The following is an 81,697-nucleotide window of genomic DNA, read 5'->3' on the forward strand; positions in this document are numbered from 1 at the left end:
CGTGATCGCGATGGCGCCGCGCGGCTCGCTGCTGCATGCGCCCGACGTGTATATGGAAAAGCTGGCCATCGGGCCGGGCTATGAACAAGACGTTGTCAGCCTCGAGATGAGCCCGACCGAGCGGATCGAAGCTTTGGCGCGCGCGCAAGGCGTAGAACCCAAGAACATCGCCGTCTGCATCTTGGATCGTCCGCGCCATGAGGACATGATCGCCGAAGTGCGCAGCACCGGTGCCAAAATCCGCCTGATTACCGATGGCGATGTGGCCGGTGTGATCCATTGCGCCGAGCCCGATTTCACCGGGATCGACATGTATATGGGGTCTGGCGGCGCGCCCGAGGGTGTTCTGGCGGCCTCGGCGCTGAAATGCATGGGCGGTCAGATGTGGGGCAAGCTGTTGTTTCGCAACGATGACGAACGGGGCCGCGCGCGCAAGGCCGGGATCACCGATTTCGACAAGATCTACACGCGCGACGACATGGTGCGCTCGGATGTGATCTTTGCGGCGACGGGCGTGACGGACGGCTCGATTGTGAAAGGCGTCAAGCGCGAGCCGACCTATATCGAAACCGAAACGATGCTGATGCGCTCGAAAACCGGATCGCTGCGCCGAATGATCTATCGCAACCCGGTGCGCTAAGGCGCGCCGCTTGCACCGACAAGGGGGGCCACGCGGCCCCCTTTTTTCATGCCCAAATCAGGCGCTTGCGGCCTCGGCGGCCAGCAGGCGAATCCGCTCGATCATCGCGCGCAGCCCGTTGGAGCGCTGCGCCGACAGGTGATCGTTCAGCCCCAGCCGCGCCAGTTCGGCCGCTGCATCCACCTCGCCCACCTGCGTCACGCTGAGACCGGAATACAGCGCATGCAAAATCGCGATCAGCCCCTGCACGATCATCGCATCGCTTTCGCCCTGAAAATCAAACTGCGCCTGCGGGCCTGTGCCCTCAATACGCGGCAGCAGCCAGACCTGACTGGCACAGCCATGCACCTTGGTCGCTGGCACTTTCACCGCCTCGTCCAGCCCTGGCAATTCGCGCCCCAGCTCGATCACATGGCGGTAACGGTCCTCCCAGTCGTCGAGAAATTCAAAGGTCTCGGCAATCTCTTCAAACGCTTCGCGGGCCATCACGGGGTTCCTTGCATCATCTTGAGGCTCTTGGGTAACGCGCGCAGCCGCCTGCGTCCAGACGCGGCTTTTCAAAAGCTGCGTGATCGGCTACCAGAGGTCTTGGACAGCTTCGGAGCGACCATGAACAAAGCCCTGATTGCGGCACTTGCCTTGACACTTGCCACCGCTGGCTGCGGCACCATTCGCGGCAGCAAACTCAACCCGTTCAACTGGTTTGGCAAAAGCCAGCCAGAGACGCAGGCGACGCTCGCGCCCAAGGGCGGCTATCCCGAACAGATCGGCAAGCCCTGGCAACAGCCGGTCGCGCAGGTGCTTAGCCTGAGCGTGGACAAAGCCCCTACGGGCGCGATTGTCACCGCGATGGGCCTGCCCCCGACTCAAGGCTATTGGCAAACCGATCTGGTCGCGCTGAATGATGGCAAACCCGATGCGAATGGCACGATGACCTATCGCTTTATGCTGACCCCGCCCGCAGCAGACAGCCCCGATGCGCGCCGTGTCTCGACGCAGCAATCGCGCGAAGTGTCGGCAGCGGCGTTTATCAGCAATTTCAAGCTGGCAGGCGTGCGCAAGATCGTGGTTGAGGGTGCGGGTAACGCGCGCTCGGTGCGTCGCTAAGCGCACCGTCTAACCATCGCGTTTAAGTAGCGCCGATTTTCCGGCGCTACAGGTCCACCAATTCGACCGATCCGCTGCGTGCGGTCAGCCCGACTTCGCCTTTGGCCAGTCGCAGCGCGTCATGGCCAAACACCTCGGCGCGCCAGCCGTGCAAGGCCGCGACGTCGCGTTTGCCCGCAGCGATCCGGTCCAGATCCGCAGAGCTTGCGATCAATTTGGCCGCGACGCCCGCCTCTTGCGATTTCGCCTTCAGCAGCACGCGCAAAAGATCGGCCAAGGCGGTATCGACCTGCAATTGCTGGCCCTGATCGGACGGGCGCGGCAGCGAGTCATGCGGCGCCTCTAGCCCCTCTTTCACCGCCGTCATGATCCCTTCGGCGATCTCGCCGCGCCGCGCCTCTCGCAGCAGAAGACGCGAGCGGTTGAGATCTTCATGCGAGGCGGGCTTGGTCGAGGCCAGTTCCAATAGCGCATCATCCTTAAAAATGCGCGAGCGTGGGATGTTGCGGTTTTGCGCATAGCCTTCGCGGAACTGCGCCAACGCGCGCACGATCCCGAGGAACCGGGCCGAACTGGTGCGGGTTTTAACGCGTTTCCACGCCTCTTCAGGCCGGTTGATATAGGTCTCGGGGTTCAGAAGCACCGCTTCTTCCTCGCGGACCCACGCCTCGCGTCCGGTCTCTTTCAGCTGCGCTGCGAGGAACTCGTAAATCTGGCGCAAATGCGTAACATCGGCGATGGCATATTTCTTTTGCGCATCCGTCAGCGGGCGGCGCGACCAATCGGTAAAGCGCGAGGATTTATCCAGCGATTCCTTGGCGATCTTGCGCACCAGCGTCTCATAGCCGACCTGTTCGCCAAAGCCGCAGACCATCGCGGCGATCTGGGTGTCAAACAGCGGATCGGGAAAGACATTGCCCTCGGTGAAGAAGATCTCAAGATCCTGACGCGCGGCGTGAAACACTTTGACCGTCGCCGTGTGGCGGAACAGATCGTAAAGCGGCTCAAGTGAGAGATCGTCGGAAAGCGGATCAACCAGAACCGCCTCGCCCTCTTGGCCGTCGTGGTTTGGCAGGGCCATCTGCACGAGGCACAGCTTGGACCAATAGGTCCGCTCGCGCAAAAATTCGGTGTCGATGGTAACGTAAGGCTCGGACTTCGCCTTGTCGCAGAATGCCGCGAGGGCGTCGGTCGTGGTAATGGTCTGCATGTCGCGCTTTCGCAAGGGGACGCGGGGTCATCCCGCAGGGTTATCGACCTTTAGCCCCGCGCGCGCGAAATGAAAAGCACCGCGGTAAATCGCGTGTCCGGCGTGGCGTGAAAGCCGCGATTGGGTGGCATGTTACAGGATCAGCGGCGCGCGATCGCCTTGCGCAAAGCGGCGCAGCACAGCGGGATAGAGGCGATGTTCCTGCACCAGCACACGCGCGGCCAGCGTGTCGGGCGTGTCATCCGGCGCAATCGCCACCCGCGCCTGGCCCAAAATCGGGCCGTCATCCAGAACCGGCGTCACTTCATGCACGGTGCAGCCCGCCGCCGTATCGCCCGCCTCAAGTGCGCGGGCATGGGTGTGCAGGCCGGGATATTTCGGCAAGAGCGAGGGGTGGATATTCAGCATCCGCCCCGCAAACTGGCCCACGAAATCAGGCGTCAGCACGCGCATAAATCCGGCGAGACATAGAATATCAGGCTGGGCTGCCAAGATCGGTTTCAGCAGCTCTGCCTCAAACGCGGCGCGGTCCTTGCCGTAAGGACGATGATCAATCGCCGCCGTCGCCACGCCCATCTGCGCCGCCTTTTGCAGCCCCGCCGCATTTGCATCATTTGACGCCACCAGAACGGCGCGCGCAGGGTGATCGCCGGTCATGCTTTCCACCAGCTTGATCATGTTCGACCCGCCGCCCGAAATCAGGATGGCGACGCGTTTCACAGCAGGTGCCCCGTGTAGGCCACCCCGTCTCCGGCGGTAAGCGTCCCGATCCGGCTGACGGTTTCACCCGCCTCCGTCAGCAGTTCAGTGATAGCATCGGCACGCGCGGGATCGACCACGACGATCATCCCGATGCCGCAGTTGAAGGTCTTGAGCAGTTCGCCCTCGGCCATATCCGCCGTTTTCGCCAGCCAGCCAAAGACCGGCGGCAAATCCCAAGACGACAGATCGATCTGCGCGCCCATGCCCTCGGGCAGCACGCGCGGCAGGTTTTCCGTCAGCCCGCCGCCGGTGATATGGGCCAGCGCATGCACGCCACCGCTGCGCACCGCGGCAAGCGTTTGCGTCACATACAACCGAGTCGGGGCAAGCAGCGCCGCACCCAGCGTGCCATCGCCAAACGGGCAATCCGCGTCCCAGCCAAGGCCCGACATCTCGACCACTTTGCGCACGAAAGAATAGCCGTTGGAATGCACCCCGTTGGAGGCCAGCCCCAACAGCACATCGCCCTCGGCCACGCCTGCGGGCAGATCCGCGCCGCGCTCCATCGCGCCCACGGCAAAGCCGGCAAGGTCGAAATCGCCCTTTGAATACATCCCCGGCATTTCCGCCGTCTCGCCGCCGATCAGCGCGCAACCCGATTGCGCGCAGCCCTCAGCGATGCCGTTGATGATCGCCGTGGCCTGATCCAGTTCCAGCTTGCCCGTTGCGAAATAATCGAGGAAAAACAGAGGCTCAGCGCCCTGACACACCAGATCATTGACGCACATCGCCACCAGATCAATGCCGATCGTGTCGACATTTCCGGTATCAATCGCGATGCGCAGCTTGGTGCCCACGCCATCGGTTGCGCCCACAAGAATCGGGTCGTTATAGCCCGCCGCCTTAAGATCGAACAACGCACCAAAGCCACCCAGCCCCGACATCGTGCCCGCGCGCTGCGTGCGCTTGGCCGCTGGCTTGATCCGCTCGACCAAAGCATTGCCCGCATCAATATCGACGCCCGCATCGGCATAGGTCAGGCCCGGTTTCTTATCGGTCATGGCGGCGCTCTCCAACAACGATCAACTGGGGCGCAGCCCTAGCGCAAGACCCCGGGTCAAGCAACGTCTGTTGGCCAAAAGCACGCCAAATTCTTGACGTCGCCTGCGCGCGTGATAGAGGGAGAGGCAATGGTGGGCCTGTAGCTCAATTGGTTAGAGCAGGGCGCTCATAACGCCTTGGTTGGGGGTTCGAGTCCCTCCGGGCCTACCAGCATTGACAGTTGTCATTCACACCATGTTTTTTCCGCGATTCACACCATCCGTTTTCCGGCGACGCCCGTCCGAAAACCCAATGACCCTATAAGCTATTGTTTTCAATTGAGTTTCTGAAATCGCCGCCAGTGTGAGTTGCGGCAGCCGCTACACCTTGCAGCGCAAGCTACGTTCCACCTCTTCGCGCAGATAGATATGGCCATAGCTCTCGCCCTCAGGCGCAAAGGGGCGCAGGTCAGCGGCCCTGAGGCGCGCAAGAATAGTATTTCGGTGTTCGCCAAAGCGTTCGATCAACATCGGCAAGGTCACAAAGCGCGCTCGAAATGCTTGGATATCAGACTCACGCAGGTAAAACACGCATGCCCCATCTTTCGGCGCAGTCATGCGGACCGACGGAGAGTGTCCTGCCGCAAGCAGCGCAATGAACCCGTCCCTGCCACGCCGGCTGATCGTGCGGCTGAACTCGGTAGCAGGGATCAGATCCTGCGCTGCATCGGCGCTCCCTTGGAGTGCGAGCAGATTGATTTCCGCCTTTTGGACCGCGAACCCGTGATAGCCCTCAATCCCCGGCAGGCCCCCGAGTCGCAGCGCGCCCTTACGGATCGCGTCGATAATCGCGCCGACCCGCAGCCCGGATCGCTTACTGGCCATTTGTATGCTCTTTCAATCGTCGCTTGAGACCGTGTCCTCTTGGACCAGTGCCTTAAGCTCGGCGACGAGCGCCGCCCGTCTTCCAAGCGCCACGGATACTTAACGCTCGGCACCGCTGTAGCTGGCAACAAGACCCCATCCGCCGCAAGTGCGGCCAATTCGTTCCGAGTAGCGCCCATTGCTTTGCGAAGCTTTGTCGCCCCGATCCAGTGCGGCATCTCGGCAAGGAGAGGCGAAAAGCGTTCGGCATCGAAGGTTTTTCTATTTGCTGGGCGCTTGTCGGTCGGAGATACCGCTCCAGCCTCGATGAGAACTGCCTCAAGTCTTGGCGCCCATAGGCCTGTTTCATGCTCTGCAGTGGAGATGGAATGCAAACAACGACGAGAGAGTTCTTTGCCAAGCACGACCTCGCCAGCGGCAAAGGGCCACGTCTTTAGAATGCGTTCGCGAAGAAGGTCTCGAAATGGTGCGAAACCTGCCTCGTGAAGATAGTCTACCGAGAGCTTCGAGTAGAGATCTCCAAAGGCTCCGCGCGGCTCCACTTTGGCACCGGTCGCGCGCTCGGCGAGATCCTTCAACGCGGCACGGACCGCGTCTTCGCCTCGGTGGGCCACCGCAAAACCTGCCGCTTGCGCTGCCCGCAGGTCTCCGACGTTTGAAAGATCAGCGTGGCGCACCAGTTCCGCCCCCAGCAGACGGCAAAAAGTTGTTCCAGCGTAGAGCGAATGGCCAGCCAGCCATGTCGCATCGCGCCCCTCTGCCAACCGGGCATCAAGCCATAAATCATAAGGGGACGGCCTCACGCGGGGCTGGTCAAAATCGCCGCCGCGGATCATCGCACGAATATCGGCCATCCGGGGGCTAATGTCATAGCGTTTTGTTGGCAATTGCTCCCTCCAAAGGTTGACCAGAGGGTGCCGGTGGCGCACGCACAAGCTCACCTCGCGCAATTGCCAGTCGCCACGCAGCGCTTGAGCTGCCGCAGGCGCATCCGGGTGAACCTCAGCGTCCTCGCGCAGGCAGATCGGACAGCCGCGCACCTGCGGGTTCCGCAATGCGCGTGAAACAAACACCTCACCGCGAAATTCCATTCGGACATCGCCGATTGCTGTCAGGCGTTGTTAGGTCCTGCACTCATTGCAGGGACAGCATGCTCACAGCTGGGGCACCATGCAAACCCAGGGGGGACGATGACGCGCGATGCCCCCCCCCCGCCGCTCTGTCACGGGCCTGTCATGTTTACGCCCTAAGGCTGCGAACAACAGGTGGGCACCGAATGAACCTTGGGGTGACGAGATTTGAGAAGGTCGCGGTTGCGACAGCCGAGCCGGCGATTGCCGTGCGCGGCCTGCATCTGTCTTACGGCACGGTGAAAATCCTGTGCGGGATCGATTTGGAACTGCCGCGCGGTCGCGCCTTAGCGTTGCTGGGGCCATCGGGCAGCGGCAAGACCACGCTGTTGCGCACCATCGCCGGGCTTGAAGCGCCCGATCACGGTGAAATCGCGCTCAACGGTCAGATCGTTGCCAACCCGCAGCGCGCGATCAAGCTGGCTCCGGAAAAGCGCGGGCTGGGCATGGTGTTTCAGGATTACGCGCTCTGGCCGCATATGAGCGTTGCACGCAATGTCGGTTTTCCGCTCGAGATGGCAGGGATGGGACGCGGAGCTCGCGAGCAGACGGTGATGAGGGCGCTTGATCGCGTCGGGCTGGGCGATGTGGCGCATCGCCGTCCCTCGGCGCTTTCGGGCGGGCAGCAACAGCGCGTGGGCATCGCGCGTGCGGTCGCTTCGGGCGCGCAGACGATCCTGTTTGACGAGCCGCTGTCCAATCTTGATCGCGAGCTGCGCGAAAGCATGGTCGATGAGATCGCACAGCTGGTGGCCGAGTTGGGCCTGTCGGCTTTATATGTCACGCATGACCATTCCGAGGCGTTCTCGCTTGCCCATGAGGTCGCGGTGCTGCGCGCGGGTCAAATCGCGCAGATTGCAACGCCTGAAGATCTGGTTGCAGCCCCTTCCGCGCCCTGGATTGCCGAGTTCCTGCGCCTTGGTGCGATCTTGCCGGTGACATCGGGACAGGCGCCCCTGCCCGGGGTAATCGCCCCGGCGGGCGCGACCCATGTGCTGCTGGCACGCCGCGCCCTGTCGGTTTGCCCGCCCGCACAAAGCCTGCTGCGCGCGCGTGTGCTGCGATGCCTTTTTCGCGGCGAGGATTTTCAACTCACCCTCGCGTTGCACGGCGGGGCCGAGATCCAGATCACCAGCCCGCAGCGTGCTAGCCCAGGTAGTGAATTGGGCCTGCATGTCGCGCAAGACGCGCTGCGATGGTTCCACGAGCCCACGACGTAAACCCTTATCCCCCTTACCCCCGAAATGTTCGATAAACATGGAGATCGACTGATGAAACCCACCCTTCGCACCGGCTTGCTTGCCCTTGCCCTTGGTATCAGCGGCGCTGCAGCCCATGCCGATATCACTGTTTACACCGCAGGGCCCGCGGGGCTGGCCAAGGCGCTTGCAGCCGATTTCACCAAGGAGAGCGGGATCAAGGTGAACCTGTTTCAGGCGACGACCGGAAAGGTCATGGCGCGTCTGAAAGCCGAGCAGGCTAACCCGCAGGCCGATATCGTGATCTCTGCCTCTTGGGCGACAGCGACGAGCTTTGCCGATCAGGGCTTGCTGCTCCCCTACACTTCGCCCAATGCCGCCACCGTGCCCGACTTCCTGAAATCGGATTCCTATGTGGCCGAGGGCGTCGCGGCGCTGGCCATTGCGTGGAACCCGAAATCAGGCACGAACAAACCGACGGATTGGGCGGATTTGGCCAAACCCGAGTATAAATCGCTCGTGACCATGCCCGATCCTGCGCAATCGGGCTCGGCGTTTGAACTGGTCGCGGGGCTGGACGCTGCGGGGCATGACGATCTGTTCCCCGCACTGGCGGCGAACGGGATGCTTGTGGCGGGGGCCAACAAGGCTGCGCTGACGCCGGTGCTGCAAGGCGCCAAGGCGGCGGTGTTCGGTGCCGTCGATTACATCGCGATGGGGGCCAAAGCGAAAGGCGAGTCTATCGATGTGGTCTTCCCGACCTCGGGCACCGTTGTTGCGCCGCGCCCGATGATGATCCTGAAATCGACCAAACAAGCCGATGAGGCCAAGAAATTCATCGACTTCGTTCTGTCGGACAAGGGTCAGGAAGACGTCGCCAAGGTCTATCTGATGCCTGCGCGCACCGATGTCGAGGCCCTGCGCCCGACAATCACCGAGCTGAAGCTTCTGCCGCAATCGAGTGATGCCTATGCCAAGCGCGGCGAGATTCTCGCCGATTTCTCGAAATCCTTCGGGCATTAAGCGCATGGCGGGCGCGAGGGCAGGCATGCCGCTACTCAGCGGACTGACAGCGGCGGCTCTTGTGGTCGTCGTGGCCCTGCCCTTCGCCTTCATCGCGCTACAGGCGATCTTTCCCGAGATCGGGGCGGGATCTTTTGTCCGCCCCTTCGCCCATCTTGGCGCAGTCCTGAAATCCGAGGATTTCGGCATCGAAACCCGCAACACGCTGATGCTGGGCGCGGGGGTGGTGCTGGCCTCGAGCGTCATCGCCGTGCCTTTGGCGGGGCTGCGCGCGCTCTATCGTCTGCCCGGAGCCTTGCTGTGGGATGTCGTGTTCCTCGTGCCCTTCATGATCCCGCCCTATATCGCGACGCTGGGCTGGATCCTGACGCTGCAACCCGCGGGCTATCTGCAACAATTAACGGGCGTCAATCTGGCGGGGTTTCTGTTCTCGTTTCCCGGCATCGTCGTCGTAATGGCGCTGCATTCGTTCCCGGTGGTTTATTTCGCCGCCTCGCGCAGTTTCGCCACGATCGGGGCGCGGTTTTCCGATGTGAGCCGGGTGTTTGGTGCGGGTCCGGGGCGGGCATTCTGGCGCATCACCCTGCCGCTGGCCACGCCCGCGCTGGCGGCAAGCCTGCTGCTGGTTTTTGCGATGTCGATCGAAGAATACGGCACGCCCGCCGTTCTTGGCGCGCGGTTCGGCTTTGACGTGCTGGTGACGGGGATCGACGGCTCGCTTTCGGACTGGCCGATCGATCTGCCCAAGGCGGCGCTGCTGTCACTGGCGTTGATTGTGCTGGCGCTGCTGGCCTTTGCGCTGCAACGCCGGATTGCCACGGCACGCGATTTCGATGTGGTGGGGGGCAAAAACCCGCGCGCGCCGACCCGCAGTCTTGGCATCTGGCAGGCGCCGGTGCTGGCGCTGTTTGGCCTTGTCGCGTTTATCTCGACGGGGTTGCCGCTGCTGGCGATCCTTGCCACCGCACTGAGCCGCACGATCTCGGGCGGGTTGGCGCCGAACAATATCGACCTGTCCCATTTCGAGGCGATTCTGAGCGATACGACCGGCGCGATGCAGGCCATGGCGAACAGCTTTTCGCTGGGGCTGATCGCGGCGCTGGTGGCGGGCGTGTTCGGCATCGCCGTCGCCTATGTCACGACGCGCGGAGCGGGCCGGGGCCAGCGTGTGATCGACGCGCTCGCGATGCTGCCCAATGCCGCCCCCGGCGTGGTGGTGGCACTGGGGCTGATCTTGCTGTGGAACCAGCCCGCCCTGCCGGTCACGCCCTATAATACGATGTGGATTTTGGTGTTGGCCTATGTTTGCATTCTGCTACCCCAGCCGGTGCGCTACACGGTGGCGGCGTTTCAACAGATCAACCCCAGCCTTGAAGCCGCAGCCCGCATCAGCGGCGCAAGCCCGATGCGCACCGCCCTGCGGATCTGGGTTCCGCTGATTGCGCCCTCGGTTCTGGCCGCGATGTTGCTGGTGTTTACGGTGGCGGCGCGCGAATTGGTGGCCTCGCTGCTAGTGGCCCCGGTGGGCACCGACACGATCGGCACCTATATCTGGCGGCAATTCGATCAGGGCTCGGTCGGGGATGGCATGGCGATGGCATTTCTGGCCATCATCGCAACGACCCTGATCCCGCTTGCGCTACTGGGCGGATTGCGGCGCTTTGAGCGAAAAGCCTAGACGGGGACGCCGGGTCGTCGCGAAGACAGTGCCGTGACATATCGCGCGATCCAAGATCTCCTCTCTGTCCCGGTTTCTGCCACAAGATTTCGGGAGAAATGCATTTTGCATTAACACTTAACAGAACTGTCACACGAACCCGTTAGGCAGCCGTGAAAAGGGCGAAGCCCCCCTTTCGAACGCAAACCGACCTATCTGGAGATAGCTGATGTCCCGTTTCCTTCTGGCCACCGTCATTGCCATGGCTCTGCCTTCGCTTGCCGGTGCCGAGACCCTGACGCTCTATACCTCGCAGCCCAATGCGGATGCGCAGCAAACCGTTGATGCCTTCACCGCAGCAAACCCCGGTATTGATGTCGAATGGGTGCGCGATGGCACGACGAAGCTGATGGCACGCGTCGCCGCCGAAATCGAGGCAGGCCAGCCACAGGCCGATGTCTTGCTGATCGCTGATACGGTCACGCTGGAGGGCATGGCGCAGGAAGGTCAGCTTGCGGCTTATGCTTCACCCGAAGAAGCCGCTTATGATCCCGCGCTTTACAGCAAGGACGGCTATTATCATTCGACCAAGCTGATCACGACCGGGATCGTCTACAATACCGGCGCGCCAAGCGTGCCGACCTCTTGGGCCGATCTGGCCAAGCCCGAGATGAAGGGGCTCGTCGCGATGCCCTCGCCGCTCTATTCCGGCGCGGCGCTGATCCATCTGGCGACCCTGACCAACACCAAGGGTCTGGGCTGGGAGTATTACGAGGCACTGGCAGCGAACAACACCCGCGCCGAGGGCGGCAATGGCGGCACGTTCAAAGCCGTCGCCTCGGGCGAAAAGCCCTACGGCGTTCTCGTCGATTTCCTCGCCCTGCGCGCGAAGGCCAAAGGCTCGCCGGTCGGCTTCGTCTTTCCCAAAGAAGGGGTTTCCTACGTCACCGAGCCAGTGGCCATCATGGCTGGCACCAAGCACATGGACGCCGCGCAGAAATTCGTCGACTTCCTGCTGAGCGAAGATGGCCAGAAACTGGTGGCCAAAATGGGCTACATCCCCGCGCGCAACGGTGTGGCAAGCCCCGAGGGCTTCCCCGCCCGCAAGGATATCAAACTGATGGATTTCGACCCCGCCAAAGCGCTAGCCGATAGCGATGCCAACAAGGCGCGATTCGCTAAGATCTTCGGCGTCCAATGAGCAAAGCCGTACCTGCAAGCGGTGGCAGCCGGTCCTTAGACCGGCTGTTGCCTTTGTTGCTGCTGCCCGTCGCCCTGATCGCGCTCGGGCCTGTGCTGCGTCTGCTGTTGGAGGGGATCGGGTTTGGCAGCGGATTCACCACGGACCATCTGACAAGCGTGCTTGCACGCCCCTCTACCGCCACCGCACTACGCCATTCGCTGATCACAGCGGGCGGCGGCACGCTGCTTTCGGTGCTGATCGGGGCGGGCTTCGCCTTTCTCGTGGCGCTGAGCGATATCCGTGGCAAGGGGGCGCTGGTGTTCTGCCTGATGATCCCGATGATGATCCCACCCCAGATCACCGCGCTGGCATGGATGCAGATGGCGGGGCCCTCCTCGACGATCCTGAAGATGCTGGGCCTGGCGCCCCCCTTGGGCAGCCCGCAGCCGCTGCATTCTGCAGGCGGCATTATCTTGCTGCTGGGGATTCAGCATGCCTCGCTGGTGTTTCTGACCTTGCGCGCGGGGCTGCGCATGATCCCCGCCGAGCTGGTCGAGGCGGCGCGGATGTCGGGTGCCGGGCCTTTGCGGGTTTGGGCGCAGACCGTTTTGCCGCTGTCGATGCCGTCGCTGATCGCAGGCGGCGCGATGGCCTTTGTCACCGCCTTGGGCAATTTCGGCATCCCCGCGATGCTGGGTATTCCGGCGGGCTACGCGACGCTGCCGACCCTGATCTATCAGCGCCTTGTCGGCATGGGGCCCTCGGTCTTGTCCGAAGTCGCCGTGCTTTCGCTGTTGATCGGAGCGGTGGCGATCTGTGGTGTTTTGCTAAGCCGCCTCGTGCTGAAGCGTCAAGGCTTCGGGCTGGTGGGCCTGTCGGGCGCACCGCTTGCGCTGTCGCTTGGGCGGGCGCGTTTGCCGGTCGAAATCGCGATGTGGGTCTTTATTTTTGCGATCCTCGCACTGCCGCTGCTTGCGCTTTTGGCGACCTCGCTGATCCCCGCCTATGGCGTGCCACTGACCTTCGATACCGCTACGTTCAACGCCTGGATCGAGGTGCTGTTCGTGCAGCCCGTCACACGGCGCGCCTATGCCAACTCGCTATTTCTCGCGATCACGGCGGCGGCGATCTTGTTGGCGATCTGCCTGCCTCTCGCGTGGCTGATGGAGCGCCGCGCCTATCGGGTGAGCAAACTTCTCGATGCGCTGATCGATCTGCCCTATGCGCTTCCGGGCGTCGTGCTGTCGATTGCCTGTATCCTGACCTTCATCAACCTGCCCTTCACCGATCTGACGCTTTACGGCACGATCTGGATCATCCTGATGGCCTATCTCGCGCGGTTCTTCGTCGTGATGTTGCGCCCGATCCAGGCCAGCATCGCCCAGCTTGATCCCGCGATGGAAGAGGCCGCAGCCAGTGTCGGCGCGCGTTTAGGGCGGCGGTTGCGCGATATCGTCCTGCCGCTTGCCGCACCCTCGGCTGCGGCTGGTGCAATCCTTGTGTTCCTGACGGCGGTGAACGAACTAACCGTCTCGGCGCTGCTGTGGTCGTCAGGGACCGAAACACTGGGCGTGGTTATCTACAATCTCGAAGACAGCGGCGAAACGGTCATGGCCTCGGCCCTGGCGATGTCGATTGTCTGTCTAATCATCGCGCTTATGGGGCTGGTGCAAGCCGGGGCGCGCCGTTTTCCGAAAGGAGTCATCCCATGGCAGAGCTGACATTTACCGACCTGTCCAAGACGTTTGGCGGCACGCCAGCGCTGGATGCAATCAACGCACAGATCGCCTCGGGCGAGTTCGTGGCGCTGCTTGGCCCCTCGGGATGTGGCAAGACCACCCTGCTGCGACTGACCGCCGGGTTTGAACATCCCAGCGCGGGCGAGATCCGGATCGGGGGCGAAACAGTCGCCGGTGCCGGGCGCTTCGTGTCGCCCGAGGATCGCGAGATCGGGATCGTATTCCAATCCTACGCGCTTTGGCCGCATAAATCGGTGTTCGACAATGTCGCCTACCCGCTTGAGGTCCGGCGCATACCCCGTGCCGCACGTCAGGCCCGTGTGGCCGAGGCGCTGTCCCTCACCGGGCTTGGCGCGTTTGCAGACCGGATGCCGTCGCAATTGTCGGGCGGGCAGCGGCAACGGGTCGCGTTGGCACGCTGCCTTGTGTTCGAACCGCGCGCGGTGTTGCTTGATGAGCCGCTCGCCAATCTCGATCTGGCGCTGCGGGCCTCGATGCAGGACGTATTCAGAATGTTTCACCGCCGCACTGGCGCGACGATGCTTTACGTCACCCATGATCAAAGCGAAGCACTAGCGCTGGCCGATCGGGTGGCGGTGATGAAGGCCGGGAAAATCCGCCAATTCGCCGCGCCCGAGATTTTGTATCGCGAGCCAGCCGATTGCTTCGTGGCAGGATTTGTCGGCGATGGCGCGGTGGTCTCTGCCCGCATAACCGGACGCGCCGATCACGCGGGCCTTATGCTGAACGTTCTGGGTCAGGATGTCGTGTCGCGCAGCGCCGACCCCGAGCCGAGCCATGTCAGCATCCGCCCCGAGTCGATCACACTGGCCGATGACGCCCCGCTGCGCGCCCGCGTGACGAGCTGCACCTATTTAGGGGGCCGTTTTCGGCTGGAGCTTGATACAGCGGGCGAGACCTTGGTGGCGTTTTCTTGCCAGCGTGCTGCAATTGGTGAAACCGTTGGCGTCAGGCTGCACGATCTCTGGGCGTTTCGCGACCCCGAGGGTGACGTCGTTTTGCAAAAAGCGCTCGCCGATGCGTGATCAGGTCTCAACAACCACCGCTTGGGTCGAAGTCCTCTCGGGGCTTGGCGAAAAAGGTCCCGCCTGCATCCGGCTCTGGACCGGGCGTGAGATTTGGGTTCTCGATATTGGTGTCGGACCCGAGGCGACCTCACCCTTTCATCCCGAATGGCTGGACGGCGCTGATCGCGTCTTCATCAGCCATGACCACATCGATCACATCGGCGGGGCAGCGCATGCAATTGCTGCGGGTCTGCCGATCCATTGCACCGCGCAAACCGCGCGCGCGCTGCCGCCGGGGGGCGATCTGGTGCTCTTGCCCGAAACGGGGCAGACGCGGGTTGATGGTGTGACGGTCACGACCGGGCGCAACGGTCATGCATTGGGCGGGGTCTGGTTTCATTTCGATCTGGGCGACGGGCTGTTCTTTTCCGGCGATTGGTCGCAGGAAAGCCACTGGTTCGCCTTTGACCCGCCGCCCCCTGCCGCAACCGCGCTGATCGACGCCTCTTACCAACTCGATGATGTTCCCCAAACCGCACGCCGCACCGCGCTGGACGACATGTTGACGCAAGCTGACGCGCGGCAATTTCTGTTCCCCGTGCCGCCATCGGGGCGTGCTGGCGAGTTGGCGCGGCATCTGATGCGCCACGGCGAGGTTTCTTTCGATGACACCTGCCGCGAGGCGATTGAGGATGGGCTGCAAAGCGAGAGCCTGTCGCCGCAATCCGTAGCGCTCGCGCCGCTTTTGACCCGCGCCTTTGACAAATCGGCCCGATTTCTGCTTTGCGATACGCCCAATGCGGATGGCGGCATGGCACAGAAAATCGTGCGCGACTGGCATAAGTCAGGTCGCCTTGGTCAAGATGCGATCGTCGTTTTCACCGGGCATATGACGGCGCATGCACGCATGATCGCAGCGCAGGGTGGACGGTTCATGCGCTGGAACGTCCACCCCCCGCTTTCGGACCAGATCGCGATGGTCCGTCATCTTGACGCGCGGCGCGCAGCCCCGTTATTTTGCGCCCAGCCCGAGCAATACCTGCTTGAGCCACGCTTCCCAGCCGATATCCTGCTCAATGAGAGATGCCCTCTGTGATCCTCCAGCGCCTCCCCTTCATCGTGATCCGCCACGGCGAGACGGATGCGAACCGCGACGGATGGATCGCGGGGCGGATCGAGGCGCAGCTGACGCAGGCGGGGTATGCCGCCGCGCAAGACTTGGCGCGATGGCAGTGGCCCGCCGAAATCGCGCTGTTCGTCAGCCCCCAGCAACGTGCGCGCCAAACGGCGCAACTGGCCTTTCCAAACCGTCAGTTCGTCACACTGGACGGGCTATGCGAACGCGATTGGGGCGTGTTTGAAGGCCGTCCCCTGGCGCAAGCCCCGCCACGCGAAACGACCCCCGAGGCGGGCGAGGCTTGGGCCGATATGATCGCACGTGTCGCCGCCGCGATCACGCAGGCTCAAGAGATGGCGGCAGGCGCACACCCCGTTCTGGTCGCGCATTCTGGCGTCATTCGCGCCGCGCGCCATCTCACCTGCGGTTCCGCACACGGGCCATCCCCCGTCAATACCACGCCATACTTATTCGCGCCTCACGCTGATAGCTGGCGCGAAACGCTATTGCGCGGCACCGAGGCGCGCCCCCCGGACGACCTTAGCTAGCCTCAATGAAGTAATGCGACAGGAAACCGCTGAGCAGCGTGGTCCGCTTGCGCGACCCGTCCGACAGAACCTTCGCAACAAGGCATCGGTCGTTATCGTAGAGAACCGACAGCGGGACACGGCCAAAGAAAGCAAAAATGACGAAACAAATTGCTCTGACATTTTCGCGTCTCAGAAGAGAGACTTCAGAGCCCAACAAGGCATTCACAGGCAAAGATGGATCTTGACACAGGTTGCGTAGGCAGATGCGCGCTCTAGCGCACGCATCTGCTTTTTCTGGTTCATGGTGTGCCTCGCGACATGCTCAAAGTCCGCGCGCGATGACAATGCGTTGAACGTCACTGGTTCCTTCATAGATCTGGCACACGCGCACATCGCGATAAATCCGCTCGACGGGATAATCAGCCAGATAGCCGTAACCGCCATGGATCTGGATTGCCGCCGAACAGACCGCTTCGGCCATTTCGGATGCAAACAGCTTGGCCATCGATGCTTCGGTCAGGCAGGGCTTGCCTGCTTCGCGAAGGGCCGCTGCGTGCAGCACCATGTGGCGCGCAGCCGCGATCTTGGTGGCCATGTCGGCAAGGCGAAAAGCGACGGCCTGATGCTCGATGATTGGTTTGCCGAAGGTGATACGTTCGCCCGCATAGGCATGAGCCGCGTCAAAGGCTGCGCGCGCCAAGCCGACCGATTGCGCCGCGATCCCGATGCGTCCGCCTTCAAGATTGGCGAGCGCGATCTTGTAGCCTTCGCCTTCTTCGCCCAGCCGGTTTTCGACGGGCACGCGCATTCCGTCAAAGACCAATGCGCAGGTGTCGGAACTGTGCTGGCCTAGTTTATGCTCGACCGTGACGACCTGATAGCCGGGGGTGTCGGTGGGCACTATGAAGGCGGAAATTCCCTTCTTGCCCGCCGCTGGATCTGTCACGGCAAAGACGATGATCACATCGCCATTCTTCCCTGAGGTGATGAACTGCTTGGCCCCGTCGATCACATAATGATCGCCGTCACGGCGCGCGCGTGACTTCAGCGCAGATGCATCCGATCCCGCCTGCGGCTCTGTCAGGGCAAAACCACCGATCCACTCGCCACTCGCCAGTTTTGGCAAGAAGCGACGTTTCTGCTCGTCGGTGCCAAAGCGCAGGATTGGAGCGCAGCCGACCGAGCTATGCACGCTCATGATGGTCGAGCACGCGCCATCTCCTGCCGCGATTTCCTCAAGCGCAAGCGCATAGCCCGTGATGCCGATGTCGGACCCGCCATACTCTTCGGGCACCAACATTCCGAGAAAGCCCAGCTCGCCCATCTCGGTAAGTTGTTCGCGTGGGAAGGCATGGTCCCGGTCGCGCTGTGCTGCACCGGGCGCAAGGCGGCCTTGGGCGAAATCATGTGCCGCGTCGCGGATCTGTTCGTGCGTTTCGTCCAACAGCATTATGCAATCCTCTCGATGGCAATCGCGGTCGCTTCACCTCCGCCGATACACAGAGATGCAACGCCACGATTCACGCCGCGATCCTCCATCGCGGCCAGTAGCGTCACCATCACCCGCGCACCCGATGCGCCAATCGGGTGGCCCAGCGCGCAGGCCCCGCCATTCACGTTCACCTTGTCATGGGGCAGATCCAGATCGCGCATCGCGGCCATTGCGACGACGGCAAAGGCTTCGTTCACCTCGAACAGATCAACATCGGCCAGATCCCAACCGGTCTTGGCCGAAAGTTTGCGCATCGCGCCAATGGGGGCCGTCGCGAACAAGGCTGGTTTATCGGCATAGGTCGCATGGCCGACGATCCGCGCGCGCGGCGTCAGGCCCAGAGCCTCGGCTTTGGAGGCGCGCATCAGCACCAGCGCCGCCGCCCCGTCCGAGATTGAGGAACTGTTGGCCGCTGTCACCGTGCCATCCTTGCGAAATGCAGGCTTGAGTTGCGGGATTTTTTCGGGACGGGCATTGCCCGGCTGTTCGTCGGTATCCACGATGGTCTCACCGCGCCGGTTTTTTACTGTCACCGGCGTGATCTCGGCCTTGAACCGGCCTTCGGTAATCGCGGCCTGTGCGCGTTCGAGGGAGCTGATCGCATAGGCATCCTGTGCTTCGCGGGCGAACTGATAGGTTTGTGCGCAATCCTCGGCAAAGGTGCCCATCAGGCGGCCCTTGTCATAGGCATCTTCCAGCCCGTCGAGAAACATGTGGTCCATCACCTGCCCATGACCGAGCCGTGCCCCGCCGCGCATCTTAGGCAGCAAATACGGCGCGTTGGTCATGCTCTCCATCCCGCCAGCCACGATGATCTCGGCGCTTTGAGCGATTAACAGATCATGCGCCAGCATCGCCGCTTTCATGCCCGAGCCGCACATCTTGTTAACCGTTGTGGCACCAGAGCCAAGCGGCAAACCCGCCCCCAACGCAGCCTGACGCGCGGGGGCCTGTCCCTGCCCAGCAGGCAGAACGCAGCCCATGATGATTTCTTCGATCAACTCGGGCGCAACACCGGCATCTTTGAGCGCGCCCTGAATGGCAGTCGCGCCCAGATCGGATGCGTTCACCTCGGACAGGACGCCCTGAAACCCACCCATCGGGGTGCGCGCAGCGCCAACGATTACGATCGGATCTTGATCACTCATCTTAACTCTCCCGCAATACGTTTACTTCGCCGCCATACGCAGCGCGCCATCAAGGCGGATAACCTCACCATTGAGCATCTGATTGCGCAGAATTTCAGCCACGAGCGAGGCATATTCCGCCGGATTACCCAGACGCGACGGAAACGGAACCGATGCCCCGAGACTGTCCTGCACATCTTGTGGCAGCCCCGCCATCATCGGCGTGCCAAAGATGCCCGGAGCGATGGTCACGACGCGGATGCCATACCGCGCAAGTTCGCGCGCGGCGGGCAGGGTCAGCGCAGCAACGCCCCCCTTGGAGGCCGCATAGGCCGCCTGTCCGATTTGCCCGTCCTGCGCCGCGATTGAGGCGGTATTGATGATCACGCCGCGTTCACCCGTCGCGTCGGGCTCCTGTTTGACAATCGCATCAGCGGCAAGACGCAGCATGTTGAACGTGCCGATCAGGTTGATCGAAATCGCACGGGCGAAACTCTCAAGCTTGTGGGGCCCCTCGCGCCCGACTATCTTTTCGCCCGGCGCGATGCCGGCGCAATTGACCAGCCCGTCGATCCGCCCAAAGGTATCAAGCGCCGTCGCAATTGCGCGCTGCCCTTCGGCGTCGCTCGTAACGTCAGTCTGCACGAAACGCGCATTCGCCCCCAGTGCGTCCGCCTTGGCCGCTCCGGCCTCGGCATTCACATCAAGCAGAACGGCCTTGCCACTCGCGCCGACGATCATTTCGGCAACCGCCGCACCCAAGCCCGATCCGCCGCCAGTGACGAGGAAAACTTTGTCTTCGATTTGCATTTCCGTTCCTTCTCAGACTGTATCGAGTTTAGCGATTTCCGCGCGACGCAGCAGAAAACGCTGGATTTTACCGCTTGGGGTCTTGGGCAGTTCGCTTACGAAATCTATGGCGCGCGGGTAGGCATGGGCCGAAAGGCGCGTCTTAACATGCAGCCGCAATTCCTCGGCCAGCGCATCGCTGCCCTGCACATCTTTGTTCAGGATAACAAAGGCTTTTACGATTTCGGTCCGCTCGGGGTCGGGCACGCCGACCACCGCAGTTTCCATCACTGCGGGATGTTCGAGAAGCGCACTTTCCACGTCGAACGGGCCGATCCGATACCCCGAAGAGGTGATAACGTCATCGGCACGCCCCACGAAGCTGAGCGATCCATCGGCGGCAAACTCCACGCTGTCGCCGGTGCGATAATAGCCGCCCCCAATCTCGGGCGTGGGTTTTCCGTGATAGCCGGTGAACCACAAAAGCGGAGAGCGGGCGATATCGACAGCCAGATCTCCGGGCTGGTTGGTCGGTAATTCGTTCCCCTCGGGATCCAGCACCGCGACCCGATAGCCCGGCATAGCGAAACCGGCGGAACCGGGCCGCACCGGATGCTCCAACCCGTGATGGTTATTGACCACCATGCCCAGTTCCGTCTGACCATAATGGTCGTGAATCGGCACTGCCAGATGCTCCTCGAACCAGCGGATCACCTCGGGGTTCAGCGGCTCGCCCGCGCTGCTGACGGCGCGCAGCTTGCCCTTGACGCGGGCGGCGGCCTCGGGGCCAGCGGCGATCAGAAGTCGAAACGCGGTGGGCGATCCTGCGAGGTTCGTCACCCCTAACTTTTCGATCAGATCGTAGGTCGTCTCGGCACTGAACCCGCCCTCGTAAAAGGTCGTGCCACGGCCCAAGGCCAGAGGCCCCGTCACGGCATAATAAAGCCCATAGGCCCAACCGGGATCGGCAATATTCCAGAACGTGTCGTCTTCGCGCAACTCCACTGCGTCGCGCATATAGATGGCAAAGGACATTAGCGCGCGCAACGGCACCGGCACGCCCTTCGGGGCACCGGTCGTGCCCGATGTGGACATCATCAGCATGAGGTCGGAGCCATGCCGCATGACCGGTGTGAAGTCGGGTTTCGCGGCAGCCATCGCGGCGCGCAGATCGATATCACCGGACGGCAGATCGGCGTCGCGGGCGCGCACGAGCGCCACTTGCGGCGCATTGGGCACCGAGTCGAGCTTGGCGCGATTGGCGCTGTCGGTCACGACGAGGCGGGCACGGCTGGTGGTCAGGCGCTGCTCGATTGCCTTGGGGCCGAACGCGGTGAACAGCGGTTGATAGGCAGCGCCTACGCGCCACGCGCCCAAAACCGTTGCCATCAGTTCGGGCGTGCGTGTGAGCAGCCCGGAAACCACATCGCCCGGCTGCACGCCAGCCTCCGAGAATACATTGGCAGCACGCGCCGCCATCGCCTGCAGATCGGCAAAACTGTAGGTTTCGATTCGCCCGTCGGCAGCGATCCAGGTCAGTGCGGTGCGTCCGCTCGCCACATGTCTATCGCAGCATTCAACGCAGGCATTCAGTCCCGTCTCGAGATCGCTGCTAAGCAAGCTTTTGGCGTTTTCGAGGGAAAACTGGGCCATCGCCTCGGCATAGCCGGGCCGACCCGCGGTCACGGGTGTTGTCATGAAAATCTCCTCCCTTGGCGGCGGGGCATGATCGGGCCAAGCCACTGTTAGGCGGAAAGTGTATCTATTCCGGCATTGCAAACAATGACATTTGAGGTCTAAATTGATGACCGATTTTACCATATCCTTGGAGTGGATCATCAAACGCCGCACAATCCTGCCCGGTTTCGTCGAGGACGCGCTGTCGTGTCTGCGCGCTCAAGGCTTTGCCTCAGGCGACCTTTTGGCTGCGGCGGGACTACCTGATCCGGTGACATATCCAGTTACCAGTGACGAGTATGGACGGCTCTGGACGGTGATGGCGGCGGTAGCCGAAGATGAGCTTTTCGGCCTCGCTGCACGCCCGATGCGCCCGGGAAGTTTTACCCTGATGTGCCACGCCGTGCTGCATGCCCCGAATCTGGAGCGTGCCCTGCGCCGCGCTTTGCGGTTTCTCAACTTAGTGCTCGAAGATCCGCGCGGGGAGTTACGGGTCGAGAACGGCGAGGCACAGATTTTCTTGCACGATGCCCGGCAGCCGCGTGTGGCCTTTGCCTATCGCACCTATTGGCTGATCCTGATGGGGCTGGCCTGCTGGCTGGTTGGGTGTCAAATCCCGCTGCGACAGGTCGATATCGCCTGTCCCGCGCCCAAGAATCGCGTTGATTACCGACAGTTCTTCGGGGCACCCGTGCGTTTCGATGCGCCCGCTCATAAGCTCACTTTCGACGCAAGCTATTTGCCTCTGAGGGTGAACCGGTCGGAACAGGCATTGAAGGAATTTTTGCGCGGGGCACCGGCAAATATCCTTGTGCGTCATCGCCATGATGTGGGTCTGGGCGCGACGGTGCGCGATCAGCTTCGAGACTGCCCGCCCCCGCTATGGCCCAGCTTTGATGTGCTGGCGGTAAGGCTGGAACTGAGCCCTGCCACCCTGCGTCGCCGCCTGCGACGTGAGGGGCAAAGCTTTGCCGCAATCAAGGACGAATTGCGCTACCAACGCGCTCAGGAACTGCTGGCAGGCGATCTGAGCGTGGCCGATATCGCGGGGGAGCTGGGTTATAGCGAACCCAGCGCTTTTCATCGTGCCTTTCTGAAATGGACCGGCCAACAACCCGGCGCGTTTCGTTTGGCACTGCGCGCTGGACACGAGGACTAGCCGCCCGCGTAATCCAAGCCGTCACGCGGACAGGATCTTTAACTTGGAATCAGTAGGGCGACCTTCCCCGAGGCCTCTGATGCAATCGACGTGTGCGCATAATGCTGCGCCAGTTCGTTGACTTGCTGGACAATGTAGTGACGTGGAACCGGAACCCGGAGCGCTTGCTCGCCATTTGCACGGTTCCCCAACCGTCGCTTGAGACCGTGTTCTCTTGGACCAGTGCCTTGAGCTGAGCCACAAGCGCCAGCCCGTCCTTCAAGCGCCACGGATACTTAACGGTCGGCACCGCTGTAGCTGGCGACAAGAGCCTCGCCCCACCCGCGGCAGATATCGAAACGCTGCTTGACGGTGGCAGTGGACCGAGAATTTACACGGCGGCTGATATCGCCACCGAGAAAGCCAATGCGCCGCCAAACCGGTCGCGCCAGCGTTGGAGGACGCGCCGGTTAGCTCCACATCGGATGGGCTAACCTTTCGCCCTTGTCGTGCCTTTGCATTTTCGCACGCCTCCCTGTGCGCCCGTTCAGGTAGCATGCGCTAACGGGTGTGTTATGTAATTCGCAAGATAAAGATTAGCTTGCTAATGAAATGGGCGCCGATGAAACCGCACAGCCAGACACCGCAGGACCCGTCCGAGATGGAGCAACGCCGCGAGCTGACCCGCGTTATGTTGCGACTGGTGCGTGGGATGCGCGCGATCTTTAACACGCAAGCTCAAGAAATGGGGCTGACCTATGCGCGCGCCCATATGATTTTGGCCGTTTCACGCGCCGAAGGGCTTAGTCAAACCTGCTTGGCGGAGGTTCTCGATATCGAGACGCCGTCCCTCAACCGCACACTTGATGGACTGGAAAAACTGGGCTTCCTAGAGCGCCGCCCGGACCCCAATGACAAACGCGTGCGACAGGTCTTTCTGACCGATCATGCGCGCGAGAATGCAGACCAGATCGAGTCCTTCACCAATGATTTGCGCGCCCGCGTTTATCACGGCATCGACGCGCAGGCATTGGACGCGGCCTTGAACGTGCTGCATGCGATGGATAAAAACCTTGATGAGATGCGCCATCCATGTCCGAAATGACGCGCATATCGCCCCCCAGTCCAGACCCGGAGCTTCGCGCGCGCGCGGCAGTGCCCGTACTGCCCGTTCTGCCCGATGCGGCCCAAATCGAACCTGCCGCGTCTGAACCTACCCAGCCTGCGCAGCCTTCCGCAGAGGCGCCCGTGCCATTGGGAAAGGCGACGCTTTATATGGCAGCAGCGTCGATCATTGCGCTGTCGCAATCCATTAGTATGGGCTTTGTGTCGGCAAATATACCCCAGCTTGCGGGCGACATCCACGCGACCACATTGCAGGCGACCTGGGTGATGGCTGCGTTTTATGCGCCGCGCGCCTCGATGCCGCTGATGTTGATCAAGATCCGCAATCAGTTTGGTTTGCGCCCTTTTGCGGAGCTTGGCATTCTCGCGTTCGTCTTCGCCTCGATCCTCAATCTTTACGTCGATGATCTGCATTCCGCGGTGGTCGTCAGCTTTATCAGTGGCTGCGCGGCGGCCCCGCTGTCGAGCCTCGCCTTCCTGTATATGATGGAGCACGTCCCGCAGAAATATCGCCTCTCGCTTAGCCTTTCGGGCGCGCTGACGATGATCATGTTGGGGAGATCGCTGGCACGGGTACTCTTGCCAACGCTGACCAATTCATTCGGTTGGGTGGGCGTAAGCGAGATGCAACTGGGGATGGCCATGCTGTCCTTGGCGCTGGTCTATCTGTTGCCGCTGACGCCACGCCCGTTGGAAAAAGTGCTGGCACCACTGGATTTCGTCAGCTTCTTTTTGCTGGCTGCGGGCTTTGGCGGAGTGACCGTTTCGTTTCTATTCGGCCCCTATGATTACTGGACGCAGACGCCATGGCTTGGGGCTTTGCTGGCGGTTGCTGTGGCCTGTATCGCAACGGCTGTGGCCATCGAACTCAACCGCAAGGATCCGCTGATTGATATGGCGTGGGTATTGAGCCCGCCGATCTTGCATCTCTCGGCCACGCTGTTGATTTTTCGCATCGCGCTATCTGAGCAAACCGCCGGTGTCGTCGGCATGTTTCGCGCGCTGGGACTTGTTCCTGCACAAGAGCAGATGCTGTTCGCGATTATCACCGGATCCATGCTGCTGGGCGGTGTGGTTTGTGCGATCTGGAACAAGGCAGAACGCGCGCCGCTGTTTCACGCCATCGCGCTGATCCTGATCGCAAGCGGCGCATGGATGGATTCGTCTTCGACCATTCTGACACGACCCGAGCAGATGTATGTCAGCCAGGCAATGATCGGCTTCGCGAGCCTGCTGTTCCTGCCCCCGGCCATGGCGCAGGGGCTGATGGCGGCGTTTGCGAAAGGGCCAAACTATCTGCTGAGTTTCGTGATCGTGTTTCTGGCCACGCAATCGCTAGGTGGCATTATCGGGTCGGGGCTGTTCCGCTCGCTTCTGGTGCGCTTTAGCGCGCTGCATAGCGCCGATCTGTCCGCCCAGATCGCGCCGGGAAACGCACAGCTAAGTGGCACGCTGAACGCGCTGGCCGCGCAATATGGCACCACCATCACCGATAGCGCCATGCGTTCGGCAGGGGCGATATCGCAGGTCGCAAGCTCAGTGTCGCTGCAAGCTACGGTGCTGGCCTATGACGATATGTTCCGCCTGATCGCGTGGCTCTCAATCGCGGCGCTGGCCGCGCTTCTTCTTCATCTTGGTTGGCGCCGAGGCTACGCCCGTTGGGGCGCGCCCGCGAGAACCGCTTAACCGACGGAACGAGGTTTCGATGTCACTTTCCAAACGCCATATCTCTACGATTATCATCTTGCTCATCGGTATCGCGGGCGCGTTCATGGTGCTTTACGCATGGCGCTTGCCACCCTTTCGATCCGATGTAGCGTGGACCGATAACGCCTATCTGCATGGCCGTGTCACAACGCTGTCTTCGCAGGTGTCGTCACTGGTCAGCGAGGTTCCGGTAAGCGATTTCCAAAAGGTCAAAAAGGGCGATGTGTTGGTGCGATTTGACGACCGTTCGCTTAAAGCCGCAGTCGCGCAGGCCCAAGCCGCGCTGGAAGCCAGCAAAGCCGCGCAAACCAATGGCGCGCAGGCGGTGGCCTCGGCCAAAGCCTTGCTGGATGCGAAAAACGCCGCGCTTGTTTCGGCGCAGGCCAGCCTGAGCACGGCGAAGGCCGCATGGGCACGCGCCAGCAAGCTGAATGAAAAAAGCTATATGTCGCAATCGGATACCGACAAAGCCAAGCTTTCCCTCGAACAGGCCAAGGCCAATGTTCTAGAGGCCAAAAGCGCGATTGAGGTCGCCACGCAAGCCCTGCAAACGGCAAAGTTGAACCGCCAGTCGCTGGCTGCAAATGTAGATGCCGCGCAAGCCGCCCTTGAAGCGACACAGGTTGCGCTGGATCATGCCGTGGTGCGCGCGCCCGAAGATGGCACTTTGGGGCAGATCGGGGTGCGCGTAGGACAATATGTTTCGGCGGGGTCGTCGCTAATGGCACTTGTGCCGCCCGATCTGTGGTTGATTGCGAATTACAAGGAAACCGATCTGGACGGGATGCAAACGGGTGACGCTGTGAACTTTACGGTCGATGCTTTCAAGAACAAGCGTTTCAGCGGGCACATCGCGCGTTTCTCACCTGCCACGGCCGCGCAGTTCAGCCTGCTGGCCGGTTCGAACGCTACGGGAAACTTCACCAAGGTCGCCCAACGCGTCCCGGTGCGTATCTCCATTGACCCCGGACAAGCGATTTCCGAAGATCTAGAGCCGGGTCTGTCGGTCGAAGTATGGGTGAACAAGGCAAAACCGCCGATGAAAACCGCGGCTGCTGCAAGTCACTCTGGAGCCTAATGAGGAGGAGCATTTCCCCGAGCTAAGGGAGAAACCTTTGAAACTGGACGTGCTGATTAAAGAGGCGAATGCCCCCCCTTTCCGCGCGGCTAAACGCTTTCTACACCTGCATTGGACCAAAATATGCGGCGTTGAGTACTCGTTTTTCAATCACGGCATGAGGCCTCTCCGTGTTGTGAAATCCGATCCAATTGTCGATGACGTGCTTGGCCTATAAGCCGCCCTGCAAGTCGTGAAGATTGTCGACCGCGTTTCCCAAATGGCCTAGCGGTCGGGGTCTTCAACTTGTAACCAATAGGGCGCCTGAGCAAACCGACACCAAGAAGGGCAACTACAAAGCCGTTGATCTTTCCGAGCATGCTAGCCAATGCTGTGATTAACTGCGTGTTATTGCGTTGACGTGTTGGCCTTCACAGCAGCCACTCCACCGGCAGCAACCCAAACTGTTCAAGTCGCGGCTGCGGCGAACGGTAAGTCTGGACTCTAGCATATCCGGAATGAACGACCAGTTTGGCGAAACGACTGCATCGTTTTCGTTCCGGTGTGTAGCTCATGTCAGGCGGCGATCTTTTCGAAAGCCACGGGTGATTTCCAACCGATGGCCGAATGCCGTCGGCGTGGGTTGTAAAAGCCGTTGATGTATTCCGCTGCACGGCAGAAGGATCGTGCGAGGACGGACGTATCCATTTGCCCAAGCTCGAAAGGCCGATCCCCAGATCCGACGCGACTTGGCGACGCGTCAGCCCGCTGCTTGTCGCGATCCGAATTGCTTCGCGTTCGAAATCGTCACTGTGTTTGGCTGCCATTTCCGGTCTCCTCTATGGCGAGCATTGCTCGCAGGAAACCGGAACAAAAGTGAAGCAGGTCCACGACTGACCTCCTGCGTCCACGGGTAGCCCATCAGAGCGCATGCGGCGAGAACCGCCGCGTGCCACCGTTTCAAACCAAGACGGATCTCGCGCGTCATCCCGGCCCGCCAGTGCGGGTCTGTGATGTTGGCCAAGTCGCGCGGGCTGGAGAGAAATCCGTCCTAGATCAGCACAGAGCGCATATCAGCGTTTAGCCGCCTTAGCCGATCGCTAAAATGTTGCGAAGAAGCGCCCCTTTCCAGCCATCGAAATGCACACGTCGGTTTGCTCTAACTCATTGACGGCCATCACTCGTGCATCATGCCGCGCTTAATGGGCAACCATCACGTGCCTGACGACCGAGTAATCCTCCAAAGCGTAGGATGACATGTCCTTACCATATCCCGATTGTTTCATGCCGCCGTGCGGCATCTCGTTAGTCAGCATGAAATGGGTGTTCACCCAAGTGCAGCCATATTGTAGCCTCGCCGCAACCTGCATTCCCTTGGACACGTCCTTGGTCCAGACAGACGAGGCGAGGCCATAATCGCTGTCATTGGCCCATTTGATTGCATCGTCGGGATCGTCGAACCGCGTGACGGAGACGACGGGGCCAAAGACCTCGCGCCGCACGATCTCATCGGTCTGAAGCGCGCCCGCAACCACGGTAGGCTTGTAGTAGAATCCCCGCCCCTTGGGTCGTTCGCCCCCCGTAGTGATCTCAATATGATTGGCCTCGCGCGCACGCGCGACAAAACTCGCCACCCGGTCGCTCTGGCGCTGCGAAATGAGCGGCCCGATCTCGTTAAGGCTGTCATCCTCGTGACCATAAGAGATCTGAGCGACGGCATCCGTCAGACCCGCGACGAACTTGTCATACACATCGCCCTGCACATAGACGCGGCAGGCGGCGGTGCAGTCTTGCCCGGCATTGTAGAAACTGAAGGCGCGCAGCCCTTCGATGGTGGCCTCGAGATCAGCATCGTTGAACACGATGACCGGAGCCTTGCCGCCCAGTTCAAGATGCGTACGCTTGATCGTCTTGTTGGCGGCTTCCAAAATCTTGCGCCCCGTCGCGATATCGCCGGTGACCGAAATCATCGCCACTTTCGGATGGTTGATCAGCGCCGAACCCACCGTTTCGCCCCGCCCCAGAATGATGTTCACAACGCCTTCGGGCAGCACCTCGGCAAAGATCTTTGCCATGGCCAAAGCGGTCAGCGGAGTCTGCTCGGACGGTTTGAACACCACCGTATTGCCCGCCCCAATCGCAGGCGCGATCTTCCAGGCCATCATCATCAGCGGATAGTTCCACGGCGCGATCGAGGCGACGATGCCGATCGGATCGCGCCGGACCATCGACGTATGCCCTTCAAGATACTCCCCCGCCACTGGCCCGGTCATGCAACGCACCGCGCCCGCGAAAAACCGAAAGCAATCCACGATGGCGGGCAGTTCATCCCCCAACGCGAGCGGGCCGGGTTTGCCGCAGTTGAGCGCCTCCAACGCTGCAAGGTTCTCCGCCTCCGCCTCGATCCGGTCCGCGATCTTGAGCAGATAGCCCGAACGTTCGGCAGGCGTGGTGCGCGACCAAGCCGTGAAAGCCTTCTCGGCCGCGTCCACCGCCTCTTCGACCTGCGCAAGAGACGCTTCGGGCAGCGTGGTAATGATCTCGCCGGTGCGCGGGTTGAGGATGCTTTCCTCAGTCTCGGTGCCAGAAACGAGCTTTGCTCCGATCAGCATTTGCGTGTCCATTGGGATCTCCCTGCTTTTATTTATCTGAACCGGCGGTGTGTTCGCCGTCTTTTGTGAGGTAATAGGCCGCGAGGATTGGAAGGACTGTCACAAGGACCACCGCCATCGCGACCACATTGGTCACGGGGCGCTGGCGTGGGCGGACGAGTTCTTCGAGCATCCAGATCGGCAGAGTGGTTTGATTGCCGGCGGTGAAAGTGGTGACGATGACCTCATCAAAGCTGAGGGCAAACGCCAGCATCCCGCCCGCCAGCAAGGCGGTTGCGATATTGGGCAGGATCACGAGGCGGAAGGTCTGCACCCCGTCCGCACCCAGATCCATGGCGGCATCAATCAGCGCCCCCGACGTGCGCCGGAACCGCGCCACGGCATTGTTGTAGACAATCACGATGCAGAAGGTCGCGTGGCCCAAGACGATGGTCCAGGTGCTGAACGGAATATCCAAAAGCGAAAAGGCCGAGCGCAGCGAAATCCCGGTGATGATCCCCGGCAAGGCGATGGGCAGGATCACCAGAAGCGAAATCGTCTCGCGTCCGAAGAACTTGGAACGTGCCACGGCGGCGGCAGTCAACGTACCAAGGATCAGCGCCAGAATGGTCGAGATCGCGGCCACCTTTACCGAAAGGGCCATGGCCTCCCAGACATCGGCGCGCCCAAGGGTGACGCCGATCCATTTCAGCGTGTAACCGGGCGGCGGCCATTGAAAGCTCTTCTCCTCGGTCGAGAAGGCGTAGAGGAAAATCAACGCGATGGGGGCGAGCAGGAAAAAGAGCCCCCCAAATGCGGCCAGCTTGAGAGCCAACGGAGATCGGTTGTCAGAGTGCATCAAACGCTCCCATCTTGCGCGCGCCCCAAAGGTAGATGCCCATGATGACGATCGGCACCACAGTGAAGGCCGCAGCAAGCGGGATGTTCCCGGCCGTGCCTTGCTGGGTATAGACTGCCTGCCCGATAAACAGGCGCGAATTGCCCACGATTTGGGGCACGATGTAGTCGCCCAGCGTCAGCGAAAAGGTGAAGATCGAGCCCGCCACCACTCCCGGCAGCGCAAGGGGCAGCAACACCATACGAAAGTTCTGCCTTGGCGTTGCGCCAAGATCGGAGGCGGCCTCGGTGAGATCCTTGGAGACCCGTTCCAACGCGGCCTGCACGGGAATGATCATGTAGGGCAGCCAGATATAGAGAAACACGAGGAAAGTGCCGATATAGCTGACCGACAAGGAGTTTCCGCCGATCACGGGCAGTGACAGAAACCCGTCCAGCAGCCAAGTCAGATGCAGCTTGGCGAAGATCCAGTTCAGGATGCCTTCCTTGGCAAGCACGAGTTTCCAGGCGTAGACCTTGACCAGATAGCTTGACCAGAGCGGCAGCATGACGCCGACATAAAACAGCGCCTTCCATTTGCCCTTCGCATAACGGGCGGCAAAATAGGCGATGGGAAAGGCCAGGATCGCAGCGGCGATGGTGACAGATGCGGCCATCGCCACGGTGCGCAGGATGATGTCGAGATTGTAGGGCCGCAGCAGCTCGCCATAGGTTTTCAGCGTGAACTCATGAACCACGACGCCCGAAAACTCGTCGATAGAAAAGAAGCTCTGGATCAGCAGGGCGATGAGCGCGCCGATATAGACGATCCCCAGCCACAGCGTGATCGGCAGCACCAACAGAAAGACGAACATGCGGGGGTGGCGGATAATCCAGTCCACCGCACGCGCCAGCGGCCCGGAGCGCGGGGCGAAAAGCGCCGCATTTGAGCTAAGATCGCTCATGCTTCTCGCTCCATCAGATGCACCCGCGCAGGGTCCCAGGAAATCCGTGCCGCCTCGCCCACGTCAGGGGTATCTTCGCGCGCCGGGATCAGGGCCGTCAGGCTTTGCCCCGCAAGATCAAGCGAAAGCTTGGTCACCCGGCCATGAAAGAACCGCCCCGTAACCGTCGCCTCTCGGCCAGCAGGATCAAGCACCACATCCTCGGGGCGCAGCGAGGCCCACTGCCCCGCTCTCCCCACGCCCGCAAGATCGGCGGGAAGCACATTGGAGGAGCCGACGAAATCGGCCACAAATCGCGTATTGGGGCAGCGGTAGATGTCTTCGGAGGTGCCGATTTGCTGGATTTTTCCCTCCGCGAAGACGGCCACACGGTCGGCCATCGACAGGGCCTCGTCCTGATCGTGGGTGACGAACACAAAGGTCAGCCCCAGCGCACGCTGCAACTTGCGCAGTTCTTCCTGCATCTGCTCGCGCAGCTTCAGATCGAGCGCGCCCAAAGGCTCGTCCAGCAACACCACGCGCGGCTTGTTGATCAGCGCGCGCGCCAGCGCGACACGCTGACGTTGACCGCCAGACAATTCTCCGGCGCGGCGGTGGCCATAGCCGCCCAGCTCGACAAGCTCCAAGGCCTCTTCGGCGGCACGGTGCCGCTCGGCCTTGCCCACGCCCTTGACCCGCAACCCGAAGGCCACGTTTTCGCGCACGTTCATATGCGGAAACAGCGCGTAGTTCTGAAACACGGTATTCACGTTGCGCAGATAGGGCGGCACGCCCTCAGCACGTTCACCGAAAATCGCGATATGCCCGGCGGTCGGTTGTTCGAACCCCGCGATCAAGCGTAGGCAGGTCGTCTTGCCCGAACCGGACGGGCCGAGCATGGCGAAGAATTCTCCATCGCGGATCGAAAGATCGACCGCGTCCACGGCTTTTACGGGTCCGAAATGGCGCGAAACGCCTTGGAAGGTCACGGCATCAGTCATCTTTGGTCTTTCGGGGGGAATGCGCCCGGACCCGAAAAGGGGTCGGATCCGGGCGGTTTGTAGCGATCAGCGGCCGCCGATCACACCGATGTAGTCGGACACCCAGCGGTAGTAGGGCACACAGTTGTCCTGACCGTCACAGTTCGACACCGGAGTTTGCCAGAACTTGATCCTGTCGAAATCGTCGAGACCGTTCTCGGAACAGCCTGCAGCGGTTTGCATCCCCGATCCGTCCGTGCAAGCCTCGGGCACGGAAGGCACGGCGCCAAACCATACCGAAAGGTCGGATTGCAGGTTCGAATTCAGCGAATGCTCCATGAACATGTAGGCGCAATTCGGGTGCGCCGCTTCGGAATGGAGCATCAGCGTATCGGCCCAACCCGTTGCGCCCTCTTCGGGAATCACGGACGCGACCGGCAAGCCGTCGGCTTTCAGCAGATTGACCATGAAGGGCCATGAAGACGAGGCCACCATGCCCTCGTTCTTGAAATCGTCGATCTGGATGAAGGCGTCATGCCAATAGCGCGACACCAGCGTGCGTTGGACGCGCAAAAGATCAAGCGCGGCGGCGTATTGGTCTTCGTTCAACGCATAGGGGCTGGTGATACCTAGCTCGGGCTTGTGAGCCATCAGATACATCGCAGCATCCGCGATATAGATCGGCCCGTCATAGGCCTGCACGCGCCCCTTGTTGCTTTCGCCATCCGGGAGAGCCATCTCCTCGAACACCACGTTCCAGCTTTTGGGCGCCTCGCCAAACACCTCGGTGTTATACATCAGCACGTTCGGACCCCACATGAAGGGCGTGCCGTAATGCGTGCCCTTGACGGTGTGCCACGGGGCGTCCTTCAGGCGATCATCGACGCGCGACCAGCTTGGGATCAGATCGATATTGACCGGCTGCACACGAGCGCCTGCAATCAGGCGTAGGGAGGCGTCACCCGATGCAGTCACCAGATCGAAGCCCCCTTCGTTCATCAGCGCGACCATTTCGTCCGAGGTGTTGGCGGTCTTGATCTCGACCTTGCAGCTTGTCGCCTCTTCGAACTTGGTGACCCAGTCGAAGGCCGGATCGGTTTCGCCGCGCTCGATATAACCCGGCCATGCGACGATGGAGACGCTGCCCTCCCCCGCGCCCAGTTCGTTCAGCATATCGGCGGCCTGCAGCGGAAGCGTAGTGGCTGCGGTGAGAGCAAGGCCGGATACGCAGCCTTTGAAAATCTGTTTCATCATGACTTTTCCTGTTGCAACGAGAGTTGGAACTCTCTTGCACACGAGCCTGTGAAACTCCGTGAGCTTTCACAAATTCAATTCTCAGGTTTTAGCTATCGGAAAAATCGATACCTTGAATTCATCTCATGTTTTTATGGACTTGCGCCGCAAGAACAAATTCACGCGCGACACGCGAAAGGGGCGCGCCTTTTCTCCAGACGACTCCAACCTGCACAACTGGCAGGCTTCCCGATACATCTCTGGACACAATACGGTCACCTTCAAGAGACCAGCGGCGATAAACCATCTCCGGCAAAAGCGCGATTCCCGCCCCCGTCGCCACCAACGAGCGCACGGCTTCAACAGAGCGGGTTCGAAACGCCACGCGGGGGCGCGCGCCAAAGGCCGACAGCAGTTTGCGCGTCGCTTCCTCGACCTCGTCGATCCTCAACATGATCATCGGCTCACCCGTGAGATCCTCGATCGAAACGGAGGGCCGCGTCGTCAGTTCGTGCCCATTTGGCAGCCAAAGCTGGTAGGGCGAGGTATCGATGATCTCGGTCTGCAGCGCCATGCGGTCGCGCATGTTGCTCGTCACCATCACCGCCACGTCCAACTCTCCGCCGACCAAGAGATGCTCGAGATAATCGCCTGAATCTTCCGATGCTGTCACCTCAACCTGCGGATTGGCACGCCGGAACCGGGCGAGAATATCCGATAGCACATAGCCCGCAACCAGCGAGGTCACCCCGACATGCAGCGTCCCGGTCAGGTCGTCGCTTTCTTGCGTCAAGGCGTGGCGGGCATCAGCAACCCCCGCAAGAATGCCCGTGGCATGGCGCAGAAACTGGTGCCCCTTATGGGTGATCTCGAGCCCGCGCGCATGGCGGGCAAACAATGGCACGCCGAGATCGGCCTCCAACTCGCGGATAGCTTCGGTGACTGCGGATTGTGAGATCGCAAGCGTCTGCGCGGCGCCCGACACGGTGCCGGCCTCGGCGACCGCGATAAAGTAGCGAAGCTGTTTAAGTGAAAATGCCATCGCACGTTCTTAGCGTGTCAATCAAAGCGATGTCTATCGCGCCCGCAATTGCTTGATAGACCGCTCAACTCCGAATTGGCGCACTAGGGTAAGGTGCCCCGAGTTTCCAAGACGCCTGCTTTGTTCATTTTCTGCTGCTTCATTTCTTAGTCGACCGGTGACAGCATGCCGTTGTTCGTGTGCCTGCGGGTCGGGTTGTAAAACGTCTCGATGTAGTCGAACACGTCCTGCCTTGCGGTGTCGCGCGTGGTCTAATTTTGCACCGTAGTTCGCGCCTCAAGACCTTCGCGTAACCCGATGATAAAGGTCGCCAGCATGAAAACTCTCCGAGATGTAAAATGCCGGGCAACATTTCCGATAGTTTTTGTCGGAAATGGATAAAATGTCGCAGGCTGCGGAGCAAGTGCATTCCTGACTAATTCACTAAGGCTTGAGGGGCGGGTGACTGGGCGCCAAACCCGCAGGAGTAACGGCGCCACAAGGGCTCCTGATCGACACTGTCAGATCAGCCCGCCAATCTTGGGAGCACCCATAAACCACCCGGAACCTGCCTGCCGACCGTCAATGCACAGCCATAGACTTGGGACAAAATTCCATCGCGCATGACCTCGCCAGGGGAGCCGCTGGCCGCGACATGCCCGGCGCGCATCAGCACCATCTGATCGGCGATTTGGGCGGACAGGTTCAGATCATGCATCACCGCAACCACGCCGCCACCGGCATCCGCGAAGCGGCGCAAAATCGTCATCACCTCCAGCTGGTGAGCGATATCCAGGCTTGCCACCGGCTCATCCAGCAGCAGCCAGCGTGGCCCGTTATGACTGCGCGCATGCCAGATTTGCGCGCGCACCCGCGCCAGATGGGCGCGCGCTTGCTGGCCACCCGACAGCGCCTGAATCGGGCGATGCGCCATCTGGCTCAGACCGACCTCGGCCAGCGCCTCGGCCACGATATGGGGATGATCGGCCTCGACGCCCGCACGCAGGCCCATCTGCACGACCTCTTGCACGCTAAAGGGAAAGGCGACGTTATTGGATTGCTCCAACACCCCGCGCAACGCCGCCAAGCGCCACGCTGGCGTGCGCGCAACATCGCGCCCCTGTAACCGGATGCGCCCGCGATAGGGTAGCTCGCCACTCACCGCGCGCAGCAGCGTTGATTTGCCCGATCCGTTCGGGCCAAGGATCACCGTGACCCGACCCGGCTCAGCCGTAAGTTCAATGCCATGGAGCACGTCTTCGCGCCCCAACGCGACCTTCAGCCCAGAGATTTCCAGCATGTCAGATCCCCCCGAACCCTTGGCGGCGGATCAAGATCCACAGGAAGACCGGCGCACCCAGCACCGCCGTCACAATCCCGATTGGCAGTTCCGCAGGGGCCACGATCTGGCGCGCGATCAGATCGGCAAGGGTCAACAGCGCCGCGCCAAGCAGGGCCGCATCCACCAAAAGGCGGCGATGCCCCGGTCCCGCAGAAATGCGCAGCAGATGGGGCACGACGATGCCAACAAAGCCGATCCCGCCCGCCAGTGCGACCGAGGCCCCCGACAGCGCCGCCACGGCAAGCACCGCAAAGCGTTTGAGCCGCTCGATGTCATGACCCATATGCGCCGCCGCCGCCTCGCCCAAGGCTAGCGCATCCAGCCCGCGCGCCAGTCGCGGCGCAAGGATCAGCACCGGCACGATCAGCGCGCCCCCGACCGCCAGCTTGGACCAACTTGCCCCTGCCAACGAGCCCATGCCCCAAAAGGTCAGGTCACGCAGCTGGCGATCATCCGCGACATAGGTCAGGATTCCCGTTAACGCCCCCGCCATCGCCGCCAACGCAATTCCCGCCAGCAGCAGGGTCGCAATCGAGGTGCGCCCGTTGCGACTGGATACCCGATAGAGCAGCAACGTCGCCGCCCAAGCGCCGAAAAACGCCGCGACCGGCACCAGATGCTGTCCAAAAAGCGCGGCCAACGCGCCGGGTAACAAACCGCCCAGCACAATCGCCGAAACCGCTCCCAGCCCCGCCCCCGAGCCGACACCGATGATACCGGGATCTGCCAGCGGGTTGCGAAACAGCCCCTGCATGACCGCCCCCGCTACGGCCAGACCAGCCCCCACCATCACCCCCATCGCCAGACGAGGCAGCCGGATATTCATCAAGACGACCCGGTCCCGCGTCGCGATGGCCTCACCCGACAGCCAGTCGCCCAGCACTCCAAGCACCGAGACTCCCGCTGCCCCCGTGCCAATCGACAGCAGCGCCGACAGCACGAGCAACGCGATCAACCCAAGCCGGAGCCGCGAGATCACAGGGCGCATCGGGGCGCGGGTTTCAATGGCGGAAAAGGCCATGTTCCTTAACCCTCGGTTTGGGGATATAGCGCGTCATGCAAGGTCTGCGCTGCCAGCGGGGTGCGGGGTCCAAACCCCAACAACAGCATCCCGTCCATCGCGATGATCGCCTCGTTTTGGGCCGCAGGGGTCTGGCTGAGCGCGGGATGGGTCTGCACATCGGTCTTGGTGATCGAAAGCTCGCCCTCGCGGTCCATCATCAAGATCACATCGGGCGCAGCGGCCAGAACCGCCTCGTCGGTGATCTGTTTGTAGCCGCTAAATCCGGTGCCTGCGTTAATGCCGCCCGCAAGTTTGATGATCGCCTCGGCCGACGATCCCTCGCCCCCCGTCATCACGCGCCCACCTTGTAGCGCCAGCACGAACAGCACCCGTTTGGGCGTAGCGACGCGGCTGGCTTGCGCCTCGACCGCGGCCATTTGCGCGCTGAATTTTTGCGACAACGCCTGCGCCGCCGTCTCACGCCCCAACGCCTTGCCCACCACAGCGATTTTTTCCAGCACGCCGTTTGGCGAAGGATCTTCGGGCAGCGCGACATAATCAATCCCGCTCGCCTTGAGCAGATCGACCGCTTCGGGCGGACCGGCGGTGGCTTCGGCCAGAACCAGATCGGGATCAAGCGCTAGCACCCCCTCGGGCGAGAGCGCGCGCACATATCCGACATCGGGAAGCTTGGTGAGGCTTTCGGGATATTGCGAGGTCGTATCACGGGCGACCAACAGGGATTCAGCGTCCAGCGCGACGACAATTTCGCTCACCGCGCCTCCAAGGGAGATCACGCGCGAAGGTTCGGCCAAGGCGGGGGACGCCGTCAGCAAAGCCGCGATCAGGGTCAGGGTTTTCATGCCATCTCCTCCAGACGTGGCAGCGCTTTGATCGCCGCGTTGAAGTCCTCGACCCCGCCATCCTTGCGCGAGGCGAAGATCTGCGTGATCAGCGCGCCGTTTTTGTCAAAAGCCTCAAGGCTCAGCGCGGGACCGTTTTTGGTCGGCTTGTCCACCAGCCAGATCTCGGCCAGATGATCGGCGCGCAGATGCAGGTTAAACCGCGGATCAAGCACGTTGAGCCACGGCCCCATCGGCTTCACCGTCTCGATTTTGCCGCCGTGGATTTCGATGCAGCCCGCATTGCCGACGAAAATCATCAGCGGGATCGCATCCTGCGCGCAGCGGTTGAGCAGCGCCGCCACCGCATCCTTCGACAGACGGGTGGCAAAGGGCTCACCGACGATGCGATAGGCGCCAAGGCGGTTCATTTTGAGTTTGCTCACAAGGCGCAAGAACTGGTGCGTATCGGTCAGCTTCAACCACTCGCTGCGCAGAGTTTCGACCTTGGCGGGGTCGCTTTTTGCCGCCTCGACAAGCGCGCGCGGCGCAAGGTCAAGCGTGGCGTTTTGTTCGGGCAGGCGCAGCGCCGCGACCAGCCGGTCAAAGGCCGCAACATCGCTTTCGGGTTTCAGATGCACCTTGTGAATCGCATCGCCCGCCGCGTCAAACACCTGGATCGAGCGTTTTTCGCCCTCTTCCAGCGCAAAGCCGTGCACCCAGTGCCGTGCAAACATCCGCATGTCGATTTCCGCGCCCAGCACCATCTGGGCATGTGCCCCGCCGTGATATTCCTCATAGGTGCCACGCCGCTCGATCACGCAGCTTTCGTTGCGCGTCAAAGCCATCACATCGCCCAGATCGCAGACCAGCGGCATCAGATCATCGGGATGCGCCTTGATCGCTGTTGCGCCATGACCGATCTGGGCGGCCAGCAATTCTGCCTCTACTAGGCCGTGCTGGGCGGCGAAATCGCGGGCGCGCAGATTGGTATCATCAGCGCGCAATTCACGGATTCGCGCGGGGGTCAGCGAGTCGGGAGGGATGCCATCAGCAGCCATGTCGATCCTTTCGTCCTATCAGGGGCGGCGCGGATCTGGCACGAGGGCGAACCTCTGGCTGGGCGCGGGTTATATAGCGAAATCAAGTCTCAAGATATACTTGACTATTTGCGTCGGGATATTTAATTGCCTCGACCGGAGAGATCAAGACTGAATCTGCCCTGCCAGCTTCGTGCCAGCCCCATGCAGAAAAACTAGGGGACATTATGACACGCAAGCTTTCCGCCTCTCGCAGGCATTTAACCGCATCTGTGACGGCAACGGCCCTTCTGGCGGCGCTGCCCACGCTTGGCGCTGCTCAGGACACAGCGGTCGCAGATGATGGTTACACGATGCTGGGCCGTCTCGTTTTCGGCTGGGGCACGGCGAAGGTCGCCATCGACACGCCCCAAGCGGTCAGCGTTATCGATCAGCAGGACCTTGGCGAAAAACAGCCCCGCAACTTGGCCGAACTGTTCACCGGCGTGCCGGGCGTGCAATCGGCGGGGGCCTCGGCGCGGATGCTGGGACAGGCGTTCAACATTCGCGGGATCGGCAATGCGGAACAAACCGGCAGCCAGAACCGGATCATCGTCACCGTCGATGGCGCGGTGAAGTTCTTCGAGCAATATCGCACCGGCTCGTTCTTTGGCGATCCCGAACTCTATAAGCGCGTCGAGGTGCTGCGCGGACCGGCCTCGTCAACGCTTTATGGATCGGGTGCGATTGGCGGCGTGGTGAATTTCACCACCAAGGACGCGACCGACTTCATCCCCGAGGGCCAGACCGGCGCGGTCAAACTCAAAGGGGCTTATGACAGCAATGGCAACGGTCGGATGGGAACGCTGACTTATGCGCAAAAGCTGGGTGAGGATGGCGATGTGCTGTTTAGCTACTCGACCGGCTCCTCGGACGATATGGAAGACGGCGCGGGCGCGACAATTCCGGCAACCGCCGGAGAGCGTTGGTCGGCGCTGCTCAAAGGCAATTATTATTTCGGTGAAAACCGTGACCAGCGCCTGACCTTCTCGGCCTCGCGCACCAATAGCGATCTGAAAAATGCCGCCGTGGCACAGACCGGCGGCGCGCAGGCCTCGGCCTTTGGCACGTCTGATCTGGACGCGACCGATGACACGGTCAGCCTGACCTATGCCCATGAGGGCGTCGGCAATCCCTGGCTCGATCTTGAGGCGCAGCTCAGCTATTCCAAAACCTCGACCGAGCGCGACAATTTCTCATTGGGGTTCCTGTGTTCGGCGGGGCGGATGCAGGTGCTGTGCCCCAATACGGCCAGCTATAAAACCACCGCGCTCAAGGTTGAAAACACCTTCGAGCTTAGCGGCGGGGCGTGGAAGAACTTTGTCACTCTCGGCACCCAGCTTTCGCATCAAGATCGCTACGCCGATTCCTCGGTCGGTGAACCTGCGTTCCACCCCGGCGGCACCGAAGACAAGATGGGCCTGTATGTTCAGGGCGAATTTGTCTGGAACGACAAGCTCACGATCACGCCGGGGCTGCGCATCGACCGCTCGTGGCTCTCGCCTGACACAGCTGCCGCTGCGCAAGGGGGCGCCGATCAGGATGGCACGGCGGTTTCGCCCAAAATTGCCGCGCTCTATCAGTTCAACGATACTTGGGGAGTGTTCGGCTCGCTTGCACGCACCGAGAGGATGCCGACGCTGGACGAGCTGTATTCCACAGACGGGATCGGCGCGGCGGGGCGTATTCCCAGTCTCGATCTGGGCAAGGAAAAGGCCACGACCGTTGAACTTGGCCTGACCTATCAGACGCAGGGCGTTTTCCTTGAGGGTGACAGCCTGACGGCCAAGGCCACGCTGTTTCACAATGATCTCACCGACCTGATTTCGGCCAATGCGTCGGGCTCTGCCAACGTGCCCTATTTCCGCAATATCGACGCGGCGAAAATCTGGGGCGGCGAGTTGGAGGCCGCCTATGACTCCGAGCGCTGGTTCGCACAGCTTGCCTATTCCAAGGTGAAATCCAAAGACAAGGCGACGGGGCTGACTCTGGCGGATACGCCGGCCCAAAATATCGCCCTGACGCTCGGGGCGAAATTCCCGGATCAAGGGGTGCGCGCGGGCTGGACAGTGCAAGGGTTCAGCGGGGTTGAAACCTCCTCGACCTCAACGACAGCCAGCGGCTATGCCACGCATGATATTTTCGTCAGCTGGCAGCCCGTGCAGCTTTCCGGGCTTGAGGTAAACCTGACGGTCGAGAACGTTTTTGATCGTGAATATCGCAACAACCTCTCGCTCGATAATGCGCCCGGTCGCAATGTGAAGCTGGCCGTGGCCAAGGCGATCACTTGGTAAAGGTGGGCACATGGTAAAGGTGGGAAAATGGTAAAAGCAGGTCTTATCGGCATTCTCTGCGCGGTGCTCCCGATTTCCCTCTCCGCGCAAGAGACGCCCCGGCTGAGCATCACGCTCGCCGGGGCAGAGACCACGGGCGATGCCTGTCGTCTCAGTTTTCTGGGACAAAACGAGCTGGGCGCTGATCTGACCTCGCTCGTGCTTGAGGCAGTGATCTTTACCAAGACAGGCGCAATCGAGCGGCTGCTATTGCTTGATTTCCAAGATCTCCCCGCAAGCAAGCAACGGGTGCGCCAGTTCGATCTGGGCGGCGTCGATTGTGCCGATCTGGGTAAGGTTCTTATCAATGGCGCGCAAAGCTGTGATGGCGTGGATGCAGGCGATTGCATTGCGCGCTTGCAAACCCGTTCAAACGTCAAAGGATTGGAGTTCACGGGATGACAGCACTTCTGGAAATTCAGCAAAAAGTTTCGGAATTTGTCGCCCTTGGCGGTTGGGTCGTGGGGCTGTTGCTTTGCGTCTCGGTGATCGCGGGGGCGGGCGTGCTGTGGAAGCTCTGGCATCTTGCATCTTTGCGCATCGGCGCGCATCCCGCGCTGGGTGACGCGCTGGATCTGTGGCAAACGGGACAGCGTGGACCCGCCCTTGCGCAGATCCGATCCCTGCGTGGGCCTTTGCCCGCCCTTGCCGAACGCGCGATCAATGCCGGCCCGTCTGACGCTCTGCGGCCGCGTCTACAGGTCGAGATCGAGACCCATGCCGCACGCTCGGAAAACGGTCTGCGGCTGCTCGATGCGATCGCGCAAACCGCGCCGCTTTTGGGTTTGTTTGGCACGGTTCTAGGCATGATCGAGGCGTTTCAAACGCTGCAATCGGCGGGTGCGACTGTCGATCCCTCGCAGCTTGCGGGGGGGATCTGGGTAGCGCTTTTGACGACCGCGCTTGGTCTTGGCATCGCGATGCCGGTCTCGCTTTTTCTGTCATGGGCCGAAGGACGTATCGCGCGCGAAACCCAGGCCGCAGCGCAGATGGTCGAGGCGCTTTGCGGCCCGCCTTTGCCGCAAGTTCCCTCCCGTGCGCCCCTCACGGCCCAGCCCGTCGGGGCGTGAGCCATGCGTCGCCCGATCCGCCGCCGCCCCCTGTCGATGACCTCGCTGATCGATGTGATCTTTCTGCTTTTGATGTTTTTCATGCTGGCCTCAACCTTCACACGCACAACGGAATTGCCCTTTAGCGCAGGGGCCTCCGGCCAAGGCAGCGTTGCCCAATCGAAACTGGTTTTCGTGCGTCTTGGCCCCGACAGTCTTAGCCTGAACGGCACCGCGCTTACGTTCGAGAGCCTTGTCTCGCAGCTGCAAGAGCGCAAGGCACCGCATGTGCTTGTCAGTCTGGGGGCGCAGGTTGACAGCCAGCGTCTCGCGGACTTGCTGATCCGTCTGAAATCCGTCCCGGGCCTTCAGGCTCAAGTCCTAGGATGATGCCATGCGCCGCTTGATCCGCCGCCGCGGCGAACCCACGATCATGCTGATCAACGTGGTGTTTCTGCTGCTTGCTTTTTTCGTTGTCGCCGGAACCATTGCGCAACGACCGCCCCAGGATTTGCGCCTGATCGCGCTGCCCGAGGGCACGCCGGCCCCGGCCCAAGACATCGTCGTGCTAAATCGCGAGGGACATGCAATCTGGCCCAACGGCGCGCGCGATGCGGCAAGCTTCGTCGCGGCTCTTCCGCCAGCCGCGCAAGGGCGCGCGCGCATCATGCCCGACCGCGCGGCCCCTGCCGAGGCGCTGGTGGCTCTTGCGCGCGATTTAACTGCGGCAGGCGCCAAGGAGTTGCGCCTCGTTGCCGAGCGCGGGGAAAAACAATGACATCCGCAGCGGCAAAAACCGCGGCCCTCATGGCGCTCGGGATCTCGCTCGCGGCACATGCCATGGTGTTTGGCGGGGCGGCGATTGCGCCCCCCAGCGCGCCAAGCGGCGGCGAAGAGGCGCAAAGCGTCGCGCTTTTGGGCAATGATTTTGCCGATCTCGCCCAAGGCGTGGCACAGCCCGTGGGTGCCGACACGATCAAGCCGGTGCGTCCTGCGCAAGATACGGCGCGCCCGGTCACGCCCGAACTTCCCGCCCCGCGCGCGCTTCAGACAAGCACGGGGCTGCCGGTTGCGACGACCGTAGAGCCGGTGCAAGACGCGGCCCCCTCGACGAGCGCCCGCCCGCAGCCGCGCCCGCAAAAAACCGCCGCGCGCATGGAAAAGCCGAAGCCCACACAACGTGTGACGGCCACTTCAGGCGCAAAACGAAATGCCAAGCGCGGGACGGAGCAAGGCGCAAAAACCGGTGTGAGTGCGAAGTCCCAAGGGCAGAAAAACAAACAAGTCGCGCAACCCGCCCGTCGAGTCAGCCCGCAGAAATACGCCGCCGAGGTTATTCGAAAAATTCGCGCGACACGCAAAGCCCGAGGCGTGGGGCGCGGCTCTGCAGTCGTGGGTTTTGAAATCCGGCGCAACGGGGCCTTGGCGAGCGTGAGGGTGGTGCGCAGCTCGGGATCGGCCACGCTTGACGCAGCCGCGCGCGATCACATCCGCCGCGCCGCGCCCTTCGCGCCCCCACCGCAGGGCCACGCGCGCTATTCCTTTGAATTTGTGGCACAGCGCTAGGGTCAGCGAGGATAGCGGTCAAAGCCCGCCCCAACGGACCCAAACCCAACGTGACTAACCGCTGGGCATAGGACGCAGCGAAGGGACACCGCTGCGCCCGAAACGCTATATCTCGCGCATATCGCCCATTTTGCCGCGCGCGATCATCCGGGCCTTGATCGCGTTTATCGAAGCAGGTGTGCTCGCGTATCCGCCCCTTCCCCATCCAGACAGGCGTAGTGGCAACTCCGACCTCAAACGGTTCAGCGCTTGATGGGAGGACGTTCGTGTAAAGTCTTCTCATGTCATCTCGGCAAGGGTTTCGGGGGGCTTGCATCCACATTTTGTTACTTTATAACACATGTTACAAAGTAACAGGAGATATCATGCCCAGCCGTCTTCCCGTCACCGTGCTCTCTGGCTTTCTTGGGGCCGGAAAAACCACGCTGCTCAATCATATCCTCGCCAATCGTTCCGGTTTGCGCGTTGCCGTGATCGTCAATGATATGTCCGAGGTGAATATCGACGCTGATCTGATCCGCGCGGGTGGCAGTCTGACGCGAGGCGAAGAAAAGCTCGTCGAGATGACCAATGGCTGCATCTGCTGCACCCTTCGCGAAGATCTTCTGATCGAGGTGCGCCGCCTCGCCGAAGAGGGGCGTTTTGACTATCTGCTGATCGAATCCACCGGCGTCTCCGAACCGCTTCCCGTCGCTGCAAGCTTTGAGTTTCGCGATGATCAGGGAGCCGCGCTGGATGATATCGCGCGTCTCGACACGATGGTGACTGTTGTGGATGCCGCCAATCTGACGCGCGATTTCAGCGCGCAAGACTTTCTCGCCGACCGCGGCGTTGGGTTGGGGCCGGAAGACGAACGCTCGCTGGTGCAGCTTTTGACCGAGCAGATCGAATTTGCCGATGTGGTTGTGCTCAACAAGATCTCCGCCGCCACCGAGCCCGAGCGGGAAACGGCCCGTGCGATCATTCGCGCCCTCAACGCCGATGCAAAAATCATCGAGGCTGATTTCGGCGCGGTCGATGCAGGTGACATCCTTGGCACTGGCCGGTTTTCCTTCGAGAGCGCGCATCGCCACCCGACTTGGGTGCAAGAGCTTTACGGCTTTGCCGATCACACGCCAGAAGATGCGGAATACGGCATCACCTCTTTCGTGTTTCGCGCCGAACGCCCCTTCGATCCGGTGAAGCTGGCGGAGTTTTTCGACACGCCTCTGCCAGGCGTCATTCGCGCCAAGGGGCATTTCTGGCTGGCCACCCGGCCCGACTGGGCGGGCGAATTTTCGGTTGCTGGACCGGTGCTTGAGGTGCGGGGGCTGGGCCTGTGGTGGGCCGCGGTGCCCGAGGCCCATTGGCCCGCAGAGGCGCGCGCCCGCATGGCGGATCGTGTCGCGCGGGAATTTGGCGACCGTCGGCAAGAGATGGTCTTCATCGGCATGTTAGGAGAGATGAACCGATCGCGGATCGAGGCGATGCTGACCCGTTGTCTTGTGCCCGAAACCCGCTTTGCGCCCGACCTCTGGAAGGGGTTGAGCGACCCGTTCCCGCGCTGGGGGCAAGCGGCATGAGCCGGAACCTGGTCACAGGGCTGCGCCGCCGCCGCCGCGAAAACCCGATGGCGGCCCATGACAGACTACCCGCGCCTGCACGGGCTTGGGTGACGCGGGCGGTGCTGCCTTGGTCGGCGGCGTCGGTCGGGCGCGTCTGGTCGCGCGCGCTGCGTGAAACCGGCTGTGAAACCATGGCGCTTGAACGGTTAAGCGCAATCGAGGCGCGGATGCTTGCGCGCGATCACGGAAGCGATATGCGCGACGCGTAAAATCCGGAGCAGCGGGCAGTCCGCCTGCCCCTGCCCCAGCAGCATCTTGAAGCTGCCCGCCCAATGGATGATCTTGTGTATATTCTTGGGCGCGAGCCATGTGCCATCACCGCCGCGCTTGGTCTTGATCTGGTAGTAGAAATTGGCGATCACCAGAAACTCGGCGGTCTGGAAGACACTGCTTTGCAAGTGAAAATACGGCTTGTCGCCGTCGCGATCATACCAGATATCGCGCAGTTCGGGAGAGCCGTCATGGGCCAGCGCCTCAGAGACCCGCGTGTGAACCAGCCCGAGGGCTGGAAACGCAGGTTGATGTTGAAATCCACACGTGGTTCTCGGCCAGTTCAAGCCGACCCCTGATCGCCTGAACATGCTTGGGTTTCAGAGGCCGCTTGTGGCCCACGATGCGCTCCTTGTTCCAAGCAGGGCGAAGCGCGCGAATGTACGATCCCTCATATCCCGCCTGAAAGGCCTGTTTTGCGCTTTCCTGCAAAACTCTTGATGAGGTGCTGCCTCCGCCCGCGATTGCTACTCGTTGGCCTTTTTTTAATGGGTCTTCCGGCATCACTGCAGATAGTAATGACAACGCTCACTCACAGGGCGCGATGCGGATGGGCGCCTCGCGCTGCGCGCCGATCACCGTGCAGCCAACCGAGCACAGCGTCCAGCCCGATACCGTGGCCCCCGACGCCGCGAGTTCGAGATCGGGCACCTCGGGGCCGGTGGTGGGCCAGACCCACCACCCGTCTTCAAAATGCCCGCCCGGCCCCGGCTCCATCCCCGCGCCCGAGCCTTTGACGGCCGCCCCGACCAGCCGCAGCGTGTGGTGATCGGTCAGCTGCCAATGCTCGCGCCAGCCCTCGTGTTCGACCGAATGGGTCCATTCCAGACTGAACTGGCCGGAGGGTGCCAGCGCAATCATTGCCGCCCCGACCATCAAACACGCGCTCATGCGGGGGCCGCGCCCTTGCGCATCCACAGCAGCGCGGCGAAGGCAGCGACAAGCGCAAAGCCGATTTCATCAGTCAGCGGCAGCGCAGCGATCAACGTAAACGCGGCGACCATTGCCAGCCCGCGCTCCCACAGGGCCAGCGGACGACCCAGCCAGCCGATCACCGCCACGCCCCAAAGCGCAATCGCAATCACCGCCTTGAGAATAACGTAGGCCACCGCAGGCCAATAGCCGATTGCCCCGGCCAACGGCCCGCCATCCTGCAGCATCAACGCGGGCGTATAGACGGCCATGAAGGGCACGACGAAGCCAGCAGCGGCGACCTTGATCGCCTCAAAGCTGATCTTGAGGCCGCTTTCCTTGGCAATCGGCGCGGCGGCAAAACAGGCCAGCGCCACTGGCGGGGTCAGATCGGCCAGAATGCCGAAATAGAACACAAACATGTGGCTCACGATCAGCGGCACGCCGAGATCCAGCAGCGCAGGCCCCGCGATGGATGAGGTGATGATGTAATTCGGGATCGTCGGGATGCCCATGCCCAGCACGATACAGGTGATCATCGTCAGCACCAGCGACAGGAATAGCGAGGATTGGCCAACCCCCACGATGAACTGCCCGAACGTCGTGGCCGCCCCGGTCAGCGTCATCACCCCGATGATCGTGCCTACCAACGCGCAGGCAATCCCAACCGGCAGCGCCGTGCGCGCGCCATCGGCAAGGCTGTCACGACACAAAGCCAGCGTCGCAGGACCGCCCTTGATAAACGCGTTGATCGCGATCAGCACGGCGACGGCACCCAGAACGGCCCAGATGCCGACCTCGAAAAACGCGCCTGCGACGAGTGCGATGATGATCCAGAAGATCACCCGCAACACCTGATTGGGCAGGCCCAGCGCGACCGAGCCGCCGAGGATCAACAAACCGGTCAGCGACAGCCCCACGGTGCCCGCAAACAGTGGCGTGTAGCCGGAAAACAGCAGGTAAACGAGCACGCCCAGCGGCAGCAGCAGATACCAACCTTCCTTCAATGCCTTGCGCGGCGAGGGCAATTCGGATTTCGCCAAGCCGCGCAGATCGCGTTTGCCCGCCTCAAGATGCACCATCCAGAACGCGCCCAGAAAATACAGGATCGCGGGGATCAGCGCGGCCTTGACCACCTCGACATAATCGACGCCCAAGGTCTCGGCCATGATAAAGGCCACCGCCCCCATCACCGGCGGCATGATCTGGCCGCCCATCGAGGCCGTGGCCTCGACCCCGCCAGCAAAAGCGGACCGGTAACCAAAGCTTTTCATCAGCGGAATCGTGAATTGCCCCGTGGTGACGACATTGGCCACACCCGAGCCCGAAATCGTGCCCATCAGGCCAGACGACAGCACCGACACCTTCGCCGCGCCGCCCATCCGGTCGCCCACCAGCCCCAGCGAAACATCGGTGAACAGCTTGATCATTCCGGCCTTTTCAAGGAACGAGCCGAACAGGATGAACAGGAAAATATAGGTCGCCGAGACATAGGTCGGGATGCCGTAAATGCCCTCGGTGCCATAGCTCATCTGCTCGATCACCTGCTCGAACGCGTAGCCGCGGTGGTTGAACGGCGAGGGCAGATACTGACCAAACATCGCATAGGCCAGAAACGAGCCGGATATGATCGGCAGCGCAGGCCCCATCAGCAGCCACGCCGCGGTAAACACGGTGATGATCAGCGTCACGCCAAAGATTAGATCAACGTTGGTCGGATCGCCTGCGCGCAGCAAAAGCGGCGTGTATTCGATCCATTGATAGGCCGCGACAGCGACGCCACAGGCAGCCAGCACATAGGCAATCGACTTGCCTAAAGACCCATAGCCCTTGGCAATCGACAGCAACGGAAAGCCCAGCGCCAGGAGAAATCCGACATGCACCGCGCGCGCGATCTGGCTGGAGGGCGTGACAATATGCGCAGCAAAGGCGATCTGCCAAACTGAAAAGGCCACAGCCAGCCAGAACAGCACCCGCCCCTCAAAGCTGGCCGGGAAACCGCCCGCCAGCGGATCGTGCTGCACCAGTTCGGCCTCTGCGGTATGTGTCGTCTCGCCCATGCATCCCCTCCCTCATGGATCAGGGGCGACCCGTCATCGCGCGCCGCCCCTGTTTATTCCGGCTCTGACCTTATTTGATCAGGCCTTTTTCGCGGTAGTACTTCTCGGCACCCGGATGCAGCGGGATCGGCAGTCCTTGCACCGCGGCCTCAAGCGAAATACCGCCCGCGGCCGCGTGGGCCGCCTTGAGCGTATCGAGATTTTCAAACAACAGCTTGGTCATCTGATAGGCTTCTTCGTCCGAAACGCCTTCGCGCGTCACGAGGATATTGGTGATCGCCACGGTGGGCACATCGGCATCCTGCCTTGGATATGTGCCCGCTGGAATGACGCCCGGCTTGTAAGGCGCACCCAGCTTGTCGGCGATCTCAGCCGGAATCGACACAAAGGTCACGTCCTGCGTCGTCGACAGATCCTTAAGCGCAGCGTTGCCCAGTCCCGAGGATTGGAAGGTCGCATCAAGTTGGCGATTTTTCATCAGCTCGACGGATTCCGAGAACGGCAGATACTCAACCTTGCCCAGATCGTCATAGCTCATGCCAGCCGCACCGAAAATCTTGCGCGCGTTCAGCTCGGTGCCTGATTTCGCCGCGCCGACCGAGATGCTTTTGCCTTTCAGATCGGTGATCGTGGTCGCATTCGCGTCCTTCAAAGCCGCGATCTGGATGAAGTTGGGATAGATCGCCGCAATCGCGCGCAGCTTGCTGAGCGGTGCCTTGAAGCCCGCATCGGCATTGCCTTCCCACGCGTCTTTGACTGAATCCCCCAGCGCGAAAGCCAACTCACCACGACCCTGTTGCAGCAGGTTCAGGTTCTCGACCGAGGCTTTGGTCGATTGCACCTGCACGCGGGTGTCGGGCATCGCCTGACCGTAGATTTCCGACAGCGCCACGCCAAGCGGATAGTACACCCCCGAGGTGCCCCCCGTCAGAATGTTGATGAATGTCTCGGCCTTGGCGACCGGAGCCGACAGCGCCATGACCCCGGCGACCAGCGCGCCGAGCTTGATGTTGTGAAACATCGTCTCCTCCCGTTTAAGTCAACGCCCGCATTAAATTGCAGGACTGCCCCCAGCGTGACGAAATTCGCGCGTAGTTCAATGCGATTCACGCGCTTGGCACAAGAAAATACGTTTGCGCCGAGACACCTGCCCAAGCACGACGCAGGCAAAAGGTGCCCGAATGCAGCGGCTTTTGCGTCGCTCAGTCCAGCGTTTGGTGATAGCGGCGCAGCGCGACAATCACGATCACGGCCATAATCACGGCGATCCCCAGCATGTTGCCCGTGATATCGCCAACGCCCGCACCTTTCAGCATCACCTTGCGCACGAGGCGCAGGAAATGGGTCGTCGGGATCGCGCTTCCGATGGCCTGCGCCCATGACGGCATTGCCGCGAAGGGAAACATGAACCCCGACAGCAGGATTGAGGGCAGTAGCGTGAAGAACGACAATTGCATCGCCTGCATCTGGCTGCGCGCTACCGTCGAGATCAGGAATCCCAGCGCCAGATTGGTCACGATGAACAGGTTGAAGCCTAGGAAAAAGGCCAGCGCCGACCCCGTGAAAGGCACATCGAACAAAAGGCGCGCCGCCAGCAGGAACACGCCCGTCTGCACATAGCCCACCAGCACATAGGGCGCGATTTTGCCCAGCATCACCTCAAACGGGCGCACCGGCGTGGCGATCAGCGTCTCCATCGTGCCGCGCTCGGTCTCGCGCACGATGGCCACGGCGGTGATCATCACCATCGTCATCGACAGGATAACCCCCAGCAACCCCGGCACGATATTGATAGAGGTCGAGCCTTCGGGGTTATAAGCGCGATGCACAGCCACCGAAAACGGCGCCTTGCTTTGGGCCGCAAATGCGAGCGGGCCGGTCAAGGTTTCGCTCATCGCGGTGTCCACGATCCCCGAAATCGCGCTGGCCGCGCCGCCAACAGCCGTCGGGTCTGACGCATCCGCCGACAGCAAAATCTGTGGCGACAGCCCGCGCATCACATCGCGCTCGAAATCGGGCGGGATCAAGACGACGAAATTCGCGCGGCCATCGCGCAAAGCCGCCTCGCCCTGCGCCGGGCTTGTCACGACGCCTTCGAAGTCGAAATAGCTAGAGGTTTTCATCCCCATCAGCACCGCGCGACTGACCGGGCCATCATCGGCCATTTCAACCAAGGTCGGCAGATGGCGTGGATCTGAATTGATCGCGTAGCCAAAGATCAAAAGCTGCATGATCGGGACCCCGATCATCATCACAAAGGTGATCTGATCGCGCCGCATCTGGATAAATTCCTTACCCAGCACCGCAAGAAATCGCCGCCAAGAGAAGCGAAAGAAGGAGAAACCTGCGCTCATTTCGGATCTCCGCGAAAGTTATCTGCGGCGCCCGTCATAAGATAGATGAATGCTTCTTCCAGCTCTGCGGGCTTGTGTTCCCAGTGATGGGGGCCCTTGGCACGATAGCGATCGGCCAGCGCCTTGAGCGCGTCCTCATCCGTGCCCGACACATGCAACACCGCGCCGAACCGCGCGACCTGCACCACGGCAGGTTCGGATTTCAACGCCGCCTCAAGCGCGGCAATATCGGGACCCGTGACGCGGTAAGTGTGCAGCCCGATCATTTTCGGGATCTCCTGCGCCACCCCCGAAATCAGCTTTTTGCCATAGGCGATATAGGCGATGAAATCGCATTGCACCGCCTCATCCATGTAATGGGTCGAGACCAGCACCGTCACGCCCTGCGCCGAGAGCTTGCGGATCTCATCCCAGAAATCGCGCCGCGCCTTGGGGTCCACGCCCGCCGTCGGCTCATCCAGCAGCAGCAGCGCCGGGTCATGGATCATGCAAGCTGCTAGCGCGAGGCGTTGCTTCCACCCGCCCGACAGGTTGCCCGCCAGTTGCGCCGCGCGATCCGCCAGCCCCAGATCCTCAAGCGCCGCCTGAACCCGTTTCTTGCGCCCCGTCACGCCAAACATCTGCGCAATGAAATCAAGGTTCTCGCGGATCGTCAGATCCTCATAAAGCGAAAACTTCTGCGTCATATAGCCGACATTGGCCTTGATCTGCTCTTGCTGGGTCAGGATGTCATATCCAAGGCAGTTCCCGGTCCCATCGTCGGGCGTGAGCAGCCCGCACATCATGCGGATCGTCGTGGTTTTGCCCGACCCGTTCGGCCCCAGAAACCCGTAGATCGCGCCCTTGGGCACATCCATGTCAAAGTGATCGACCACGGTGCGGCCTGAAAACCGCTTGGTCAGGCCCGAGACAGAAATGGCGGGCGCGTCACTCATGGCTTTGCACTCAGAGTGACGGGTTGGCCGGGCAGCAGGCCCTGCGGGTTAAGCACCCGCGCCTCGACGCGAAACACAAGGCGCGCGCTTTCCTCACGGCTGTAGATGATCGGTGGCGTGTATTGCGGGCTAGAGGCCATGCGCGTGACCTTGGCGGTGATGCCGCTGGCGCAACCGGTGCAACTGACGTCGAACACCTCGCCCAGCTTGATCTGCGCACGATCCGGTTCGGGGACAAAGAACAACGCCTTGAGCGCATCTGGCGGCAAGATCGCCACCACCGGCGCGCCGGCACCCGCCACCTCACCCAGATCGTAATAAACCTTGTCCACCAACCCACCCGCAGGGGCGTCAACCGTGCGATCCTTGAGCGCGGATTTTGCCCCTGCCTCTTGCGCAAGTGCTGCGGTATGGCTGGCCTCGGCGGCAATGCGTTGGGCATCGCGCGCGGGCAGTTCGGCCACCTTCAGCTGCGCTTCAAGCTGAGCGACATGGGCGCTCGCGCTGTCATAGCTGGCCTGATCGACATCGACCTTGGCCTGCGACACCGCCCCGCTGGCGCGCAGCTGTTTTGAGCGCGCTAAGGTCGAGGCCGCAAGCGTCTGATCCGCACGCGCCTGATCCAGTGTGGCGCGCACAACGTCGATCTCGGGTGCGCGGCTACCGGTTGAAAGGTTATCCAGATTAGCCTGTGCCACCGCCGCATTCGCCTTGGCCGCGTTCAGGGCCGCGACTTGTTGCGTATCCTCAAGGCGAAACAGCAGATCACCCTTTTTGACCTGCCCGCCCTCGGTCACAGCAATCTGTGCGATCCGACCTGCCGCAGCGGGGGCGGCATAAACGTAATCGCCCTCGGCATAGCCATTGTAATGGGGCGCCCCGTCGCCCCCCCAACCGGGGATCACAGCCGCCGCAATGGCGGCCACCCAATCGACGAATGCACTCATGGCGCGCCTCCCGTATCGGGTTCAAGCCCCGCGAATAAAAGGGTCAGATGGTTCTCGACCAGCCGATCCATCTGCAAACCACCCTCGGGGCGAATGCGGAAAATTTCGGACAGCAAAAGATGCCCGATCACCGGGCCAAGCACGCTGCGCGCCGTCAATTCCGGGTCAATCGCGCGGATATGCCCACCCGCCACGCCTTGCGCCAACAGTGCGGTCACTGCAGGCAGCGCGCGACCCAGAACCGCCTTGCGAAACAGCGCGGAAATATTGGGCGCGGCGGGGGCCTCTTGCAGAATGATCATCACCACCGCACGCGTCTTTGAGTCCGCCAAAGCCTGCGCCATTGCCCGCAGGAATTGCGCCAGAACAGGGCGCGGGTCGCCGCGATAATCGGTCATTGTCTCGAAAGCGGCCTCTGCGATCGGCTCGACCGTGCGCTGCACAAGCCCTTCGAGGATGGCCTCTTTAGAGGCGAAATACAGATAGACCGTGCCCTTGGAGAATCCGGCGCGCTTGGCCACCTGATCGACGGTGGTACGCGCATAGCCCTTTTCGGTGAACAGGCTAAGCGCGGCATCTAGCACCTCATCAGGGCGCGCCTCGGCGCGTCTGCGAAATTTCGGTTCGGTGGGTGATTTGGTGTTCATGCGGCAATTACAAACTGACCGGTCAGTTAGTAGCAAGTAAAATCCGCGCGCGCCCATTGGCAACGGGCTTGGCCCTTGCAGCTCTGGGCAAAATTGGATAGCCGCGCAGGTTCCGCTTTTTGATGAGGCCGCCGCACATGACCGCCCCGAAACTTGCTATCGACTTTGGCACCTCCAATTCGGCTGCCGCGATCCTTGAAAACGGCTCTGTGCGCCATCTGCCGATTGAACACGACGCGCTGACCTTACCGACAGCCGTGTTTTTCCCCGCAGACGAGGCCGAGATGCTGATCGGCACGGCAGCGGCAGAGGCGCTGATGGCAGGCGATGAGGGGCGCTACATGCGCGCGCTCAAAAGCGTTCTGGGCCTGCCCTTGCTGCATGAATCGCGCTTGATCGGGGGCAAGCGGCGCACGCTGGCCTCAATCATCACGGCGTTTCTGGCCCAGATCAAGGCGCGCGCCGAGGCGCAAATCGGCCAGCCGCTCCCCCACGCGCTGTCAGGTCGCCCGGTGCATTTCCACTCAAACGATCCCGAGCGCGATGCGCGTGCCGAGGACGATCTGCGCGCCTGTTATCTGGCGGCCGGATTCGAGGCCGTCGATTTTCTGTTCGAACCCGAGGCAGCCGCGCTGGCCTATCAAAGCCGCGGCGCGGCGGGCGAGATCGGGCTGATCGTTGATATCGGCGGCGGCACCTCGGATTTCACGGTATTTCGCAGCCACGGCCCCCGCATCGAGGTGCTTGCGAGCCACGGCATTCGCCTTGGCGGCACCGATTTCGATCAGGCCGTGTCGATGGCGCATGTGATGGCGCATCTTGGTCATGGCGGCACGCTCAAGCGCACGCTTGGCAACGGGCTGCTTCCCGTTCCAAACGCGATTTATGTTGACCTGTCCACTTGGGCCAAGATCCCGTTTCTCTACACCCGCGACACCGAACGCGCGGTCGAGGATATGGTCAAACACGCCAGCGATCCGCGCAAAATGCGCCGTCTGGAAAAGGTGATTGAGGATCATTTGGGCCACACGCTGGCTTTTGCGGTCGAGCGCGGCAAGATCGCGGCCAATGGCGCGACCGCAAGCGAAATCGCGATGGGCTTCATTGAACCCCGATTGAACGCGCCGATCACGCCGGGTTCGCTGAATGACGCGCTTCAGGGGTTTCGCCCCGATCTGCGCGCGGCGATGGTAGAAACGCTGACCCTTGCGCAGTTTGACGCGGGCCAGATCGACGCCGTGATCCTTGTGGGCGGCTCCAGCTTGATGGGGATGATCTCACAAGAGGCGCAGGCGCTGTTTCCCGATGCCACGCAGGACCGCGCCGATGCGTTCACTGCCGTGGTCGACGGGCTGGCACGCGCCACCGCCCTGCGCGGATAGATCAGCGCGCATCTTTGCGCTATGGCTAGGACGCAACCAACCGGAGCGGACATGCGCGAGGCCGATCTATACCCGCCGATCAAGACCTATCTTGAAGGTCAGGGTTACGAGGTTAAAGCCGAGATCGGTGCTTGCGATGTGATGGCGCGCCGTGGCAATGAGCCACCCCTTGTGGTCGAGCTGAAAACCACGTTCTCGCTGGCGCTGATCTTTCAGGGGATCGAGCGCCAGACCCATAGCGATCTGGTTTACCTTGCGGTTCCGGTGTCCTCCGAACGCGGCTGGAAGCTGCGCTACAAAGACATCGCGCGGCTATGTCGGCGGCTCGGGCTGGGGTTGCTGGCGGTCGATGTGAACCGCGCCAAGGTCGAGGCGCATCTTGACCCCGGCGATCACACACCGCGCAAGAACCGCAAAGCTGCTACCCGTCTGCTGCGCGAATTCGAACGCCGCGTGGGTGACCCGAATGTCGCGGGCACAACGCGCACCAAACGCATGACCGCCTATCGCCAAGACGCGCTGCGCTGTGCGGCTTACTTGGGCGCAAATGGCGCGGCAAAACCCGCCACGCTTGCCCGCGCAACAGGCGTCACACGCGCCGCTACCTTGATGCGCGCCGATCATTACGGCTGGTTCGACCACCCCGAGCGCGGACTTTACGCGCTATCTCCGAAAGGTCAGGCGGCGCTGGTTGAACATGCCGCAGAGTTGGCCGTCATTGCAGCCGCAACCCCGCCAGAGACGCCTTAAGCGTGCTGTCTGTGTCGTCGCTATCAGCCGAAACGGCCAGCCCGACGAGCGTGGTTTTCACCCCGCCAAACGCCTTGGCAAAATCGCCCGCCAGATCGACGTTTTCGCTGTGCGCTCCGGTGCTCGCTTTGCGCATGATCAGCGTCTTGCCGCGCGCTCCCAAGTAGGGCGAGGGCAGCACAGCGCCGCGCGCGTGCTCGCCACCCCAGACATACATCAACACCCGTGCCTCCTTGACGCTGAGCAGCTTGCGGATCGAGGCATTGCGATTTTGCGCGGCCACGTCTTCGGGCATAAACACGAAATAAAGCGACAGGTTGCGATCATCGCCGCCCTTTTGCGTCAGGTCGGTTGCGGGCACGCTTTGCGCCACCGACCAGCCCCATGACGCCTTGCGCGCCTTGCCCTGTGCGGGTGCCAACGGCGTCCAGATCAGCGACACAGCACCGTCGGACACGACCTGAACGCCATCCGCAGTTTGCGCCCAGTCATTGCCGGAAAACAGCGAAAACCGCTGCTCTTTCCAGTTCCCGAAAGGTTGCGCCGCTGCCAGACCCGGCACCATCATTGCCAGCGTGAGGGCCAGTATACGTTTCATCGCGATCTCCTTGCGTGTCGGGAAAGGATACGTTGGCGCGCGCCATTGCGATCACTTGCGCATGCCTAGCTGACGACCGGGGCCAATAATAGGCAGCTTTCGCTATTTTGCACACCGGGAATTTCGCGGATTTCACGCAGTGCACGGTCAAAACTCGCCAAGGAGTCGGTGTGAATTTCGGCCACCAGATCCCAGTTGCCATTGGTGGCGTAAACCGTCGAAACATCCGCGATGCGGTGCAGCGCACGGATCACGGTGCGCGACATGCGCCCTTGCAGCTGCACCAACGTGATGGCGCGCACCTGCCCCTCGACGTCGATATCGGTTTCGATGGTGAAACGGCGTATCCGCCCGCTCTCCATCAGCGATTGTAACCGCACCCGCGCGGTGGTGCGCGAGATCCCGGCCTTATGCGCCAACTCGGTCACCGACATCCGGGAATCGTGGCGCAAGGCGGCGATGATTGCGCGGTCGATGGTGCTAGGGGTGTCTGCCACTGATCATTTCGCACTAATGACTACTCTATTCGATCAATCTTAGCTTCGTTTCGCGCAAATTGCCAATCGAAATAGCAAGAGATTTCCCCCATCCTGATGCGCAACAAGGGAGATCGTTATGAAAAAGACCTGCTCGCTATTGGGCGCGCCTATCCAAACGGGGGCATCGCAACCGGGATGCGTTATGGGGCCAGCGGCTTTGCGCACGGCGGGATTGGCGCGTGTGCTGGCTGAACTGGAGTGGGAGGTCAGTGATCTGGGCGATCTGGCGATTGGCCCGCAAACGCCGCTGCCCCATGCCAACCCCGCGATCCACGATCTGGCCGAGACCCACGCCTGGATCACGATCCTTGCCCGAGCCGCCCAAGACGCCGCGCGCGACTTTGATCTGCCCGTCTTCATGGGTGGCGATCACGCGATGGCGGCGGGCACGGTCAGCGGCATCGCGGCCCATGCGGCCAGCCTGAACCGCCCGTTGTTCGTGCTCTGGCTGGATGCCCATCCAGATCTGCACACGCTCGACACCACGACCAGCGGCAATCTGCACGGTACTCCGGTCTCCTATTTCACCGCTCAGCCGGGGTTTGATGCCTATCCGCCGCTGAAACATGCCGTCGATCCGGCCAATATCTGCATGATGGGCATCCGCTCGGTTGATCCGGCAGAGCGTGACCGCATCACCGCGACGGGCATCGAGGTGCATGACATGCGCGCGCTGGATGAGACTGGCGTGCTAGCGCCGTTGCGCGCGTTCCTCAAGCGGGTGCGGGCGGCCAACGGGTTGCTGCATGTCAGCTTTGACGTGGATTTCCTTGACCCCGCAATCGCGCCCGCCGTGGGTACCACCGTGCCGGGTGGCATGACATTCCGCGAGGCGCATCTGATCATGGAGGAGCTGTGCGACAGCGCCCTCGTGACCTCGCTTGATCTGGTCGAGTTGAACCCGTTTCTCGATGAGCGCGGGCGCACCGCGAAACTGATCCGCGACCTCACCGCCAGCCTGTTTGGCCGGCGCGTTCTTGACCGCATGACCCGGAGCTATTGATGACCTCGCAATCCCCTACCCCCTCGGCGCTGGCCTTTGTCCCCTTCGTCTCTGTCGCTAATATGATGCGGCTGGTGAACGCCAACGGCGTTGAAACCGTGATGCGCGACCTTGCCGCCTATATCGAGCAAGATTTCCGCCGCTGGCCGGAATTTGACAAAACCCCGCGCGTCGCGAGCCACTCGCAAGAGGGCGTGATCGAGTTGATGCCCACGGCGGACGCTGAAAATTACGGCTTCAAATATGTCAACGGTCACCCCAAGAACGGGCGCACCGGGCATCAGACGGTGACGGCCTTTGGCGTGCTGTCCTCGGTCGCGACCGGCTATCCGTTGCTACTGTCGGAAATGACGGTGCTGACGGCGCTGCGCACGGCGGCGACCTCGGCTTTGGTGGGGAAATACCTTGCCCCGAAAGGTGCGCAAGTGATGGCGATGATCGGCAATGGCGCGCAATGCGAATTTCAGGCGCTGGCCTTTCGCGCGATCTGCGGCATCAACCGCTTGCGCCTGTATGACATCGACCCTGCGGCCACCGCGAAAGCCATGCGCAACCTCAGCGCACAGGGCTTTGATGTGACGCCCTGCACGTCTGGCGCGCAGGCGGTGGAGGGCGCGCAGGTCATCACCACCTGCACCGCCGACAAGCAATGCGCGACGATCCTAAGCGATAATATGGTCGGCAGCGGCGTGCATATTAACGCAATTGGCGGCGACTGTCCCGGCAAGACGGAACTGCATCGCGACATCCTGACCCGCGCGGATATTTTCGTGGAATACCCCGAGCAAACCCGCATCGAGGGCGAAATCCAGCAACTTGACGCCGATCACCCCGTGACCGAGCTGTGGCAGGTGATGCGCGGCGAGGCCGAGGGTCGGCGCGATGCCAAACAGATCACGCTGTTTGATTCCGTGGGCTTCGCAATCGAAGATTTCAGCGCCCTGCGCTACATCCATGACCAGATCGCGGGCAGCAATTTCTATCAACCGCTGGATCTACTGGCCGATCCCGATGACACGCGCGATCTGTTTGGGATGCTGACCCGCGCGGCGTGAGGCGACAGGCGCACCCCATCAAACGGGTGCGCCTTTTGTATCATGCTCAATCGCAAGCTGTTCCCCAAACTGGTGGCAAATCGCGGTTACGATCTGATCCGGCGACTGCACAATGTCGCAAACAAGCGCCTTTTCACTTGGAGTCGGGGCCTCCATATCTGCCAGTTGGCTATCAAGCAGGCTCACCGGCATAAAATGGTCGGATCGCTGCGCCATACGCTGCGCAATCAACGACCGATCCCCCGTCAGATGCACGATATGCATCGCACCAAGATTTCGACGCAACCGGTCGCGATAGGCCCTTTTCAATGCCGAACATGCGAAGACGACAGGGTGCCGGGTCAACATACCGACCCGGAGCACCTCGTCGGACAGCCGATCAAGCCAGTCCCATCGCATCGCGTCATCTAAGGGAAGCCCCGAGGCCATGCGCGCCACATTTGCCGATTGATGATAATCGTCAGCATCCAGAAACTGCCCACCCAAGGCCTGTGCAACGCCTTTTGCAATCGTGGTTTTACCCGTGCCGCAAACGCCCATCACGAGCACCGACGGAATTGTGCGTCTTAAGTGTGAGGCCATCTTTCACGTCCCGGATCTGCAATATCGCCCATACTGATTGGGCTCGTATAGACACTTGCCTTGGTCGAACCCAAGGCATTTACCACATTTGCATCTTAGATGAAGAATTAGATCCGCGAACGAAAAAGGCACGCAAAACTATGAAGAACCTCGCAAAGCGCTTCAATTGCGCCAAACGGGCAGCGTCATCCCGGGCGCGCATTTCTACCATTGGCGCGCGGGGCAACTGTGCTATCTGACAGGCGAAACGCCTAAATGACTGCACCGATATGCCTCCCTTGATGACCCACCCCGCCCGTTGGCCCGCACCGCTGCGCTGGGGCGTGCTGATCCTTGGCTCCGGCCTGTTGGCACTGCTGCTGGGGCGTGCGCATCTGTCTGCGGCGCTGCTTTTGGGGCCGATGATCGTGGCGATTGCGATGGCGGGGGCCGGCTCTGGCGTGGCGATACCGCGCTTTGTTTTCATCATCGCGCAAAGCGTGGTGGGCATGATGATGGCGTCAAAGCTGCCGCCCGCGCTATTTCCCGAAATCGCGCAGGATTGGCCGATCTTCGCCGCCGGGATCTTGTCCACGGTGCTGGGCGCGACCAGTTTGGGCTGGCTGCTCTCACGCACGGGCATGCTACCGGGCACCACGGCGATCTGGGGCTCATCGCCCGGTGCAGCGACCGTGATGACCTTGATGTCGGAAAGCTACGGCGCCGATATGCGGCTGGTCGCGATGATGCAGTATTTGCGCGTCGCCTGCTGCGCGATTGCCGCGACGGCGGTGGTGAAACTGTTCGGTGTCACGCCTAGCCAGTCAGTGGTTGCAACGCCGGTCGAGACCACGCTGAACGCGCTTGATATCGCCAAAACGCTGGGGCTGGCGATTGGCGCGGGGCTGCTCGGTTGGCGGCTGAAAGTGCCCGGAGGCGGCTTGCTGACGCCGCTAATCGCCGGGGTGATCTACAATCTGAGCGGTCTTGGCGACATCGCCCTGCCGCAGCCTGTGCTGGCGCTTAGCTATGCGATTGTCGGCTGGGGAATCGGGATGCGGTTCTCGCGCGAGGTGCTGGCCCATGCCGCGCGGGTGTTGCCGCTGGTTCTGGGCATGATCGTGACGTTGATCGCGCTTTGTGCGGGGTTTGCCGCCCTTCTGGTGCAGTTCGCCGGGATAGAGCCGGTGACGGCCTATCTGGCCACCAGTCCGGGCGGCGCGGATTCGGTCGCGATCATCGCGGCGGGCACTCAGGTGGATATTCCGTTCGTGATGGCGATGCAGATCGGGCGCTTTCTGCTGGTGCTGATCGCCGGCCCTGCTTTGGCGCGCTATCTGTCGCGTGGGACACGCAGCTAGCCCTTTCCCCACAACCGACCCGACCAAAGCAAAAGGCCGCGCCCAACGGCACGGCCCTTCAACATAGTCCAAAGCGGCGATCTTATTTGATCTTGCCTTCTTTGTATTCGACATGCTTGCGCACGACCGGATCGTATTTGTTCACGGCCATTTTTTCCGTCATGGTGCGGGCATTCTTCTTGGTCACATAGAAGTGCCCGGTGCCCGCCGTCGAGTTCAGACGGATCTTGATCGTCGTCGGCTTCGCCATTTTAATTCTCCTAGCTCCGGGCACATCGGCGTGCCCGCGGAATCCTTGAAGCCCGCCTTTTAGCTATACGGCCTGCGGAGTCAACAACAAAACCCAGACCTACCCCAAGATTTCCCGCGCGCCTTGGCACAGAAATCGAAATAGACGCCCGTTTTTCGACAGCCCCGCGCGCAACCGGATGCTAAGTTTGTGTCATGCTGTTTGATTTGCCAGATCACGCCACCCTCTATCGCGCCCTGCTAGAGCGCGACTCGCGCTATGACGGGCAGGCTTTTGTTTGCGTGACCACCACCGGCATTTTTTGCCGCCTGACCTGTCCTGCGCGCAAACCGCTGGCTGAGAATTGCGCCTTCCACGACACGATCGGGGCTTGTCTGGAGGCCGGGTTTCGCCCCTGCAAACGCTGCCATCCGATGCAAGCCGCCGCGATGTCCGAGCCGGTGATCGCTACGCTTCTAGACGCGTTAGAGGCCGATCCAGCGCGGAACTGACAGAATATTTCGCAGGCCGCAGCGCGCAGTTCGCAACGCCGCTCGCTCAGCACGGATCAGAGTTCTCTCGCGCCGTCTGGGACGCGTTGCGCAGTATTCCCGCAGGCCAGACCCGCAGCTACGCCCAGATCGCTCAATCCATCCATCACCCGAGCGCCACCCGTGCCGTGGCGCGCGCCAATGGTGTCAATCAGATCGCGCTGATGGTGCCGTGCCATCGGGTGATCGGCGCAGACGGGTCGCTGACGGGCTATGGGGGCGGGCTGTGGCGCAAACAACGCCTGATCGAAATCGAGCGCAGCTACAAAACCGCCACCCCCTGAAACGCAAGATGCGGGCCAAGGCGTTTTGCCCCGACCCGCATCTCAAATCTCAAGCCCGGTTCAGGCCAGCGGCTTGCCCATCGACTGATGGATCAGCGCCACTTTCTCAGTTTCCAGCCCAAGCGCCGCCGCCAAGTTGGCGAGGTATTGCTTTTCGGCCTCGGTATCGACGGTGATCGCCATCAGCGCGGCGGAATAGACCTGCGCCTTCATGTTTTCAGCGGTGTCACGGGCCAGACCCGACACGTCGATTTCCGCGTCGAGTTCGGATTTCACGAAAGCGATTTCATCATCGGAGGCATCCGACAGGTGATCGAGAATCGTCGTGCGTTCCTGGTCATCAATCGAGCCATCGGCCTTGGCCGCCTGAATCATCGCGCGGATCATCAGTTTCGCCTGATCTTCCATCGCGGGTTCTGCCGCCGTGCCGCCCGTAACCGCGCCAATCATGTCACCCAGACCGCCAGCGCCCGTCTTGGCCGCCCCCGTCAGCGCGCCCATCAACGAGCCAAGCCCGGCCTCAGCCGCGCCCGTCGCCGAAGCCGCCTGCGTGCCGAATTTGGCAAACATATCGCGCACGCCCTCTTTGCCGCCGGGCACGCCCATCTTTTCGGCCATATCGCCGATCTGATCGGCCATGCCGCCGGGTTGTCCGGCGCTGCCAAGGGCGTCTTTCATCCCCTGCATGCCACCCATTTGCGAAAATTTCTGCGCGCCTTTTGCGGCGGCAAAGCCCACCGCCAACGTAGCCAATGTCTTGACGAAGCTCATGTCAGCCTCCCGAGTTGAGTTACCTTCGCGCCAGTCTTGCGCGTGATCCCCCGGAAGGCCAGCAAAAACGCCATATCGGGTCAAAGCGCGGCGATGACATCCTTGAGCATTGCGCGCACCTTGGTTGCGACCTCGGCCAGCCCGTCACTTTCAACCGCCTGCATCGAGGCCACCGGATCAACGGCCGAGACCTCGACCCCGCCCTCAACCTCGCGCAGGATCACGTTGCAGGGCAGCATCGCGCCGATTTTCGGCGCGTGCTGGATCGCGGCAAAGGCCTGTTTCGGGTTGCACGCGCCAAGGATTTTGTAGCGCGGCATGTCCTCGTTCAGCTTGGCTTTCATGGTGGCCGCAACGTTGATTTCCGTCAGCACGCCAAAGCCCGCCTCTGCCAAATCGGCGCGCACCTGCGCCTCGACTGAGTCGAAATCCCCGTCCAGCGTCTTGTCGATCGTATAAGTCATCTTCGCTCCTCCTGAAGGTTTTATAACTCTACCCTTTCAGCTTGGGGTCTGGCGCGAAAAAGAAAGGTCCAATAGCGCAGAGGTGCGATTGCATTTGCGCACAGAATGCTGCGCGCAGGCGGGCGAACGCCCTAAGTCTCAAGACCTTGAAAAATACGCGCGGATGGCCTGTAAGCCGGATTCTGTCCAAGGGTTGCCCCTCTGGATGACCATTCCTCTCGCCCTACGATTGCTCGCAGGGTCCAGCCGCCAACCCGGATCGCTCGGGGCGAAGTTCCCCTGCCGTCACCCATTGCCGGGGCGGCGCACGATCCCTATTCGGCGTTGCTCCCGGTGGGGCTTGCCATGCCAGGTCTGTTACCAGCCCCGCGGTGGGCTCTTACCCCACCGTTTCACCCTTACCGCACCAAGGCACGGCGGTTTGTTTTCTGTGGCGCTTTCCGTCGGGTTGCCCCGCCCGGGCGTTACCCGGCACCGTCACTTCATGGAGTCCGGACTTTCCTCGGGCACCCAGCTGTCCGCAAAACGGAGCTATGGGCACTCGCGGTCATCCGGCCATCCGCGCATCGCTGCAGATAGGCAATCGGATGCGGCGGGTCAATCGCCTAAGCGCGCGCGGCTCGCGACTCGCGTGCCAACAGGAACAGGGTGATCAGGCACAACAGCGCAACAATAGCGGCAAAGCCCAGCGCGCTGGCGTAAAGCCCAAAGACAGCGCTGGCCAAGCCCACCCCGACCACCGGTAGTGACAGCGCCACGTAGGACGCTGTGAAAAAGGTCGAAGTGACGGCGGCGCGCTCATCACTGGGTGCCGCCTGCGCGACCCGGCCCAGCCCGGCACGCAGCACCAACCCGTTCCCGATGCCCGCAATCATCGCCCCAATGATAATCACCGATAGCAGCGCCGCGCCAAGCCCGACGCCCAAGACCAACACCCCCGCCAAAAGCAGACCGACCCCGATGGGCAGGCGACGGTGCGCCGGAAAGAGCGGCAACAATATCTGCCCCAATACCGCCATCAGCAGGAAAGAGGCCACATCCAGCCCGACCAGAATCGCGCTGTGACGCCCCAGAACCTCGCCCAGAAATGCGGGCGACACGGCGGTGAAGAACCCTGCCACCATAAAGCCCGCAAAGGCCGCCGTGGCGGCGGGCACAAAGACCGGGCGGACCTCGGGCGGCACCTCAAGGCGCTGCATGCGCAGCCGCGGATGGGCCGGTTTGTTGACGGTTTCAGGTGCGATCACGATCAGCACAGCGCCAATCACGGCCAGCACCAGATGACTAAGATAGGGCGCAACCAGCGGATCGGGCGTGGCTTGCAAGATCAGCGCCGCAAATAGCGGCCCCAAGCCCAGCCCGCCCAGATTCGCCGCAACGGCCACCAGCGGGCCATGCGCGCGCCACCGCTCGGGCATCAGCTCGATCACCGAAACGGTCGCAGCACCGGTGTAGATCCCCGCCGAAACGCCCGAGATCAACCGCCCCAGCAAAAGCCAACTCAGCCCGTCGGAATATGCCAAGATCACATCGCTGAGCGCCGCACAGCCCAGCCCCGCCAGCAACATCGGTCGCCGCCCGATCTGATCTGACCAACGCCCCATGCCCAACAGCGCCCCGATCACCCCCACGGCATAGACCGCGAAAATCACCGTGATTATCGGTTCGGAAAACCCGAACTGCTGCCGATAGAGCGGGTAAAGCGGGGTCGGCACAGTTGTGCCCAGCATCACACTGAAAAACGCGAAGACGGTGCCCGGCAGCCCCAAAATTTGACGCAATCTGGAAGCGGCGTGAAAGGGCGTCATATGAAAACTCTCCGGAAATCTGGGAAATTGCTTGAGCGCGGCGCGTGCGTCCATGTACGCTCCACTTGGCGCGGCAGGGCGACTGGGCCACTCACGAATGGGTGAGCGCTCTGCGCAATCAAAGCCGCAATTTGCGAGCGCCCGGATCGAGGAAATGGCGGCGACAGAGCAGCCGATCGCCCCGCGCCTGCGCCAACACGATTGCGGGGACGCCGCGACAATAGCGCAAGGGCGGCCCCTGATTGAAGAGGCCAAGTTCGTACCCTCGGATGCGGTGGATCTGATGGATCTGCAAGATCAGAGCTACACCTAATTGCGCCCCTAAGCGCCCAAGCAAGAAAATACGAAAGAGGGGCGACGTGAGCGCATCTTTACGCCCCTTCATGCCGCTGTGACAGCTTCGCCACAGCGCGTTAACGATTATTAACGTTAACACCCACCGTGATTTGACGCGAAAACCTGCGCTAGCGTAAGACATTGTCAGCAAGAAGAAAATTCTTGTGCGACCGATCAGGCAATACGGTTGCTAAGAAACTTACAGGAGTTCACATGACGAAAATTGTAGCCGTCGCAGCGCTCGCCTGCGCCTTTTCACCCATGTCCGCATTTGCTCAGGATTATTCCGGCGCCGTAACCTTGGGTTACGCAAAATCGGATGTCTCCGACATCAGCGAAAACATTTACACGAACTCGCTTGACGGACGCGCCAACGTTCATTTCGATAATGGCGTAACGCTTGGTGCGAATGCCAATGCCGTGCGCGGTCACATGCAAGGGGTTTCGGGCCATATCACTGGCTCTGTCTTCGGCGTTCAAGGCAGCTATAAACTGCCGAGCACCCTCCGCTTTGGCGTCTACGCCGAAAAAGCAAAGCTGGACGTCACCGGGCTGGGCACCGATCTGTCCGCGACCTCTGCCGGGATCACCGCAGGTTATGACTATGCCAACGTGAAAATGGATGGCTTCATCGGCCGCACCACGACGAACCCCGATCTGCCCTCGGGCGTCGATGTAAATGACTACGGGTTTGCACTCAAATATACTGCGATGCAGAATGTAACGCTTGGCGGCAACGTGATGCGCACCCGTCTTTCGGGCGGTGGCAATCACGTCGATCTCGATATGATCGGCGTTGCCGGTGCCTATGCGTTCAACGACCAGTGGACCGCTTTTAGTGGCCTGACGCGCACCAAGATCAGTGACGTTGATGCCAAAGTGACAACCTTCGGTCTGGGCGTGAGCTATGACATGACCTCGCTGGTCAAAATCGGCTCCTCCGCATCGCTGGAATACGCACACACCAAGGGCGATCTGGATGGTGGCGACGGCTCGCTAAACACTGTGCGCCTTGGCGTCACGATCCCGCTCGGCCATTCGACCGGCAAAGTGCCGCTGAACAGCGTCGCGGACTCGATCCTGAAACCGACTCACAGCGTTGTCTCCTCGACCGTGCTCAGCGCGTTCTAAGACGCCTGAACTGCATTAGCGAAAGGCCGGAGGGGTTACCTCCGGCCTTTTTCATTGGGCAAACGCTGTCTGTCGCCGCCTAGCTGGCGCGCCAAGCCCCGCCATCATCGCCAAAACGCATCGCAAGATCCGCGATCAGCGCCATGTCGGTGCTATCGAGCGGCCCCTCATAGCGCGGACGAAAGCGCAGCCGGAACGCGGGCAGCAGTGTCTTGATCCCCAAATCGCCATAGCCGAAACTCTGCGCCAACGCGCAGAATGTGTCGGTACCGGGCGCGGGTGCAGTGCGCGGTTCGGGCCAGATCGACAGGCCCTGAGCCGCCAAACGCTGCCAATCAAAGCGTTGACCGGGGTCGATTTTGCGCCCCGGTGACATGTCGCAATGGCCGATGATATTTTCAGGCGGGATTGCCCAGCGCGCCATGATATCGCCCAGCAACCCCTCAAGCGCGGCCATTTGCGGCTCGGGGAAAGGGCGCTCGCCCAGATTGTCCAACTCGATCCCGATAGAGCGCGAATTCACATCCTCGCAGCCCCGCCATTGCCCCGCCCCGGCATGCCAAGCGCGCATCTCTTCGGGTACAAGTTGTTCGCTGCGCCCATCGTTGCCGATCAGCCAATGCGCCGACACTTCGGCCTCGGGCAGACAAAGTCGCCTACGCGCCGCGTCAAAGCTGGGCATCGCGGTGTAGTGGATCACGACCAATTCCGGGCGCGCGCCGCCCCGCCGCTCACCGAAATTGGGTGAGAGCAATGGGGCGCTCACTAGCGGGCAGCCTGAAACGGTGTCGGATCCCAACCGCAAGCGAACCCGTCGCCATCGGGATCAAGGTTCATCTTGTCGCGCTGCGGCCCACCCGAGGCCAGAAACGCGATCTGCGCCTGATCCGCCGAGATATATTTCGCGCAGGCCTTGTCGGTCGAGGTCAGGTGAATGCCGCCGCGTTTATAGACCGATTGGCCCGGGCGGTTGGACACTGACAACGCATAGGCTGCAAGATTTGGCCCAGACGCAGTGTTGTCCAAGATCGGTTGCGCTGCGACGGGCGCAGCGGACAGACTGGACGCCGCCGAGGTCGATCCGCTCGTCGCGTTCATCGCATCACCTGCGGGCGCGGTCTGTTGCAGGGCCGCCATCGCATCCGCGCCTATCGTCGAGCCTGCGCTACCCGACATCGCAGGTGCGGGAATCGACGGATCGGAGCCAATCGTGCCACTCGCATCAATCGACGGCGCAGACAGCGCATTGGTCGATCCCGGCGTTGCGGTGCCTGTCGCATTGAGCGGCGCGCCGGGTGGCGAAGGGTTGGTGCCGGGCGCGGTTGGCATGACGCCTTGGGCCGATGGCGGCACGATGGCCTGACCGCGCAATTGCGCCTCGCGCTGCGCCTCGGGGCCGGAATCGGGCATCGACGTCACGCAGCCCGCAAGGGCCAAAACGCCACCAAGAACTGCAAGAGCGCGCATCATATCACCACCATTTGTTGGGTTTCGCGGCAAACCCTGCCGCCTGTTCCAGAACGTAGGCGTGGTTCAAAAGTTCCCCTTCTTCCCACGGCCGCCCGATCAGTTGCAGCCCCAACGGCAAGCCCTTGGCATCCAGACCGCAGGGCACGGAAATGCCGGGCAGGCCAGCAAGGTTCACCGTCACGGTAAACACATCGTTAAGATACATCGCGACCGGATCGGCATCGACCATTTCACCCAGACCAAAGGCCGAGGACGGCGTGGCCGGCGTCAGAATCGCGTCGATCCCTTGGGCAAACACCTGTTCAAAATCGCGCTTGATCAGGGCACGCACCTTGCGGGCGCGGTTGTAATAGGCGTCGTAAAAGCCCGCGCTCAGCACATAGGTGCCGATCATCACGCGGCGCTGGACCTCGGGGCCAAACCCCTCGGCGCGGGTCTTTTCATACATGTCGGTGATGCCCTCGCCCGCGCCCAGCTTGGCGCGATGGCCATAGCGCACCCCGTCATAGCGCGCGAGGTTCGAGGACGCCTCGGCAGGAGCCACCACATAATAGGCGGGCAGCGCGTATTTCGTATGCGGCAGCGAGATATCGACGATCTCGGCCCCCGCATCTTTCAGCATCGCGATGCCGTTTTCCCAGAGGGTTTCGATCTCGGCGGGCATGCCATCCAGTCGATATTCCTTGGGGATACCGATCTTTTTGCCACGAATGTCCCCCGTTAGCGCCGCTTCGAAATCGGGCACAAGGATATCGGCAGAGGTCGAATCCTTGGGATCATGGCTGCACATCGTGCCCAACATGATCGCGGCATCGCGCACCGATTTCGTCATCGGCCCGGCCTGATCGAGGCTGGAGGCAAACGCCACCACACCCCAACGCGACACACGCCCGTAGGTCGGCTTGATGCCCACGATACCGGTAAACGCGGCGGGCTGGCGGATCGAGCCGCCGGTATCGGTGCCCGTTGCGGCCAGACAAAGATCGGCTGCCACAGCCGCCGCCGAGCCGCCCGAAGAGCCGCCCGGCGTGAGCTGCCGGTCATCGACTTTCCACGGGTTTACAACCGGACCGTAGCAGGCGGATTCGTTGCTCGAGCCCATCGCGAACTCGTCCATGTTGAGTTTGCCCAACATCACCGCGCCCGCATCCCACAGGTTCTGCGTCACGGTCGATTCATATTCCGGTTTGAACCCTTCGAGGATGTTCGAAGCCGCTTGCGTCGCCACGCCTTTGGTCGCGAACAAGTCCTTGATGCCCAGCGGGATACCGCACATCGCAGGTGCATCGCCCGATTTGATCCGCGCATCGGCGGCCTTGGCCTGCTCTAGCGCGATCTCGGGGGTTTTGTGCACGAACGCATTGAGCGCCCCTGCCCCTTCGATTTCGCCCAGACACGCCTCGGTCAGTTCCACCGAGGTCACATCGCCCTTTTTCAGCGCATCGCGCGCATCCGCAATCGTCAGTTTGTTCAGGCTCATTCGACCACCTTCGGCACGGCAAAGAAACCCTCGCGGGCATCGGGGGCGTTTTTCAGGATTTTCTCGGGATAACCGCCATCGGTCACGACATCTTCGCGCCGCTTCAGACGCATCGGCGTGACCGAGGTCATCGGCTCTACGCCCTCAACGTCAACCTCGTTGAGCTGCTCCATGAAGGTCAGGATGTTGGACAACTCGGATGCAAGCGCGGGCAGGTGATCTTCGGGCACCCGGATCCGGGCCAGATGCGCCACCTTGCGCGCGGTGTCGATATCAATGGACATTGGGTTTCTCCGCTATTCTTGGATCGCGGTTTAGCCCGTGCATCAACCGCTTTCAAGCGCCCCGCCAGATTGTGAGCGGCTACCCCCCTGTCACGCGCGAATTTGCGCCCTAATCTTAGGACAAACCCAAAAGGAGGACCAAAGATGAAACTGACCTGGCTTGGCCATTCCGGCTTTCGTATTGAAACGGGCGATACGGTGATTTTGCTCGACCCGTTCCTGACCGGCTCACCCGTCTTTCCCGCAGATAAGCGTAGCGAGGCGATCAGGGGAGCAACCCATATTCTGCTGACGCATGGCCATGGCGATCATGCTGGCGATGCCGTGCCAATTTCCAAGGAACTGGGCATTCCGGTCTATTGCATCCACGAGTTGTCGATCATCCTCGGCGCGGATGGCGCGCAGACGGTCGGCTTTGGCAAAGGCGGCACGGTCGATATTGGCGGCGCAAAGGTGACGATGGTGAACGCCACGCATTCGGCCTCGATTGATTATAAAGATCAGGGCCTTGTCTACGCCGGCCAGCCCGCCGGCTTTATGATCGCGGCAGAAGGGCACACGATCTACGTCACTGGCGACACCGACATTATGGCGGATATGGCGTGGATGGGTGAGTTGCACAAACCCGATATCGGAATTCTCTCGGCGGGCGGCCATTACACGATGGACATGGCGCGCGCGGGTTGGGCGGCGAAGAAATACTTTGATTTCAAGACCGTAATCCCGTGTCATTACAAAACCTTCGACCTGCTTGAACAATCCGCGCAACCGTTGATTGACGCCTTGCCGGGCGTTGATGTGATCGAACCCAAGATCCTGAGCCCCATCGAAATCTGAGAAATTACGCGGCCGGGCAGCGCAGCATCGCTTGAAGAGCGCCGCCTGGCGCGCTAGATTCTGGCCTCAAGAGGAGAGGCAGTATGTCCGATTTGCTGACGTTCAAGGAAATGTGCGAGCGCTTTGACGTGACCCCCCGCACCTTGCGCTATTATGAGTATATCGAACTTCTAAGCCCGCAAAAGGAGGGGCGCTCGCGGTTCTACGGCCCCCGTGAGATTGCCCGCATGACCCTGATCCTGCGCGGGCGTCGCTTTGGCTTTTCGCTCGAAGAATTGCGGCAATGGCTGCAAATTTACGACCAAAAAGGCACAGACGAGCAAAACCGCGTCTGGATCGAACTGGCCGATCGCCAGTTGGGCGTGCTGAAAGAACAGCGCGACGAGCTCGACAGTGCGATTAATGACCTACGACAATTGCGTGATCAGGTCTCCACACCTCTTGATTCTTGATTGCAAAGTGCATTCCCTGGCGTCACCCCGCTCGAATACGTTCAAGCGGGCTTGACGATTTACGTTGCGTTCAGCGAAAGATTATTTCCTAACCGAATGGTAAAAAGTTTCTGACATTACGTCATCAAAGTTGTGACGCCACGTTATGGTGACGTGCACGTCAAGAACTCTTGTAATACTGGGGCAGTCAGATGATCTGCCCCTCTGCGTTACGCTAAGTTAGCACGGGGCTGTGAGCATGACCGAAGACGAAGTTTTAACGATCCGCGAGATGTGTGACGCATTCAATGTGACGCCGCGCACCTTACGGTTCTACGAGAGCAAGGAGTTGCTGTTTCCCATTCGCGAGGGACAGAAGCGGCTATTTACGCGACGTGATCGCGCAAGGCTGAAACTGATCCTGCGCGGCAAGCGTTTCGGGTTTAGTTTGGAGGATATCCGCCAGCTGCTGGATCTGTACGAAATGGGCGATCAGCAAAAGACACAGCTGCACGAGACGATCAAGATCGCGCAGCAACGTATGTCGGAAATGTCCCGCCAGCGCGACGAGCTGGGGCAGGCCATTTCCGAACTGGCCGATCAAATCGGCTGGGCCGAGAAACAACTGGATAAGGCGCGCCAAACCGACGCGGCCTGATCCGCGATTGACGAAAAACGGGAGGACGCCATGCCGAATTTCACCGCCAACACCAAAGATATGCAATTCGTTCTGCAAGAGGTTCTGAAAATCTCGCAGACCGATATTCCGGGCTACGAAGAGATGGAGCCCGATTTCACCGAGGCCGTTCTTGAGGCCGCTGGCAAGGTCAGCGCCGAGGTGCTCGCCCCGCTCAACGAGGTGGGCGACAAAGAGGGCTGCGTGTTGGAAAACGGCGTGGTGCGCACCCCCAAGGGGTTCGACAAGGCGTTCGCCGCAATGAAAGAGGGCGGCTGGACCGCGCTGGATTGCGACCCCGAATATGGCGGTCAGGGCATGCCTTATGTGCTGAACTGCGCGGTGGGCGAGATGTTCGTGTCCGCCAATATGGCGTTCAACATGTATCAGGGCCTGACGCATGGCGCCTATTCCGCGATCCATACGCACGGCACGGACGAGCAGAAATCGACCTACCTGCCCAAGATGGTCAGCTGTGACTGGACCGGCACGATGAACCTGACCGAGCCCCATTGCGGCACCGATCTGGGTCTTATGCGCACCAAGGCCGAGCCGCAGGATGATGGCTCGTATCTGATCACTGGCACCAAGATCTTCATCTCGGCAGGCGATCATGATCTGTCCGAGAACGTCATCCATCTGGTGCTGGCGAAAACGCCGGGCGGCGGTGACGGCCTTAAAAGCGTGTCGCTGTTCATCGTGCCGAAAATCTTGGTGAACGACGATGGCTCCTTGGGCGAGCGCAACGGCGTCTCGGTTGGCAAGCTTGAAGAAAAGATGGGCATCCACGGCAACGCAACCTGCGTGATGAACTATGACAGCGCCAAAGGCTGGCTGCTGGGCGATATGTATAAGGGCATGCGCGCGATGTTCACGATGATGAACGAGGCGCGTCTGGGCGTGGGCCTGCAAGGCTACGCAGTTGGCGAAGCCGCCTATCAAGAGGCCGTGGCCTATGCCAAGGACCGCCTTCAGGGCCGCGCCGTGACCGGCGCCGTTGCGCCTGAAAAAGCCGCTGACCCGATCATTGTGCATCCCGATGTGCGTCGTAGTCTGATGGATCAGAAAAGCTTTGTCGAAGGCGCGCGCGCGTTTACTTTCTGGGGCGCACATCTGATCGACCGCGTTCATAAGGCTAATGATAAAGAGGCCGACGGGCTGATCTCGCTGATGACTCCGGTCATCAAAGGGTTCCTGACTGACAAGGGCTTTGAAACTGCGGTGCAGGCGCAACAGGTATTCGGCGGGCATGGCTACACCGAAGACTGGCCGATGTCGCAGCATGTGCGCGACGCGCGCATCGCGATGATCTACGAGGGTGCGAACGGCATTCAGGCGCTCGATCTGGTGGGCCGCAAGCTGGCACAAGACGGCGGCAAGCATGTCATGGCCTTCTTTGATATGGTCAAGGCCGAGTGCAAATCGCATGACGATGACGAGCGGATGAAACCGTTCACCGATGCGCTGAAAACGGCCAGCAAACAGCTTCAGACGGCGGGGATGTTCTTTATGCAAAACGGCATGAAGAACCCCAACGCGGCGCTGTCGGGCAGCTATGATTTCATGCATCTGATGGGCCATGTCTGCTTGGGTCTGATGTGGACGCGTATGGCAAAAGCGGCCTACACCGCGCTGGATAATGGCGCTTCGGACAAGGACTTTTACGAGGGCAAGATCGCCACGGGCCGTTACTACATGGCGCGCCAACTGCCTGCTTGCGCGACCCATCTGGCCCGCATCGAAAGCGGTGCCGATCCGGTCATGGCGCTGGCTGACGATCAGTTCTGATCGCGCCAGTCGTCACGTAATTGCAACAGATCGCGGCGGGCTTCGGCTCGCCGCTTCAATTTTATCTCACTGTCATGTGCGAGCGCGTGTGCGCTCTGTTCATTGCGCGTTCACCCCTTCTCGCTACCCTTAGACGCGTCAGGGGAATGAAACAGCCATGCAGATGGGACTTGCAGAAACCAATCGCCGTTACGCCGCAGCACGGGCCGAGCTGCGTGCCCGTGGGGTGTTGCGCGACGCCAACCCCGATCTATGGGCGCGCCTGCTGAATTGGGGCGGACTAGAGCCGCGCCCGGTGCTGTATCTGTCTTGGCAGCAAAGCGTGCTGCTTTATGCGCTGGGCTTCGCGATTGCACAGCTTTTCGTGGATGATCTACTTGATTGGTCAACCGGCTTGACCTTTGGCGCACATACTGCGGCGCTCGTGCTGGGCGCGCTGCTTTTCGGCAGCCTCAGCGCGATTGCCCAGATCTGGCGCAAACGCAAGCTTGGCTTGAGCGACTGGGAACAGCTTTAATCCCGGCGGCAGGAAACGGGCATGGTCACGCCAGTGGATTTTTCCTAGTCTAAGCTGAAATCGCGCCAGCCGGAGCCATCCATGCCCAAACGCCTGAAACTCACCCGCCGCTTTCCTGTGGCGATGACCAATGATGCTTATCGCCGCCTGAACCGGTTCGCTCAAGAAGCCGAGATCACGCCGGACGAAGCCTTGACCTTTGTCTTCGAGCACTTCAACTCCGTGACCGATCACGAGAACCTCAATCACAGGCTGCGGCTGTTCAAGGCGGAACTGCCCGAGCGCAAAGCCTAAGCGCGAAAGGCCCGAAATGCCCCGTCTGATCCTTGCAAGCGTGCTGTTTCTGGCCACAAATCTGCCCGCGTTTGCGTTTGACGCCTCGGACCGTAACACGATCCTGCAAGAGGCAGCGGGCTTTGAGCGCGCGGTGCAGCACAAGAATTACGATGTGTTTTTCGACACCGTGCCACCCAGGATGATGCGCGCCTTGGCTGCGCAATCTCACCTTGGCGTAGATGCGCTGGAAAGCCAGATGGAAACGCAGATCGACAAGGCGATGGCGCCGGTTGTGATTGATAGTTTCGACATGGATGTCTCGGCGATGCAAAGCGGGCACACCAAGGCGGGGCGCGCCTTTGCCACGATCCCGACGATCTCGGTTATCGAAATTCCCGGTCGTGGCACCTTGCGGCGCACCGACACCACCTTGGCGCTACAAGACAATGCCGAATGGTATCTGATCCGCCTAGATAGCCCCGCGCAGCTGGCGCTGTTGCGTAAGACCTATCCCGATTTCCGCGCCATCACCTTCCCCAAAGACACTGAAGAAGCGCTGCAATAGCCGCCCGCACTTCACCTTAACTTCATCTTTCGCAACGGAACGTCACGCGCGCTCTCGCGTTGGACGCGACGTCGTGGTGGAATGACGTTGCGGCGAAATGCCTGCAAGGGGCTTACGTTCGCGTCACTTACGCGCCAGATTATGGGCAGACGAGGGGGAGGTCGCATGACCGCAAAACTGTATTGCTTCGGAGAATCGGGCAACGCCTACAAGGCGGCGCTGACGATGGAGCTGGCCGGCTATGACTGGCAGCCGCTCTATGTCGACTTCTTCAACGGCGAGGCGCGCAGCCCCGAATATCGCGCGCTCAACGAAATGGGCGAGGCGCCGGTTTTCGTCGAAGGCGATCTGACCCTGACCCAATCAAGCGTGATCCAGCTGCATATCGCGGAAAAGACCGGCAAGTTTCTGGCCGATGATCGCAATGAGATGCTGCGCTGGATGTTCTGGGATGCGCAGAAGGGCACGGGCCAGCAAGGCGGCTTGCGCTTTCTGATGAACTTCCTACCCGAAGATAAACGCCCTCAAGAGGCGATCAAATGGCTCAAGGGCCGCGTTCTGACGGCGCTCGCCACGCTTGAAGCCCATCTGGCGGGGCGCGACTGGATCGTGGGCGATGCCCCGTCCATCGCGGATTTCGCCTGCTGCGGCTACCTGTATTACCCCGAACCCTTTGGGTTCGAGCGTAACGATTTCCCCAATATCAGCCATTGGCTGGACGGTATTGCCGCCCTGCCCGGCTGGAAACATCCCTATGATTTGATGCCCGGCAACCCTTCCGACCGGGCGTAAGGAGGAACCATGACGGAAGCCTATATTTATGACGCAGCGCGCACCCCTCGGGGTAAGGGCCGCAAGGATGGATCGCTGCATGAGGTGAGCTCGGTCGCGTTGTCCGCGCGGCTGCTGAACGCGGTCAAGGAACGCAACGGCCTGGAGGGCCACGCGGTCGAGGATGTGATCTGGGGCAACGCCACGCAGGTCATGGAGCAGGGCGGCTGCCTTGCCCGCTCGGCGGTGCTGCTGTCGGATCTGGATGAACGCATCCCCGGCCTGTCGATCAACCGCTTTTGCGCCTCCGCGATGGAGGCGGTGAACCTTGCCGCCAACCAGATCAAGGGCGGCGCTGGTAATGGCTATATTGCCGGCGGCGTTGAGATGATGGGCCGCGTCGCGATGGGCTCGGACGGGGCGGCGATTGCCGTTGACCCGCAGCTTGCGATGAAAACCTATTTCGTCCCGCAGGGTATTTCGGCGGATATTATCGCCACCGAATACGGCTTTAGCCGCGAAGACGTGGACGCGCTTGGCGTTGAAAGCCAGCGTCGCGCTATTGAAGCGATCAAGGACAACCGCTTTGCCAAGTCGATCGTGCCGGTTGTCGATCAAAACGGCCTCGTCATTCTTGATCACGACGAGTTCCCGCGTCCGGGCACCACGATGGAAACCTTGGGCTCATTAAAGCCGAGCTTTAAGGATATGGGCGAGGTGATGCCGGGCTTTGATAAGATCGCGATGCTGAAATACCCTCATCTCGATCACATCAACCACGTCCACCACGCGGGCAACTCGTCCGGCATCGTGGATGGTGCCTCGGCGATCCTGATCGGCAACAAGGAATTCGGCGAAGCGCATGGTCTCAAACCCCGCGCGCGCATCCGCGCTACTGCCAAGATCGGCACCGATCCCACGATCATGCTGACCGGCCCGGTGCCAGTGACCGAGAAGATCCTGAAAGACAGCGGCATGTCGATTTCCGACATCGACCTGTTCGAAGTCAACGAGGCCTTCGCCGCCGTTGTCCTGCGCTTCATGCAGTTCTTCAATGTCGATGCGAGCAAGGTAAACGTTAATGGCGGCGCTATTGCGATGGGTCACCCGCTGGGGGCGACCGGCGCAATCATCATCGGCACGCTTCTGGATGAATTGGAACGGCGCGACCTGAGCACCGGTCTGGCAACGCTTTGCGTGGCGTCCGGCATGGGTGCCGCCACCATCATCGAACGCGTGTGAGGGAGGGACAAATGGCTGATTTCAAATACGAACTGGGCAGCGACGGCGTTGCCATCATCACTTGGGACGTCCCCGAGAAATCGATGAACGTGATGAGCATGGAGGGGTTCACCCTTCTCGACAGCTTCATCGACAAGGCGCTGGCCGATGACGCCTGCAAGGGTGTGGTTATCACCTCGGGCAAGGCTGACTTCGCAGGCGGGATGGATCTTAATGTCATCGCGCAGATGCGCGAAGGCGGCGCGCAGGCGATCTTTGACGGCGTGATGAGCATGCACCACGTCCTGCGCAAGATCGAGCGCGCCGGGATGGACCCGAAAACCAACAAGGGTGGCAAGCCGATTGCGGCCGCCCTGCCCGGCACCGCGCTGGGGATCGGTCTGGAGCTGCCGCTCTCGACCCATCGCATCTTTGCCGCCGACAATCCCAAGGCCAAGATCGGGCTGCCCGAAATCATGGTCGGCATCTTCCCCGGCGGTGGCGGCACGACGCGCCTGTCGCGTAAACTTGGCGCGATGGTCGCGGCCCCGTTCCTGCTGGAGGGCAAGCTGAGCGACCCGAAGAAAGCCAAAGCGGCTGGCCTGATCGACGAGGTGGTCGAAGATCCGGTTGCGGCTGCGAAAGACTGGGTTCTCAACGCCAAGGACGCCGATCTGGTGAAACCATGGGATGCCAAGGGCTACAAAATGCCCGGCGGCGCGCCCTATCACCCGGCGGGCTTTATGACCTTTGTCGGTGCTTCCGCGATGGTGCATGGTAAGACCGCGGGCGTCTACCCGGCGGCCAAGGCGCTGCTTTCGGCGGTCTATGAGGGTGCGCTTGTTCCCTTCGATCAGGCGATCAAGATCGAGGCGCGTTGGTTCACCAATGTGCTCTTGAACCCGTCTTCGACGGCGATGATCCGGTCGCTCTTTATCAACAAAGGCGCGCTGGAAAAAGGCGCGAACCGCCCCGACGCCCCCGATCAGACCGTGAAAAAAGTCGGCATTCTGGGGGCTGGCATGATGGGCGCGGGGATTGCCTATGTCAGTGCCGTGGCCGGGATCGAAGTCGTGTTGATCGACAACGCTCAAGAGGCTGCCGATCGCGGGAAATCCTATTCCGAGAGCATTCTCGACAAGGGGATCTCGCGCAAGAAGGTCACCGAGGAGAAGAAAACCCAAGTGCTGGGCCGCATCACCGCAACCACCGATTACGCCGCTCTTGAGGGCTGCGATCTGATCGTTGAGGCGGTGTTCGAGGATATGGGCGTCAAGGCCGAGGTCACCAAGAAGACCGAAGCCGTGATTCCCGACACGGCGATCTTTGCCACCAACACCTCGACCCTGCCGATCACCGAACTGGCCAAGGCCAGCGCGCGTCCCGAGCAGTTCATCGGCATTCACTTCTTCTCACCGGTGGACAAGATGCTGTTGGTCGAGATCATCAAGGGGGCGAAAACCGGACCGGTGGCCGTGGCCAAGGCGCTCGATTTCGTGCGCCAGATCCGCAAGACGCCGATCGTGGTCAATGATGCGCGCTTCTTCTACGCCAACCGCTGCATCATCCCCTATATCAACGAGGGCATCCGGATGCTGGCAGAGGGCGTGAACCCGACGCTGGTGGAACATGCCGCGACGCAGGTGGGGCTGCCGCTGGGGCCGCTGCAACTGGTGGATGAGACCTCGATTGATCTGGGCGTGAAAATTGCCAAAGCGACCAAGGCCGCGATGGGCGATGACTACCCCGATGGGGCGGTCGATGATGTGCTGTTCTGGATGGCCGATCAGGGCCGGATGGGGCGCAAGTCGAACGCGGGCTTTTACGAGTATGACGACAAGGGCAAGCGTCAGGGTCTATGGGAAGGTCTGGATGCCAAATTCCCGCGCGCCGATGAGCAACCTGATGTGACCCACGTTCAGCACCGTCTGTTGATGGCGCAGGTTCTGGAGGCCGTGCGCGCCTTTGAACAAGGCGTGCTGGAAGACATCCGCGAGGGTGACGTAGGCGCGATCCTTGGCTGGGGCTTTGCGCCGTGGTCGGGTGGCCCGTTCTCATGGCTCGATATCCTTGGCGCAGGCAAAGCGGTCGAGATCTGCGACGCGCTGACTGCACAATACGGCGCGCGTTTCGAGGCTCCGGCCCTGCTGCGCGATATCGCTGCCAAGGGTGACACGTTCTATGGCCGCTTTGGCAAAGGTCAGGCTGCGAAAGCCGCCTGATCGCGACACGACAGACCGGGGCAAGGCGCGGTTCCCTGCACTTGCCCCGGTTGAAATGAAGCGCCGGGGTCTGCAAAGGCCCCGGCGTTTTCATGCCTCCCCAAACCCGCAAACGCAAACCGCCGCGCCCATTTCGGGTCGCGGCGGTTTTGGCAATCACGGGCGGGCGGGTTTATTCGGCAGCGTAGGCGTAGCTGTAGTCCGCCTCGAGCATGTCCTCTTCGATCATCTCCGCTACGATTGAACGCGCCATGTCCAACGGCAGCGCCTCATACATCGCGGAAGTGGGTTCGATCATCGCGCTCAGGCTGCCTGCATCAACAGAGCTGCAATGGATCATGCCGGTGCCGTTGGCATAGATGACCTCATCACGATCGAATTCCAGCACCACGACCTCTACCTTTTGGTGTGGCGTGATGCGGTCGATCCCGCGGTAGCCTTCAAGGGCGGCAGCCGGGATCAGCGCAAAGGGGTCACCAAACACCGCCTCGGCCATATCGCTTTCGACCAAAACGCTCTGCTCGGGCAGCAAAAGCATCGCGGTCGCATTGCCCAGCGCGCCGACGGGAACGGCGAGCGGTTGCAGATGGCGCGGACAGTTGTTGGAGCCAAGCCACAGCTGCATGCGTTTGACAGCCACCACCGGGCGCGGCCCGTGATCAAAGGTCATCACCATGTCGCCCGCCACGATCCCCTCAACCGGGCGCCAGCCCATCTCGGTCGCAATCCGTGTGCCCGCGATGATCCCCTCGCTTTGGTTCACACCCGAGGCATGACCTGCAGCGTTCGACAGCATCGCATCGAAGTCATGGGCGTCTTGGCGCGCTTTGGCGGAGGTCCCGAACATATCCGTCTTCCTTCTGAAGAACCCCGAGCGGGGCGTTTACCGATGTGTTCACTCGAAGTGATTCCTGCGATGATTCGTGGGCGCGAAAGCGGCGACAAAAAGGCATTGAGGCAGCCTGCGCCACAGTTCCGCGTCAACCTATGGGATTGTTGCGCGAAATCGCGACAACTGGTCAATTTCTATTAAGACTTCAGAAAGAATAGCCAAAGCGCGCGATGTCGGGCGCGCAAATTCGCGCCACCAGCGCGTGATCGGCGTCGGTGTAATAGCCCCGCCAATCGCGCGCCCGGCTGGATTCATTGACTCGTGCGAAGGGGGTAATGGCAAAACCCAAATGCGACTCGAGCGGGGCGGCGTCTTGCTGCGCATGTTCGAGGCGGATAAACTGGTCACACCGCTCGGCCCCGTCCGGCCCGCGCATATAGCTGCCATAGGGCGCAGCCGCGATAGAGGCCTGCATCTGCGGATCCGCCAGAAACCCCGAGAAATCCAGCGTCTTGGCCAGCGTCACCGCCGGGTGATCAAACGTCTGCACGCGCAGCCAGTGATAATAGCTCACCAGCCGGTCCCACGGATTGCGCACCAGCGTAAAGGTGAAATACCTCTGCGCCTCATCCGCACTATAAAGCCCGATCCCATCTGCCAGCGTGCTGTGTTTCCACAACCGCCCCGCCGTTTGCACGCCCGTCAGTCGTCCCTTGCGACGGCGCGCCTTGGGCGTATCCCCGATCAGAATATCATCGGCCATCGCGCGTGCCTCTAACGCCAGCGCCAGCGCCGTGCCTCCCGTCTTGGGGATATGAACAAAGATATAGCGGCGGCCATGCGAGACGATCATACGCGCAACCTTAGCGACAACTGTGATCGACGAAAAGCGCCGCGCCCCCTTCACATTCCTGCGCGAGGGGCGGTAAATGCGCAAGGATATTACCGAAGGAGGATTTCATGGGCTGGCTTGCTGACGAAACAGGTCTGGAGAAATGCGCGGCGAACTATGTGCCGCTGACACCCTTGTCCCATCTGAACCGCGCGCTTGACGTGTTTCCCGAACGCACGGCGGTGATTTACGGGACGCGCAAGCTGACTTACGTCGACTACCATGCGCGCGTCAGCCAACTCGCCTCGGCTCTCAAGGCGCGCGGGATCGCGCCGGGCGATGTGGTGGCCACGCTGCTGCCAAACACCCTGCCCCAAGTCGAGGCCCATTTCGGCGTGCCTGCTTGCGGCGCGATCCTGAATGCGATCAACACGCGGCTCGATGTGGCGACCATCGCTTATATCTTTGAACATGGCGGAGCCAAGCTCGTGCTGTGCGACACGGCGCTTTTGCCGCTTGCCGAAGAGGCGCTTAAGGCGATGTCCGGCGCAGCACCCCAGATCATCGAGGTCGCCGATCCCGAGCATGGGTTCGAGCCGACCGGCCATTATCTGGAATATGAGGCGCTGCTGGCCAAGGGCGATCCGATGTTTGACTGGGTCATGCCGCAGGATGAATGGGAAAGCATCGCGCTGAATTATACCTCGGGCACGACGGGGCGGCCAAAGGGCGTGGTCTATCACCATCGCGGTGCCTATCTATCCACCATCGGCAATATGGTGTCGTGGCGGATGCAACTTTACCCGGTTTTGCTGACCATCGTGCCGCTGTTTCACTGCAATAGCTGGACGCATGCCTGGATGGTGCCGATGCTCGGCGGCACGGTCGTGTGCTGTCGCGATGTCACCGCCAAGGCGATCTATGACGCGATTGCCGATCATGGTGTCAGCCATTTCGGCGGCGCGCCGATTGTTCTTAATACCATCGTCAATGCCAAAGACTCTGACCGGCGCGCCTTTGACCATATCGTCGAGGTGTTCACCGCAGGCGCACCACCCCCCGCCTCGACCCTCGCTGCGGTCGAGCCGCTGGGCTTTAACGTCACGCAGACCTACGGCTTGACCGAGACCTACGGCCCTTCGGTGGAATGCACATGGAAGCCAGCATGGGATGGCGCCGCAGGCGACGAACGGGCCAGCCTGAAGGCGCGCACCGGCGTTATGATGGCAATGATGGAAACCGTGACGGTGCATGACCAAGGCCAAGAGGTGAAACGCGACGCGGCCCATCTGGGCGAGATCGTGATGCGCGGCAATATGGTGATGAAGGGCTATTATAAAAACCCGCAAGCCACTCATGAGGCGTTCGAGGGCGGCGTGTTCCATTCCGGCGACATCGCGTTCTTGCATCCCGATGGCTACATCAAAATCACCGACCGCGCGAAGGACATCATCATCTCGGGGGGCGAAAACGTCTCGTCGGTTGAGGTCGAGGGCGTGATCGCTGCGCACCCGTCCGTGTCGCTGGCCTCGGTCGTGGCCAAGCCGGATGAGAAATGGGGCGAGGTGCCCTGTGCGTTCGTCGAATTGAAGGACGGGGCCGAGACCACCGAGGCCGAGATCATCCAGTTCTGCCGCGAACGTCTTGCGGGCTTCAAGACGCCCAAGCGCGTGATCTTTGCGGACCTGCCCAAGACCTCGACCGGCAAGATCCAGAAATTCGAGCTGCGTGCCGTGGCGAAACTGCTTGATCAGGAACAGGGCTAAGCACGGGTGCGGCGCGGTCGGGGACTGCGCGAGCTATGGTTGAATCTGGGTGACG

General features: G+C 61.3%; 80 protein-coding genes, 1 tRNA gene, 1 other RNA gene and 4 pseudogenes (1 of these 86 running past the window's edge). 42 read left to right on the forward strand and 44 right to left on the reverse strand.

Annotated elements, in window-relative coordinates:
* A protein-coding gene (gene glpX, locus DT23_RS12570; protein WP_038131696.1) for a class II fructose-bisphosphatase crosses the window boundary here: on the forward strand, positions 1-640 show its 3' portion. The gene continues 326 nt to the left of window position 1, outside the view; only the last 640 of its 966 coding nucleotides appear in the window; its start codon lies beyond the left edge, outside the window; it ends in the stop codon at positions 638-640.
* A 57-nt stretch (positions 641-697) separates the two neighbouring features.
* Here glpX and DT23_RS12575 read toward each other — a convergent pair whose 3' ends face one another.
* Positions 698-1,126, reverse strand: coding sequence for a SufE family protein (locus DT23_RS12575; protein WP_038131698.1), 429 nt, complete (start codon positions 1,124-1,126; stop codon positions 698-700).
* A 123-nt stretch (positions 1,127-1,249) separates the two neighbouring features.
* On the opposite strand from DT23_RS12575, the gene DT23_RS12580 reads away from it, so the two are divergent.
* Positions 1,250-1,747, forward strand: coding sequence for a hypothetical protein (locus DT23_RS12580; RefSeq protein ID WP_038131700.1), 498 nt, complete (start codon positions 1,250-1,252; stop codon positions 1,745-1,747).
* A 46-nt stretch (positions 1,748-1,793) separates the two neighbouring features.
* On the opposite strand, the gene rnd is transcribed toward DT23_RS12580, so the two are convergent.
* The 3 genes from rnd to purM form a co-directional block, all read right to left on the reverse strand.
* Positions 1,794-2,957: a ribonuclease D gene (gene rnd, locus DT23_RS12585; protein WP_038131702.1), complete on the reverse strand. Its 1,164-nt coding sequence runs from the start codon at positions 2,955-2,957 to the stop codon at positions 1,794-1,796.
* Positions 2,958-3,089: 132 nt separating this feature from the next.
* Positions 3,090-3,677 (reverse strand): phosphoribosylglycinamide formyltransferase, encoded by a 588-nt coding sequence (gene purN, locus DT23_RS12590; protein WP_038131704.1) that lies wholly within the window; start codon positions 3,675-3,677, stop codon positions 3,090-3,092.
* Entirely contained in the window at positions 3,674-4,720 is a 1,047-nt protein-coding gene (purM, locus tag DT23_RS12595) for a phosphoribosylformylglycinamidine cyclo-ligase (protein ID WP_038131706.1), read from the reverse strand. Before purM ends, purN begins: the two co-directional genes overlap by 4 nt.
* Positions 4,721-4,854: 134 nt before the next feature.
* On the opposite strand from purM, the gene DT23_RS12600 reads away from it, so the two are divergent.
* Positions 4,855-4,931 (forward strand) — tRNA-Ile (locus DT23_RS12600).
* 149 nt (positions 4,932-5,080) lie between these two features.
* Here the strand turns inward: DT23_RS12600 and DT23_RS20050 are convergent.
* The gene (locus DT23_RS20050; protein WP_051697270.1) at positions 5,081-5,584 is read right to left on the reverse strand and encodes a hypothetical protein; all 504 of its coding nucleotides are present in this window, start codon (positions 5,582-5,584) and stop codon (positions 5,081-5,083) included.
* 920 nt (positions 5,585-6,504) lie between these two features.
* Positions 6,505-6,675 (reverse strand): annotated as a pseudogene (locus tag DT23_RS20340) (TniQ family protein); the annotation flags it as partial.
* A gap of 197 nt (positions 6,676-6,872) precedes the next feature.
* On the opposite strand from DT23_RS20340, the gene DT23_RS12615 reads away from it, so the two are divergent.
* The 8 genes from DT23_RS12615 (at position 6,873) to DT23_RS12650 (ending at position 16,208) form a co-directional block, all read left to right on the forward strand.
* On the forward strand, positions 6,873-7,934 hold the full coding sequence (locus tag DT23_RS12615; RefSeq protein ID WP_240473606.1) for an ABC transporter ATP-binding protein: 1,062 nt from the start codon (positions 6,873-6,875) through the stop codon (positions 7,932-7,934).
* 51 nt (positions 7,935-7,985) lie between these two features.
* Positions 7,986-8,936 carry an ABC transporter substrate-binding protein gene (locus DT23_RS12620; RefSeq protein WP_038131711.1) on the forward strand — a complete coding sequence of 317 codons (951 nt, stop codon included), beginning with the start codon at positions 7,986-7,988 and terminating at the stop codon, positions 8,934-8,936.
* 25 nt (positions 8,937-8,961) lie between these two features.
* The gene (locus DT23_RS12625; RefSeq protein WP_240473607.1) at positions 8,962-10,614 is read left to right on the forward strand and encodes an ABC transporter permease; all 1,653 of its coding nucleotides are present in this window, start codon (positions 8,962-8,964) and stop codon (positions 10,612-10,614) included.
* 208 nt (positions 10,615-10,822) lie between these two features.
* Positions 10,823-11,794 (forward strand): ABC transporter substrate-binding protein, encoded by a 972-nt coding sequence (locus DT23_RS12630; protein ID WP_038131716.1) that lies wholly within the window; start codon positions 10,823-10,825, stop codon positions 11,792-11,794.
* Complete coding sequence (locus DT23_RS12635; protein ID WP_038131717.1) at positions 11,791-13,497, forward strand: ABC transporter permease; 1,707 nt, start codon at positions 11,791-11,793, stop codon at positions 13,495-13,497. The genes DT23_RS12630 and DT23_RS12635 overlap by 4 nt, the downstream gene beginning before the upstream one ends.
* Positions 13,485-14,561 carry an ABC transporter ATP-binding protein gene (locus tag DT23_RS12640; protein ID WP_038131719.1) on the forward strand — a complete coding sequence of 359 codons (1,077 nt, stop codon included), beginning with the start codon at positions 13,485-13,487 and terminating at the stop codon, positions 14,559-14,561. The genes DT23_RS12635 and DT23_RS12640 overlap by 13 nt, the downstream gene beginning before the upstream one ends.
* A complete protein-coding gene (locus DT23_RS12645; protein WP_240473608.1) occupies positions 14,554-15,639 on the forward strand; it encodes an MBL fold metallo-hydrolase in 1,086 nt (361 codons plus the stop codon). The genes DT23_RS12640 and DT23_RS12645 overlap by 8 nt, the downstream gene beginning before the upstream one ends.
* Positions 15,636-16,208 carry a histidine phosphatase family protein gene (locus DT23_RS12650; RefSeq protein ID WP_240473609.1) on the forward strand — a complete coding sequence of 191 codons (573 nt, stop codon included), beginning with the start codon at positions 15,636-15,638 and terminating at the stop codon, positions 16,206-16,208. The genes DT23_RS12645 and DT23_RS12650 overlap by 4 nt, the downstream gene beginning before the upstream one ends.
* Before the next feature lie 304 nt (positions 16,209-16,512).
* Here DT23_RS12650 and DT23_RS12655 read toward each other — a convergent pair whose 3' ends face one another.
* From DT23_RS12655 to DT23_RS12670, 4 genes are read right to left on the reverse strand one after another with little or no spacing between them, the layout of a single operon-like run.
* Positions 16,513-17,640, reverse strand: coding sequence for an acyl-CoA dehydrogenase family protein (locus DT23_RS12655; protein WP_038131720.1), 1,128 nt, complete (start codon positions 17,638-17,640; stop codon positions 16,513-16,515).
* A complete protein-coding gene (locus tag DT23_RS12660) occupies positions 17,640-18,830 on the reverse strand; it encodes an acetyl-CoA C-acyltransferase (RefSeq protein WP_038131721.1) in 1,191 nt (396 codons plus the stop codon). Before DT23_RS12660 ends, DT23_RS12655 begins: the two co-directional genes overlap by 1 nt.
* 21 nt (positions 18,831-18,851) lie before the next feature.
* Complete coding sequence (locus tag DT23_RS12665; RefSeq protein WP_038131723.1) at positions 18,852-19,619, reverse strand: 3-hydroxyacyl-CoA dehydrogenase; 768 nt, start codon at positions 19,617-19,619, stop codon at positions 18,852-18,854.
* Positions 19,620-19,631: 12 nt separating this feature from the next.
* Positions 19,632-21,296 carry an AMP-binding protein gene (locus tag DT23_RS12670; RefSeq protein WP_038131725.1) on the reverse strand — a complete coding sequence of 555 codons (1,665 nt, stop codon included), beginning with the start codon at positions 21,294-21,296 and terminating at the stop codon, positions 19,632-19,634.
* Positions 21,297-21,402: 106 nt separating this feature from the next.
* Here DT23_RS12670 and DT23_RS12675 point away from each other — a divergent pair, with 106 nt between their 5' ends.
* The 4 genes from DT23_RS12675 to DT23_RS12690 all read left to right on the forward strand — a co-directional run bounded on the left by DT23_RS12675 (position 21,403) and on the right by DT23_RS12690 (position 26,323).
* Entirely contained in the window at positions 21,403-22,434 is a 1,032-nt protein-coding gene (locus tag DT23_RS12675) for an AraC family transcriptional regulator (RefSeq protein ID WP_240473610.1), read from the forward strand.
* Positions 22,435-23,035: 601 nt separating this feature from the next.
* Positions 23,036-23,518, forward strand: coding sequence for a MarR family winged helix-turn-helix transcriptional regulator (locus DT23_RS12680; RefSeq protein WP_162177242.1), 483 nt, complete (start codon positions 23,036-23,038; stop codon positions 23,516-23,518).
* A complete protein-coding gene (locus DT23_RS12685; protein ID WP_240473611.1) occupies positions 23,506-25,224 on the forward strand; it encodes an MFS transporter in 1,719 nt (572 codons plus the stop codon). The genes DT23_RS12680 and DT23_RS12685 overlap by 13 nt, the downstream gene beginning before the upstream one ends.
* Positions 25,225-25,243: 19 nt before the next feature.
* Positions 25,244-26,323 carry an HlyD family secretion protein gene (locus DT23_RS12690; RefSeq protein ID WP_038131727.1) on the forward strand — a complete coding sequence of 360 codons (1,080 nt, stop codon included), beginning with the start codon at positions 25,244-25,246 and terminating at the stop codon, positions 26,321-26,323.
* A gap of 680 nt (positions 26,324-27,003) precedes the next feature.
* Here the strand turns inward: DT23_RS12690 and DT23_RS19540 are convergent.
* From DT23_RS19540 to DT23_RS12745, 12 genes and pseudogenes are all read right to left on the reverse strand, one after another.
* Positions 27,004-27,129: pseudogene (locus tag DT23_RS19540) on the reverse strand (transposase); the annotation flags it as partial.
* A gap of 372 nt (positions 27,130-27,501) precedes the next feature.
* A complete protein-coding gene (locus DT23_RS12700) occupies positions 27,502-28,926 on the reverse strand; it encodes a gamma-aminobutyraldehyde dehydrogenase (protein ID WP_038131731.1) in 1,425 nt (474 codons plus the stop codon).
* A 16-nt stretch (positions 28,927-28,942) separates the two neighbouring features.
* Positions 28,943-29,752: an ABC transporter permease gene (locus DT23_RS12705; RefSeq protein WP_038131732.1), complete on the reverse strand. Its 810-nt coding sequence runs from the start codon at positions 29,750-29,752 to the stop codon at positions 28,943-28,945.
* Positions 29,742-30,695: an ABC transporter permease gene (locus DT23_RS12710; protein ID WP_038131735.1), complete on the reverse strand. Its 954-nt coding sequence runs from the start codon at positions 30,693-30,695 to the stop codon at positions 29,742-29,744. The genes DT23_RS12705 and DT23_RS12710 overlap by 11 nt, the downstream gene beginning before the upstream one ends.
* On the reverse strand, positions 30,692-31,675 hold the full coding sequence (locus DT23_RS12715; protein WP_038131737.1) for an ABC transporter ATP-binding protein: 984 nt from the start codon (positions 31,673-31,675) through the stop codon (positions 30,692-30,694). The genes DT23_RS12710 and DT23_RS12715 overlap by 4 nt, the downstream gene beginning before the upstream one ends.
* A gap of 66 nt (positions 31,676-31,741) precedes the next feature.
* The gene (locus DT23_RS12720; RefSeq protein WP_240473612.1) at positions 31,742-32,908 is read right to left on the reverse strand and encodes an ABC transporter substrate-binding protein; all 1,167 of its coding nucleotides are present in this window, start codon (positions 32,906-32,908) and stop codon (positions 31,742-31,744) included.
* Between the two features lie 118 nt (positions 32,909-33,026).
* The gene (locus DT23_RS12725) at positions 33,027-33,929 is read right to left on the reverse strand and encodes a LysR family transcriptional regulator (RefSeq protein ID WP_038131738.1); all 903 of its coding nucleotides are present in this window, start codon (positions 33,927-33,929) and stop codon (positions 33,027-33,029) included.
* A gap of 146 nt (positions 33,930-34,075) precedes the next feature.
* Positions 34,076-34,177, reverse strand: a pseudogene (locus DT23_RS19730) (IS3 family transposase); the annotation flags it as partial.
* A 257-nt stretch (positions 34,178-34,434) separates the two neighbouring features.
* A complete protein-coding gene (locus DT23_RS12730; protein ID WP_038131739.1) occupies positions 34,435-35,208 on the reverse strand; it encodes a heme ABC transporter ATP-binding protein in 774 nt (257 codons plus the stop codon).
* 1 nt (position 35,209) lies between these two features.
* On the reverse strand, positions 35,210-36,271 hold the full coding sequence (locus DT23_RS12735; RefSeq protein ID WP_038131741.1) for a FecCD family ABC transporter permease: 1,062 nt from the start codon (positions 36,269-36,271) through the stop codon (positions 35,210-35,212).
* Positions 36,272-36,276: 5 nt separating this feature from the next.
* Entirely contained in the window at positions 36,277-37,116 is an 840-nt protein-coding gene (locus DT23_RS12740; protein WP_038131742.1) for a heme/hemin ABC transporter substrate-binding protein, read from the reverse strand.
* Complete coding sequence (locus DT23_RS12745) at positions 37,113-38,156, reverse strand: hemin-degrading factor (RefSeq protein WP_038131743.1); 1,044 nt, start codon at positions 38,154-38,156, stop codon at positions 37,113-37,115. Before DT23_RS12745 ends, DT23_RS12740 begins: the two co-directional genes overlap by 4 nt.
* A 206-nt stretch (positions 38,157-38,362) precedes the next feature.
* Between DT23_RS12745 and DT23_RS12750 the strand changes: the two genes are divergently transcribed.
* The 8 genes from DT23_RS12750 to DT23_RS12785 all read left to right on the forward strand — a co-directional run bounded on the left by DT23_RS12750 (position 38,363) and on the right by DT23_RS12785 (position 44,935).
* Positions 38,363-40,468, forward strand: a complete 2,106-nt coding sequence (locus DT23_RS12750; RefSeq protein ID WP_038131745.1) for a TonB-dependent receptor domain-containing protein — start codon at positions 38,363-38,365, stop codon at positions 40,466-40,468.
* Positions 40,469-40,495: 27 nt separating this feature from the next.
* On the forward strand, positions 40,496-40,909 hold the full coding sequence (locus DT23_RS12755) for a hypothetical protein (protein ID WP_038131748.1): 414 nt from the start codon (positions 40,496-40,498) through the stop codon (positions 40,907-40,909).
* Positions 40,906-41,577 (forward strand): MotA/TolQ/ExbB proton channel family protein, encoded by a 672-nt coding sequence (locus DT23_RS12760; protein WP_051697274.1) that lies wholly within the window; start codon positions 40,906-40,908, stop codon positions 41,575-41,577. The genes DT23_RS12755 and DT23_RS12760 overlap by 4 nt, the downstream gene beginning before the upstream one ends.
* A gap of 3 nt (positions 41,578-41,580) precedes the next feature.
* Entirely contained in the window at positions 41,581-41,946 is a 366-nt protein-coding gene (locus DT23_RS12765) for an ExbD/TolR family protein (RefSeq protein WP_240473613.1), read from the forward strand.
* A gap of 4 nt (positions 41,947-41,950) precedes the next feature.
* Positions 41,951-42,334: an ExbD/TolR family protein gene (locus DT23_RS12770; protein ID WP_038131750.1), complete on the forward strand. Its 384-nt coding sequence runs from the start codon at positions 41,951-41,953 to the stop codon at positions 42,332-42,334.
* Positions 42,331-43,122, forward strand: a complete 792-nt coding sequence (locus tag DT23_RS18650) for a TonB family protein (RefSeq protein ID WP_051697275.1) — start codon at positions 42,331-42,333, stop codon at positions 43,120-43,122. Before DT23_RS12770 ends, DT23_RS18650 begins: the two co-directional genes overlap by 4 nt.
* A gap of 362 nt (positions 43,123-43,484) precedes the next feature.
* Positions 43,485-44,684 carry a GTP-binding protein gene (locus tag DT23_RS12780; protein WP_156023945.1) on the forward strand — a complete coding sequence of 400 codons (1,200 nt, stop codon included), beginning with the start codon at positions 43,485-43,487 and terminating at the stop codon, positions 44,682-44,684.
* Entirely contained in the window at positions 44,681-44,935 is a 255-nt protein-coding gene (locus DT23_RS12785) for a DUF6525 family protein (RefSeq protein WP_038131753.1), read from the forward strand. Before DT23_RS12780 ends, DT23_RS12785 begins: the two co-directional genes overlap by 4 nt.
* On the opposite strand, the gene DT23_RS19735 is transcribed toward DT23_RS12785, so the two are convergent.
* The 8 genes from DT23_RS19735 to DT23_RS12825 all read right to left on the reverse strand — a co-directional run bounded on the left by DT23_RS19735 (position 44,873) and on the right by DT23_RS12825 (position 52,851).
* Complete coding sequence (locus tag DT23_RS19735) at positions 44,873-45,283, reverse strand: hypothetical protein (RefSeq protein ID WP_162177244.1); 411 nt, start codon at positions 45,281-45,283, stop codon at positions 44,873-44,875. The two genes, DT23_RS12785 and DT23_RS19735, sit on opposite strands and share 63 nt — an antisense overlap.
* A gap of 241 nt (positions 45,284-45,524) precedes the next feature.
* The gene (locus tag DT23_RS12795; protein WP_038131755.1) at positions 45,525-45,887 is read right to left on the reverse strand and encodes a DUF1850 domain-containing protein; all 363 of its coding nucleotides are present in this window, start codon (positions 45,885-45,887) and stop codon (positions 45,525-45,527) included.
* Positions 45,884-47,968, reverse strand: coding sequence for a TRAP transporter permease (locus tag DT23_RS12800; protein WP_038131756.1), 2,085 nt, complete (start codon positions 47,966-47,968; stop codon positions 45,884-45,886). The genes DT23_RS12795 and DT23_RS12800 overlap by 4 nt, the downstream gene beginning before the upstream one ends.
* 70 nt (positions 47,969-48,038) lie before the next feature.
* A complete protein-coding gene (locus DT23_RS12805; protein ID WP_038131758.1) occupies positions 48,039-48,989 on the reverse strand; it encodes a TAXI family TRAP transporter solute-binding subunit in 951 nt (316 codons plus the stop codon).
* 181 nt (positions 48,990-49,170) lie between these two features.
* Positions 49,171-50,322: an ABC transporter permease gene (locus tag DT23_RS12810; RefSeq protein WP_038131759.1), complete on the reverse strand. Its 1,152-nt coding sequence runs from the start codon at positions 50,320-50,322 to the stop codon at positions 49,171-49,173.
* Positions 50,319-51,257 carry an ABC transporter ATP-binding protein gene (locus tag DT23_RS12815; protein WP_038131762.1) on the reverse strand — a complete coding sequence of 313 codons (939 nt, stop codon included), beginning with the start codon at positions 51,255-51,257 and terminating at the stop codon, positions 50,319-50,321. Before DT23_RS12815 ends, DT23_RS12810 begins: the two co-directional genes overlap by 4 nt.
* The gene (locus DT23_RS12820; RefSeq protein ID WP_038131763.1) at positions 51,254-52,204 is read right to left on the reverse strand and encodes an HlyD family secretion protein; all 951 of its coding nucleotides are present in this window, start codon (positions 52,202-52,204) and stop codon (positions 51,254-51,256) included. Before DT23_RS12820 ends, DT23_RS12815 begins: the two co-directional genes overlap by 4 nt.
* Positions 52,201-52,851 carry a TetR/AcrR family transcriptional regulator gene (locus DT23_RS12825; RefSeq protein WP_038131764.1) on the reverse strand — a complete coding sequence of 217 codons (651 nt, stop codon included), beginning with the start codon at positions 52,849-52,851 and terminating at the stop codon, positions 52,201-52,203. The genes DT23_RS12820 and DT23_RS12825 overlap by 4 nt, the downstream gene beginning before the upstream one ends.
* Before the next feature lie 137 nt (positions 52,852-52,988).
* On the opposite strand from DT23_RS12825, the gene DT23_RS12830 reads away from it, so the two are divergent.
* Complete coding sequence (locus tag DT23_RS12830; RefSeq protein ID WP_038131766.1) at positions 52,989-54,233, forward strand: Hsp70 family protein; 1,245 nt, start codon at positions 52,989-52,991, stop codon at positions 54,231-54,233.
* Between the two features lie 51 nt (positions 54,234-54,284).
* Positions 54,285-54,983, forward strand: a complete 699-nt coding sequence (locus tag DT23_RS12835) for a DUF2161 domain-containing phosphodiesterase (RefSeq protein ID WP_063139693.1) — start codon at positions 54,285-54,287, stop codon at positions 54,981-54,983.
* Here DT23_RS12835 and DT23_RS12840 read toward each other — a convergent pair.
* Together DT23_RS12840 and DT23_RS12845 are read right to left on the reverse strand one after the other, a co-directional pair.
* Entirely contained in the window at positions 54,949-55,581 is a 633-nt protein-coding gene (locus tag DT23_RS12840) for a DUF3047 domain-containing protein (RefSeq protein WP_038131770.1), read from the reverse strand. The genes DT23_RS12835 and DT23_RS12840 overlap by 35 nt on opposite strands.
* A 65-nt stretch (positions 55,582-55,646) precedes the next feature.
* Entirely contained in the window at positions 55,647-56,078 is a 432-nt protein-coding gene (locus tag DT23_RS12845) for an Lrp/AsnC family transcriptional regulator (RefSeq protein ID WP_038131771.1), read from the reverse strand.
* A gap of 118 nt (positions 56,079-56,196) precedes the next feature.
* Here DT23_RS12845 and rocF point away from each other — a divergent pair, with 118 nt between their 5' ends.
* Positions 56,197-57,123 (forward strand): arginase, encoded by a 927-nt coding sequence (gene rocF / locus DT23_RS12850; protein ID WP_038131772.1) that lies wholly within the window; start codon positions 56,197-56,199, stop codon positions 57,121-57,123.
* Positions 57,123-58,178, forward strand: coding sequence for an ornithine cyclodeaminase (locus DT23_RS12855; protein ID WP_038131774.1), 1,056 nt, complete (start codon positions 57,123-57,125; stop codon positions 58,176-58,178). The genes rocF and DT23_RS12855 overlap by 1 nt, the downstream gene beginning before the upstream one ends.
* An 18-nt stretch (positions 58,179-58,196) precedes the next feature.
* Here DT23_RS12855 and DT23_RS12860 read toward each other — a convergent pair whose 3' ends face one another.
* Positions 58,197-58,760, reverse strand: coding sequence for a gluconokinase (locus DT23_RS12860; RefSeq protein ID WP_038131776.1), 564 nt, complete (start codon positions 58,758-58,760; stop codon positions 58,197-58,199).
* Between the two features lie 281 nt (positions 58,761-59,041).
* Here DT23_RS12860 and DT23_RS12865 point away from each other — a divergent pair, with 281 nt between their 5' ends.
* Complete coding sequence (locus DT23_RS12865) at positions 59,042-60,100, forward strand: AbrB family transcriptional regulator (protein ID WP_038131778.1); 1,059 nt, start codon at positions 59,042-59,044, stop codon at positions 60,098-60,100.
* A gap of 82 nt (positions 60,101-60,182) precedes the next feature.
* Here the strand turns inward: DT23_RS12865 and rpmG are convergent, their stop codons facing one another.
* Entirely contained in the window at positions 60,183-60,350 is a 168-nt protein-coding gene (rpmG, locus tag DT23_RS12870; RefSeq protein ID WP_028719409.1) for a 50S ribosomal protein L33, read from the reverse strand.
* A gap of 194 nt (positions 60,351-60,544) precedes the next feature.
* On the opposite strand from rpmG, the pseudogene DT23_RS20190 reads away from it, so the two are divergent.
* Positions 60,545-61,164: pseudogene (locus DT23_RS20190) on the forward strand (methylated-DNA--[protein]-cysteine S-methyltransferase).
* A 60-nt stretch (positions 61,165-61,224) separates the two neighbouring features.
* Here DT23_RS20190 and DT23_RS12880 read toward each other — a convergent pair.
* The 4 genes from DT23_RS12880 to DT23_RS12890 form a co-directional block, all read right to left on the reverse strand.
* Positions 61,225-61,935: a tellurite resistance TerB family protein gene (locus DT23_RS12880; RefSeq protein ID WP_038131782.1), complete on the reverse strand. Its 711-nt coding sequence runs from the start codon at positions 61,933-61,935 to the stop codon at positions 61,225-61,227.
* Positions 61,936-62,015: 80 nt separating this feature from the next.
* On the reverse strand, positions 62,016-62,399 hold the full coding sequence (locus DT23_RS12885; RefSeq protein WP_038131784.1) for a DUF302 domain-containing protein: 384 nt from the start codon (positions 62,397-62,399) through the stop codon (positions 62,016-62,018).
* A 155-nt stretch (positions 62,400-62,554) separates the two neighbouring features.
* Positions 62,555-62,962, reverse strand: an RNA gene (rnpB, locus tag DT23_RS18670) — RNase P RNA component class A.
* A 42-nt stretch (positions 62,963-63,004) separates the two neighbouring features.
* A complete protein-coding gene (locus DT23_RS12890) occupies positions 63,005-64,207 on the reverse strand; it encodes an MFS transporter (RefSeq protein WP_051697278.1) in 1,203 nt (400 codons plus the stop codon).
* Between the two features lie 97 nt (positions 64,208-64,304).
* On the opposite strand from DT23_RS12890, the gene DT23_RS12895 reads away from it, so the two are divergent.
* Both DT23_RS12895 and DT23_RS12900 read left to right on the forward strand, forming a co-directional pair.
* Positions 64,305-64,520, forward strand: a complete 216-nt coding sequence (locus DT23_RS12895) for a hypothetical protein (protein ID WP_038131786.1) — start codon at positions 64,305-64,307, stop codon at positions 64,518-64,520.
* A 236-nt stretch (positions 64,521-64,756) separates the two neighbouring features.
* Positions 64,757-65,674, forward strand: a complete 918-nt coding sequence (locus DT23_RS12900) for a hypothetical protein (protein WP_038131787.1) — start codon at positions 64,757-64,759, stop codon at positions 65,672-65,674.
* Positions 65,675-65,753: 79 nt separating this feature from the next.
* Here DT23_RS12900 and DT23_RS12905 read toward each other — a convergent pair whose 3' ends face one another.
* Genes DT23_RS12905 through gatC form a run of 4 tightly spaced genes read right to left on the reverse strand, consistent with a single transcriptional unit; the run spans position 65,754 to position 68,908 of the window.
* The gene (locus DT23_RS12905) at positions 65,754-66,440 is read right to left on the reverse strand and encodes an N-acetylmuramoyl-L-alanine amidase (RefSeq protein WP_240473614.1); all 687 of its coding nucleotides are present in this window, start codon (positions 66,438-66,440) and stop codon (positions 65,754-65,756) included.
* On the reverse strand, positions 66,440-67,144 hold the full coding sequence (locus DT23_RS18665; RefSeq protein ID WP_051697279.1) for a hypothetical protein: 705 nt from the start codon (positions 67,142-67,144) through the stop codon (positions 66,440-66,442). The genes DT23_RS12905 and DT23_RS18665 overlap by 1 nt, the downstream gene beginning before the upstream one ends.
* 1 nt (position 67,145) lies before the next feature.
* Complete coding sequence (gene gatA / locus DT23_RS12915; RefSeq protein WP_038131790.1) at positions 67,146-68,624, reverse strand: Asp-tRNA(Asn)/Glu-tRNA(Gln) amidotransferase subunit GatA; 1,479 nt, start codon at positions 68,622-68,624, stop codon at positions 67,146-67,148.
* Positions 68,621-68,908, reverse strand: coding sequence for an Asp-tRNA(Asn)/Glu-tRNA(Gln) amidotransferase subunit GatC (gene gatC / locus DT23_RS12920; protein ID WP_038131791.1), 288 nt, complete (start codon positions 68,906-68,908; stop codon positions 68,621-68,623). The genes gatA and gatC overlap by 4 nt, the downstream gene beginning before the upstream one ends.
* Before the next feature lie 144 nt (positions 68,909-69,052).
* Between gatC and DT23_RS12925 the strand changes: the two genes are divergently transcribed.
* The 10 genes from DT23_RS12925 (at position 69,053) to DT23_RS12970 (ending at position 78,212) form a co-directional block, all read left to right on the forward strand.
* The gene (locus DT23_RS12925; protein WP_038131792.1) at positions 69,053-69,745 is read left to right on the forward strand and encodes a metal-dependent hydrolase; all 693 of its coding nucleotides are present in this window, start codon (positions 69,053-69,055) and stop codon (positions 69,743-69,745) included.
* Between the two features lie 83 nt (positions 69,746-69,828).
* On the forward strand, positions 69,829-70,197 hold the full coding sequence (locus DT23_RS12930) for a MerR family transcriptional regulator (protein ID WP_038131794.1): 369 nt from the start codon (positions 69,829-69,831) through the stop codon (positions 70,195-70,197).
* A 238-nt stretch (positions 70,198-70,435) separates the two neighbouring features.
* Positions 70,436-70,834 carry a MerR family transcriptional regulator gene (locus tag DT23_RS12935; RefSeq protein ID WP_038131795.1) on the forward strand — a complete coding sequence of 133 codons (399 nt, stop codon included), beginning with the start codon at positions 70,436-70,438 and terminating at the stop codon, positions 70,832-70,834.
* Between the two features lie 30 nt (positions 70,835-70,864).
* Positions 70,865-72,640: an acyl-CoA dehydrogenase C-terminal domain-containing protein gene (locus DT23_RS12940; RefSeq protein ID WP_038131798.1), complete on the forward strand. Its 1,776-nt coding sequence runs from the start codon at positions 70,865-70,867 to the stop codon at positions 72,638-72,640.
* 157 nt (positions 72,641-72,797) lie between these two features.
* Complete coding sequence (locus DT23_RS12945; protein WP_038131799.1) at positions 72,798-73,157, forward strand: DUF6404 family protein; 360 nt, start codon at positions 72,798-72,800, stop codon at positions 73,155-73,157.
* Positions 73,158-73,238: 81 nt separating this feature from the next.
* The gene (locus tag DT23_RS12950) at positions 73,239-73,451 is read left to right on the forward strand and encodes a hypothetical protein (RefSeq protein ID WP_038131800.1); all 213 of its coding nucleotides are present in this window, start codon (positions 73,239-73,241) and stop codon (positions 73,449-73,451) included.
* A 16-nt stretch (positions 73,452-73,467) separates the two neighbouring features.
* Positions 73,468-73,998 carry a hypothetical protein gene (locus DT23_RS12955; RefSeq protein ID WP_038131801.1) on the forward strand — a complete coding sequence of 177 codons (531 nt, stop codon included), beginning with the start codon at positions 73,468-73,470 and terminating at the stop codon, positions 73,996-73,998.
* A 165-nt stretch (positions 73,999-74,163) separates the two neighbouring features.
* A complete protein-coding gene (locus DT23_RS12960) occupies positions 74,164-74,790 on the forward strand; it encodes a glutathione S-transferase family protein (RefSeq protein ID WP_038131803.1) in 627 nt (208 codons plus the stop codon).
* A 9-nt stretch (positions 74,791-74,799) separates the two neighbouring features.
* The gene (locus DT23_RS12965; protein WP_038131804.1) at positions 74,800-76,011 is read left to right on the forward strand and encodes an acetyl-CoA C-acetyltransferase; all 1,212 of its coding nucleotides are present in this window, start codon (positions 74,800-74,802) and stop codon (positions 76,009-76,011) included.
* An 11-nt stretch (positions 76,012-76,022) separates the two neighbouring features.
* Positions 76,023-78,212 carry a 3-hydroxyacyl-CoA dehydrogenase NAD-binding domain-containing protein gene (locus DT23_RS12970; RefSeq protein WP_038131807.1) on the forward strand — a complete coding sequence of 730 codons (2,190 nt, stop codon included), beginning with the start codon at positions 76,023-76,025 and terminating at the stop codon, positions 78,210-78,212.
* Positions 78,213-78,384: 172 nt separating this feature from the next.
* Here DT23_RS12970 and DT23_RS12975 read toward each other — a convergent pair whose 3' ends face one another.
* Together DT23_RS12975 and DT23_RS12980 are read right to left on the reverse strand one after the other, a co-directional pair.
* Positions 78,385-79,059 (reverse strand): Hint domain-containing protein, encoded by a 675-nt coding sequence (locus tag DT23_RS12975; protein ID WP_051697280.1) that lies wholly within the window; start codon positions 79,057-79,059, stop codon positions 78,385-78,387.
* A gap of 190 nt (positions 79,060-79,249) precedes the next feature.
* Positions 79,250-79,897 carry a sulfotransferase family 2 domain-containing protein gene (locus DT23_RS12980; protein WP_038131865.1) on the reverse strand — a complete coding sequence of 216 codons (648 nt, stop codon included), beginning with the start codon at positions 79,895-79,897 and terminating at the stop codon, positions 79,250-79,252.
* Between the two features lie 107 nt (positions 79,898-80,004).
* Here DT23_RS12980 and DT23_RS12985 point away from each other — a divergent pair, with 107 nt between their 5' ends.
* Positions 80,005-81,642, forward strand: a complete 1,638-nt coding sequence (locus DT23_RS12985; RefSeq protein WP_038131809.1) for an AMP-binding protein — start codon at positions 80,005-80,007, stop codon at positions 81,640-81,642.
* Positions 81,643-81,697 lie beyond the last annotated feature (55 nt).

Origin of the sequence: Thioclava indica, assembly GCF_000714545.1 — a bacterium.
Taxonomy (GTDB): domain Bacteria; phylum Pseudomonadota; class Alphaproteobacteria; order Rhodobacterales; family Rhodobacteraceae; genus Thioclava; species Thioclava indica.

Bases quoted from the DNA above. Each gene is read 5' to 3' on its own strand.
- DT23_RS12890 (WP_051697278.1), bottom strand. From the start codon at position 64,207: ATGACGCCCTTTCACGCCGCTTCCAGATTGCGTCAAATTTTGGGGCTG.
- DT23_RS12960 (WP_038131803.1), top strand. From the start codon at position 74,164: ATGACCGCAAAACTGTATTGCTTCGGAGAATCGGGCAACGCCTACAAG.
- DT23_RS12710 (WP_038131735.1), bottom strand. From the start codon at position 30,695: ATGAGCGATCTTAGCTCAAATGCGGCGCTTTTCGCCCCGCGCTCCGGG.
- DT23_RS12855 (WP_038131774.1), top strand. From the start codon at position 57,123: ATGACCTCGCAATCCCCTACCCCCTCGGCGCTGGCCTTTGTCCCCTTC.
- DT23_RS12980 (WP_038131865.1), bottom strand. From the start codon at position 79,897: ATGATCGTCTCGCATGGCCGCCGCTATATCTTTGTTCATATCCCCAAG.
- gatC (WP_038131791.1), bottom strand. From the start codon at position 68,908: ATGTCCATTGATATCGACACCGCGCGCAAGGTGGCGCATCTGGCCCGG.
- DT23_RS12745 (WP_038131743.1), bottom strand. From the start codon at position 38,156: ATGGCTGCTGATGGCATCCCTCCCGACTCGCTGACCCCCGCGCGAATC.
- DT23_RS12965 (WP_038131804.1), top strand. From the start codon at position 74,800: ATGACGGAAGCCTATATTTATGACGCAGCGCGCACCCCTCGGGGTAAG.
- DT23_RS12655 (WP_038131720.1), bottom strand. From the start codon at position 17,640: ATGCTGTTGGACGAAACGCACGAACAGATCCGCGACGCGGCACATGAT.
- rnd (WP_038131702.1), bottom strand. From the start codon at position 2,957: ATGCAGACCATTACCACGACCGACGCCCTCGCGGCATTCTGCGACAAG.
- DT23_RS12830 (WP_038131766.1), top strand. From the start codon at position 52,989: ATGACCGCCCCGAAACTTGCTATCGACTTTGGCACCTCCAATTCGGCT.
- DT23_RS12840 (WP_038131770.1), bottom strand. From the start codon at position 55,581: ATGAAACGTATACTGGCCCTCACGCTGGCAATGATGGTGCCGGGTCTG.
- purM (WP_038131706.1), bottom strand. From the start codon at position 4,720: ATGACCGATAAGAAACCGGGCCTGACCTATGCCGATGCGGGCGTCGAT.
- DT23_RS12940 (WP_038131798.1), top strand. From the start codon at position 70,865: ATGCCGAATTTCACCGCCAACACCAAAGATATGCAATTCGTTCTGCAA.
- DT23_RS12900 (WP_038131787.1), top strand. From the start codon at position 64,757: ATGACGAAAATTGTAGCCGTCGCAGCGCTCGCCTGCGCCTTTTCACCC.
- DT23_RS18665 (WP_051697279.1), bottom strand. From the start codon at position 67,144: ATGATGCGCGCTCTTGCAGTTCTTGGTGGCGTTTTGGCCCTTGCGGGC.
- DT23_RS12785 (WP_038131753.1), top strand. From the start codon at position 44,681: ATGAGCCGGAACCTGGTCACAGGGCTGCGCCGCCGCCGCCGCGAAAAC.
- DT23_RS12815 (WP_038131762.1), bottom strand. From the start codon at position 51,257: ATGAGTGACGCGCCCGCCATTTCTGTCTCGGGCCTGACCAAGCGGTTT.
- DT23_RS18650 (WP_051697275.1), top strand. From the start codon at position 42,331: ATGACATCCGCAGCGGCAAAAACCGCGGCCCTCATGGCGCTCGGGATC.
- DT23_RS12950 (WP_038131800.1), top strand. From the start codon at position 73,239: ATGCCCAAACGCCTGAAACTCACCCGCCGCTTTCCTGTGGCGATGACC.
- DT23_RS12685 (WP_240473611.1), top strand. From the start codon at position 23,506: ATGTCCGAAATGACGCGCATATCGCCCCCCAGTCCAGACCCGGAGCTT.
- DT23_RS12580 (WP_038131700.1), top strand. From the start codon at position 1,250: ATGAACAAAGCCCTGATTGCGGCACTTGCCTTGACACTTGCCACCGCT.
- DT23_RS12620 (WP_038131711.1), top strand. From the start codon at position 7,986: ATGAAACCCACCCTTCGCACCGGCTTGCTTGCCCTTGCCCTTGGTATC.
- DT23_RS12865 (WP_038131778.1), top strand. From the start codon at position 59,042: ATGACCCACCCCGCCCGTTGGCCCGCACCGCTGCGCTGGGGCGTGCTG.
- DT23_RS12675 (WP_240473610.1), top strand. From the start codon at position 21,403: ATGACCGATTTTACCATATCCTTGGAGTGGATCATCAAACGCCGCACA.
- DT23_RS12720 (WP_240473612.1), bottom strand. From the start codon at position 32,908: ATGATGAAACAGATTTTCAAAGGCTGCGTATCCGGCCTTGCTCTCACC.
- DT23_RS12760 (WP_051697274.1), top strand. From the start codon at position 40,906: ATGACAGCACTTCTGGAAATTCAGCAAAAAGTTTCGGAATTTGTCGCC.
- DT23_RS12765 (WP_240473613.1), top strand. From the start codon at position 41,581: ATGCGTCGCCCGATCCGCCGCCGCCCCCTGTCGATGACCTCGCTGATC.
- DT23_RS12625 (WP_240473607.1), top strand. From the start codon at position 8,962: ATGCCGCTACTCAGCGGACTGACAGCGGCGGCTCTTGTGGTCGTCGTG.
- DT23_RS12835 (WP_063139693.1), top strand. From the start codon at position 54,285: ATGCGCGAGGCCGATCTATACCCGCCGATCAAGACCTATCTTGAAGGT.
- DT23_RS12985 (WP_038131809.1), top strand. From the start codon at position 80,005: ATGGGCTGGCTTGCTGACGAAACAGGTCTGGAGAAATGCGCGGCGAAC.
- DT23_RS20050 (WP_051697270.1), bottom strand. From the start codon at position 5,584: ATGGCCAGTAAGCGATCCGGGCTGCGGGTCGGCGCGATTATCGACGCG.
- DT23_RS12805 (WP_038131758.1), bottom strand. From the start codon at position 48,989: ATGTTTCACAACATCAAGCTCGGCGCGCTGGTCGCCGGGGTCATGGCG.
- DT23_RS12680 (WP_162177242.1), top strand. From the start codon at position 23,036: ATGAAACCGCACAGCCAGACACCGCAGGACCCGTCCGAGATGGAGCAA.
- DT23_RS12700 (WP_038131731.1), bottom strand. From the start codon at position 28,926: ATGGACACGCAAATGCTGATCGGAGCAAAGCTCGTTTCTGGCACCGAG.
- DT23_RS12575 (WP_038131698.1), bottom strand. From the start codon at position 1,126: ATGGCCCGCGAAGCGTTTGAAGAGATTGCCGAGACCTTTGAATTTCTC.
- rpmG (WP_028719409.1), bottom strand. From the start codon at position 60,350: ATGGCGAAGCCGACGACGATCAAGATCCGTCTGAACTCGACGGCGGGC.
- DT23_RS12945 (WP_038131799.1), top strand. From the start codon at position 72,798: ATGCAGATGGGACTTGCAGAAACCAATCGCCGTTACGCCGCAGCACGG.
- DT23_RS12735 (WP_038131741.1), bottom strand. From the start codon at position 36,271: ATGGCCTTTTCCGCCATTGAAACCCGCGCCCCGATGCGCCCTGTGATC.
- DT23_RS12755 (WP_038131748.1), top strand. From the start codon at position 40,496: ATGGTAAAAGCAGGTCTTATCGGCATTCTCTGCGCGGTGCTCCCGATT.
- DT23_RS12740 (WP_038131742.1), bottom strand. From the start codon at position 37,116: ATGAAAACCCTGACCCTGATCGCGGCTTTGCTGACGGCGTCCCCCGCC.
- DT23_RS12665 (WP_038131723.1), bottom strand. From the start codon at position 19,619: ATGCAAATCGAAGACAAAGTTTTCCTCGTCACTGGCGGCGGATCGGGC.
- DT23_RS12715 (WP_038131737.1), bottom strand. From the start codon at position 31,675: ATGACTGATGCCGTGACCTTCCAAGGCGTTTCGCGCCATTTCGGACCC.
- DT23_RS12660 (WP_038131721.1), bottom strand. From the start codon at position 18,830: ATGAGTGATCAAGATCCGATCGTAATCGTTGGCGCTGCGCGCACCCCG.
- DT23_RS12640 (WP_038131719.1), top strand. From the start codon at position 13,485: ATGGCAGAGCTGACATTTACCGACCTGTCCAAGACGTTTGGCGGCACG.
- DT23_RS12770 (WP_038131750.1), top strand. From the start codon at position 41,951: ATGCGCCGCTTGATCCGCCGCCGCGGCGAACCCACGATCATGCTGATC.
- DT23_RS12725 (WP_038131738.1), bottom strand. From the start codon at position 33,929: ATGGCATTTTCACTTAAACAGCTTCGCTACTTTATCGCGGTCGCCGAG.
- DT23_RS12860 (WP_038131776.1), bottom strand. From the start codon at position 58,760: ATGGCCTCACACTTAAGACGCACAATTCCGTCGGTGCTCGTGATGGGC.
- DT23_RS12635 (WP_038131717.1), top strand. From the start codon at position 11,791: ATGAGCAAAGCCGTACCTGCAAGCGGTGGCAGCCGGTCCTTAGACCGG.
- DT23_RS12930 (WP_038131794.1), top strand. From the start codon at position 69,829: ATGTCCGATTTGCTGACGTTCAAGGAAATGTGCGAGCGCTTTGACGTG.
- DT23_RS12670 (WP_038131725.1), bottom strand. From the start codon at position 21,296: ATGACAACACCCGTGACCGCGGGTCGGCCCGGCTATGCCGAGGCGATG.
- DT23_RS12800 (WP_038131756.1), bottom strand. From the start codon at position 47,968: ATGGGCGAGACGACACATACCGCAGAGGCCGAACTGGTGCAGCACGAT.
- gatA (WP_038131790.1), bottom strand. From the start codon at position 68,624: ATGAGCCTGAACAAACTGACGATTGCGGATGCGCGCGATGCGCTGAAA.
- DT23_RS12975 (WP_051697280.1), bottom strand. From the start codon at position 79,059: ATGTTCGGGACCTCCGCCAAAGCGCGCCAAGACGCCCATGACTTCGAT.
- DT23_RS12750 (WP_038131745.1), top strand. From the start codon at position 38,363: ATGACACGCAAGCTTTCCGCCTCTCGCAGGCATTTAACCGCATCTGTG.
- DT23_RS12955 (WP_038131801.1), top strand. From the start codon at position 73,468: ATGCCCCGTCTGATCCTTGCAAGCGTGCTGTTTCTGGCCACAAATCTG.
- DT23_RS12935 (WP_038131795.1), top strand. From the start codon at position 70,436: ATGACCGAAGACGAAGTTTTAACGATCCGCGAGATGTGTGACGCATTC.
- DT23_RS12925 (WP_038131792.1), top strand. From the start codon at position 69,053: ATGAAACTGACCTGGCTTGGCCATTCCGGCTTTCGTATTGAAACGGGC.
- DT23_RS12630 (WP_038131716.1), top strand. From the start codon at position 10,823: ATGTCCCGTTTCCTTCTGGCCACCGTCATTGCCATGGCTCTGCCTTCG.
- rocF (WP_038131772.1), top strand. From the start codon at position 56,197: ATGAAAAAGACCTGCTCGCTATTGGGCGCGCCTATCCAAACGGGGGCA.
- DT23_RS12795 (WP_038131755.1), bottom strand. From the start codon at position 45,887: ATGAGCGCGTGTTTGATGGTCGGGGCGGCAATGATTGCGCTGGCACCC.
- DT23_RS12895 (WP_038131786.1), top strand. From the start codon at position 64,305: ATGGGTGAGCGCTCTGCGCAATCAAAGCCGCAATTTGCGAGCGCCCGG.
- DT23_RS12885 (WP_038131784.1), bottom strand. From the start codon at position 62,399: ATGACTTATACGATCGACAAGACGCTGGACGGGGATTTCGACTCAGTC.
- DT23_RS12730 (WP_038131739.1), bottom strand. From the start codon at position 35,208: ATGCTGGAAATCTCTGGGCTGAAGGTCGCGTTGGGGCGCGAAGACGTG.
- DT23_RS12810 (WP_038131759.1), bottom strand. From the start codon at position 50,322: ATGAGCGCAGGTTTCTCCTTCTTTCGCTTCTCTTGGCGGCGATTTCTT.
- DT23_RS12825 (WP_038131764.1), bottom strand. From the start codon at position 52,851: ATGAACACCAAATCACCCACCGAACCGAAATTTCGCAGACGCGCCGAG.
- DT23_RS12690 (WP_038131727.1), top strand. From the start codon at position 25,244: ATGTCACTTTCCAAACGCCATATCTCTACGATTATCATCTTGCTCATC.
- DT23_RS12970 (WP_038131807.1), top strand. From the start codon at position 76,023: ATGGCTGATTTCAAATACGAACTGGGCAGCGACGGCGTTGCCATCATC.
- DT23_RS12705 (WP_038131732.1), bottom strand. From the start codon at position 29,752: ATGCACTCTGACAACCGATCTCCGTTGGCTCTCAAGCTGGCCGCATTT.
- DT23_RS12645 (WP_240473608.1), top strand. From the start codon at position 14,554: ATGCGTGATCAGGTCTCAACAACCACCGCTTGGGTCGAAGTCCTCTCG.
- DT23_RS12880 (WP_038131782.1), bottom strand. From the start codon at position 61,935: ATGAGCTTCGTCAAGACATTGGCTACGTTGGCGGTGGGCTTTGCCGCC.
- DT23_RS12820 (WP_038131763.1), bottom strand. From the start codon at position 52,204: ATGAGTGCATTCGTCGATTGGGTGGCCGCCATTGCGGCGGCTGTGATC.